This is a genomic window from Nocardioides campestrisoli, from assembly GCF_013624435.2.
In the GTDB taxonomy this organism is placed as follows: domain Bacteria; phylum Actinomycetota; class Actinomycetes; order Propionibacteriales; family Nocardioidaceae; genus Nocardioides; species Nocardioides campestrisoli.
This window is the reverse complement of the sequence record NZ_CP061768.1, coordinates 955,340-1,069,447: the sequence shown is the minus strand read 5'-3', so window position 1 is coordinate 1,069,447 and position 114,108 is coordinate 955,340. Positions and strand designations below refer to the sequence as shown.

The following is a 114,108-nucleotide window of genomic DNA, read 5'->3' as shown; positions in this document are numbered from 1 at the left end:
TGGAGGCGGCCCGCCGCTCCTGCGGCGAGAGCGCCGCGATCCGCCCGGCGATCCGCTCGTCGATGGGGGCACCGCTGCGCTCGCCACTCACTGCGCCACCTCCTCGACCGCCGAGTCGCCGTCGTCCAGCGCGTCGGCCACCGCGAGCACCGCGGCCTCGAACGCCTCCAGCGCCCGGGCGACGTCGACCTCGCGCACGTCCTCGCCCGGGTGGTGGCTGATCCCGTCGAAGCAGCGGACGAAGAGCATCCCGATGTCGGTCACCTGGGAGACCACCATCGCGTCGTGCCCGGCCCGGCTCCACAGCCCGAGCGGCGCGTGGTCGCCGGTGGCGGCGATGCCGCTGACCACGGCCTGGCGCAGCCAGTCGGCGGTGGGGGCGGCGGGCGCGGTGTGGGTGCCCACCACCTCAAGCGAGAGCCCGCGGGCGGTGGCGATCCGCTCCAGCTCGCCGTGCAGCGTCTGCCACATCGCGTCCCGCTCGGCGTCGGTGCCGGCGCGCAGGTCCAGGGTGAGCTCCGCCTCCCCGGGGATCACGTTGACCGCGCCGGGCCGCACCTCGATCCGGCCCACGGTGGCGATGCAGTCGGAGTCGCGCACCAGCTCCTCGATCCGGCTGATCATCTGCGCCGCCCCGACCAGGGCGTCGCGGCGCCGGGGGTACGGCGTCCCGCCGGCGTGCCGGGCCTCCCCGCGCACGGTGACGATGAACCGGCGCGCCCCGGCGATGGTGGTGACATAGCCGAGGCTGGCGTCGGCGGCCTCCAGCACCGGGCCCTGCTCGATGTGCGCCTCCAGGTAGCCGACCAGCTCCTCGGGCCGCCGGGCCGCCTCCCCGACGGCGTCCGGGTCCAGGCCGAAGGCGGTGAACGCCTCGCGCAGCGTGGTGCCAGCCGCGTCGCGCAGCTCCCACCACGACGGCTCCCACACCCCGGCCAGAGCGCTGGAGCCGAGCAGCGCCTTGCCGAACCGGGTGCCCTCCTCGTCGGAGAAGCCGACCACCTCCAGCGCGAACGGCAGCTCGGCTGCCCGCTCGCCCAGCCGCTCGGCGACCGCGACCGCGAGGACCACGCCGAGCATCCCGTCGTACCGGCCGGCGTCCGGGACGGTGTCGAGGTGGGAGCCGAGCAGCAGCGCCGGCAGTCCGGGCCGCGCACCCTCCCGGCGTCCGCAGACGTTGCCGGCGGCGTCCTGCCGGGGAGTGAGCCCAGCCTGCCGCATCCAGCCGGCGACCAGGTCGTTGGCGGCGCGGTGCTCGGGTGAGAGGTGGACCCGCTCGATCGCGTCGGGCCGCGCCGAGATCAGCGCCAGCTCGTCGCACCGGGCGAGCACCTGGGCGGCGTCGGCGCTCACGGGTAGACCTCGCAGGCGGCGCCCACCCCGCCCCCGGGAGTGACCGGTACGCCGGCGCCCCGCAGCACCTGCTCGAGCGCGGCCAGCGTGGTGAGCACGGCGTCCTTGCGGGCGTTGTGGCCCATCGTGCCGATCCGCCAGACCCGGCCGTGCAGCGGGCCGAACGAGGTGCCGATCTCGATCCCGAAGTCCTCCAGCAGCGCCGACCGGGCCCCGTCGCCGTCGACCCCGTCGGGGATCTCCACGGCGACCACGTTGTTCATCCGGTGCTCGGGGTCGCCGAAGACCTTCAGGCCCAGGCCCTGGACCCCGGCGAGCATCGCCCGGCCGTGCAGCTCGTGCCGGGCCACGGCCCACTCCAGGCCCTCCTCGACCAGCAGCCGGCCGCACTCGCGGGCGGCGTAGAGCATCGAGGTCGCCTCGGTGTGGTGGTTGAGCCGCCGGGGTCCCCAGTAGTCCATCAGCATCGCCAGGTCGAGGTAGTTCGAGGCGATCCGTACGCCCCGGGGCTTGTCGCCCTTCTCCACCAGACCCGCCTCCACGTGCCGCCGCCCCTGGATCACCGAGACCGCCCGCGACGACAGGGTGATCGGGGCGCTGCCGGACGGTCCGCCGAGGCACTTCTGCAGCCCGGCGGTCACCACGTCGAGCCCCCACAGGTCGGTGTCGACCTCGTTGCCGCCGAGCGTCGCGGTGGCGTCGCAGTAGAGCAGCACGTCGTGGCGCCGGCAGATCTCCCCGAGGTCGGCCAGCGGCTGGGCCATCGTGGTGGAGGTGTCCCCGTGCACCACGGCCAGCACCTTGGGCCGCACGGCGAGCACCGCCTCCTCGAGCTGCTCGGGGGCGAAGACCTCACCCCACGGCACCTCGATCGTGTGCACCTCGGCGCCTACCCGCTCCCCGATCTCGCGGAGCAGGTGGCCGAACCGGCCGAAGACCGGGACCAGCAGCCGGTCCCCGGGCTCGAGCAGCGAGACCAGCGCGGCCTCGATCCCGGCCCGGGCGGTGCCGTCGACCAGGAAGGTCTGCTCGTTGCCGGTGCGGAACACCTCGCGGTAGAGCGCCATCGTCTCGTTCATGTACGCCGTCATCGCCGGGTCGTACTGCCCGACCAGCGGCGCCGACATCGCCCGCAGCACCCGCGGGTCGGCGTTGATCGGGCCGGGGCCCATCAGCAGCCGCGGGGGCGGGTTGATCGAGCGCGCCTCGGCGTGGGCTGTCATCATCGGGAGTTGCTCCTCCGGGTCAGCTGGCGTCCCCAGCGGTGGTCTGGTCCGTCGGTGCGGCCGCGGACGACCGTCTGCACCACCCGGCCGGTGAGCCGTCGTCCGTCGTAGGCGGAGACGGGGTTGCGGTGGGCGAGCCGGGCGGCGTCGACCACCTGCTCGGCGTCGGGGTCGAAGAGCACCAGGTCGGCGTCGGCGCCGACGGCGATCCGGCCCTTGCGGTCCAGGCCCTCGCCGCCCTCGCCGCCCTCACCGCCCAGGCCGACCAGGTCGGCGGTGCCCTGCGACATCCACCGGCTGACCTGCTCGATCCCGATGCCGCGGAGCCGGGCCTCGTGGGCGACCGCGGTGAAGCCGACCTGGAGCCCGGCGATCCCGCCCCAGGCCTGCTGCAGGTCGCCGCCGCCGCGGGTCTTCTCCGCGACCGTCGCGGGCGAGTGGTCGGTGACCACCACGTCGATCACCCCGTCGAGCAGCGCGGCCCACAGGGCGTCGCGGTTCCCCTCGTCGCGGATCGGCGGGCAGCACTTGAACGCCCCGTCGCCGTCGGGGATGGTCTCGGCGGCCAGGCACAGGTAGTGCGGGCAGGTCTCGGCGGTCAGCGCCAGCCCCTCGGCCTTGGCGTCGGCGACCAGGTCGAGCGCGCGGGCGCTGGAGAGGTGGAGCAGGTGCACGCGCGCCCCGGTCTCCCGCGCGGTCCGGACGACCTGGGCGATCGCCGCGGTCTCCGCCTCGTCGGGGCGCGAGGCCAGGAAGTCGGCGTACGCCGGGCCGGGGCGCGCCGGTGCCCGGTCGAGCACCGCCGGGTCCTCGGCGTGCACCACCAGCAGCGCGTCCAGCCTCGCCACCTCCCGCATCGCGGCGGTGAGCTGGTCGGCGTCCAGGTGGCCGAACTCCTCGACCCCCGACGGGGAGAGGAAGCACTTGAACCCCATCACCCCGGCCGCCCAGAGCGGCTCCAGCTCGTCCAGGTTGCCGGGGACGGCGCCGCCCCAGAAGCCGACGTCCACGGCGACCCGGTCGCGGGCCGCCGCCTGCTTGGCGCGGAGCCCGGCGACCGTCGTGGTCGGCGGGACCGAGTTGAGCGGCATGTCGATGAGCGTGGTGACGCCGCCGAGCAGCGCCGCGGTGGTGCCGGTCTCGAACCCCTCCCACTCGGTGCGGCCGGGCTCGTTGACGTGCACGTGGGTGTCGACCACCCCGGGCAGCACGTACGCCGGCTCCGGCGCCTCCAGCACCAGGCCGTCGACCGGGTGGTCGTACGGCTCGATCCCGGTGACCACGCCCCGGTCGATCAGCACGGTGGCCGGGACCAGCTCGTCGCCGACCAGCACCCGCCGCCCGCGGACGGCGTCCGGGCCCGCCGGCAGGTCGCCCATCAGCAGAAGCCCGGAACGCCGGCCCAGGCCCGGGGCTCGTCGGGCTCCCCCTCGCGCTGCACGGTGGCCTGGATCAGCCCGTACGGGCGGTCGGCGGCGAAGAAGACCTCGCCGGGGTTGTCCAGGCCGAACGGCTCGAGGTCGACCAGGAAGTGGTGCTTGTTGGGGCAGGAGAGCCGGATCTCGGCGACCGCCTCGCAGGCCTCGAGCACCGCCTTGCCCATCTCGAAGATGGTCTGCTGCAGCGCCAGTGAGTGCACCCGGGCGAAGGTCTCCAGCAGGATCGTCTCGATGGCGGCGTAGGTGGCGTTGAACTCCTCGGCGCCCATCGCGGCGGCCGCCTCGGTCCGGTAGCGCCAGCGGGCGGTGACGCTGGTGGCGAGGATCCGGTCGCTGGTCTCGGGCAGCGTGGTGAACCGGTCACGCGGGAAGCCGGAGAACTCCGACCCGGTGGTCTTGGCGACCGTGCAGTCGGTGAGACCGGCAAGCACGAAGAGCTCGTCGCCGTCGGCCTGCACCACGGCGGTGCGGGTGGCCCGACCGGTACGCCGGAACGCGTGGTCGTGGCCGGTGCCGTCGACGGGGATCCGCTCCCAGGCGTACTGCTCGGCGGAGAGCAGCGTGCTCTCCACCCAGGCGGAGTCGCCGACGAAGTGCCGGGCCAGGGTGGCCAGGAAGGTCTCCGGCGCCGCGATCCCGTGCTCGCGGGCGAACCCGTAGACGGTGTTCTTCTGGCTGTCGGTGGCCAGCACGTGGCTGTTGTCGCCCTCGGTGTGGCAGGCGGCGAAGTCGCCGCGCAGCTGGGTGGTCACGTTGAGGTCGGTGACCTCGTGCACCGGGGTGTCCCGGTCGACCCGGACGAGGCGGCACTCGGCCTTGCCGTACTGGTTCGGTCCGAGGACCGCGTCTCCGAGCGCCATCTCAGCTCCCCCGGTAGGTGGTGTACGCGAACGGGCTCAGCAGCAGCGCCACGTGCAGGTGCGGCTGCTCGCCGGTGACCTCGAAGGCCACCTCGACGTGCGGGTGGAAGTGGTCCCGGTCGGCGGCCGCGAACCAGGCCCCGGTCTCGAACCGCAGCGTGTGCGGCCCCGGCGCCAGCCCGGGGTCGAACCGGATCCGCCCGTCGTCGTCGGTCTCGGCCTCGGCGAGCACGGCGCCCGTGGCGTCGGCGAGCCGGACCCCGAGGCCGGCGGCCGGGACCCCGAGCGCCGCGTCCAGCACGTGGGTGGAGCAGGTGGTGAGGTCCCGCGTCATGACAGGAGTCCTTCCAGGCGCAGCAGCGCGATCTCTGCGAGCTGACCGCTGGTCACCTCGAGCTCGGTGGCCGGGTCGTGGCCCAGCCGTTCCTCCAGCAGCGCGAGGATCTCCGCGGCGCTGCGCCCCGCGGCCCGGACCAGGAAGATCCGCCCGAACCGCTCCTCGTAGGCGCGGTTGCCCGCGCGCAACCGGCGTTGCAGCTCCTCGTCCTCGCGGTCCACCCCGGACTGCTCGCGGGCGGAGAGCTCGGCGCTCGCGCCACCCGGGTGCCGGTCCCCGATCCGCGGGTGGTCGGCCAGGGCGGCCTCTACCTCGGCGCCGGTCCAGCCGGCCGCCAGGGTCCTGGCCTGGTCGAGCAGGGCGGCGGCGCTGGCGTACGGGCGTGCGTCGACCAGCGCGCGCACCCAGGAGTCGACGTCCGCGCAGGTGCGCAGCAGGGCGCCGGCCTCCGCCGGGTCCAGGTCGTTGAGCTCATCGATCCGCATCGTCGCCTCCTCTCGGCCTGAAACTAGGTGGCCGATGTAAAGCGGAGCGGGAACGCGCGTTTCAGCGAGGTTACGGTTCGAGCGGCTTCGTCTCGCGGCGTACGGCGAGGTCGAGCAGGTCCCGATCCCGTCCGGGGGCGGCGACGAAGCAGACCCCGCAGGGCAGGCGGTCGGCGGTCTCGGTGGGGACGCTGAGGGCGGGCAGCCCACCCAGCCCGGCCAGCAGGGTGAGCCGCAGGGTGGCGGTGCGTACGTCGTCCAGGGGGGCGCCGAGCCGCGGGGCGACCGACGAGGCACTCGGGAGCACCAGCACCCGGTCGCCGACCAGGTCGCGGATCCGGTCGCGTGCGCCCGCCACCACGGCCTGCGCCCGGTCGGCGGCCTCGCGGGTCACGGTCGAGGCGGTGCGGAAGCGCCCGGCCACGTCGGGGCCGAGCGTGTCGAGCCGTCCCTCGACCCAGGCGCCGTGCTGCTGCCAGGCGTCCCACGCCTGGAGGGTGCCGAAGGCGTCGTGCCACTCGGCCAGGGGCAGCTCCCAGCTCTCCCGGCGGGCCTCGGGCACGGCTGCGGTCACCGCGCCGGCGACCTCCGGGGTGGCGAGCGCGAGCAGCTGCGGCACCACGACCAGCTCGTCGGAGCCGCCACTGGCGTCGGTCGGGGCGGGCAGCAGCACCTCCCCCACCCGCCGCAGCAGGTCGGCGTCCCGGGTCAGCCAGCCGACGGTGTCGAAGGAGGGCGCCAGGGGCAGCAGACCCTCCCGGGAGACCAGGTCGTGGGTGGTCCGCAGGCCGTACAGCCCTTGGTAGGCGGCGGGCACCCGGATCGAGCCGCCGGTGTCGGTGCCCAGGCCGATCGACGCGTGGCCGAGCGAGACCGCACTCGCCGAGCCCGACGAGGAGCCGCCGGGGATCCGGTACGGCGCCCTCGGGTTGGGCGCGGCGCCGTAGTGGGCGTTGGTGCCGGCCAGCGACCAGGCGAACTCGTCGGTGCGCGCGATCCCGCGGACGTCGGCGCCAGCGGCCAGCAGCTGCTCCACCACGAAGGCGTGCTCGGGCTGCACGGGTGCGTCCGCGAGCCATGCCGGGTTGCCGGCCCCGATGCGTTGGCCGGCCACGGCGTACAGGTCCTTGACCGCGACGCTGGTCCCCGTCAGAGCACCGGCCGCGGTGGCGGGCACCAGTGGGTCGCCGACCACCCGCCAGATCCGGGTGTCCAGGGCGGGCGGGGGTACGGCGACGTGTGCGGCGCTGACCGCCCAGCCGGAGTCGAGCCGGGTCCACAGCTGGGTCTGCTGGCCGCGCCCGCCGCGGGCGAGCTCGGTGACCGCGACCACCAGCGCGTGGTCGTCGTCGACGACCTGCACGTGGGTCTCGACGATCCGCCGGGCCGGGGCACCGCCACGGGCGCCGCGGAACTCGCTGATCGTCGCGTGGCCGACGAGCAGGCCGTGCGCGTCCCCGCGCAGCGTCTCCGGGCCGGGAGCGAAGAGCCGGTCGAGGGCCTCCAGGTCGTCGGCCATCAGCGCCCGCTCGTAGGCCCAGAAGGCGTCCATCAGGCCGTCGGGGACGCCCGATCGTGGCGGCGGGGTGCTGGTCACGCGCACACGCTAGGGCGCCCGTGTGACGTGCAGGTTTCGCCGCATCAGGCCTTCTGCTCGGCGACCCGGATCGCCTGCAGCAGCCGCTCGAGCGCCATGTTGCGCACGCTCTCGACCACCTCGGCCGGGTCGCCCTCGGCCTTGACCCAGTCGGTGGACTGCTCGCCGCGCGCCCACATCCCGATCACCGCGGTGCCCGCCGGGTGCCCCTCCTCCTCGCCGGGGCCGCCGGCGCCGGTGGTGGAGACGACGAAGTCGGCCTCGAGGGCCTTCGCGGCGCCGGCCGCCATCTGGGCGGCGCACGCGTCGGAGATCAGGGGTCCGGGCTCGACGCCGAGCAGGTCGAACTTCACCGCCGGCATGTAGGCGACGACGCCGCCTCGGCACCAGTCGGCCGCACCCTCACCCTGAGCGAGGGCGGAGGTGATGGCGCCGCCGGTCAACGACTCGGCTGCCCCGATGGCGAGGCCGTGCTCCGCGGCGAGCTCGGCGATCTGGTTGACGTACTGGGAGAAGTCTTCAGCCATGCCGGGCTCTTACCCGGGGTGGTGGTCGGTGATGCAGTACGCCGACCCCGCCGGGTCGCGCAGCTGCGTCCACTCCTCGTACTCCTCGGCGATCTCGGCGCCGAGTGCGACGTGCCGGCGCACCTCCGCCTGACGGTCGTCGCAGCCCAGGTCGAGATGAGCGCGCGCCGGACCGTCCGGCTCCTCCAGCCGTTGGAGCAGCACTCGCAGCGCGCCGATCCGGGGGATCCAGCGAAACTCCTCCTGCGGCGTCTCCGTCTGCCGCCAGGCGAGACCCAGGACCTTGCTCCAGAAGTCGCACTCGGCGTCGTACGTCGAGGCCGGGACGTCGAGGCAGATCTGGTCGACCATGCTGCGCCAGACGCCTCCCTCGTCGTCGCGCCAGGTCGCGGGTTCGGGTCGAGGTGGGGGCGCGCCTCCCTCTCCCCAGCCGCTGCACCCGCAGGTGGTCGTCGCCGGTCGGCGGGACCAGCGTGGCGAACTCGTCATCCTCGCCTCGGGTCGGCGAGAGGCCGTAGCCGCTGACGTCGCGCCAGAACCCGACCGTGCGCTCGAAGTCCGGTGCGGGCAGGTCGAGGAAGACGCTGAGCCAGGTCGGATTCATCTCGGGGACGGTAGCCTCGAAGCGTGCTGGTGCGGAAGTGTCCTTGTGGATCCGGAGCGGTCTACGACACGTGTTGCGGGCGGTTCCACCGCGGCTCCGAGCGACCTGCCACCGCCGAGGAGCTGATGCGCTCGCGGTACAGCGCGTTCGTCATGAACGAGCCCGACTACCTCTTCACCACCTGGCACCCGCGGACGCGGCCCGACCGCGTCACCCTCGACGACCCGACGGAGTGGACGGGCCTGGAGATCCTGGACGTCGTCGCGGGTGGCCCCGAGGACGACGAGGGGGTCGTGGAGTTCGTGGCGCGCTACGAGGGCGGTCAGCTGCACGAGCGGAGCCGGTTCGCCCGGCGGGCCGGGCGGTGGATGTACGTCGACGGGGACGTTGGCTAGAAGGGCATTCCGCCCAAAATGACGCGCGGCCGAGTCCCGCCATTGGTGGCGGTAATAGCTCAGAGTTCGACCGGCCGTCGCCACAGGATCGGCATAACCGTGTCGCGTAGCCCCGCAACCAACGCCGGGCATGCGTCGGCAACATGGACTAGTGCCGCCTCACAGACGAACGCGACGTTCGGATCCGAGAGCAGTTCAGCCAGCTGAGCTGTGGTCTGGGGTCGCGCCCCGGAGTTCGCCATGTTCTCAACGCACGCTGCAATCTCGTTGAGCGCGTCCCGATTCTCGTCATCGGCGTACCCGTTCAACGTGGCGTGGAACTCCGCCCAATCTGATACCGGCTCGGGGGGAAGCGACACTTTCGGGTTGCGCTTGAGTCTGTCTAGCGCCGCGGCTTCGGGGTTCAGGCGGCTGTACCTCGGATTGAAGTCCCTCAGCACTCCGAACCAACGCTGAATAGAGGCGGCGGTGTTGCGAGCTACGGAGGTCCCACCGAGGGCGGCGCGGAATCCGTCAACAATCAAGGTGGAGACGGCACTAGTCATGGCGACGGCGCCCGCGAACTGGCTGGCGATGACGAGGCCGTCTTGGGGTTCGGGCGCTTCGAGCAGCTTGAGCGAGCGCGTCACGAGTGGATGAAGATAGATCGGCTCTGTCGCCATGCCGTCGTCCACGATCTCGAGGGCCAGGGCGGGGCCGACCGGCACGACCGCTCCGAGCCGTTCAGGCGCGTCCTCGTCAATTGTGAGGACGAGGCTTGTCACGGCCTCCTTCTGGTGGGGCTGCGGCTCCGAGAAGTAGCGGCCTGCAGCGAACAGGAAGGTGTTGCGCCAGTGGGGCGAAGCACCGATCCGACGCAACTTTGGGATGGCATCCTCGAGCGTCCCGGTCGTCAATGCGAGCGCCGCCATCATTTCTTGCAGCGATCTCACCTCGTAGCCAAAGCCCCCGCCTGCTTGCGGCGTGATGAGAACCAGACGGTGCGTCGCGGCGGCGATGATTCGGTCGAGCAATCCCTTGTCAGCGTTCGACGGGTCGTATCCGGAGGCCTTCAACACGTGCCAGGCGGTGTCGCGCAGTTCCTCGGGCGACATCACCGAGTCAGCGCCGGTTGCGGTCTCTGCTTGTTGCTGCAGAGTCAGCCCGACCCTCCGATGCAAGTCCAGGACTACCTGCGCATAATCACGGAGGAGGGCGGAGTAGCCGAGCTCCTTGGTTTGCTCTCGTTGCTCGACGACCTTGTAGTAGCCCCAGAAAAGTGCGTAACGACTCGGTGAGAACTGCCGCGAGGTCTCAGCGATGATGGTCATAATTAGGACTTGCAACGGCGTACGCAGGAGATGCTGGAGGGCGTCGTCCTTTGAGGCGTCTTGTAGAAGTTCCACGACGCCGTCCCTGCGGGTCCGGTCGCTCGGTATCCGCACCCTCGCGACCCGTCGTCCGTACGCGAGGGCATCCTCGATGGTCAGGTCTGCAAGATCCACGCGCGAGAACATGGTCGAAGGCATGTCGTCCACGTAGCCGGTCGGGCGAGTAGTGACCACGACAAGCATGTCGGCGTCCTTCGATTCGGCTTCGGCGACAAAGGCTTCAACGTCGGCAACAAGGGTCTTACGGACCGATGGCTCGGTCACCTCGTCAAGTCCGTCAAGAACGATGAACGAGGGCCACGTTTGCAGCCACTTCCACAATGCCCACCGCGGGACGTCCTTCGATGCGACCTGCCGCGTTAGGTGACTCGCGATCCAGTGGAGAAGCGTGTAGTCCTCGTTTGCCGCTTGTGCGATCGCGAACTTCGCTAGGTCGACGCGAATCGGCCACCGTCGACTTGCCGGCAAAGCTCGACCCATCGACGTCAGCGCGCCCTTAGTGCCGTTTACTGCCGCTTGGTGTTCGTCGCCGAGATCGTCAGATTCTGCGACAAGCGCTGCCCGGTAGGCGTGCACAAGAAACTTGCTGACGGTGGTCTTGCCGTTGCCGGGAGCGCCCACAACGACCAAGTGCCGCGGCTTGTCGTGGGTCGTGATCGTCGGTTTTAGCATCCTGTCGCCGTGGTCGAGCGTGTACCGAATAACGCGCTCCGTGGAAGGCTCGTCATCCACTAGCACCGGCAAGTCAACGGCGACCTGCTCCACCGGCACGCCCTTGGTTTCGCCCCCCGCTTCGTCGAAGTAGACGTTGCGCTCATTGACCAAGGCCCATCGAGCATGGTCTCGTAGCGCACCGCCGATCTCGTCCTGTTTCAGATGCGTCGAAAGTTGCGTCAGGTCGGCAAGCACGTCCCCAGCGGTCAGGAACCCGTCAAACGCGCGGCGCACGCCCTCGTGCGCGTCAAGGAGACCGTCGATCTGGTATCCGTCCCAGATGCGCCATGCCCGGAGATTTCGCATACGGTCGCGTCGGGCCTCGCGCTCCTTGCGTGCCGCCAACTTGTCATGGCCGCTCAAGTGGTCTTCGGCGGTCGAGTCATTGAGTCCATTCAGGTACCTCTGAACGGCGGCAACGACAGTGTCGAAGCCGCCCTTGTCCTGCGTCGGGGTCAGCGGAACGTTCGTCACGAACACCAAGTAGTTCGGCACGTCGCCGCGCTTGGTGTCGGGGCTTGACCATTCGACAAGCTCCGTTCGGATCTGCTCCCGAACCCATGCGGCGTCCTTCTTGGGGCCCTCGAGCGTCGCCTTGTGCTTGACCTGGAACATCGTGGTGCCATCCCACGACTCGGAACCGTATTGGTCGTTGGCCGTCCAGACGACCACGCCTTTGGCGAGCATGTCGCGGCCACCGTCGCGCCCTCGTCCCATGGGGCGCACGTGCGCACCGAGGACCCTGATGGCAAGTGCGGCGGCACAGTCCTGAAAGCCAAACGGCCCCAGCCGCTGAAGGTCGTATCTCAAGCCACTCTCCCATCCCCGGTCGGATGACATCTTCGCGCAAACCACTGACGACACCATCGAAGGCGAAGCTGCGACACGCCGTTGAGCCGAAGAACCACTGGCGGCGCATGCCAGGCAGCGCGGCTTGCCCGGAACCGCCAGACCGGCTGCCGATGTTGTCTGCACGGACGTCATCGCGATCTACGACCTTCCCGTACCAATCTGGGTCACCCGCGCCACGCTGGGAGCCACGTATCCGAGCGGGTACGAAACGGTCCGATTCGACATCGTGATGCCGGTGGATCATCCGCCCGTCGGCGCGGCCCCAGCGCTTGAGGCGCTCGACCAACCCGACGCGGCGCGCGACCGCGACGGCGAGCTAGTCGTGTGGACGCAGGAATACGGCGCCTTCATCCCCGAGTCGTTGCGACCTGCAACGGCTCTGCTACGCGTGGTAGTGACCGGCGTCGAGGCCGCAAAGCATCCAACGAGGACTTGGGCAGGCCTCGACGATCGCCTCGTCGAAGTCATCGCCGCCTGGTTCGACCAGGTTCGCACTTGGGTCGAGGTGCTAACCGGCCCAGGACCTCGACCCACAACACCGCGTTTACGACGCCGAGGCCGTCGCGCCAGGGTTGAACTTCATCTCCCCGCCGCACGACGGGAGTCTCGCGTTGACGATTACCACTTCGCGCATTCGGCCGGTACGGGCCCAAGAATGGCGAATGGTCATGGCGGCGGTACGTGACGGGCGCGAGGTCCCGCTGGAGGAGTTGCTAAGCCGGGACGCCCGTGCTGCGCGCGCGTGGCTCCAATCGCCGCGCGATCATTGACGCTGCGACGGCGGTCGAGGTCTTGCTAGCGAGGGAAGTCACATCACGTGCCGACGAATTGCCGAAGCCTCAAGTCCAGCGCCTTGGCCGTAAGCCAATGTTCGGCACACTTATCGACATCGCCGAGGTCTCAGGTTTGGCCTTCGCGGTTCCCTTCGCGCAGTTGCGTGAGCTAAACAGCGCTCGCGTCGAGGCTGTCCACCATGGCCGAGGCCGAAGCGCGTGGGAAACCGCCAACCTAGTTCAGATCGCGACTGACTTCCTGGGCACCCACGGTCCGTACCGCCGCTCGGGAGTGTCAGAGCCCGACGGCTCCGAATGGGTGATTCATGACGAAACGGTCTCGCACACCCAAGGTCCAGCAACTTAGCCCTGAGGTGCGCCCTATCGCCGGGGTTGAGTGCGCAGGTCCGGCGAAGTTAGTCGCCAAAAGATGGTTCCTCGATGTCGAGCCCTCGCCTCATCTCCACGAGAAACAGACGCTCATTAGTGTCGTACTGCCGCCACTCAGCAGCAGATGCATCTTGGGGCTGCGTCTCCAGTGCCCTGGTGAGCGCGTTGTACATCCCCCGTGCTTGTAAGTGCGATTCGGCCGAGCCGAACGCCTCAACGACAGCAAGACGGCTCAGCAATTCCTTCGACGCCGTCCCATGCTTGGCTGAAGGGTATGGCGGGTACCTGAACTCATTCTCAAGCTCGGTCGCCTCAGTCAAGAACCCCAAATAGGCCGACTGAAGACGCTCTTCCCCGCGTGTCTCCGCCGCATCGTCCAGTGCCTGCTTGGTAGTCGTGAGCGAGACAAGCCCACCGATCACGCTTCCTGCAAGTGCCGCGCTGGCCGCGATCGCCGCCACCTTTAGTTCGATAGTTGCCACACGTGAGGGTTTCACACGGGTTCTGTTTCGCTTGCGCCGGTGCGGCCATGGATCATGCTGCGCCCTTCCGCCGCCTGTAGGAGACAGGGACGCGTGTACTCAAAGACGTGACTGCTCCTCACGAGGCGGCCTGCCGCGTCATTGCTTTGATTTCGGCACGCGGAGGCATCTCCCTCGGGCACGATCGCTGACATGGAGATACTGCTGGGCCTCGCGCTGCTCGCCGTCTTGATCTGGGCTGTCGACGCTCCCCGAATGTTGGGCCGGTTCTGCTCTTTGGAAGTTAGGCCACTTCGGTGTTGGTCATTGTGCCGTGTTCTCGGCTCGTGCTGAGGGAAGTGTCGCGATGCCGGTGTCCTTGAGTCGGTAGGAGCTGCCCTTCAGCGTGAGGACGTCGGCGTGGTGGACGATGCGGTCGATCATGGCCGCGGCGACGACTTGGTCGCCGAATACGTCGCCCCAGCGGGCGAAGGGCAGGTTGCTGGTCAGGATCAGTGAGGCGTGTTCGTAGCGTGAGGACACGAGCTGGAAGAAGAGGTTCGCGGCGTCTTGCTCGAAGGGGATGTAGCCGACCTCGTCGACGATGATCAGCCCGTAGCGGCGTAGCCGGGCCAGCTCGTTGCCGAGTCGTCCGGTGGCGTGGGCTTCTTGGAGTCGGGTGACCCAGTCGGTGGCGGTTGCGAACAGCACCCGGTGTCCGGCGTGGGCGGCCTTGATGCCCAGTCCGATGGCCAGGTGGGTTTTCCCGGTCCCGGGCGGGCCGAGGAGCACCAGGTTCTGGGCGGCGTCGATGAACGTCGCGGTGGCCAGGTGGGCCACGACGTCACGTTTGAGGGCGGGTTGGTGCTCAAGGTTGAAGTCCTCGAGCGACTTGCGTCCGGGGAACCCGGCGGCACGGATGCGGTGCTCTGCCCCGGCGGCGTCGCGGGCCGACACCTCTCGTGACAGCACCGCTGCCAAGTACTCCTCGTGGGTCCAGGACGCCTCCCTCGCTTGGTCGGCCAGCCGGGTGGCGGCTTCCCGGATCCGGGGCGCCTTCAACGCCCGGGACAGATACTCGATCTGCTTGACCGACTCCACGGACGCGCTCGTCGCGGCGGCGGAGCTCTTCTTGGTGGGCATCAGGCCACCTCGCCGTTGGTGTCGTCCAGTCCGCCCTGGTCGGGCAGGTCGACACCGAAGGCGGTGTCGTAGTCGGCCAGGTCGCGCAGCAGGTCACTACCGGTCGGTGCCGCCGGACGCCCGTAGTCCTCACGCATCCGTCGAGCGGTGTCCACGTGGGCCGGGTCGGTGATGGTCGCGGCAGTGCCCCAGCTGCGGGCATGGTTGGCCACGACCTGGTCCTGGCAGGTGACCTGCACGGTGGACAGGTCGGCATGGACCTCGACCATCCGTCCGATCACGGTCGGGTCGACGGAGTAGTCGTTGCCGGCGACCCGGACGTAGTAGTCGCGTGGCAGCCGGACCCGGGTGTGGAACCCGGTCGCGGGTGGCATCGGGGGCAGAGCCAGCATCGCGGCCCGGTCGATCGCTGCCAGCTCGGCGGGGCGGCCCCCGAGTCGCCGCACGGTGCGGGCGTTGGCGACCGGGAGCCAGGCGGTGAGTTGGGTGTTGAAGTCCGCGGGGCTGGTGAAGGTCCGCCCGGGCAGGAACGAGGTTTCCAGGTAGCGATTGGCGCGTTCCACGATCCCCTTGGACTCAGGGTCGAACGGTTTGAGCTGCACGATCCGGGTGGCCAGGGTGCCGCAGAACCCGGCCACCCCTTCGGCGTAGCGGTTCCGGCGCCCGATGCCTGCCTCGTTGTCCCAGATCAACCTGTGCGGCACCGCACCGAGCTGGGTCAACAACAGCTCCCACATGCCGGCCAGCAGGTCACCGGTCGTACGCGAGGGCAGCATGGTCGCGGTGATGAACCGGGAATACGAGGACACGATCACCAGCACCGGCGGGGCACCAGATTGTCCTGGACCCAGCGGGATCATGACCGGTGGGAACCACAGGTCGCACTGGGCCTGATCGCCGGGCCGGTACTCCAACCGGTCCGCAGGGTCGCGGGGTGCGTAGTCGACCCGCAGCACCGCGACCTGTTTGCGGAACCACGACGTCGACCCTTGCCAGCCCACCCGTTCGGCCAGCACTGAGGCCGGCATCGTCGGGAACTCCTTCAACAGTTCCCGCACCCGCGGCTCGTAGACGTCGAACACCGAGGGCGCCTTCGGTCGGACGTACCGCGGCGGGGCAGGGGAGTTCACCGCCCTCGTGACCGTGTCCCGGGCGATCCCCAGATGCCTGGCTATCGCCCGGATCGACATCTGCTCCTGCGCATGCAGACGCCGGATCTCAGCCCAGTCCTCCACTGTCATCACCCAATCCATCGTGGTCGGGTGGCCTACTTTTCGGAGAGCGCTACTGGCCTAGATTTCGAGGAGCGTCGACATGGGCGACGCGCAGTAGCCGAGATCGCACAGAGCCGAGGCGCGGGTCACGCGCCGCGAATCGATCGTCGTCTGCCTCGAAGGGAACGAGCCTGTTCGAGATCGAGTCACAGTTCCGCGATGAGATTGACAGGTCTGTTCAGCGTGATCTCAGTCCTCGATCTGTCGCGCCAGAACTTCGTCGAGTTGAGCGAAACGCGTCCGCAGACCATCTGCCTCCATCCCCTGTCGGCCGCGGCAGGGAAGCATGGTCACCGCGGACGCAGCAACTGGAAGTGGCGGGCGAGTGGTACCGAGCCGAGAACCTTCGCGCCTTATTCGCCCGCCACGCGAAGGTGTCGGAGTCCGGCACCGAGATCCGGCTACCGGCCGTCCTCGTTCCCGATGCCGCCAACCCGCACGATGCCCAGGCCGTCGCAGTGTTCGTCGATGGCCTCCACGTTGGGTACATGGAGCGCCCGGATGCCAAGAGGTACCACCGGCACATCGTGGGATTGCCCGGCGGCGAGCTTGTCGTGGCCTCACGACAGTGGCTCAGGGCGTCAGCGGACGACACCTGGGCGCGGGTCACCCTGTCGTTGCCCCTGCCGGAGCATCTCCAGTGCCCGAACCCGTTCGGGCGTGACTGCGTCAGCCTCCCTCCCGGCTCAACGATTCAGGTCACCAAGGAAGAACAGTTCATGGAGCACCTGATCGACCTCCTCGACAGGTATGGCAGCGACACAGTGGTCGCAGCGTCCCTTCGATCCGTCATCGAGAAGCGGCCACGCTCGTCCGTAGAGGTTGTAGCGGTCGACATCGACGGACAACAGGTCGGTGTCCTGTCGCCGACGCAGACCGCAAACTTCATGCCGCTCGTTCGGAGAGCCGAGGCAGAAGGCAGGCAGGTCTATTGCCGAGCTTCCCTGCGCGGCAACACGTTGAAGGCCGACGTCGCGCTCCACGCCCGGAAAGCACACGAGCTCGACGAGACAGAGTTGCAGGAACTTTTCGAGACTCGTTCCAATTGAGCAGGCAGCATCACACGCGCGCTGCATGAGACCAAGGTTGCTTCTGCCCGACTTGAGCTTGAGTGCTCGTGCCACCCCGCCCGGGAAGAGCTCACACCGTCGCTCGCCGCCGCCCTGACGTCGCGCCACTCCAACCGTCGTTCAGCTGCCTCAGTCGTCGTGACTTGAGCAGACCAAAGCGGCCGTTCTACCCCGTACGTACGCTCGCGCGTGTCTCATGTTCGACGCCCTCTACGTCGTGCCACGTGACCACGCACATTGCCTGCGTTCGGGAGCCGAGCGCCTGAATCAGCGGAAAGGAAACCGAGCCACGCGGAGGAAGCAGTTCGATGTGCTGGCTTGCAGTCCTGCCGAGGTCGAAGTCGTCGACGACGGCGCCCGCTCCGTCTTCGAACCGCAGCGATATGTCCGAGACGGGCGTCGGCAACGTACTTTCTATGACCAGACGCCAGCGGCGTCGTCTGCGCGGCCTCCCTCGTTTGTCAGTCACGGACGATTCCGAGACCTCAACGCGGGGCCATAGCCCTCGTTCGAGCACGTCCCCCCCGTTATTCGCGGTGACATTCGCCAGTGTCTCCGGCTTGCGCGGCGCGACGTCGCGATCATCAACAGGTGCAGTAAGGCCGGCGTCAGCTTCCCTCCTTTGCTTCCTCGCGAGGAAGGTCAGGACCAAATCGATCTCACGTCGCAGCTCGTCAGGAGTCGCGTACGACTTAACGAGTGCTTTCGAGTACAAGCTCCCGATGTACTGGTCTAGGGCCTGTTTCTGAGTCAGACCAGCAGGAGTTGTTATGGGGGGGCGCGGGCACTCGTTCCGCAGCACGGCGACGTCACGCCCCAAACCAAGCAGAAGGTCGATCTCTTCTGCCGTCCCCGACGGGAAGTCGCGGGTCGGCGTTCCCATCCGGTCGCTGAAAACCACCAAACCGGCGTCAGACTCGTCGACGATCTGCGCGTTCAGGACGGCCTGTGCATAGTCGCCGACGCTGGCAGCGGCATTGTCTTTCCAGTCCACAACGCTGAAGTGCACCCCGTAGATTCGGCCGTGGTCGGCGTTCCACGAGCGGGTTTGGTCCAGGATGATCTGACGGTGATTTCTGTCGAGATCGCTCGGAGAAGACAGGAGGATCTGCGTAACCAGGGCGCTGTATGACACTCGGACCTCCGTACTGACGATTGGACGCTGGACGGGCGCCGAGCGTTGGCCACTCCAACCCATTCTGACAGCGCGCCGCTCACAACTCATGGGGGTTGCCCCACTTCGCCGCGAGCGGGGTCCCTTGCTCCTTCTCCCCATCCTCGACGGCCACGGAGTGCTCCCGCCTCACTGCTCGGGTGCCACGTCAGTCAGGCTCTCGCTGAGGACAGAGGCAAGTGAGACTGGCTGTCTGTGACGCCACGGTCGACGCCCCGCTAGCTGTGATGCCCAGCCAGGTTGTTCAACCTGGTGATGGGTGAGGTCTTCCCGATGGCCGAGTGGGGCCGGTGGTGGTTGTACTGGTGGACCCATGCTGGCAGAGCGGCGAGTCGGGCGGACTCGGAGTTGTAGAACTTCTTGAACGCCCAGCCCTCGGCCAGGGTGCGGTGGAAGCGTTCGATCTTGCCGTTGGTCTGGGGTCGGTAGGGGCGGGTCTTCTTCGGCGTGATGCCGAGGTCGGCGCAGGTCTCGCGCCAGAGGTTCGATTTGTAGCAGCTGCCGTTGTCGCTGAGCACTCGCTGCACGGTGACCCCGCGTTCGGCGAACCACGCGACCGCGTTCTTGAGGACCGCGGCGGCGGTCTCCTTGGTCTCGTCGTCGTGGGCCTCGACGTACGACGCGGGAGTGGTCGTCGATGACGGTGTGCAGGTAGCAGGTACCGATGAGCGGGCCGCGGTACTTGTTGCGGGGTTTGTCCGGTGTCGCGGCGCGGTTCTTCTCGCCTTGCTGCCGCCCGACGTAGCGCCAGCCGCCGCCGTCGGGGACCTTGCCGAGCTTCTTGACGTCGACGTGGAGCAGGTCGCCGGGCCGCTGGTGCTCGTAGCGGCGGATCGGCTCCCCGGTCGCGCGATCGAGGTGGGTCAGCCGGTTGAGACGGCAGCGGACCAGGACCGCGTGCACGGTCGAGGACGCCATGTTGAGTCGGTCGGCGATCTCGACCGGGCCGAGTCGCTGTTTCCAGCGCAGGTGCACGATCTTGCGCACCATCGGTGCCGGTGTTCGGCGCGGCTGATGGTGTGGTGCCGAGGACCGGTCGACCATCCCGGCCGGGCCCTCGGTGCGGTAGCGCTCGGCCCACTTCTTCGCGGTGCGCCACGAGACGTCGTAACGCTCGGCCGCGCGAGCCGGTGGCCAGCCGTGGTCGACGATCAGGCGGGCGAGTCGGAGTCGGGCGCGTGGGGTCAGTGCTGCGTTGGAGTGGGTAGCGTGGGCCACGAAGGTCTCCTTCGGTGCGGAGCGGTTCCTAGATAGCTCCACTCCACACCGGGGAGGCCTTCGTTCATCTACAGATCAGATCGTGTCGTCGCACGATCTCGACCAACGTGCCTGGGCATCACAGCTAGCAGACCGCGTCACACCGTCGCGGGAGCCGTCACGCTCGTTGGTCCAAGCTCGAGCTCGGCTGTGGCGGACATGCACGGGGCGCCCAAGTGTGTTCACCATCAGGCCGCGCATCTGCTTCTCACGCCAGCGTATTCTCGGAGCACCATCTCGCAGAAACCCTCCTACAGTGTCCGGATCGGGCCTCTCGACCAGCCCTGGTGTCGGATACTCATGGGGTGCCCCAGATCCGCGCCATCGTGTTGGACTCGAATGTGTTCGGCAGGAGCGCCCAACCCAACGTGAAGACGATCGAACAATGGGTTGACGCGTGCTCGCAGCATGAGGCAGAGCTATGGCTCTCCGAGATCGTCGTCCATGAACTGGCCCAACATGCGGTCGAAGCTCATGAGAAGGCGATGAACGCGTACGACGCACATCGCCGCGCTATGGAGAAGTGGGGCATCGAGGCAGCCGGCCCGATGTCGGCTATCGACACCGACGACCTCTCATCGGCCATAGAGGGCGCGGGGGCTGTCATCGTTCCTCTCGAAGGCGCCGATGCGAGAGACGCACTGCTAGATCAGGTTCTTCTTCGAGGCGCGGGCCAGCGTAAGTCGGGCGTCAAGACGGGGGCCGCCGACAGCGCTTGGGTGCGTTCCGTGGTCGCCTATAACGGCGGTGACAGCGACGGCCTGATCGTTGTGACTGCGGACAGCCACGCACTCGAACAGACTTGCGCGGACGTCGGCGTCGAGGTTCCGAGGCATGCGAAGAATCTCGGTGAACTCAGGCACCTCCTCGACGAATCGGAGACCGCAACCGAACCGTGGCTTTCGCTCTTCAGGGACTGGGTTCAGGACCATTTCGTTATCTCGTCACACGGGCGGAGCACTGGCACTCCCGGCGAGGATCTCGAGTCGCTCGCGGATCTTGGCTCTCGGAATTGGTGGGATCTACCGAATCTGCCGGACGACGGCTATGAGGCGTGGGAGCAACAGGATGTCACAGTCAGCAATGTCCAAGCCGCGGAGATCTTGGGTGATGTCGAACATGATCGTTGGTCCGAAAGTTTGAGCGCTCGTGTCGAGCTGCAGGTGGACGTCGAAGAGCAGTACGCCCGGCAAGATGCATCCGGCCACCATGTCGAGTACGCCGCACGCACATACCCCGCTCGCATTCGTGGAACCTTGCAGGCATCCCTGGACGACGAGTCGTTCGACTTCGACGGATTGCTGGAAGACGTTGAGTTTGCGACCGTCCTTTCGACCGAGGTCGACTGGCAATCGATGTAGGGCCCGTCGCCCGCAGTCGTTAGCCCGAAGGCGCCGGGGGACGACTGCGTCTATCCCCCGCGAGTCGCGTCGGGAGGCGCGGGTGCGCCGGGCGTTGTCGGGTCAGATGCTGAACGAGAAGTAGCCTCCGGCGCCGTAGTCGTAAAGTGAAACCGAGCCATTGGACTTCACCGTGCCATTGAAGTGACAGCCGGCCCCGTAGTCATACCCAGAGAACTTGGCCCCCTCAATCTCAAGGCTCACGTGCGCTCCTTCCCCGTAGTCGTACAGGCTGTATTGGGTGCCCTGGAGACGCCCCGAGAAGTGCGCGCTGCGGCCGTAGTCGTACGCGCGCACGTCGGAGGCTGTGATTGTGGCGCTCATGGATGTGTGTCCGCCCGCGCTGTAGTCGTACACGCTGCCTGACGCCTTCTCCGTAATGATGCGCGCGGCAACGTAGGCCACCGACCTACGAGTTCCTGGATCCATCACTTCCTCATTTCAGATGTCCGAGCTTGAGCGGGTATCTCAGACATCGGCGGGTCCGCCCTCGTCTGACCTCGTCACAATCGTGACGACACCCACCGACAGTTCGGCTCGGCTCCGTACACCCCAGAGTCGAGACCGGCAACGCCGTCACGGAAGCCGTGCGTCCTTCCCCCGCTTGCCGGCGCACCTCGAAACGTACTCAACTGCCGATGAGCGGGCGGTCGAGCCCAGATGTAGGAGAGACTGCCGCTGTGCATCCCTATGACCCGCTGCGGTTCCACGGGACGGTGGTCTGGCTGACCGAGGAGCAGGGCGGGCGACGCACTGGCCCTCCCGTGCCGACAGGTGACCGCGACTACGCCGCTACTGGCTTTGTCCCGCCCCTCACCGTCATGACGGGTCTCGCCTCGCTTGTCGTTCGACCGATGGAGCCGGGCGCTTGGCGCTCACCCGCAGACGCGGGATGGGTCGTCGGAAATTTCCGGTACCCCCACCAGATGGTGGCGGGGGACGTGATTGTGGTGACCGAGGGCCCGCAGTCCGTCGGGTACTTTCACTTCGAGTCGGTGGACTGACGAAACGCCCGCTCATACCGTGAAGAGTGCGTCTTACCGCCGCCTATCCCTGTCGGGGAAGCTGCCTCACGGGACCGTCGGACCCCGGCCCGGGATCCACAACGAGCATCCCGCGAGCTGTGCGCTTCCATGTCTGACCACTTGCATCTCGGAAGTAGACCTTCGGGAGAAGCGCGTCGGGGACCCAGTCATTGGTGCTAAACGGCTCGACAAAAATCCACTCCGCCGTGGCCCCCGGTCCGACCGCACCAATGTCAGCCCGAATCGTGTTCCCGTCGGCGGGGCTGACGAAGTCGACGAAGACCTCATACACGGCAGCATCCGACGCGTTCCTGACTCGGATCGATGGACAAGAGGGCTGAGCGAAGGTCGCGCCGTCCCAATCTGACTTCCATTCCGCCCAACACGTCACGCGCGACGCTTGCTCGCGCCTTCGATCATTCGCCGCTTCGCGGCGATCGCGCTGGCCCTGAGCGAGGAGGAACAGCGACGTTCCGATTGCCACGAGGGTTCCTGCAGCGCTGATGGGCTCCAACCATTCGTTCATGGGATGACGATCTCGCAGGCCACCGACATTCCAACTTCACATGCGCCCAGGACCGCGTCTATCCGCTGACGTCGCCGGATCCCGCGCTCACCAGCAGTGGAATTTGTCGATCCGTGCCGGGCGGCGACGAGTGACCCGGGTCCGTCGGCGGCGTCGCGATGTCGGTGACGAGGTCTAGGTTCGCAACGTGAGATCCCAGACGTTTCCGGTTCCTGTTGACCCGCGCGTCGCGCTGATGATCGCTGGGTTCGAGTCGGCGGGCCAGCCGATCTCGATGACACCTGAGCGGTTCGCGTCTCTTACGGACACGTGGGTGGTGACCTCGCAGACGCCGACGGAAGTCGCAGGCCTCCTGTCTGTCACTCGATCGCTGTACTGCCACGGCTTCTACGTGTACGAGTTCGCAACCGTCGCGGTACAGCAGGCGTTTATCGCACTCGAGGCCGCGCTCGCGCATCGCCTTAGCCGTCCGAAAGACGCGCTTGGGGACCTCATCATTCGAGCTCACAGACAAGGACTGCTCGACGCGACGGCATTCGAGTCTCTCGACGAGGGCGCTCGTCGGCTACGTAATGGGTTCAGTCATGCGCGGGTGCAGCAGGTCTGGACATTGGGAATGGCAGCGCCCGTCATCGCCCGTGTCTTCGCGACAGTCGCCACGCTCTGGCCTGAGACAAACTCCAATTCAAGCTGACCGACGCACCGAACTCGCCGAGGCGAGCCTCGTCGACGGAGCTAGTGCACGTGTCACGGTTGCTAGCCGATGAGAGAAGGGCGGGACGACAGAGTCCGCGGCACCGCTGGAGTGCCCGCGTCATTCCCCGCGTGCCAGACACAGGCGCATGGAGTCAGAAACGTACGCATCTTGACATGAGCAACGCACTCGTCTGCCACGGTCCGTGCGCAAATCAGAACCGACCGTTTCCAGTGCACGTCCAGGTCAGCGGTGTCGGCCTATGCCCATAAGCCCGTAGATGATCAGGGCCATCAAACCGGCGGTGATGGCTCCCGCGACCATTCCCGCCCACACGTTGTCGAAGACAACGAACCCCATCAAGACACCAACGACGAATGTGGCACCAACGCCTGCTCGAACACCTGCCCAGGCGCCAGTCGACAACCGTTGTCCATCACCCATGATGTACGGGTTCCTCACTCACGAGAGCGTTCGTCAACAAACTCGTCATCCTTGCAGGCCGGGGATGCGCCGACAGCGCCTTCAGTCACGGAAGAGGTACCTCCACGGAGGCCCTCGTAAACGCTCACCACCCCAAGTCGTCTCCATCCGGATGCGCCGATCAGTGCGTCTTACCGCCGCCTGTCGGACACGCGGATCTTCGGAGGATCCGTTGTGCTGCTCTGCTCAAGACCCCTGCAGACAACAACGCGCGTTGCCGCGTCGCTGTCGGCGGGTACTGGCACGCTGGCCCGCATGGGGGAACAACGCCAACCGCTGTTCGATGATTTCGGGCGTACCGACGCCACGCCGTCGACCCACCAGGAGTCCACCTTCGAGTTCCTCAACCGCATTGCGGGTGCCTACTGGGAGCACCCTCGTGCCCTCATGCAGAAGTGGCTCGACCGAATCCCCAGCGAGCCGGAGCACAACGACCTGCGGCAGCGGTTCCGGTCCCGCGACGACGAGCAGTTCCGCAGCGCGTTCCTTGAGCTCTACCTGCACGAAAGCCTCGTAAGGGCTGGGTACACCGTCACGATTCATCCCGAGGTTCATGGCACCAGGCGCCGCCCGGATTTCCTGGCAGAGCGCGATGACCTCGGGTTCTTCGTCGAGGCCATCGCGCCCGGCTCGACTCCAGCCGAGAAGGCGGCGGCGCAACGCCGAGCCGCACTCTTCGACACGGTCAATCGGTTGGGCGACCCCAACTTCATGCTGTGGCTGGACGAGCTCGAAGAGGGGGCCTCGCCGCCCGCCTCAGCACGCCTTCGGAAGGACCTCCGACGCTGGCTCGCGGAGCTCAACCCCGATGTCCCGTGGGATGCGGACGCCGCTCCGATGCGTCGGTGGGAGCACGATGGCTGGGCGGTTACGTTCCGGGCGGTTCCGAAGAAGCCCGAAGCCAGAGGCACGACGCGCAACGACCGGGCGATTGGTATCTACGGGCACACGGGCGTCGACTTCATCGATGGCGCACCGGCGATTAAGAAGGCACTAGCGACGAAGCACCACGAGTACGGGAACCTCGGGGCGCCATTCATCATCGCGGTCGGCACGTACATCCACGACAGGGACCGCTGGCACAGCGGCAACGCCATGTACGGGCACGTCGCCGTGCAGATTGGCGAGGCGCCCGACGGTTCGATGGTGACCCGGGAAATCCGGCAGCCGGACGGCTACTTCGGCACGCCACCGGAGTGGACCAACCGCAACGTCTCTGGCGTTCTCCTCGTGAATCAGCTCATGCCGTACCACGTTCAACGAGCGGAGACGATCCTGTGGCGACACCCGAACCCGGTCCACCAGCTTCCCGAAGCGGTCGGGTTGCCGGGCGACACGCTGAGCCTTGCCGGCAGCACGCTGGTTGAGATCTCAGCGCCGACGAGGGCGGACCAGTTCTTCGGGCTCCCGGACCCTTGGCCACCTGGCGAGGCGTGGCCTGACGACGAGTAGGCCCGCGATAGATCGAGCGGCTCGAAGGGGTGATTGCTTCGTCCGCCAACAGCAAGCGTGTACTGGCGCCATGCGTCATCCCGCCGCGAGCCGGACGCACTCATCTGCCGAGATGCGTGCGATGGACGTACCTCCTGCGAGGTGTCGACGTGAGTAGGGTCGCCGCATGGGGCTGACCGACGTCGAGGTCGCGATCTCGGCGGCCCGGGCAGGCGCCGACGTGGTGGCGCGCAACTACGGATCCGAGCACGTGCGTTTCGCGAAGACTTCCACCGACTTCGCCACCGAGACCGACATCGCCGCGGAAGAGGTGATCGTCGGAGTTCTGCAGAGGCATCGCCCGGCCGACGCCCGCACCGGCGAGGAGTCGGGCGATTCCGGATCGCGCACGGCGTCGCGGCGGTGGCTCATCGATCCGCTCTGCGGCACGTTGAACTTCGCGGCCACCACGCCTCTCCTGGCGGTCAACGTCGCCCTCATCCAGAACGGTAGGAACGTCGCCGCCGCCGTTGCCGATCCGATAGCCGGCGAGCTGTTCTGGACCGATGGGTCCCGCACACTCGTCCGCCGCAGTGACGGCACAGAACAAGCCCTCGAGCCGAGTCCGGCTTCCGCCCTGCTCGAGATCAACTGCGACGGACCGTTGGATCGACCATTCGTTGGCGGCCAGCTCGTCCACGATCGCCGGGTTCGAGCCGCCTACGGCCCCAGGGTCATCTCGTCGACGCTGGGTGTCGCCTGGGTCGCCGCAGGTCGCAGAGCCTCCTACATCTCAGACGGCTCATTCCGGAACAACGTCCACTTCGCCGCGGGAATCGCGATAGCTGAGGCCGCCGGCTGCGTCGTCACGGATCTCGCGGGCGACCCACTGCACACGGGGCGCGGTCTCGTCATCTCGGCGGACCCGACCACGCACGTGCAGGTTCTGGCCCTGGTGCAGCCGCACTTGTCGGCCCTCGTCACCGGAGTCTGACGGGTGCGCTGCGCCTGCCAAGACCAAGAGACCACGAACGCCCGGATCTGCCGCATTGAGTGCGTCTTACCGCCGCGAATGGGCCCGGGTTCGCGCCAACCACGTCAACGCCCCCACGCTCTCCCAGGACCCGGGAGTCAGGCCTCGTGCGGCGTCGCGGGCGGCCGCGTACAGGATCTCGACCTCGGGGCATTGGGCTTCGGTGACGGGCATCGTCTCCCCCGGACCTGCCATGCTGCGGCATGACGTACGACCGGCTGTGGGAGCGCCTGGTGGAGTTCCTGAACGACTGGGGCACGGCCACAGCGACCGAGCCCGGGCGGATCACGCTCACGTTCGCGCACCCTGACGACTCCACCAGGACGGTGGAGATCGTGATGACCCGCGAGGAGTGGGACGACATGGTCAGCATCCCGTTCGGGGAGTTCGGCGCCGCGGTCCGGGCGGTCCGCGAAGCGGCGCTGAGCATGGAGGAGGACGAACACTTCCTCGTCTACGAGCAGTACGCCCTGGTCGCGTCGTCCACCCCTGATCTGCCCGTCGATCCTGAGGAGGCACACCTGGCTGAGCTGACTCGGCAGCACCCGGAGGGCTTCGGCCGCTGGGTGGTGCTGGACGACGAGGGGAACGTCATCGACGAGTTCCGGCGGAGGTAGAGCACACCTAGGGGCCTGGACACAGCCAACCCGGGTGAACGCACCCTGCCCTGGGCATCACGATCCCTGGGAGCGGTCGATTCGCGGCAGGAGCTTGATCAACGGCCGGTTCTCCTTGTCCAGCTCGGCGACACGTGCGGCCGCATTCTGCGGCGTCCATCCGCCCTTGACGTCACTGCCGTAGATGACGTCGTCGACGAGCGCGAACTGGTAGAGCACCCCCCACGGCGCGTCGGAGGAGGTGTAGGCAAAGGTGAACGTCGTTGTCTCCCGCCCGGCGTTCGCCTCGTCGATCGACTCGTACACCTCGGCGGAGTATGCGGTCTTCCCTCCGTACGGATCCATGAAGACGGGCCAGTCGGCCACCGCGTCGACCAGTGCCCGGAAGGCGGAGCGCGCGGCTCGCGCGTTCGGGTAACCCAGGAGCCCGCGTGTGAGGCCTGACGTACGACCGAGTTTGGGAGCGCCAAGTGGGAAGGCGCCGGAGGCGGAGGCGGCCAGCGTGTCCTGGTAGCCGGACCTGTACAGCACCCCGTCCCGGGGGTGCCACTCCGGCATCTGGACCCCAGCCAAGTCGCGGCCCGGCCCATTGACCGAGGGGCCGTAGGCGTCCCAACCCAGGTCCAGGGGGAACTCCTGGAACCGGACGAAGCGTTGGCTGGGCGATGCCTCGTCGCCGGGCGATGGGCTGCTCGACGACAGGCCGGCGGGGCGGGTGGGCTGCGCGGTGGGGCGTGAGTCGTCGTCCTCACTCCCCCCGAACATCGCCCACGAGATCACGAGCGCCAAGACAACGATCGCGGCCACTCCCGCCACCCACACGAACCACGTGCTGCCCCGCCGCGAGGGCCTCACCATGTCGGCACGTCCGGCAGCGTGCCGTTCCGGCGCTGCTCCTCGAACCGCTCCGCCAGTCCCATCGCCCTGCGGGCGTCATGCGCGTCGAGGAAGCCCAAGGCGCCGAGAACGGGGAGGAACATGACCGCAGGCTAGCGGGATGCGGGCGCGCCAGGCGGGCGCAGGGCCGGTGCCATGAGAGCTCCCGAGAAGACACCGTCAGCAGCGAGCGCGTGCCCCGAGATCGAGGTGCGAGACTCCAGCACGTGACAGGTTCTTCCCCGAGCGAGCAGGTCGCCCTGTACGGGCCGGACGGTCGGCCGTCCGGCGAGGTGGCCGACCGGGCCCGGGTGCGACGCGACAACCTGCGCCATGCCGCCACCCACGTGGTGGTGCGCAACTCCGACGGACTGGTCTACGTCCATCGCCGCACGGCGACCAAGGACCTCTATCCCGGCCTCTACGACTTCACCGCGGGTGGCGTGCTCCAGGCGGGCGAGGATCCGCTCCTGTCCGCGACCCGGGAGGTCGAGGAGGAGCTGGGGGTCTCGGGCGCGCGGCTGGTGCCGCTCTTCGAGGCGGACTACGCGGACGACCGGGCCAGGTTCCACGCCTACTGCTACGAGTGCCTCTGGGACGGCCCGATCCGCTGGCAGCCCGCGGAGGTCGCGTGGGGCCAGTGGGTGACCCCGGAGCGGCTGCTGGAGATGCTCGACGAGCTGGAGTTCATGCCTGACGCCGTCGCCAACATGCGACCCTGGCTGGAGTCCCTGCGACAGCGTTGACGGGTGGTGGCGGCATGGCGACGATCGAGGACGTCCGGCCGCTCGGCTCGGAGCTGGAGCGCTCGTACGAGGTGTATGTGCGGGGTCGCCTCAAGTTCCGCGTCAAGCAGCTCGTCTACACGGCGTTCTCCCTGGACGAGACCGTGATGGGGTTCGCGTTCCCGAGGGAGGAGCGCGCTGCGCTGGTCGCCGGCGAGCCGCACAAGTTCCACCTTCCCCCGACCTCCGACATGCGCTTCCACTGGGTGCACGCCGAGCTCGCTGCCCTCGACCCGGGCGAGGCCCGGGAGCTGGTCGTGGACGCGTGGCGCATGGTCGTCCCGAAGAAGCTCGCGCGCGCCTACGACCTCTCCCATCCGCTCGGCCCCGGCTGAGACACGACGCCCCAGGACGGCGACCGCACGGGAGCGTCGTGAGCACCTGGCCGCGCCGCCTCGTCCTCCCGCGACGTCAGGTCCTTGACCCCGACGCCGTCAGCACCACTGCCGAGGGGCTTGCGACCCGCACGGCCGGATGCCACGCTCGCGTGGTGCTTGACGACCTCGCGAAGCCTCAGCTCCACGACTGCCTCAAGCGCCTCCGCGAAGCGGTGGTGGCGAAGACCGACGGGCTCTCCGAGTACGAGGTCCGTCGTCCCATGACCACCACGGGTACGAACCTGCTGGGCTTGATCAAGCACATGTCCACGTGGGAAGCCAGATACTTCGGCGAGGTCTTCGGCCGCCCCTTCCCCGAGGCGTTGCCTCCTTGGGACGACGAGGACGCGGACCTTGCAGGCATGTGGGCGACCGAGCACGAGTCCCGCGCGGAGATCATCGACGGCTGGCGCAGGCTCTGGGAGCACAGCGACGCGACGATCGACGCCCTCCCCCTCGATGCGCCTGGCCACGTGCCCTGGTGGCCACGCCCCGAGGTGACGCTGTTCGGGGTCCTGGTGCACGAGATCGCCGAGACCAGTCGGCACGCCGGGCATGCCGACATCCTCCGCGAGGAGCTCGACGGGGCCGTGGGCACCAACGCGACGAAGAGGCCCTCCGAGGACGACGTCGCCTTCTGGTCCGGGCAGCGCGCGAAGATCGAGCGAGCCGCCAGAGCGGCTGCCGGACTCAGCCCAGCCGCCGGGTCTCGTCCTCCCGCGACGTCAGGTCCTTGACCCCGACGCCACTCGCGCCGACGGCGAGGACCGAACGTACGAGCGCCTCCAGCACCCGCGCGGCACCGGCGTACGACTGACCGCCCGGGGTGCGGATGTTCGAGACGCAGTTGCGCTCGGCATCGGTGCGTCCAGGCTTCGGGTCGAAGGTCAGGTAGGCGCTCAGGCTGTCCGGCGACGAGAGTCCGGGGCGCTCCCCGATGAGCACCAGCACCAGGGTCGCACCGAACGCGTGACCGATCGGGTCGCCGAGGGCGACGCGGGCCTGGGTCGCGACCAGGCAGGCCACGACCTCCACGTCCAGGCGCGGCAGCAGCTCCGCCAGCAGCGGCAGGGCGTGGCGCTGGGTGGCCTGGGCCGACAGCCCGTCCGCGCACACCACGACCAGGCTCGGACGACTGCCCGCACCCGCGCCGTCGCGCTCACCGGGCACCACGGCGTCCAGCGAGTCGCGGTCCTCCTCGGACAGCAGCCGGCCGAGGTCGGGCCGGCGCAGGTACTCGGCGCGGTCCCGGGCCTGGGAGCGCACCCGGACCGGGGCGGGGAGGCCGGCGGCGCGGAAGTCCCGCACCAGGGCGTCGGCGTCCAGGTCGGTCAGGACGTTGCGTCGCGCCTCGGCGTGCGCGATCCGCAGCTCCAGGTCGGCCGCGGCCGGCACCGCGTTGCCGGCCCGTCCCAGGCCGATCCGCGCGCTGGTCGACTGCCGCAGCCGCACCCAGTCGGGGGTGCTCACGAGCCCAGCCCCGACAGCGGCGAGTGCTCCAGCGGGAGGACCGAGCCGTCGGCCGAGAGCAGTCCCAGCCCCGCCAGCCACTCCTCGAACTCCGGGGCGGGTCGCAGGTCCAGCAGCTCGCGTACGGCGAGGGCGTCGTGGAAGGAGGCGCTCTGGTAGCCGAGCATCACGTCGTCCCCACCCGGCACGGTGATGATGAACGAGACCCCCGCTGCGGCGAGCGAGACCAGCAGCACGTCCATGTCGTCCTGGTCGGCCATCGAGTGGTTGGTGTAGCAGACGTCGACGCCCATCGGCAGTCCCAGCAGCTTCCCGCAGAAGTGGTCCTCGAGGCCGGCGCGGGTGATCTGCTTGCCGTCGTAGAGGTACTCCGGACCGATGAAACCGACCACGGTGTTCACCAGGAACGGGCTGAGGTGGCGGGCGAGGCCGTACGCCCTGGCCTCCAGGGTCTGCTGGTCCACCGGGCGTCCCCCGGTGCCGAGGTGCGCGTCGGCCGACAGCGAGGACCCCTGGCCGGTCTCGAAGTACATGACGTCCTGCCCGACGGTGCCGCGGCCCAGCGAGAGCGCCGCGTCCCTGGCCTCGGTCAGCAGGGCGAGGTCGACCCCGAAGGACCGGTTGGTCGCCTCGGTGCCGCCGATGGACTGGAAGACCAGGTCCACGGGGGCACCCCGCTCGATCAGCTCCAGGGTGGTGGTCACGTGGGCCAGGACGCAGGACTGGGTGGGGATCTCGTACGTGGTGCGGACCTCGTCGAGCAGCACCAGCAGGTCGTGCGCCGCGTCGGGTGAGTCCGAGGCCGGGTTGATGCCGATCACCGCGTCCCCGCAGCCCAGGAGCAGTCCGTCGAGGACCGAGGCGGCCACACCGCGCGGGTCGTCCAGCGGGTGGTTCGGCTGCAACCGGGTGGAGAGCCGGCCCGGCCCGCCGACGGTGGTGCGGAACCGCGACCGGACGTCGACCGCCCGGGCGACCACGACGAGGTCCTGGTTGCGCATGATCTTCGAGACGCCCGCCACCATCTCCGGCATCAGACCAGGGGCGAGCGCGGCCAGCGCGGCAGCGGCCCCAGGACTGGAGGCGGTCTCCAGCAGATGGTCACGCAGCCCGCCGACGGTGAGCTCGGAGACGGCCGCGAAGGCGTCCAGGTCGAGTGAGTCCACGATCAGCCGGCTCACCTCGTCGTCCTCGTAGGCGACGACGAGGTCGTCCAGGAAGTCCGTGAGCCGTACGTCGGCCAGCGCCACCTGGGCGGCCACCCGCTCCAGCGGGTCCTCGGCCGCGCACCCGGCCAGCTCGTCGCCGGACCGCAGCGGGGAGGCCTTGGCCAACAGCTCGGTCAGTCCGTGGAAGGCGTAGCCGTGTCCTCGCAGGGCCTGCCGGTAGATGCGCACGGGACCAGCCTCCCCCACAACCTGGCGCCCGCGACATCACCTCGGCAGGCGCGGACACGGAGAACGAGCGCGCAGGAGGACGTCATCGACGAGCCCCGGCCCGGGTAGCGCACCGTTGCGGTGGCCCTCGGGGCCCGCCAGAGTGGTCGCATGACGGAGCGACTGGTCGTGATCGGGGCGCCGAGCAGCGCCGGGGCGTACGGGCCGGGCCAGGAGCAGGCCCCGCGTGCGTTGCGGGACGCCGGCCTGATCGACCTGCTCCGAGGGCGCGGCGTGGACGTCGAGGACGCGGGCGACACCGAGACGATCCGCATGCGGGACGACCCGGACAACCCGCGCGCGAGGAACGCAGACCTGGTCGCCCAGACGGCCGGCAGCGTCGCGGCCAAGGTCGGCGACGCCCTGGCCGTGGACGGTTCCAAGGTGCTGGTCCTCGGCGGTGACTGCACCGTGGAGGTCGGGACCGTGGCCGGCGCCGCCACGGCGCCCGGGACCTTGGGGCTGGTCTACGTCGATCACGACGCCGACCTGAACACTCCGCAGAGCACCGACGACGGCGCGCTGGACTGGATGGGAGTGGCCCACCTGCTGGCTGTGGACGGGACCGTCGCGAGCCTCGCGGGGGTCGGTCCTCGCGTCCCGCTCCTCGACCCTGAGCAGCTCCTGCTGTTCGGTCAGGTCGAGCCGACCTCCTTCGAGCGCGGCGTCATCGACGAACGCGGCATCGCCTGGGTCCACCACGACGAGGTGCGTGACGACCCGGTCGGGGCCGCCAGCCGGGTGGTGAAGGGATGGGCCGCACAGTTCGACCGGCTGCTGGTGCATCTCGACATCGACGTGGTCGACTTCGCGGACGCCCCGCTGGCCGAGAACACCCGCCGGAACGTCGCACTGAAGCTGGACACCGTGATGGCGGCGCTCGAGGTGCTGGTGGCCGCGCCCAACTTCTGCGGCCTGACCGTCTGCGAGGTCAATCCCAATCATGGCGAGCCGGACGGCTCCACCGTGCAGGACCTGACCTCTCGTCTCGTCCGGATCCTCGCGGGCGCGTTCGGCGACGGACCCAGCAGGTGACCATCCCGCCGGGTGAGTGGACGCCGCACAGGCGAGCCGCTTGACGACTCCCGGATGCTTGTGAGGTGGCGCTCGCGGTCTGCCTCCTCTTCGACGCCCGCTCGGAGCGGCGGGTGCGGGACCTCTGGTCGCGCCTGGAGGACGCGGGGATCTCCACGCTGGCCAGCCACACGCATCGACTTCACCACCCGCACCTCTCCTACGCGGTCCTCCTCGACTGGGAGCTGGCACCGGTTCACGAGGCGCTCTGCGCCCTTCCGGCCGCCGACCCGTTCTCGCTGTCGCTGCACGGCACGCTGGCGTTCCCCCGCGGCCGCGCCGCCCTGGCGCCCGCGCTCGCGCCCGACGTCGGGATGCGCCAGGCACGTGTCGTGACCGCCGTGGAGGTCGCCGGCGCTGAGCTGCACCACCACTACCGGGTCGGCCGGTGGTTGCCGCACGTCTCGATCGCCACCCACGCCCAGGGCACCCGGCTGGCCAGCGTCGTCCGGATGATCTCGGACCTGCTGCCGCTGACCTTGCAGGTCGACCGGGCCGCCCTTGTCGACAGCTCCACCGGCGAGACCTGGCCCCTCCCGCACCTCCTCTGAAAACGAACCGAGGTCGCTGAGCGCTGCCCCCGCGTCCGGCACCATCGACTGGTGACAAGTGCACGGGGTGCGGGTGCGCAGGGCGGCCGCAGGGTCGATGCCATGAGAACTCCCGAGAAGACACCGTCATCCACCTCCGCGGCGACGAGCCCGCAGCCTGCCGGCACCCGACACTCCTGGCGGTACCTCCCTGCCCTCGTCGGCCTCGCGGTCGCCGTCTCCCAGATCCTCACCGGCGTCGACGCCGAGGGCGTCGCCATCACGGTCACGGCCGCTGCCAGCTGCTACCTGGCCGCCGCGGCGCTGGGTCGGCCCTGGGTCGCGTGGGCCGGCATCCTCATCAGCTCGCTCGCGGTCGTGCTGAGCGAGCTGGCCGGCATCCCCTGGTGGGTGGGGCTGGCAGGCTACGCGGTTGTTCTGGTCGGTGTCGGCCTGCGCGGTCCGACGCCGCGCCGCGTCCTGGCCGACCAGAGCCTGGCCCTGCTCGGCTTCGGCGGCCTCGCCGTGGCCGCCGTGCTCATCTCGCCGCAGCTCGGCCTCGCGCTGGCCGGCCTCACGCTGGTGAGCCACGCGCTCTGGGACTACCGGCACTGGCGCCGCGACGACGTGGTCAGCCGCGGTCTGGCCGAGTTCTGCTTCCTGCTCGACGTGCCGCTCGGGGCCGCGGCCGTGGCGCTGGCCCTGTCGACCTGAGCCACCCCTACCTGATCCACCCCTGGGCGCGGGCGATGGCGATCGCCTGGGCCTTGGAGGCGGCGCCGAGCTTGGCCGTCGCGGCGGCGACGTAGTTGCGCACGGTCCCGCCCGCCAGGTTCGTACGCCGTGCGATCACGGCGGTCGGGAGGTCGAGGGCCGCGAGCCGGAGCACCTCCAGCTCGCGCTCCGAGAGCGGGTTGGGCGGGGCGGTGAGGGCGTCCGCAGCCAGCGCGGGGTCGACGTACCGCTCACCGCGGTGCGCCCCGCGGATCACCTCTGCCAGCGTCCCGGCGGGCGCTCCCTTGGCGACGAAGGCGAGCGCGCCCGCCTCCAGGGCGTCGCGCAGGTGCGCGGGACGGCCCCGGCCGCTGAGCAGCACGACGGCGCAGTCCGGGACCGCCCGACGCAGCTCGGCCACCGCGGAGATCCCGTCGCCGCCGGGCATCTCCAGGTCGAGCACCGCCACGTCCGGCCGGTGCCGGCGAGCCTGCTCGACCGCCTCGTGCCCGTCGCCCGCCTGGGCCACCACGTGGAGGTCGTCCTCCAGGGCGAGCAGGGCGGACAGGGCGGCTCGGATGGTCGTCTCGTCGTCGGCGACGAGCACCCGCAGACGCTCAGCCATGGTCGACCGAGACCGTGGCGCAGAGCAGGAACGAGTCGGGCTCGCGACGTACCACCAGCTCCCCGCCCACCGCGGCCAGGCGCTCGCGCAACCCGGTCAGACCCGACCCGGCGGCGGACCCGTCGGGACCTGGACGGTCGTTGTGGACCGTGAGCCGGACCCGGCCCTCGTCGGCGTCGAGGGCGATCCGGCACCACTGCGCGTCGCTGTGCCGGAGCACGTTGGTGGTCGCCTCCTTGAGCACCATCGACAGCACGTCCACCGCCGGCGGCGACAGCGGCAGCGGCTGGGCGTCGACCTCGCTGCGCACCCCGGCCGTCGCCAGCACCCGGGCCGTCTCGGCCAGCTCGCCCGCCAGGTCGGCGTGCCGCTCGGCAGCCAGCGCGCCGCGGATCCGGCCCAGCGCCGCCTGGGCCAGGGCCCGGACCTCCTCGGACTCCCGGGCCGAGGTCGCCGGGTCGGAGGCGACGGTGCGCGCCGCCAGCTCGGCCTTGAGGGCGATCACGGTCAGGTCGTGCCCGAGGACGTCGTGCACGTCGCGACCGAACCGGTTCCGCTCCCGCGCGGCCGCCGCCCGGGCACCCGCCTGCTGCGTCGCGTCGGCGCGGACCAGCAGCTCCCACAGCCACACCGGGGCGGAGTTGAGCAGCGCGAGCCCGGCGCCGAACCCCAGGGTGATTCCGGCGTACGTCGTCCAGTCGCCGCCGAGCACGAGCGCCACCACGACGCTGGTCGCGGTGACCGCCCCGGCGACCACCGCCGTGGTCGACCATCGCCACAGCAGGGGCGCGGTCCCGACCACGCTCGCCCCCAGCCAGGCCCACGTCGCCCACCGGTCCACCGCGACGGGCGCGACCATGGGCAGGCTTGCGATCGTCGCCGCTACGAAGACCCCCTGGGCGCGACGGTGCAGGGACGCTGAGGCCCACGGCGTCACCGCGGACCACATCACCAGCAGCTGCGCGGCGAAGAGCGCGGCCACCCCCACCACGCCGGTGACGCGCAGCAACGTGACGTCCTCCCGGGCGACCCCCACGAGCGGTAGCAGCACGACGCTGAGCACCGAGGAGACCAGCCAGACGACGGTCAGCAGCCGCGCCCGAGCCAGCGTGGGGGTGCTCAGGTCGCCGCCGTGCTGTCCCCCGGTGCGCACCACGAGCTCGTGCCCGCTACTGCCCGGGCTGGCTGAGGATGCAGAGCTCGTTGCCCTCGAGCGCCTCTGCCCACCACTGCCCCAAGGCCGCCGGGTCCTGCGAGTGGACGATCACTTGTTCCCACGCCAAGGTCATTTGCCGAACCTAGTCAGGTGACGCGGCCCGGTGCCAGCGTTTTCGCCCGGGGTGCCCGATGATCCTCGGGAGGGCTCAGCCGGAGAGCAGATCCCGGAACCGCTCCGCGTCCCCGGTGCGCGGCAGGTTGTTGAACATGACGTACGGCGACGGGCGGCCGTCGACCAGGTCCCGCAGCCGGCGCAGCTCGTCGTCGGTGTGGACGTGATCCCGCGGGTCAGGTAGCTGCCGGGTCCTGTCGGTCGGCCGACTTCGAGGCCGACGCGGCCTCCTCCCCCGCGTGCGGCGGCATGAGCAGTCCCGAGAGCAGCAGCGCCAGCGCGACCACCGCCGAGCCGATGAAGACCAGGTGGATCGCCGGCGCCAGCACCCCTGCCGACAGGTGCTCGAGGTCGAGCGCACCGCCCGAGGAGGCGCTCCCGGCCAGCTTGCTGTTCACGATCGCCCCGAAGGCCGCGACGCCGACGGCGCTGCCCATCGACCGGGCGAACATGTTGGTGCCGGTGGCCACGCCGCGGTGCTCCCAGCCCACCGAGGACTGGGCGACGATGACGCCCGGGCTGGCGACGTACCCGAACCCGATGCCCATCACGAAGCACGGGAGGGCGAGCTGCCACAGCGCGCTGTCGGCGTCGACCGGGAGCAGCAGCGCCGCGCCGCCGATCACGAACAGCGAGCCCATCAGCACCGTCTTGCGGAAGCCGATGGAGAGGTAGAAGCGACCGCTCGTCGAGGCTGCGATCGGCCACCCGATCGTCATCGACGCCAGTGCCAGTCCGGCGACCAGGGCACCGTGGCCGAGCACGCCCTGGGCGTACAACGGCACGTACGACGTCAGCCCGAGCATGAGCACGCCGACGACGAAGGCGCTGGAGTTCGACGCGTTCAGCACCCGCCGCCGGAAGATCCACAGCGGCAGGACCGGCTCCGGAGCCCGCGACTCCACCACGACGAACGCGGCCAGCAGAACGGCTGCGGCGACGAAGATCGCGACGCCGGGGAGGGACGACCACTCCCAGCGCACGCCGCCCTCGAGCAGGCCGAGCAGGAGCAGCGAGCCGCCGGCTGCCAGCAGCACGGCGCCCAGGTAGTCGATGCTGTGCTTGCGCCGCTCCACCTTCTCGTCGAAGCGCCGCCACACCACCCATCCGGCGGCGATGCCGAGCGGGAGGTTCACGAAGAAGATCCAGCGCCACGACAGGTAGTCGGCGAAGACCCCGCCCAGGGTCGGCCCCACGATCGAGGACGCGGCCCACACGCTGGCGATGTAGCCCTGGACCTTCGCGCGCTCCGCGAGCGAGTAGATGTCGCCCACGATCGTCATGCCCATCGGCTGGACCGCGCCGGCGCCGAGGCCCTGCAGGAGCCGGAACAGGATGAGCGACGGCATGCTCCACGCGATCCCGCACAGCAGCGACCCGAGGACGAACAGGCCGATGCCCAGCAGCATCACCGGTTTGCGTCCGTAGAGGTCGGCGACCTTGCCGTAGATCGGCACCGAGACGGCCTGGGCCAGCAGGTAGATCGAGAAGAGCCACGGGAACGACGTGAAGCCGCCGAGGTCGTCGACGATCGCGGGCACCGCGGTGGCGAGGATGGTCGAGTCGATGGCGACCAGGCCGATGCTGAGCATCACGGCGAGCAGGATGGGCCCGCGCTCGCTGCGCAGACCGACGCTGGCACGGGTGATCTCGGGCGCAGTCACAGGGGGCTCAACCAACCGCGACCCGGCCGTGTTCCCGATCACTCCCCGAGAGGTCAGCCGTCACCGTACGATCACGCCCCATGAAGGTCGTGGACGCGCACGGACAGGTCTGGCGCGTCTCCCGGCGCTGGGTGCCGTGGCGTCGCCGCGGTGAGTTCTCCGACAGCGCCGACGGTCTCGACTTCCTCGACGCCGAGCCGGACAACCCGATCGGCTGCCTGCTGTGGTTGGTCGGGCTCGTGGTGGCCATCCCGACGTTGACCGTGATGCTGATCGGGCTGACGTTCACTGTCGTCGAGCTGGTTCTGCTCGCCGTACTCCTCCCCTTCGCGATCCTCGGTCGGGTCCTCTTCGGCCGGCACTGGTACGTCGAGGTCAGGCACGGGTTCGAGCGGGTCTGGGAGGCGGAGGCCGGCGACTGGGCCGCCAGCCGCGAGGAGATCCACGCCAACGCCGACCGGCTGCGCCGCGGCGACCACCCCGTCCAGCTCCTGCCCGACGCACGCGACCTCGCCTGACCCGGCGGACTCCGCCACGCGGGCACCGGAACCCAGCCTTCGGCAGTCGTTCACCCGCCGGTCATCGCGACGTCGCTCCCCGGGTCCGGCAGCGTCCCTAGCGTCACGCGTACCCGCCGGGACCGCACCCGGAGACGCGACCGAGGAGCCGGACATGACGCACTCCCCCGACCAGCCCCCTCTGCTGCCGATGCTCGGCCACACGCAGGGCACCCGCAGCGCCACCGTGTGCCACTGGCGGTGCGCCGACCAGTGCGCCACCGCCCACCCGGCCCGGAGCGAGAGCCCCGCCTTCGCCGAGGTCGCCCAGGAGGCGCTCGGTCGCCGTACCGTGCTGCGCGGCGGGCTCGGCGCGCTCGTGGCCGGCGGCACCCTGGCCCTGGCCGGACCCGCCGCGGCGGGTCCGGGCAAGGGACCGGGCAAGGGCAAGGGGCCGGGCAAGGCTCCTGTCTCCGCGCTCCCGTTCACCCAGCTGCGGCCCGCGCCGACCGCCGACGTGGACGAGCTCACCGTGCCGGCCGGCTACGACTGGACGGCGATCATGGCCTGGGGCGACCCGGTCGTCGCGGAGGCACCGCTCTTCGACTTCGACCGGCAGAGCGCCGCCGCACAGCGGCTCCAGTTCGGCTACAACAACGACTTCCTGGCGTTCCTCCCGCTGCCGGGCAGGAACCGCGCGCTGATGGTGGTCAACCACGAGTACACCAACCCCGAGCTGATGTTCTCCGGGGCTCCGGCCGACGAGGCGGAGCGGCTCGAGCGGCTGGCGATCGAGATGGCCGCCCACGGGATGTCGGTGGTGGAGGTGTGCCGCCGGGGAGCACGCCACCCCTGGCAGCCCGTACGCCGCTCGCGCTACAACCGCCGCGTGCACCAGCAGACGGAGCTCGCGATGACCGGGCCGGCGGCGGGGACGTCGTACCTGCGGACCGCCGCCGACCCGCGTGGCACCCGCGTGCTGGGCACGGTCAACAACTGCGCCGGCGGCGTCACCCCGTGGGGCACCGTGCTGTCCGGGGAGGAGAACTTCCAGGGCTACTTCAAGGCCGGCCCCACCCAGGACCCGCGCAACCTGACCTACGGGATCGGCGGCGGCCGCGGGTGGGAGGCGGTCGAGCCGCGGTGGGACCTGGGGACAGAGCCGAACGAGGCCAACCGCTTCGGGTGGATCGTCGAGATCGACCCCTACGACCCGACCTCGACCCCGCGCAAGCACACCGCGCTCGGCCGGTTCAAGCACGAGGGGGCGACCGTCGACCTGGCCCCCGACGGCCGGGCGGTCGCGGTGATGGGCGACGACCAGGGCAACGAGTACCTCTACAAGTTCATCTCCCGCGACCGGTACCGGCCGGGCTCCTCGCGGTGGGCCCGGGCCCACAACATGCGGCTGCTGGAGAACGGCGACCTGTACGTCGCCCGCCTGGACGCCGACGGCGACCCGGCCGGCACCTACGACGGCACCGGCGTCTGGCTGCCCCTGGTGGTCGGCGGCGAGTCCCAGGTCCCTGGCTTCACCGTCGAGGAGGTCCTGCTGTTCACCCGCGCGGCCGCGGACCTGGTCGGCCCGACCCCGATGGACCGCCCCGAGGACGTCCAGCGCAACCCGCGCACCGGGCACGTGTACGCCGCACTCACCAACAACACCGGGCGCACCAGCGCCGGCCCCGCCAACCCGCGCACCGGCAACCGCTACGGCCAGGTCGTGGAGCTCCGCGAGAGCCGGCCCACCGACCTGACCTTCACCTGGTCGCTGGTCCTGGTCTGCGGCGACCCGAGCGACCCCACGACGTACTTCTCCGGCTATCCGAAGCAGCTGGTCTCGCCCATCTCCAGCCCGGACAACCTCGCCTTCGACCGCTCCGGCAACCTGTGGATCTCCACCGACGGCCAGGGCAACCTCGGACTGAACGACGCCCTGCACCTGGTGCCCGTCGCCGGGCCGGAGCGCGGCCACGTCCAGCAGTTCCTCGCCGTGCCCACGGGCGCGGAGACCTGCGGGCCGGTGATCGACGAGGACTCCTCCTCGGTCTTCGTCGCCGTGCAGCACCCCGGCGACGTCGCCGGCGCCACCCCCGAGGCCCCGGCCTCCGCCTTCCCCTACGGCCGCACCGCCTACCGGGCGGCGAACGTGAAGGGTCCGCGGCCGGCGGTGGTGCAGGTACGGCGGCTCTGAGGCTAGGTCGCGCCGGGGAAGCCGTGCTGGCGCCAGGCCTCGTACGTCGCCACGGCCGCGGAGTTCGACAGGTTCAGCGACCGGCGGCCCGCGATCATCGGGATCCGGACCTGCTCGGTGACCCGGGGGTGGCCGAGCACCTCGGGCGAGAGGCCGGTCGGCTCCGGACCGAAGAGCAGCACGTCGCCGGCCTGGAACTCGACGTCGGTGTGCCACCGCGTCGCGTGCGCGGTGAAGGCGAGCACCCGGGAGGACGCGAGCGCGTCACTGGCCAGCGCCGCCTCCAGGTCCGGGTGCACCACCACCGACGCCAGGTCGTGGTAGTCCAGGCCGGCGCGCTTGAGCTTGGGCTCCGAGAGGTCGAAGCCGAGCGGCTCGACCAGGTGCAGGGTGGCGCCGGTCCCGGCCACCATCCGGATCGCGTTCCCGGTGTTGGGTGGGATCCGGGGCTCGAGGAACATCACGTGGAACACGCCTCAACCTATCCCGGAGGGGTCGACCCGGCCGAGGTCAGAGCCCCCCGATCGGGGCGACCACGCTCCGGCTCGCGGGACAGACCCACACCGCGGCCTCCCCCGAGGTCGTCGCCTCCAGGGGATGGGAGTGCGGGTGCTCCGGGCAGCGCGGCCAGTTGGTCTCGGCCACGCCCCACAGCTGGGACTCGATGGTCTGCTCCTGCACCTGGTCGGCCGCCGCCGCGACCCGTTCGTGAGCCGGCGCCGTCCGGTCCACCGCCACACCACGGCCGCTCCCGTCCGGCGCCCACATCACCGCCGAGGCGTAGCCCGGGAAGTCGTTCCACTCCCGGTCCTCCAGCCGGGGTGGCTGGAGGCCGGAGCGCTCCAGGTCGCGGCAGACCGGCTCGAGCGCCGCGCTCAGCACCTCGTCCATCGTCCTGCCTCTCCCCGTGGACCCGTCGCTCCGTCGGGCCTAGTCTGCTGAACATGAGCGACCTCGACCACCTGCCGGCGGTGGGCGGGCCGGCCACCCGGGGTCTCAGCGCTGCGGGCTACACGTGCCTGCGCGACCTCGCGGAGGTTCCGCGGGCGGACCTGGCCGCCCTGCACGGGGTGGGTCCGAAGGCGATCAGGATCATCGAGTCCGCGCTCGAGGCCCACGGGCTCGCCCTGGGCTGAGAGTCCTCACCCGGGCGGCCTCGGTGACTTGGGCGGCTTGGGCGGTCGCGCCACCGCGCGCTCCACCGCAGGCGCCACCCAGGCCCGGAGGCTGGCGTCGTCGGGTAGGTCCGCCGCGGAGACCAGGACGACGCCGCCCATCGTGCGCTCCCCCATGGTCGCCCGCCGGGCGCCCCGGGCCAGCGCCTCGTCGATCCCGGCCGCGCCGACGTGCACCATCAGGTCGTCGTCGCCGCAGCCGACGGCCATGTGGGTGTTGACCGTCCAGCACAGGCCGCCGAACATCTTGATCTCCCGGCTGGCGTGGTCGCCGGCCGCCTCGTTGACGGCATCCCGGACGCGCTCGGCGAGCTCCTCGTCGTACGACATGCCGCACCTCCCGCCCAGGACCGGCGCTCCCGCCGCCCTCCGGTCGATCGTCCCGCGGCGACGGTTCGAGCGTCCAGCCTTGCGCGCAGTCAGATCGCGCACCGCGATCGTCGGCCTGCCTCCCCTTCCCCTAACCTAAAGGTCTTAGGTTCGAGCGCAGGAAGGAGACGGCGATGCCCCGGGCAGGACTCACCCCCGACCGCGTCACCCTCGGCGCCGCCGAGCTCGCCGACGAGATCGGCTTCGACGCCGTCACCATCTCGGCGGTCGCCCGACGCTTCGGCGTCCAAGTCGCCAGCCTCTACTCCCACGTCGCCGGCTCCCGCGACCTGCAGCAGCGCGTCGCCGTCCTCGCGCTCGACGAGATCGCCGACCGCGGCACACCCGCCCTCGCGGGCAAGTCCGGGCGGGACGCACTGGCCGCCCTCGGCGACGCCTACCGGGACTACGCGCGCCGGCACCCCGGCCGGTACGCCGCCACCCGGTTCCCCCTGGAACCCGACGAGTCCGCGGCGCGCGCGGGGGCCCGGCACGCCGAGCTGATGCTGGCCGTGCTCCACGGCTACGCGCTCACCGGCGACGAGGCGACGCACGCCACCCGGCTGCTGGGCAGCATGATCCACGGCTTCATCGCCCTCGAGCTCTCGGGCGCCTTCGACCACCGCGACCCCCGGCCCGAGCAGAGCTGGTCGCGCGCGCTCGACGCGCTCGACGGCGTGCTCCGCGGCTGGGCGACCACACCGCCGGACGACCCGGCCACCCGCTCCGAACCCTCTGCCCACCGCCGAGCCCACCCCCGAGACGAGACGGACCGATGAGCACCGACCTGATCACCACCCCCGTGACCGCCGACCTGCTGCGCGGCTGCCTGGAGACCGAGCAGACCGAGGACGGCCTGCTCCCGCACCGGGTGCCCGCCTGGGCCCGCGCCCAGACCGACGACCCGCAGCTGCACCTGGTCGAGGCGCAGCCCGCCGGCGTACGCCTGGTCTTCCGTACCGCCGCCACCCGGATCGAGCTCGACACCGTGCCCACCAAGCGGGTGTACGCCGGCAGCCCGCCGCGTCCGGACGGGATCTACGACCTGCTCGTCGAAGGGCGCCTGGTCGGCCAGGGCTCGGTCACCGGCGGCAGGACCATGACCATCGACCTGATGACCGGAGCCGCGGAGACCACCCACGGGCCGGCCGGCACCCTGCGGTTCACCGGCCTCGAGCCGGCCACCAAGGACGTCGAGATCTGGCTGCCGCACGACGAGACCACCGAGCTGGTCGCGCTGCGTACCGACGCCCCCGTCACGCCGGCGCCGGCCACCGGGCGGCGTACCTGGCTGCACCACGGCAGCTCGATCAGCCACGGCTCGGTGGCCGCGAGCCCGTCGGAGACCTGGCCCGCGCGGGCCGCCCGGCTCGCCGACGTCGAGCTGGTCAACCTGGGGCTCGGCGGCAGCGCGCTGCTCGACCCGTTCGTGGCCCGGGTGCTGCGCGACACCCCCGCCGACCTGGTCAGCCTCAAGCTCGGGATCAACGTGGTCAACAACGACCTGATGCGCCGGCGCGCCTTCGGCCCGGCCGTGCACGGCTTCCTCGACACGATCCGCGAGGGGCACCCGACCACGCCGCTGCTGGTGGTCTCGCCGATCCTGTGCCCGATCCACGAGGAGACCCCGGGACCCTCGATGCCGGACCTGTCCGCGCTCGCGGAGGGGCGGCTCAGCTTCGAGGCCGGGGGCGACCCGGCGGAGGTCGCCTCCGGGAAGCTGACGCTGGCGGTGATCCGCGACGAGCTGGCCCGGATCGTGACCCGGCGCCAGGCCGAGGACCCGCACCTGTACTACCTGGACGGCCGCGAGCTGTACGGCGAAGCCGACGCCGCCGACCTGCCGCTGCCCGACCAGCTGCACCCCGACGCCGAGACCCACCGTCTGATCGGCGACCGGTTCGCGGCGGGTCCGTTCCTCACCGAGGGTGCGGGCGCGCAGACCGCCCGGGCCTGATCACCGGGGCCTGAAATGCACGAAGGCCCCGACCGCAGAGCGGTCGGGGCCTTCAGTGAAGTCAATCAGGCGACGCGGACGTTCTCAGCCTGGGGACCCTTGGGGCCCTGGGCGAGGTCGAACTCGACCTTCTGGTTGTCCTCGAGCGACTTGTAACCGCTGGTCTGGATCGCGGAGAAGTGGACGAACACGTCCTCGCCGCCACCATCCTGAGCGATGAAGCCGAAGCCCTTGTCAGCGTTGAACCACTTAACGGTGCCCTGAGCCATGATCTGTTCCTTTGTTCGTGCGAGAGGACACTGTGCCCTCCGGCCTTGCTGAAGACATCCAACCTGTGCTGATGTCCAGCGAACCGAAAACCAGGAAGTACGAGATACAAGCTCCGCGAGGTGCGGGGCAAGGATGGCCCGGAGGTCATCCCTTCAACGAGATAGACACTAGCCCACCTGGTCCGGATCCGCCTATTCGGCGACGCATCCGGCCCGTTGCCGTCCGGCCGCACCACGTCCTACTCTCGAACGCGACCGCGTCTCCAGGGCGCGCATCGTCGCTTCTCGAGGGAGCCACCGATGACCGTTCGTCTTGCCGCACTGGAGTACGACGCCGTACGTCCCCGCGAGCTCGCCAGCTTCTGGGGGTCGCTGCTCGGACGGAGCGTCGCCGGCGACGGCGTCACTCTCCCGGCCTCCGGATCACCCGGCTTCGCGCTCCGCTTCGTCGCCACCGAGCGGCCGAAGTCGGCGCGGAACATGATGCACTTCGACCTGACCAGCGACTCGCCCGCGGCCCAGGAGCGCAGCGTCGCCCTGGCGCTGAGCCTGGGCGGGCGGCACTTCGACGTCGGACAGCGCGGCGACGAGGGGCACGTCGTGCTGGCCGACCCCGAGGACAACGAGTTCTGCGTGATCGCGCCCGGCAACCGCTTCCTCGCCGGCACGGGCCGGATCGGGGCGCTCGCCGGGGAGGGATCCCGCGAGGTGGGCTACTTCTGGAGCGAGATGCTCGACTGGCCGCTGGTGTGGGACCAGGACGAGGAGACGGCCATCCAGTCCCCGAGCGGGGGCACGAAGATCACCTGGGGCGGCCCCCCGCCCCTGCCCAAGCACGGCCGCAACCGGCTCAGGTGGGTGCTGGAGTGCGACAGCCCCCTGGAGCAGGAGTCGGAGCGGATCAAGGACCTCGGCGCGGTGCTCGTCGAGGCCGGACCGGGACGCGTCGAGCTGGCCGACCCCGGGGACCACGAGTTCGTCCTCGTGCCGGACCACCCGGCCTGAGCCTCACCCGAGGTCGACCCAGCGCTCCCCGACGCTGACCGGCTCCGCGCGCCCCGCGGTCAGCTCCGCGACCGTCCGGGCCAGCCCCGCGGCGTCACCGGTGCCGAGCAGCAGCCGCACGTGCGCGGCGTACTCCACGTCGAGCACCTCGACCCCCCGCGCCCGCAGCTCGCTCTCCACCCGGCCGGCGTCCGCATGGTCCAGCTCGAGCAGCCACTCCCCCAGCAGCCGCCGCTCCCGGGTGCCGACCTCGTCCAAGGCGGCGCCGACCGCGTCGCCGTAGGCGCGCACCAGCCCGCCCGCCCCCAGCAGCACCCCGCCGAACCACCGGGTCACGACCGCGACCGCGTCGCTCACCTCGCGCCCGCGCAGCACCTGGAGCATCGGCGCGCCCGCGGTGCCCGACGGCTCCCCGTCGTCGGAGGAGCGCTGGAGCGCGCCGTCGGGGCCGAGCACGAACGCCGAGCAGTGGTGCCGGGCGTCCCAGTGCACCCGTCGCTGCTCCTCGACCACCGCCCGGGCGGCGGCCTCGGACTCCACCCGCCTCAGCACGCAGAGGAACCGGGAGCGCTTGATCTCCAGCTCCGCCTCGCCGTCGCGGGCCAGGGTCAGGTAGGAGGTCACCACCATCCGAGCAGTCCCCCGCCGATCCGGACGATGAACCCGCTGACCACGACCACGAAGAAGACCCGGACGAAGGCCGCGCCCTTGCCGATCGCGGTGCGCGCGCCCAGGTAGCCGCCGGCCATGTTGGCCACGCCCATCAGCAGGCCGATGCCCCAGAGCACCGCGCCCTGCGGGATGAAGACCACCAGCGCCGCCAGGTTGGTCGCCCAGTTCGCCAGCTTCGCCTTCGCCGAGGCCTCCAGGAAGCTGTAGCCCAGCAGCCCGACCAGGCTGAAGACGAAGAACGAGCCGGTGCCCGGCCCCAGCACCCCGTCGTAGAACCCGACCACCAGGCCGATGCCGAGCGCCGCGGCCGTGTGGTTCCCTCCGGTGAACCGCAGCTTCGTGACCTCGCCCAGCGACGGCTTGAACAGGACGTACGCGCCGACCACCACCAGCGCCACCAGCACGATCGGGTCGAACGCCTCGCGCGGCACCAGGCTCGCCACCGCCGCACCGCCGGCGGAGCCGACGAAGGCCGCGAGCATCAGCGGGACGAAGGTCCTCGGGTCCGGGCGGATCCGCCGGGCGTACGTCGCGGAGCTGACCGTGGTCCCGCAGATGGAGGCCAGCTTGTTGGTCGCCAGCACCTCGACCGGGGCCGCGCCCGGCAGCGCCAGCAGCAGGGCGGGCAGCTGGATCAGGCCGCCCCCGCCGACCACCGCGTCCACGAAACCGGCCGCCAGCGCGGCGAGTCCGAGCAGGACCACGACCTCGGTGGACAGCTCCACGCCGGTCTCCTCCTGCCTGCTCGCCGGCTCCCAGTGTCACCGATCGGAGGTGCCGATCGCGCGCCGGGAGGGTGTTTGTCGCCCCACCTGTTGAAGATTCCGGTCACGCGGCCTCCCGATCCGGCAGACTGCCGCCATGTCGACCACGCCCGCACCCCAGGGATCGCGCCGCGCTCCCCTGGTGGTCGCGGGCCTGCTGCCGGCCGTGACCGCGGTGTTGTGGTTCGCCTCGGACAGCCCGCTGCCCCGCAACGACGGCTTCATGCCGGCCTTCCTCACCCTGGTGCTGGGCTGCCACCTGCTGACCTCGACCATGCTGGTCGAGCACTACCGGGCAGGCGGCAGCGCCCGCCTGCTCCCGCTCTCCGCGGCGTACGTCTGGTCGGCGGTCTGCGTGGCCGCGCACGCGCTGGCCTTCCCCGACTTCTTCAGCCCCACCGGTGTGCTGGGCCAGCCCGAGGAGAGCTCCGCGTGGCTGTGGCTGGGGTGGAACATCGGGTTCCCGCTCCTCGTCGCCGTGGCGCTGGCTCCGTGGCCGGCCGGCCCGCGGCGGTGGCTCTCCCGGACCGAGGGGCGCACCGCACGCACGCTCGCCGTGCACACCGTCACCGCGCTGGCCGCGCTCGGCTTCGTCGTGCTCTGCACCCGCTACGTCGACCTCCTGCCCAACGTGATGACCGGCCAGAGCTACCGCGGCTTCGCCGACTCCCAGGGCTACCGGCTCTTCGCGCTCAACCTGATCGCGCTCGGGGTCGCGCTGGTCGGGGTGCTGCGCCGCGGCGCCGGCGGCGGCCTGGAGAACTGGGCCGTGGTCGCCGTCGTGGCCTCCTGCTGCGACTCCTGGCTGGTGATCAGCGGGGAGGCCCGGTGGACCGTCGGCTGGTACACCGCCCGCGGGCTGGCCCTGACCGCGGCGGTGATCGTGCTCATCGCCATGCTGCGCGAGGTCACCTTCCTCTACCGGCACACCCGCCGCACCGCCGACCTGCTGCGCGAGCACAACGAGACGCTCCAGGAGGCACAGACCCTGCGCGAGCACTTGGTCGCGGTGGTCAGCCACGACATGCGCACGCCGCTCAGCGGCCTGGAGGGCTACCTGGAGGTGCTCGCCACCGACGACCTCTCCCCGGAGCAGGCGGAGCGGATGCTGGCCCGTGCGCGGATGCTCGCCACCCGGCTCTCGCTGATGACCGAGGACCTGCTGGGCGTGGCCACCGCCGGACGCGCCGGCCTCTCCCTGCAGCTGGAGGAGGTCGACGTCACCCGTGCGCTGATCGAGTGCTCCGCCGGCTTCCCCGAGCTCGACCTGCGCCTCGACGCCGCGCGCGGCGTGTTCGTGAAGGCGGACCCGTTGCGGCTCCAGCAGGTGCTCACCAACCTGGTGCGCAACGCGCAGAACTACGGCGCGGAGCCGGTACGGGTCCGGGCCACCCAGGTCGGTGACCGCTTCGTCCAGATCAGCGTCACCGACGACGGCTCCGGTGTGCCCGAGGAGTTCGTGCCCCGGCTCTTCGACGCCTACACCCGGGTCGAGGGCACCAGGCGGCACGGCTCCGGGCTCGGCCTGTCCGTGGTGCGCGACCTGGTCACCGCGATGTCCGGCAGCGTCCACTACGACGCCCTCGACAACACCTTCCGGGTCGTCCTGCCCGGCGGTGTGCGGGCCGACCAGGCCCCGCCCGCCTCCTCGGCGTGCGACGACGCCCGCGGCGACACCGGCGACCGGGTGCTCGTCCGAGACTGAGCCCGGCAGCCCCGGCCCGACCGGGCCGGGGTCGGCGGAGCGGTCAGCTGCGGGCGAGCACCGCGAGCAGGTCGTGCCGGGTCACCACGCCCACGGGCTTGCCGTCCTCGTGCACCAGCACGGCGTCCGCCTTCTCCACCAGGTGCACCGCCTCGCGGGCCGGCTCGGTGGAGCCGATCGTCGGCAGCGGCTCGGACATGTGGTCCTCGACCGGGTCGGTGAGTTTGGCCTGGCCGGTGAAGAGCGCGTCCAGCAGCGCCCGCTCGGAGACCGAGCCGGCGACCTCGGCGGCCACGATCGGCGGCTCCGCGCGGACCACGGGCATCTGGGAGACGCCGTACTCCTGGAGGATGTGCACCGCCTCGGCGATCGTCTCGGCCGGGTGGGTGTGCACCAGCGCGGGCAGCGCGCCGGTCTTGCCGCGCAGCACTTCGCCCACCGTGAGGGTGTCGCTCTCGGCGGCCTCGGTGGCGAAGCCGTACTGGCCCAGCCACGAGTCGTTGAAGACCTTGGTCAGGTAGCCGCGGCCGGAGTCCGGCAGCAGCACCACGATCACCGCGTCGTCACGTCCCTGCTCGGCCAGCTCGACGGCCAGCTGCTTGGCGGCGAAGGCGGCCATCCCCGACGAGCCGCCGACCAGCAGCGCCTCCTGCCGGGCCAGGCGCCGGGTGAAGGCGAAGGAGTCGGCGTCAGAGACCTCGATGATCCGGTCGGCGACCGACTTGTCGTAGGTCTCGGGCCAGAAGTCCTCTCCGACACCCTCGACCAGGTAGGGGCGGCCGGTGCCACCGGAGTAGACCGAGCCGGCCGGGTCCGCGCCGACGACCTGGATGTCGGGATTACGCTCCTTGAGGTAGCGCCCGATGCCGCTGATCGTGCCGCCGGTGCCGACGCCGGTGACGAAGTGAGTGATCCGCCCCTCGGTCTGCTCCCAGATCTCCGGACCGGTGGTCTCGTAGTGGGAGCGCGGGTTGTGCGGGTTGGAGTACTGGTCGGGCTTCCAGGCGCCCGGCTGCGAGGCGAGCCGGTCACTCACGTTGTAGTACGAGTCCGGGTGCTCCGGGGCCACCGCGGTCGGGCAGACCACGACCTCGGCGCCGTACGCCTTGAGCACGTTGCGCTTGTCCTCGCTGACCTTGTCGGGGCAGACGAAGACGCACTTGTAGCCCTTCTCCTGGGCGACCATGGCCAGGCCCACGCCGGTGTTGCCCGAGGTGGGCTCGACGATGGTGCCGCCGGGCTTGAGCTCGCCGGAGGCCTCGGCCGCCTCGATCATCCGGGTGGCGATGCGGTCCTTCACCGAGCCGCCCGGGTTGAGGTACTCGATCTTGGCCAGCACCAGCGGGCCGGGGCTGTCCTGGCCGCGCTCGACCTGCAGCTCGGGACCCAGCGAGGTCGAGAGCCGCATCAGCGGGGTGTTGCCGATCAGGTCAAGGAGGGAGTTCACGTACTGCATCCGAACAATCTAGTCCGCCTGATGGACAACCGTGAACTCACTAGGGTGGGTGCGTGGGTAAAGCAGCCGCCGCACGCAAGCTCGCCTCCGCCGCACTCTTCGGTGGAGGGGGACTCTCCCTGCTCGGCGGGGGCATCTACGGCCTGCTCACCCTGGAGGCCCGGGTCGCCCGGCGCGCCATCGGCAACACCACCGGCGCTCCCCCGGACGCCACCGGCTGGTACGGGCGCGGACGCCCCGGCCCTGCGCTGCGGATCGCCCTGCTCGGCGACTCCAGCGCCGCCGGGTACGGCGTGCACACCGTCGAGGACACCCCGGGCGCCCACCTGGCCTCCGGCGTGGCAGTGGAGGCCGACCGGCGGGTGCACCTGCGTTCCGTCGCCGTCGTGGGGGCGAAGTCCGCGGACCTGGACCAGCAGGTCGACCGGGTGCTGCCGAGCGAGCCGGACGTCGCGGTGATCATGGTCGGCGCCAACGACGTCACCCACACCGTGTCGCCGTCCGCGTCCGTGCGCCACCTCGCCGAGGCCGTACGCCGGCTGCGCGAGGCCGGCACCGAGGTGCTGGTGGGCACCTGCCCCGACCTCGGCACGGTCCGGCCGATCCCCCCGCCGCTCAAGCAGGTGGCTCGCGAGTGGTCCCGCCGCCTGGCCGCTGCGCAGTCGATCGCGGTCGTGGCCGAGGGCGGTCGCAGCGTCTCGCTCGCCAAGGCGCTCGGTCACGAGTTCGACGCCGCGCCCGCCCTCTTCTTCGGCCCCGACCAGTTCCACCCCTCGGCAGAGGGCTACCGCTCCGTGGCCGGGGTCCTGCTCCCCTCCACGCTCGCGGCGCTGGGGCTCGTGCCGGAGGAGGAGATGCGGCCCGAGGCCCACCGCGGCGAGCGCGTCATGCCGGTAGCCACCGCCGCCGTCGAGGCAGCGCGCCACACCGGCACCGAGCTGGACGGCACCGAGGTCGCCGGCTCCCAGCGCGGCCTGCGCGGCCGGTGGGTCGAGCTGCGGCGCCGCGCCCGCCGTACCAGCACCCAGACGGAGACCCCCGAGGAGCACGAGGACCAGCACGAGGACCGCGAGCACCAGCATGGCGAGGAGCAGGGCGAGCCGGCCAGGTCCGCCGACGTCGTCGACTGACGGGGCCGCCCCGTCCCCGCACCACCCCTTGCCGCACTGCCCCCCTGTAACGCGCTGTTCAACGCACTCCCATCCCCCGCCAGTGGGGCCGTGGAGCATGTTGAACAGCGCGTTACAGGGGGCTGGCGGGGGTGGGGGCGGGGGCGGGCACACATGCCCCTGAAATGCCACAGGGCCCCGGGAAGACCCGGGGCCCTGCGCGGAGACTGCTGGTGCGATCAGTCCTGGCCGAAGATCGCCAGGATGCGCAGCAGGTTGGTGTAGATCCAGACCAGCGAGACGGTCAGCCCGAAGGCGGCACGCCACGACTCGCGCTCGTCGAGACCGGCGGCGACGCCCTGCTCGACGAAGTCGAAGTCGAGGATCAGCATGAACACACCGAGCACCAGGCCGACGACCGACATCAGCAGGCCGAGGGCACCGAAGCCGAAGAGGCCGGTGTTGACGCCGGCGAAGCTGAGCACCAGCGAGAGCAGACCGAGGCCGACCATGCCGAAGACGGCGGCCATGACGCCCTTGCGGAACTTGTCGCCGACCTTGATGCCGAGGAACTTGTACGCCGCCAGGGTGCCGGCGAACGCGGCGAAGGTGCCGAAGACCGCGCCGGAGACGATGCCGTCACCGAACTGCGCGTCGAACAGCTTGCTCAGGCCGCCGAGGGCGACACCCTCGAGGGCGGCGAAGGCGAGCACCAGCGCGGGGCTGATGACCTTCTTGAACGAGTTGACCATCGACAGGGCGAAGGCGCCGAGCGAGCCGACCATGACCGCGGTCATGATGCGGCTCATCTGCTCCTGGGTGACCGTGCCGGACAGGTCGCCGGTCCACCACCAGGTGATGAACGCGGTGACGATGACGACGCCGAGCGTGGCGGCGGTCTTCTGGACCACCGAGTCGATCGTCATCCGGCGGGCGGGCGCCTGGGTGGGCAGCCCCGTGCCCCAGGTCGACGGGTCGCCGTAGTCCTGGTCCTGGCCGTAGCCGGGGTAGGTCTGGGTGCCGTGCGCGTTCGACTGCCCGTTGAACTCGGCCGATCGCGCGAACACCGGGTTGCTGCTCTTCATGTTGGTCTCTCCTTGGAGGCCGGGAGGCGCGATCTCCCTGACCGCGCCGACGTCGTGACGCCCACTGTACGCAGGCGGCACCATGAGAACGTGTGACGAGGGCGCGGTGTTCCCGCATTTCGGTGCCCCCGCTGGGACTCGAACCCAGACTGTGCCGCTTTTAAGGCGGCTTCCTCTGCCATTGGGATACGGGGGCCGAGCCCGGAGGCTCAGAGGTAGGTCTGGCGAGCGTAGACGGCGTGGGCTCCGGCCACCCGGTCGAGGAAGAGCAGGCCGTCGCAGTGGTCGATCTCGTGCTGGAGGCAGCGCGCCTCGAACCCGTCGGTGCGCACCTCGATCTCCTCGCCGGTCCCCGGCAGCTGCCCGCGCACCAGCACCCGCGAGCCGCGCTTCACGTCGCCGGTCAGGTCCGGGACGCTCATGCACCCCTCGCGCGCCTTCTCCTTGCGGGTGGCCTCGACGACCTCGGCGTTGCAGAGCACGAACGTGCCGTGGCCGGTGCGGGTCTTGGGGTGGTCGGTGACATCGACGCAGAAGACCTTGCTGCCCACCCCGACCTGGGGCGCGGCCAGGCCGACGCAGCCGGGCGAGACCCGCATGGTCGCCACCAGGTCGGCGGCGAGCTGGACGACCTCGGGGGCGGTGGGGTCCACCCGGACGCCGTCGGTGGACAGCACCGCGGCGGGAGCGCGTACGACGTCCAGGACGCGCCCGGTCACCCCCAGCTCGTCCTCGGTCCAGGAGACGAGCCGGTCGTTGGTCCCGCTCACAGCTCGTCGGCCTCCGCGGGCCGCAGGGAGGCGCCCACGCCGAGCGCCTCGGCGGCGTCCTTGACCGCGCGCTCGAGCCCCTCGACGTCGGCGTCGGCGGGCAGGGCCACCTCGGCGAGGAGGAGGTAGAGGTCGCCGGACAGGCGGGTGGTCAGATCGGTGATGTTGCCGCCGACGCGGGCCACCTCGGCCGCGATCCGGGAGACGATGCCGGGCCGGTCGCCGCCGTGCACCGTCAGCACCCAGGCCGAGGCGGTCTCGTAGGGGGACTGCTCACGCGGGACCTCGCGCACGGTCACCGTCAGGGTGCCGTCCTCGGCCAGCGGCGCCAGGGCGCCCTCCAGCTCGGTGTCCGAGGCGGAGCCGGCGCAGACCAGCGTCATCGCGAAGTGGCCCCGCAGCAGGGTCATCGAGGTGTCCTCGATGTTGAGGCCCAGCGCGGCCAGCCGGTCGGTGGTCTCGGCGATGATCCCCGGGCGGTCGTGGCCCACCACGGTGATGGCGTGCAGCGTCCCTGCGTCAGTCATGGACGCCATTCTTACCCACCGGCCTCACCCCTCGGTGTCCGGCCGGTGACCCAGCCCGGCCAGGTCGCGGGCACGGCCCAGCACCTCGTCGAGCATCGCCGGCGTGAGGCGTCCGGTGAAGGTGTTGTGCTGCGAGGGGTGGTAGCAGCCCAGCAGGGTGAGCCCGTCGAGCGGCACCTCGATGCCGTGGCCGAACTTGGGCTTGGGCGAGGGCACGGCGACCCCGGCGCCACGCAGCGCGCGCAGGGCGCCGTCCCACCCGTAGGCCCCCAGCGCCACCACCGCCCGCAGGTGCGGACGCACCACGGCGATCTCCTGGTTGATCCACGGCGCGCAGGTGTCGCGCTCGGTCGGCGTCGGCTTGTTGGCCGGCGGAGCGCAGCGGACGGTGGCGACCATCCGGGCGCCCAGCAGCCGCTGCCCGTCGCCGGCGTGCACCGACGTGGCCTGCGCGGCCAGGCCGACCCGGTGCAGGCTGGCGAAGAGCCAGTCGCCCGAGCTGTCGCCGGTGAAGATGCGGCCGGTGCGGTTGCCCCCGTTGGCGGCCGGCGCCAGCCCGACGATGAGCACCCCGGGCTCGGGGTCGCCCCAGCCGGCGATCGGCCGGCCCCAGTAGGGCTGGTCGGCGAACGAGGCCCGCTTGGTGTGCGCGACCTCCTCGCGCCAGGCGACCAGCCGGGGGCAGGCCGAGCAGACGCTGACCCGGGCGTCGAGCTCGTCGAGCCGCTCGGTGCCGGCGAGCCGGCGTACGTCGTCCGCGTCGTGCGCGACCTCGGTGCCGGGCTGCGCGGGGTCGTCGGGCCAGCCGGTGCCCGGGGGCACCGGGGAGTCGAACTCCTGGCCGGTGACCGGGTGCCTCACCGCCGTCCGGGCACGGCGTCCACGCGCTCCTCCACAGCTGCACTGTACGCAGCGGAGGCGGGCTGAGGCCCCGGGCGCCCGCCCGGGCCGAACCGGCCGAGCGCGGCGGTGGCCACCCCCAGCAGCAGGACGACCCCGCCGCCGGCCTCGGCCGCGTTCGGCACCTCCTCCAGCACCAGCCAGGCCGAGACCATCCCGACCAGCGGCACCAGCAGCGTGAACGGGACCACCGCCGACGTGCGGTGCCGGGCCAGCAGCGAGTTCCAGATGCCGTAGCCGACCCACGAGGCGAGCACCGCGGTGTACGCCGTGGAGAGCACCGCCGCGAGCGACAGCGAGGTCAGGGCATGCCCGACCTCGGCGGGCCCGTCGAGGAGCAGGCTGAGCACCAGCAGCGGGACCGGCACCACGGTGGCCGACCACACCGTCAGCCCGAACCCGGAGGCGGCACCCGCCCGGCGGGCCACCACGTTGCCGCACGCCCAGGAGGCCGCGGCGGCCACGGTGACCAGCAGCGCCAGCAGGGGGGTGGCGGCGCTCCGGCCGAGGGCGACGACGCCCAGGCCGACCGCGCCGAGCACGACGCCGACGACCTGCGCGCCGGTCGGCCGTTCGGCGAGCCGGACCGCCGCGAAGACGACGGTGAGCACCACCTGCGCCTGGAGCACCAGCGAGGCCAGGCCCGGCGGCATCCCCATCGCCAGGGCGGAGTAGAGCAGCCCGAACTGGCCCACGCTCATGAAGAGCCCGACCAGCGCCACCTGGCGGAACGCGACGGCCGGCCGGGCGACCACCACGACTGCGAGTGAGACCACGGCGAACCGCAGCGCGGCGAAGAGCAGCGGCGGCATGTCGTCGTCGAGGCCGGCATCGATGACGACGAAGTTGACGCCCCAGATGACGGCGACGAGGGTGGCGAGCAGGGAGTCCTTGAGGGGCACGTCACCCATGGTCCGTCGAGCCGACCGTTCACGTCCATCGCACGATCGGGGGCTCGACCCGGTAGCGTTGCTTCATGATCGACCTCGTCGCCCTGCAGTCCCTGCTAGCCCTGGACGCCCAGGGCACCGTCGGCGCGGCCGCGGCCACGCTCGGCTACACCCCGTCCGCGGTCTCCCAGCAGATCAAGCGGCTGGAGGCGCAGGCCGGCGTCCCGCTCACCGAGCGGGTGGGTCGCCGGGTGGTGCTGACCGAGCAGGCCCGGCTGCTGGTCGCGGAGGGTCGCGACGTGCTGGCCCGGGTCGAGTCGCTGGAGTCGGCGCTGCTGGCGCACGGCGGGGAGATCGCCGGCTCGCTGCGGCTCGCCGCGTTCTCCACCGGCGTCCGCGGGCTGGTCGCCCCGCTCGCCGCGGACCTGCGGTGCAGCGCGCCCGAGCTCGCCCTGACGGTCACCGAGGTCGACCCCGCCGAGGCCGTCGGACTGGTCGCCTCCGGCCAGGTCGACCTCGCGCTGGTGCACAGCTGGGTGGGGGTCGGGCTGCCCGTGCCGAGCCGGGTGCGCGACGAGCACCTGGGCCTCGACGTGGCCGACCTGCTGGTGCACCGGGACCACCCGCTCGCCGCGCGGCAGCGGGTGGCTGCCGCCGACCTGCAGGACGAGACGTGGGCCAGCACCCACCCCGGCACCATCTGCCACGACTGGTTCCAGGTCATGTTCGCCGGCCTGCGCCTGCCGGCGGTCAGCTTCTGGTCGTTCGAGTTCGAGTCCCAGGTCCGGCTGGTCCAGGAGGGCGTCGCGGTTGCCCTGGTCCCCCGGCTGGGCCGCGGACCGCTGCCCGAGGAGGTGGTGGCGGTGCCCGTGGTCGACCCGGTCCCCACCCGGACGGTGCGGATGCTGTGGCGCCGCACCATGGACGACAGTCCCGCTATCCGGCACCTGCGGGAGCAGCTCGTGCGCCTGGTGCGACACCGCGGGTCGTTGAGCACCGACCCCTTGTAGCCCGGCGTCACGGAGTGCTACGACGGGCGGATCAGCCGATGGGAGGCAGCTCATGGCCACACCACTCGCGCAGCTCGATCACCGGCCTTTCGTCACCGACGGCGGACTCGAGACCGACCTGCTGTTCCACCACGGCGTCACGCTCCCCGACTTCGCGGCGTTCCCGCTGGTGGGCGACACGCGTGGCCGCTCGCTGCTGTCCGACTACTACGACGGGTACGCCGAGATCGCCCGTCGCCACGACGCGACCCTGCTGCTGGAGAGTCCCACCTGGCGAGCCAGTCCCGACTGGGCCGGCCGCCTCGGCTACTCCCCCGACGAGCTCGACCGGCTCAACCAGGGCGCGGTGGCGGTGATGCGGGGCATCGGCGCCCACCCCACGCACCTGGCCCGCGCCCTGGCCGACGGCGGCGCGTGGCGGGAGCGGGTGGTCGGGGTGCGCGCCAACGCCTCGGCGCTCTCCCACGCCGAGCTGGACGAGGCGGAGGAGCTCGACGAGGGCGACCCGGAGCAGTTCGCGGTGGACCACCTGGCCCTGGGCGCCCTGCTGCCCCGGTTGAGCATCCTCGGCGGGTGCTGCGGCACCGACGCCCGGCACGTGGCCGCCCTGTGGGCGGCACCGCCTCAGGTGCTGCGCGAGGCCACCGACCAGGCGATGCCGTCGAGGATGTCGGACTCCGAGACCGTCCAGGAGTAGACCGACGTACGGCGCAGCACCCGGTCCAGGATCAGCGCGCCGGCGTCGATCACGTCGGCACGGCCGGGGTGCATGAACGGCATCCGCAGCCGCTCCGCGACCGGGGCGGCGACGACCCGGTCGATGAAGGCGTGGGTGTCGGAGACGGGCACCACCGCCTGGTCGATCGCCTCCCGGTCGTACGCCGGCAGGTCCAGGCAGCCGGCCGCGATCGTCGTGCAGGTCCCGGCGACCCCCACCACCGTCGCGGCGCGGCCCAGCTCGACCCCGGCCGCCTCCGCGGCGTCCAGGGCGGCGTCCACGTCGGCGGCGCAGGCGGCCACCTGCTCGGCGGTCGGCGGGTCGTCGCGCAGGTGCCGCTCGTGCAGGCGCACCGACCCGATGTCCAGGGAGATCGACGCCTCCGGGGCGTGCGTGCCCAGCACCAGCTCGGTGGAGCCGCCGCCGATGTCGACCACCAGCACCGGCGGCTCCGCCGGGGTGCGCAGGTTGCGGACCGCCCCGTCGAAGGCGAGCGCCGCCTCCTCGTGGCCGGCGATCACCTCGGGCCGGACCCCGAGCCGCTCCTGCACCCCGGCGGCGAAGACGTCGGCGTTGGCCGCGTCCCGGGTGGCCGAGGTGGCGCAGAACCGGATCCGGTCCCGGGGGACGCCGTGCTCGGCGATCAGCGCGGCGTACTCGTCGATCGCGGCGAAGCAGCGGGCCAGCGCCTCGGCCGAGAGCAGCCCGGTGGTGTCGACCCCCTCGCCGAGCCGGACCATCCGCATCTCGCGGACCGCCACCTCGGGCATCGAGCCGATCAGCAGCTTGACGGTGTTGGTGCCGCAGTCGATCGCGGCGACGGGGTTTCGAGACGGGCGCGGGGCGCCCTCCTCAACCACCGTTGTTCTCCTCGGGGGCGACGCACGGACCGTCGGCCCACCACTCCCCCAGCAGGTCGAGCACCTCGTCGCCCAGCGGGTTGACGCCCCGGCCCTGGGCCAGCGACTGGCCGGCCAGCACGTGCAGGCACTTGACCCGGTCGGGCATCCCGCCGGCGGAGATGCCCTCGATCTCGGGGACCTCCAGCCCGGCCTCCCGGGCGATCTCGTCGCGGGCGGCCAGGTAGCGCTCGTGCGCGGCGCGGTAGGCCGCGGCCAGCTCGGGGTCCTCGCCCAGGCGCGCCTGCATCTCCTTCATCAGTCCCCCGCCCTCCAGCGTCCCGATCCGGGACGCGGCGCGCGGACAGGTCAGGTAGAAGGTGGTGGGGAACGGCGTGCCGTTGGGCAGCCGCGGCTCGGTGGTCACGACGTCCGGGTTGCCGCACGGGCACCGGTGGCCGACCGCGTGGATGCCGCGGGGCTCGCGTCCCAGCTGCTGGGCGATCGCCTGCTCGTCGGACGGGTCGATCCTGGTGTTGCTCACTGCGTCTGTTCCTCGTTCTTCTTCACGCCGTCGATCTTCCGGGTCGGCTCGGGTGCCGGCGGCGGCGGGTTGCCCGCGAGCTCCACGGAGTCCCAGGCGTCGCTCCACCACGGTGTCGGGGTCTGGTCGCCGACCGTGGCCGGATCGGTCAGCCCGGTCGGGCCGTCCAGCGGCTCGCCCTGCTCGTCGAGCACCTGGAAGCCGACCTCGCCGGGCATCAGGTAGCCGAACCGGGCGCGCGCCTGGGTGCGCACGAATGCGGGGTCCTCCCAGCGCAGCTTCTCCCGCTCCAGCGCCTCGATGCTGGCCCGGCGCTGCTCGATCGCGGCCTGCGTCTCCTCGATGTGCTCGCGCTGGTCCAGGTAGGCCCGCAACGAGGAGGCGTAGGAGACCGCGAGCACGGCGAGGACCAGCATCAGCACGCCGGCGCGGCCGGTCAGCCGCGGACGCCGCCGGGGAGCCGGGGCGGTGACGGGGTGCTCCCCGGTCCGCGGGCCGGGGAGCCGGGCGGACGCGCCGACGACCCGGCCGCGCGGCGCTGGGCCACGCTGACCGGGTCGTCGGGTGCCGCCCGGAGTGGAGCGGGGGGTACGTCGTGTCGCCATCAGGCGACCAGTCTCTCCCGATCAGCCGGTGAAACGCGGGAAGGCGCCCGCACCGGCGTAGCGTGCCGCGTCACCGAGCTGGTCCTCGATGCGCAGGAGCTGGTTGTACTTCGCGACCCGCTCGGACCGGGCCGGGGCGCCGGTCTTGATCTGGCCGCAGTTGGTGGCCACCGCGAGGTCGGCGATGGTGGTGTCCTCGGTCTCGCCCGAGCGGTGGCTCATCATGTTGCGGTAGCCGGCGCGGTGCGCGAGGTCGACGGCGTCCAGGGTCTCCGAGAGCGAACCGATCTGGTTGACCTTGACCAGCATCGCGTTCGCCTGGCCGCCGGTGATGCCGCGCTGGAGCCGCTCCACGTTGGTGACGAAGAGGTCGTCGCCGACCAGCTGCGTACGGGAGCCGAGCTGCTCGGTGATCGCCTTCCAGCCGTCCCAGTCCTCCTCGTCGAGCGGGTCCTCGATCGAGACGATCGGGTAGGAGGAGACCAGGTCCGCGTAGTAGGCGATCATCTGGTCGGCCGTCTTCTGGTTCCCCTCGAAGGCGTAGGCGCCCTTCTCGTGGAACTCGGTCGCGGCCACGTCGAGGGCCAGCACGACGTCGCGGCCCAGGGTCAGGCCGGTCGTGCCGACGGCCTCGGCGATCAGGTCGAGCGCGTCGCGGTTGGACGGCAGGTCGGGGGCGAAGCCGCCCTCGTCGCCGACACCGGTGGCCAGGCCCTTCTTCTTCAGCACGGCCTTGAGCGCGTGGTAGACCTCGGCACCCTGCTGCAGCGCCTCACCGAAGGTGGGGGCGCCGATCGGGGCGATCATGAACTCCTGGATGTCGACGTTGGTGTCCGCGTGGGCACCGCCGTTGAGGATGTTCATCATCGGCACCGGGAGCAGGTGCGCGTTGGGGCCACCGACGTAGCGGAAGAGCGGCAGGCCGGCGGAGTCCGCGGAGGCCTTGGCGACCGCGAGCGAGACGCCGAGGATCGCGTTGGCGCCGAGCTTGGCCTTGTTGGGGGTGCCGTCGAGGTCGATCATTGCCTGGTCGACCAGGCGCTGGTCGTCGGCCTCGAGCCCGATCACCGCGGGGCCGATCTGCTCGATGACGGCCTGGACCGCCTTCGCGACGCCCTTGCCGCCGTACCGCTTGGTGCCGTCGCGGAGCTCGACCGCCTCGAAGGCCCCGGTGGAGGCGCCGGACGGGACGTCGGCGCGGCCGAACGAACCGTCGTCGAGGAGGACCTCGACCTCGACGGTGGGGTTGCCGCGGGAGTCGAGGATCTCGCGGGCGCCGACAAGTTCGATGGATGCCACGTGCTGCTCCTGGGAGGTAGACAGGGGTTTCAAGGCCAGACTAGTGCGCCACGTCTCACCCGCTCCGGCCGCGCCCGCGGTAGGAGGGAGGCGCGCTCAGGCGGGAGGGGCAGCGAGGCGGCGTACGGCGTCGCGCAGCGCCTGCTCGGGGTCGACGCCGTCGGCTCGCGCCCGGGCCACCACGGCGAGCAGCTCCTCCCCCACCTCCTCGGACGTCATGGTGGCCGGTCGCTCCGGCGACCGCTCCCCAGGACGTCCCGCAAGGTCTGAGGATGCCGGGCCGAACGGGGCAGCGCCGGCGCGCTCGAGCCGGTCCAGCACCTTGTCGGCGAGCAGCAGCGCCGGCAGCCCGGGGGGCAGGCCGTCGAGGACCGACGTCCGCTGCTTCTCCGCCGCCTTAGCCTGCTCCCACAGCTCGTTGACGGCGGCGGCGTCCAGCGCGCTGCCCTCGGGGGCGGCCGCGTCGCCGAAGACGTGCGGGTTGCGCCGGCGCAGCTTCTCGGTGATCCCGCGGGCCACGTCGTCGAGGGTGAACGTCCCCGACTCCTCGGCGATCGCCCCGTGGAAGTAGACCTGAAGCAGCAGGTCGCCGAGCTCCTCGCGCAGGTGCTCCCAGTCGCCGCCTGCGTCCCCGGAGTCGATCGCCTCGAGGGTCTCCCAGGTCTCCTCGACCAGGAACCTGGCCAGCGACCGGTGGGTCTGGGCGGCCTTCCACGGGCACTCGGCCCGCAGTCGCCGCATCACCGCGGCGAGCTCGAGCAGCGGCTGCCCGTCCTCGGTCTCGCCCACGGCGTCGGTCAGCCGCAGCGCAGGTACGCCGGCAACCCGCTGGCGGCCTGCTCCGGGTCGCTCGCGGACTGGGCGGTCGCCGAGACGGGGAAGCTCACCTGGTCCGCGCCGGCGGCCGGACGGAGCTGTCCCTGGACCTCCTCGACGTCGAAGACGGGGTTGACGTCGAGGTCGAGGACCTCGGGCCAGCTCCAGAACGTCTCCGAGCCGCGCTGGATCGCCTCCTCCTCGGTGGGCTTGGCCACGCCCTCCTCGATCAGCAGCTGCTCACCGGTGGCGGTCATCACGCCCTGGATCAGCGCGTCGGCGGAGGCGGCGACGACGAATCCGTCCTGCTGCTCCTCGTCGAAGAGCTTGGCCTGCTGCCGAGCGGCGGAGCGGGCGCGCTCGTAGTCCGCGCCGGGCTCCACCTCGTACTTGTCGGCGATCTGCTGGGCGGCGCCGGTGACCACGAGGATGTTCAGCGCCGACTGGCGCACCACCGCCATCGGCACCTCCTGCCCGGCCTCGGCGAGCTGGTCCTCGGAGTCCGCGCAGAGCGCCTTGGCCAGGTTGTCGACCTCGGCCACCGAGATCGCCTCGTCGCCCACGGTCGCGGCCGTGCCGGAGTCGGACACGGAGCCTCCGCAGCCGCCGAGGAGGACGGCGGCGGCCGCCAGGGTGACGATGCGGCGGGGGCGGGACGAGCTCACAGGTTCTCCTCTGGATCGAGCGGAATCGAGCAGTATCGAGCGGGTCGAGCGGTACGGCGGGGTCAGCTGGCGGCGGCGCCGGCAGGCTCCGGGTCGATGATCTGGTCGATCACCCCGTAGGCCCATTGAAGCAGGGCGATGCCGGACCCGTTCGCCGACCCGAGGGGCCGCGGCACCATCAGGGCGTCGACCTGGCTGTGCAGCTTGCCCTTGGGGTAGAGCCGCTGGAGCCGCACCTGCCGCGAGTCGGGCAGCGTGACCGGCGCGAACCGCACGTTCTTGCCGGCCAGACCGATCTCGGTCAGCCCGGCGCGACGGGCCCGTGCCCGGAACCGGGCGACCACCAGCAGGGTCTCGACGACCTCCGGCGGCGGGCCGTAGCGGTCGACCAGCTCGGCGCGGATCTCCTCGACGTCGGCGTCGGCGCGCACCTCCGAGAGGCGCTTGTACATCTCCAGCCGCAGCCGCTCGCTCGGCACGTAGTCGTGCGGCAGGTGGGCGTCGACGGGCAGCTCGATCCGGACCTCCTCGTCCTCCTGGGACTCCTCGCCCCGGAACTCGCTCACCGCCTCGCCGACTAGGCGCACGTAGAGGTCGAAGCCGACGTCGGCGATGTGGCCCGACTGCTCGCCGCCGAGCAGGTTGCCGGCGCCGCGGATCTCCAGGTCCTTCATCGCGATCGCCATGCCGCCACCGAGGTCGGAGTGCTGGGCCAGGGTGGCGAGCCGCTCGTGCGCGGTCTCGGTCAGCGGCTTCTCCGAGGGGTAGAGGAAGTAGGCGTAGGCGCGCTCGCGCGAACGGCCCACGCGACCCCGCAGCTGGTGCAGCTGGCTGAGGCCGAGGGTGTCGGCCCGCTCGATGATCATGGTGTTGGCGTTGGAGACGTCGAGGCCGGACTCCACCAGGGTGGTGCAGACCAGGACGTCGAACTTCTTCTCCCAGAAGTCCAGCATCACCTGCTCGAGCTGTCGCTCGTTCATCTGCCCGTGGGCGGTGGCGACCCGTGCCTCGGGCACCAGCTCCCGGATCCGCGCGGCCTGCTTCTCGATCGAGTTCACCCGGTTGTGGATGAAGAAGACCTGCCCGTCGCGCAGCAGCTCGCGCCGGATCGCCGCGATCACCTGGCGGTCCTCGTAGGCGCCGACGTAGGTCAGCACCGGGTGCCGCTCCTCGGGCGGGGTGGTGATGGTCGACATCTCCCGGATCCCGGTGACCGCCATCTCCAGGGTCCGCGGGATCGGGGTGGCGCTCATCGACAGCACGTCGACCGAGGTACGCAGCTGCTTCATCTGCTCCTTGTGCTCGACACCGAAGCGCTGCTCCTCGTCGACGATGATCAGCCCGAGGTCCTTGAACCGCACCTCCTTGCCGAGCAGCCGGTGGGTGCCGACGACGATGTCGATGCTGCCGTCGGCCAGCCCGGCCAGCACCTCCTTGGCCTCCTTGTCGCTCTGGAAGCGGCTCAGGGCCTTGAGCACCACCGGGAAGTTGCTCATCCGCTCGGTGAACGTGCTCAGGTGCTGGGTGACCAGCAGCGTGGTCGGCACCAGCACCGCCACCTGCTTGCCGTCCTGGACCGCCTTGAAGGCCGCCCGCACCGCGATCTCGGTCTTGCCGTAGCCGACGTCGCCGCAGACCAGCCGGTCCATCGGCACGGTCTTGCGCATGTCGGCCTTGACCTCCTCGACGGTGGTCAGCTGGTCGGGGGTCTCGGCGAACGGGAAGGCGTCCTCCATCTCCCGCTGCCAGGGCGTGTCCGGGCCGAAGGCGTGGCCCTGGGTCGCCTGCCGGGCGGCGTAGAGCTTGATCAGCTCGGCGGCGATCTCCCGGACCGCCTTGCGCGCCTTGTTCTTCCGCTTGGTCCAGTCGGCGCCGCCGAGCCGGTCCAGGGCGGGCTGCTCGCCGCCGACGTACCGGGTCACCTGGTCGAGGGTGTCGGCCGGCACGTAGAGCCGGTCCGGCGGCGCGCCGCGCTTGGAGGCGCCGTACTCCAGCACCAGGTACTCGCGGACCGCCCCCTGGACGGTGCGCTGCTTCATCTCCACGAACCGGCCCACGCCGTGCTTCTCGTGCACGACGAAGTCGCCGGCCTTGAGCTCGAGCGGGTCGATCTGCTTCTTGCGCCGCGCCGGCATCCGGCGCATGTCGCGGGTCGAGGACTTCTGCCCCGACAGGTCCTCGGCGGTCAGCAGCACCACCCGGCGGTCGGCTTCGACGAAGCCGTGCTGGAGCGGGCCGCAGGTCACCGTGACCACGCCGGGGGCGGCCGGCGGGTCCTGGGGCTCGGCGAGGCGCGCCGGCACGTCGTGCTCGCCGAGCACCGAGACCAGGCGCTGGGCCGGGCCGTGCCCCGGATACATCACGACGACCCGGTAGTCCTGGGCGAGCCAGCCCTTGATGTCGCGCAGCGCGTGCTCCAGGTCGCCGCGGTAGCTCTCCACCGGCTGGGCGGCGAGGGTGCGCGACTCGACGGCGCCGATCCGCACGTCCAGGTCGAGCTCGGCGAGCTCGGCGCTGTCGCCGAGGCCGAACGGGCTCATCGACCACCACGGGCGCCCCGAGGCGAGGGTCTGCTCGCGGACCTCGGCGACCTCGCGGTAGGAGGCGACCGCCAGGTCGATGGGGGCCGAGCCGCCGCTGGCGGCCGAGGCCCAGCTGGCCTCCAGGAACTCCTCGCTGGTGGCGACCAGGTCGTGGGCGCGGGTCCGGACCCGCTCGGGGTCCAGGACCAGCACGTGGGTCTCGGCGGGCAGCAGGTCGACGAGCAGCTCCATCTCGTCGACGAGCACCGGCGCCAGGGACTCCATCCCCTCCGCGGCGATGCCGGCGGCGAGCTTGTCGGTGAGCTCGAGCAGCTGCGGGTGGGCCCGCCCGAGCTCGGCGGCCCGGCGGCGGACCTCGTCGGTGAGCAGCAGCTCGCGGCAGGGCGGCGCCCACAGCCGGGAGGCCTCCTCCAGGGTGCGCTGGTCGGCGACGGAGAAGGTGCGGATCTCCTCCACCTCGTCGCCCCAGAACTCGACCCGCAGCGGGTGCTCCTCGGTGGGCGGGAAGACGTCCACGATGCCGCCGCGGACGGCGAACTCGCCGCGCTTCTCCACCAGGTCCACCCGGGTGTATGCCGCGTCGGCCAGGCCGCGTACGACGTCCTCGAGGGTGGCGCTCTGTCCCTTGGTCAGCTCCACCGGCACCAGGTCGGCCAGTCCCTTGACCTGGGGCTGGAGCACGGAGCGGATCGGCGCCACCACCACCGAGAGGGGTCCGTTGGTGGCGTCGTCGCCGGGGTGCACCAGGCGGCGCAGCACCGCCAGCCGTCGGCCGACGGTGTCGCTGCGCGGGCTGAGCCGCTCGTGCGGCAGCGTCTCCCAGGACGGGTAGTGGGCGACCCGGGCATCGCCGACCAGGCCGCCGAGCTCGACGACCAGGTCCTCGGCCTCCCGGGTGGTCGCGGTGACCACCAGCACGAACCGGCCGGCGTCGACCAGGCCACGCACCACGAACGGGCGCAGCGCCGCGGGACCGGTGAGGTCCAGCGTGCGCAGGGTCCCGTCGCGGGCGTCGGCCATCGACTCGGCGAGGGCGGGTTCGGCGAGGACCGCCTGGGTGAGCGAGGTGAGCGTGGAGCCAGGGCTCACAGGGGAAAGCCTTCCGACGACGGACGACACGAGACGAGCCCCCGGCCGGCACGGGCAGGGGGTCTCCTCGAGTCTACGCCGCGACCGGAGCGGAGTCGGGCGTGCTCCGCCGGCTGTGGCGGGCTGTTCGGGTCAGACCCGCGCGAGGTCCCGGACCGGCTGGCAGGCGCAGCTGTCCGAGCACGGCAGGTAGGAGTGCATGGCGTGACCGCACTCGGCACAGGGCCGGTCGTGCGAGAGGTGGCTGGTGGCGGTGTCGATCGTGTCCCACATGCCTCCACGGTGACAGCGCCCCCGGGTGCGCGGGCCGGTTCCGGCCAGAATGGCCCGAACGGGCCATGCGATGCGCAGTCTGCGAGGCGAGTGGTTTGGGGTACCCCCGATGGGGTATCACTTGCCCGGTGCCCTCGGGGGCCCCTCACGCCACGTGTGTCACACACGCCCACATCTCCACGAAGGGAACACCGGGTAATGAAGACCACCCGCCTGATCGCAGGCCTCACCTCCGCCGGCCTGCTCGGGCTCGCCCCCCTGGCCCTCGCCGCTCCGGCGAACGCCACCGAGAACCTCACCACCACCGTCGAGCTCAGCGCGTACAGCAACGCCGTCACCTACGGCGACAAGCTCTCCGGGCTGAACGGCAAGGTCACCACCTCCAAGGGCACCTCGGCGTACAAGGGCACCGTCACCCTGTACTCGGCCAGCAGCAAGGACGCCACCTGGGTGCCGGTCACCACCGTCCCGGCCAGCGGCTACATGTCCTTCGGCGACATCAAGCCGAAGACCAACTCGATGTACAAGGCGGTCTTCTCCGGCTACGCCGCGACCACCACGTACGAGGACAACCTGGCTGCCAGCGAGTCGGCTCCGTTCGCCATCGCGGTCCAGCGCAAGGTCAAGATCAAGACCAACAAGCTCTGGCTGAACGGCAAGGTCACGCCGCAGTTCAAGAAGAAGAAGGTCGTCCTCAAGCGCAAGCAGGGCAAGAAGTTCGTCAAGTGGCGGACGGTGAAGACCAACAAGAAGGGCGCCTTCCGGGTCAAGGCCCCGAACCGTCGCGGCTTCCAGTTCACCGTCACCATCCCCACCGACAAGCACTACACGGGCTGGACGAGCGGCTACCGCGTCTACTGACACCCGTACGACGTCCGCTGACGCCGGCGGACCGACACCACGACGGCCGCGGCCGCGCCCCCTCGGGGGTGCGGACCGCGGCCGTCGTCGTACTGAGCCGAAGCTGCGTCAGTCGGTGCCGTGCCGCCGGACGAAGTCGACGATCGAGTCGGCCAGCTCGGGCCGGCACACGATCAGGTCGGGCAGCGAGACGTCGTCCTGGTTGTAGGCCAGCTCCGAGCCGTCCACGCGGGAGCAGAAGAGGCCAGCGGCCCGGGCGACCGCGACCGGGGCGGCGTTGTCCCACTCGTACTGCCCGCCGGCGTGCACGTAGGCGTCGGCCACGTCGCGCACCACGCTCATCACCTTGACCCCGGCGGAGCCCATCGGGACCAGGTCGGCGCCGATCTCGGCGGCGAGCGCCTCGACGAAGGCCGGCGGACGCGAGCGCGAGACCGCGATCCGCGGACGCTCGGAGGTGCGTGCAGGCACCACCGGCGGCATGCCGGTGTGGAAGGTCTCGCCCAGAGCGGGCTGCGCCACGGCGCCGGCGACCAGGTCTCCGTCCTGCCACAGGGCGACGTGCACCGCCCAGTCGTCGCGCGGCGGCTCGGAGAACTCCCGGGTCCCGTCGAGCGGGTCGATGATCCACACCCGCCGGGCCTCGAGCCGGCTCTTGTCGTCGGCCGCCTCCTCCGAGAGCACGGCGTCGTCGGGCCGGTGCGTGGCGAGGAGCTCGGCCAGGAGCGCCTGGGCCGCGGCGTCGCCCGCGTCCTTGAGGGCCTTGCCCTCCAGGCCCTGGGTACGGACCTCCAGGAGGCGGGCACCGGCCTGGTCGGCCGCCCACGCGGCGAAGGCGTGGTCGTCGGAGATGGCTGCGGAAGGGATCTGCTTCGGCGTCTCGGTGGTCACTGCACGAGCCTCTCATGGGCGGACGGAGGCGTCGGCCGTGACCACGCCGACGGCGAGCGTGGGCGAATCCCCTAATTGGGCGACCCAGAAGGCCGGTCGTGCGAGTGATACTCGCGGGAGTGGCACCCGTTCTGGTGCTGCCAGCACGAGGGGGATTCTCATGCGACGCTGCAGCTCACGGGCGCTCGGACTGCTCGTCACACTCGCGTGCTGTGTCGGATGCTCCGACTCTGGGACCCCGCAGCCGGCTGCCCGGACGACCGAAGAGTCGAGCCCGGCCAGCACCCCCTCGACCAGTCCCTCGCCCAGCCCCTCGACCAGCCCCTCGCCCAGGGCGGAGGTCCCCATGGTCGGGACCTCGACCCCCTCCCCGCTGCCCGGGCTCCGGGAGCCGGGCCGGAAGCCCGTCCTGGTACGCCGGCCGCTCCCCACCGCCGCCGTCGTCACCGACCGCCTGGCCCCAGGCTTCCCGAGCTCTCTGGGCCCGGTGCGCGGCTCACGGGTCACCAGCAGCAGCCTGTCCCCGGCGGGCACGCGCCTCCAGGTGGCGTTGGACGCCTCGACCACCCTGCCCGCCACGCAGGTCCTGCTCGCCTACCGGACCCGCCTCTCGGCGCGCGGCATGACAGAGCGGCCGGTGGCCGCGGTGAGCGGGTCGGAGGCGACGGGCTTCGGTCGTGACCGCAGCTCGGTCGTGGTGACGGTGCGGCGCGAGGGCGCCCGGACGGCGTACACGGTCTACGGCGTGCTCCACGCCCGGGCGGGGTGAGGACTGGTGTACCTCTCGCTGCGCGACCGCCCGTCGTCCGCACAGCCTGCCCAGCACGGCTCGGAGGTGTCGCCGCCTCGGCGGGCCGGACGGGTGGTGGTGACCCTGGGCATGGTCAGCCTGCTGACCGACATCTCCTCTGAGTCGGTCGCCGCGATCCTGCCGCTCTACCTGACCGCGGTGGTCGGGCTCTCGGCGGTGGCCTACGGCCTCATCGACGGTCTCTACCAAGGCGTCAGTGCTCTGGTCCGCCTGGCTAGCGGCTGGTTCGCCGACCGCACCGACCGCCCCAAGTGGGTCGCGTTCGCCGGCTACGGGCTCTCTGCGGTGGCGAGGGTCTTCCTGCTGTTCGCCTCCGGCGCCGCCAGCATCTCGGCGGTGGTCGCCGCGGACCGCATCGGCAAGGGCATCCGCACCGCCCCCCGGGACTCGATGATCTCCTCGGCCACGCCCACCGAGCACCTGGGACGCGCTTTCGGCGTGCACCGGATGCTGGACACGATCGGGGCTGCGCTCGGCCCGCTGATCGCCTTCGGCATCCTGGTGCTGATCCCCGACGGGTTCTCCGTGGTGCTGGCGGTCTCCTTGGCCTTCGCGGTCGTGGGGGTGGCGCTGCTCGGGCTGCTGGCCCCCGACCAGCGAGCGCAGCCCCGGCCCGAGGACGGGGCGGCGCCCGATCCGTTCCGCTGGTCCGACCTGGGGAACCCCCGACTGCGGCCGCTGCTGCTGCTGGCCGGCGGACTTGCGCTGCTCACGGTCGGGGACGGATTCGTCTACCTCGCGCTGCTGGACCGGGGCGGCTTCGCGGCGACCTGGTTCCCGATGCTCTTCGTGGGGACCAACATCGCCTACCTGGTGCTGGCGGTGCCGGTGGGCCGGCTCGCGGACCGGGTCGGTCGCGCCCGGGTTCTCGTGGCCGGCCACCTGGTGCTGGCGGCGGCGTACGTGTGCGCCAGTGTGCCGAACTCCACCTGGGTCGCCACCCTCGGCACCGTGGCGCTGCTGGGGGCGTTCTACGCCGCTACCGACGGCGTCATCGCTGCGCTGGCCGGACGGCTGGTCCCGGTCCGGGCACGCACCAGCGGCATCGCGGCCGCCCAGACCGTGGTGGCCCTGTCCCGGATGGCCTCCTCGTTCGGCTTCGGCGTCCTCTGGTTCGCCCTGGGGCCCAGCGCCGCGCTTCTCCTGGTCGCCGGGCTGCTGCTGGCGGCCGTGCTCGTCGCCGCCACCCAGCTGGGCCGGCTCGGTCTCGACCGCGTGGTCGCATGAGCACCCGGATGCGGGTGAGCGTGTTCCTGGTCCTCGTCTCGGGCATCGCGACGGTGACCGCGTGGTACGCCCTCGACCAGTACCGCAGCGTCCGGGCGGCCCGGGATCGGGACCCGCAGGTGTCGCAGATGCCCCAGGCCCAGCCGATCAGCGGCCCCCGCGTGGTGTTCCGGCACACCGGCCTGGACAACCGCTACGGCCTGGTGGCGATGGTGGCGCTCGGCGACCCCACGGGACCGCGGTCCTTCACCGACGTGCCGTGCGACCGGGTGGCGGCGGGCGACTCCGGCGCCTCCTGCTTGGTGGCGCACGCCGGCGTGGTCACCCGGTTCGAGGCCCAGGAGCTGGGCCCCGACTGGCAGGTCGAGCGCACCTACCCCCTCCCCGGGGTACCCAGCCGCACCCGGGTCTCCCCCGACGGGACGCGGGTGGCGACCACGTCGTTCGTCACCGGCCACTCCTACATGAGCGTCGGCTTCTCCACCGCCACGGAGGTCCGGGAGACCGGCGGCGGGCAGAGCTGGGGCAACCTGGAGGAGTTCGCCCTGGTGCTCGACGAGAAGCGAGTCGAGCCGGTGGACCGCAACGTGTGGGGCGTGACGTTCCGCGACGACCGGCGCTTCTACGCCACCGTGAGCACCGGCGGCCGGACCTGGCTCGTCGAGGGCGACCTGGAGGACCGGACGCTCACCTCGGTGGGCGAGGACGGCGAGTGCCCGTCGCTCTCCCCCGACGGCACCCGACTCGCCTTCAAGGTCGACGTCGAGCCGGGGGACGGTCGGGAGTGGAGCCTGGCGGTGCTCGACCTCGACACCGGTCGCCGTACCGACCTCGGGGACGGCCCACGCGGGGTGGACGACCAGGTGGCGTGGCTCGACGACGACACGTTGCTCTACGGCTTGCCGCGCGCCGGCCAGCCCGGCGTGAGCGACGTCTGGTCGCTCCCGGTGCGTTCCGGCGCCGAGCCCGATCTCTTCATCGAGGAGGCCTGGTCCCCCACGGTGGTGCGCCCTGCAGCGCCGTCGTGAGGCCCCGATATACCGAAGACGGGCTATGACACGACCTCAGGACGCACGCACGATGAAGAGGTGGTCCGGGGGGCCCACCCGGTCGGCACTCCCGGCCTCGCGCAGAGTCAGAGGGCGGATTTTATGATCAGCGCAGAGACCGCTGCCGAGCTCGATCGAGATCCCGCGGGGACGCGGTGAGGCTGCACCGGCCGCGCGTGGGCACCGAGCGTCCTCTCGTCTCGGTGGTGATCCCCTGCTACAACTACGGCCACTACCTGCCGGAGGCCGTGCACAGCGTCCTCGCCCAGCCCGGGGTTGAGCTCGAGGTGATCGTGGTCGACGACTGCTCGACCGACGACAGCGCCACGGTGGCCGAGCGGCTCGCCGGCCAGCACCCGCAGGTCCGCCTGATCCGCAACCCGGTCAACAAGCGCCACATCGCCACCTACAACACCGGGCTCGCCGAGGTCACCGGCGACTACGTCGTGCTGCTCTCCGCCGACGACCAGCTGGCCCCGGGCGCGCTGGGCCGGGCCGCGGCCGTCTTCGAGGCGCATCCTCGGGTCAGCCTCGTCTACGGCCAGGTGCTCACCTTCGCGGACGCACCGCTGCCGCAGCCCCGGCACGCGCGTTCCTGGTCCACCTGGCGAGGCTCGGACTGGGTGGGCCGCTCGTGCCGCACCACCGGCAACCTGATCACCAATCCCGAGGCGATCGTGCGGCGCGAGGTGATCGAGCGTTTCGGCGGCTACGACGCCCGGTTCCCGCACACCGCCGACATGCTGCTCTGGCTCCAGGCGGCCACCGTGGGAGACGTCGGACGGGTCAACGGCACGCAGGCCTACTACCGCGACCACGGCGCCAACATGCACAGCACGGACTACGCCGGAGTGCTCACCGACATGCGCGAGCGGTCGGTGCTGCTCGAACACTTCCTGGGCACCGAAGGGCCCGGATCCGCACTGCCCGGGGCGGCCGGGATGCGGGACGCGTCGCGGCGTACCTTCGCCCGCGAGGCGCTGCGCTACGCGCTGAACGAGCTCGACTCCCCCGCTCCGCTCGAGCCGGAACAGGTCGAGGCCCTGGTGGCAGGACTGGTCGAGTTCGCCCGGGAGCAGTGGCCCGAGGCCACCGCCGCCACCCGGGTGGGCCGAGCGGTGGCGGCCCGGCGCCGCACCGGTGCACCGGCCTGGCACTCCTCGGCCTCCCGTCGGCTCTTCGAGGCCCGCTGGGCGTTGCGGTGGCAGCGCCGGCACCGGTGGGGCACGTGAGTGCCGTGGAGGCTCCCCTCGACCGGGCGGTCAAGTCCGGGCTCACCTGGAGCGCCCTGAACAGCCTGCTGCTCCGGGCGGGCTCGCTGATCGTCGGCATCGTGCTGGCGCGCCTGCTCACCCCGTCGGAGTTCGGCACCTTCGCGGTCGCGCTGACCGTGCAGACCCTGGTGATGAGCCTGAGCGACCTGGGCCTCGGCACCCAGCTGATCCGGACCCCTCGCTTCGAGGCGACCGCACCGACGATCGCCACGCTGGGGGCGCTCAGCGGCGCCGGACTGGCCGCGGCGGTGGTGCTCGCCTCGCCGGTGATCGCGGCGGGCATGGGCAGCCCCGAGGCGGCCGGCACCATCGCGGTGCTGGGTCTCACCATCGCCCTCGGGGGGCTCGGCGTGGTGCCGTTCGCCCTCCTCCAGCGCCACTTCCGGCAGGGTCAGCTGCTGGCGGTGACCGCCGCCGACTTCGTCTGTGGCACCACGGTCTCGATCCTGCTGATCGTGCAGCTCGACCTGGGTGCGCTGGGACTGGCATACGGTCGCCTCGTCGGGCAGGGGGTGGCGACGCTGCTGCTGTTCGTGGCGGCCCGCCGGCGCCCGCGCTTCGGGTGGGACGCTGACCTGGCCACCGACGCGGCCCGCTTCGGGATCCCCATCGCGGGGGCCAACGTGCTCTCCTGGACCACTCTGGGCATTCCCACCCCGGTGATCGCCCACGCTGCCGGGCTCACCATGCTCGGCTACTACGCGCTCGCCTTCAACGTCTCCAGCTGGCCGATGACGGTGCTCGGGCAGGCTGTCCGAGCAGTGGCCCTGCCCGCGTTCAGCCGCACCACCGACCAGGACCAGTCCGCGGTGCTGCGGCGCAGCCTGCGTCTGACCTGGTCCATCGCCGCCCCGGCCGGAGTCGCCCTCGCGGTCCTCGCCGAACCCGTGATCCGCACCCTGTACGGCGACCGCTGGTCAAGCGCCTGGCCGGCGCTGGCCGCCCTGGGGATCTTCGGGGCCGTGCGCGTGGCGTTCGACCTGTTCGCCTCCTTCCTCCTGGCCCACGGCAACTCACGCGCCGTGTTCGTGGTGCAGCTCGCCTGGCTGGTGACGCTGGTCCCCGCGCTGATCGTCGGGGTCAGGGTCGGCGGCATCCTGGGCGCGGCTCTCGCCCAGGTCGTCGTGGTCACCGTGGTCTCGGTCCCGATGTACCTGTGGGCGCTGCACGGCCTGGGGGTCTCCGCCTCCGGCCTGGCCGGCGCGCTCGTCCGCCCCACCGTGGCCAGCGCCGCCGCGGGGGGCGCCGGGTGGCTGGCGAGCCAGGCGTTCTCGACGCCTGCGCTGGCACTCACGGCCGGCGCGCTGGCCGGTCTGGTGACCTACTCGGCACTGATGGGGCGCCAGCTCCTCGACGAGGCCGGCATCCGGCTCCGCCGGTCCGGGCGCGCACCGGTGACGCCATGACCGGGTCGGCGCCGCGTCGGGTGGTCCTGGTGACCCATGACGCGTCGCGGACCGGTGCGCCGATGGTCGCCCTGCTGGTCGCCCGCTGCCTGGTCGCCGACGGCGACCGGGTCAGGGTGGTCTCGCGGCGGCGCGGACCGCTGCTGGCCGACTTCGAGGCGGTGGCACCCACCCGGCTCGAGCTCCTGCTGGGAGTACGCCGGCGACTGTGGCTGGTGCGCTCCCTGCGCCTGGTCGCGTGGCTGGTCGACGTGGCCGCGGCCACCGCCACCCTGGCCCGGCACCGACCGGACCTGGTCTACCTCAACACCACCGCGTCGGCGATCTACCTGCACCCGGCTCGGTGGCTTCGCATCCCCGCCCTGCTGCACGTGCACGAGTCGGACGCGAACACCGACCTGTTCCTGGACCAGGCCCGGGTCATGGACCTGAGCGCGGTGCGGCTGGTCGCGTGCTCCGTCTCGGTTCAGCACGACCTGATGGCCCGCACCGGGCGAGGCGACCACGAGGTGCTGCTGCTGCCCTCGGTCCCCGACGGCGACCGGGTCCGGGCGTTGTCCTCGGGCATGCCGGGGAACACGGCGGACACGGAGGTGCCGGACGCAACCTCCGGGCGGGCGGCAGGACCGGTGGTCGGCGCTACCGGGAGCGTGGGGCTGCGCAAGGGCACCGACCTGTGGCTCGAGGTCGCCGCCACGCTGCACGCTGCGGAAGAGACCCGGAGCACTCGCTTCGTCTGGGTGGGTGAGCTCGGCGATCCCGACCTGGCGGTCCCGCGGTCGGGGGTGGCGTTCACCGGTCCTCGGTCCAACCCCTACCCGGAGATGGCGCGCTTCGACGTGGCGACCCTGCCCTCGCGCGACGACCCGTTCCCGCTGGTGGTCCTGGAGTCGATGCTGCTGGGCAAGCCCGTGGTCGCCTTCGACGTCGGCAGCGTGCGCGAGCAGGTGGGTGACGGCGGCATCGTGGTGCCCGCCGGGGACGTGCCCGCCTTCGCGGCCGCCGTACGGCGACTGGTGCTGGACGCGGACCTGCGGGAGGACCTGGGAGCGACGGCCCGGGCTCGCGCCGAGCAGCACTTCTCCGCTGCCTCGTTCGCGGGCCGGCTGCGCTCCGTCCTCGACCACGCGGCCGGCTCGTCGGCTCAGGCGCCGACGACGGCCGCGCGCCAGGCGAGGTACCGATGATCCCAGTCGTGCTCGTTCCGGAAGGCCAGCACCTCGGACCTGGTGGCCCGTGGCTGTCCGGCCGCGGCCAGGACCTCGGGGGCCAGCCGCTGCCCGGGGGCGACCAGCCGGCAGTGGGAGGAGAGACCGCGCATGGGACCCAGGTCGGTGGCGACGACCGGAGCCCCGGCGCCGAGGTACTCGTAGACCTTCAGCGGGCTCATCCCCTCTGTCTCGGGCAGGTGGGGCACCAGGCACACGGTGGCCGCGGCCATCATGGCCAGCACCTGGCGCCGGGGCTCGGCGGGCCGGATCAGCACGTTCGACCGTTCGGCGAGCGCAGCGAAGCACTCGGGCTCCTGCAGGGGGCCGACGAGCACCAGACGCCACTCGGGCGGCAGGTCGTCGGCGAGCTGGAGCAGTGCGGCGACGTCGATGCGGCGCTGGAGGCTGCCGGCGTAGAACGCCACCGGCCCGGGCAGGGCGTCGTACCACTCGGGCACGGTGCCGGGCGGCTCGAAGTCGGCGGCGACGATGCCGTTGGGCACCACGGTGCTGCGGCGGGCGCCGACGATCTCCACGATGGCGGGCGTGACGGCGACGACGTTGACCTCACGGGCGGTGATCTGGTCGTAGGCCCACTGCACCAAGCCGGCCGAGCCGGGAACGCCGCGGTAGTCGTCCCACGCGTAGAAGGCCACGTCGCGCCAGGCCGCCCGCTCGGCCACCGCGGCCAGGACCGGGTGGCTGGTCACCAGCACCGTGTCACGGGAGTCGACCAGGCCCCGCAGCCGGGCGTCGAGGCGCCGCTGGACCTTGACCGCCTCGGCACGCTCGGTGGGTTCGCCACGCTGCCAGCGTCGCGGCTGCAGATGCCTGCGCGTGGGGTCGACGGAGAAGCGCGGCGCCGCGGGGCGCTCGGGCACCAGCCTCTTGAGGTGGCTGCGCACAGGGTCGACCAGCACCACCTGCGCCAGGGTGCGGTCATCGCGAAGCCGAACAGCGATCCGCTCGGGAGAGAAGGCGTAGCCGACCTTCACCCCGTCGGCCCAGGTGCGGTAGCCCAGGGCGTAGACCACGTTCGTCATGACGGGCCGACCTCACACGAGCAGCCGCGCGGGGCGCGACCGGGGCTCGGTCCAGATCTCGTCGCGGCGTCGAGCCACCTCGCCGATCAGCACCCAGTAGCCGATGTCGTCGTGGTAGCCGATGACGTGCGGGGCCGCCGCGATGCTCGGGCCAAGCTCGGCCAGGTCCGCCAGGGTGACGTTGGTCAGCAGACAGGCATCGTCAGGGCCGCTCACCCCGGGACGCTCCGCGAGCGACCCACTGGTGAACCGGACGTCGTAGCCGGCCCGGGGCAGGTGGGTCCCGCCCGGTACGTCGGGGAACGGCTGGCCCGCGGGCACCACGTCGTGGATCTGGATCCGGCCCGGCACGTGGGCGGCGACCCGGTCGATGTCTCGTCGCAGGTCTCCCAGCACCAGGCTGCGGCTGCCGGCGGCCCTGCGGGCGGAGCGGACCGCCCACGACCCCTGGACCCAGCGCAGTCGCCACCGGTGGTCCTGGAGCAGACCCGCTCGGCGCGGCGCCCGGGTGCCGCCGGAGGCGGTGATCACGCCGCACGTCGTCTGGAGCGGCAGCCGGTCCGGGTGCAGCGCGGCCACAGCGGCGTGCGCCTCGTCGAGCCTGGCCAGGTTGGTCGAGAGCGAGTTGTGGGTCAGCGGGATGTCGACGGCTGCCACCGCGCGGCCCCGGTCGGCGCCGCGCAGTCCCCACTCGACCGCGTAGGCGTGCCACGCCAGGTCAGGGTCCTCCGACAGCGGGTCGGCCAGCAGGTCCTGGCGGCGCGCCAGGAAGAGCACCTCGTCGAGGCTGTCGACCGGCACCGGACTCGGGCAGGCCTCACCGATCAGCACCACCCGGTCGCGGATCCGGCCACGGATCCGGCCGCCGGAGTCGATGCCCACCGCTCCGACCATCGCCAGCGACGGGTCGTCGATCAGCAGGGCTGCCGCTTCCTCCAGGGCGACCAGGGAGTGGAGGTAGATGTCCTGCTGGACGAAGGCGACCACGTCCCGGGTCGCTGCTCTGACTCCCTCGTTGAGGGCCGAGCCCGCCGTGGTGCAGCGCTGCCCGCGGTTGTCGACCGCCACCAGCTCGGTGTCCGGCGCCGTGTGCCGCAGCTCGCGCAACGAGCGGTCCAGGCAGGCCCCGAGCACCGCCGCGTCGTTCCACACCGAGACCACTGAGACCGCAACCCGTCGGACCATAACCGCCACCCTAGGGGGAGTCGATGCGACCACAAGGCCCTTCCGGCCACCTGACCAGCACGTGGGAGAGCGTCGCCCTGAGCGCGCCGAACAGGGGGACCCATGGACTTCCTTGATGCGCTCCGAGTGCTCGCCCGGCGCTGGATCGTGGTGCTCCTCGGCCTGCTGCTCACCGCCGGAGCAGGCTTCTACGCCATCACCGTCGTGCCCACCGAGTACCAGGCCCGCGCCCAGTACGTGCTGCTGCTCCCGTCCTCGTCGACCGGCAGCAACAACCCGACGAACCCGTACACCAACCTCAACGCGGGGCTGATCTTCGCCGCGAGCCTGATCGCCAGCGACCTGAGCACCAAGACCGTGGCCCGGGAGCTCGTCGACGAGGGATTCGAGTCCGACTTCTCCATCGCCCTGGGCACCTCGGGCGGACCGGCGCTGGACGTGATCGTCACCGGGGCCGACCGGGACGACGTGCTGGAGACCCGCGACGAGCTGCTGCGCCGGTTCGACGACGAGCTGGGCTCCCTCCAGCGGATCCCCGGCATCCCGCAGAGCCAGCTGATCTTCTCGCGCACCAACGCGGTCGACCCGGTCGCCGAGGTGGTCCCGGGGGCCAAGCGCAAGGCTCTGCTGCTGATCGCCGCGATCGGACTGGTGCTGACCCTGATCGTCGCCTTCACCGTCGACGGCCTCGCACGTCGCAGGTCGCGGCGGAAGGCGGAGACGCCAGCCGGCCCGGACCTGGACGAGGAGCGAGGGACGCCCACCTCTGCAGAGGCCCCCGTCCCGGGCGAGCCGGAGCTCGCCGAGCTGGCGTCCGCGGAGAGTCCTGCGCCCGACGAGCGTGAGCTCGCCGAGCGCGACCCGGGCGCTCGCGGCCCCGGGCCGAGCCGCAACCGATGAGCGGGACCGCGGTGGCGTCCGCGCCGGCCGTCCCCGCCGAGCGCGCACCCACCCCGGCACGTCGGGGCGCGGCACTCCCCGCCGTGTCGCTGCTGGTGCTCTACCTGGCGCTGCTGCTGCTGATCCCCAGCGAGCTGGTGCTGGCAGAGGTCGGCTCCGCCGGCACGCCGGCCAACCTGCTGGGGCTGGCCTTCCTGCTGTGGTGGGTCTGCGCCCGCCTCGGCGGACAGGTCAGCGCAGGGCTCACCCCCATGCACCTGGCACTCGGGGTGCTGGTGCTCTGCGTGCTGCTGGCCCTGGTCAACGGCCTGGCGCACGGCTGGACCCGTCCCGTCGACATCCGCCAGGACTTCGACGAGGTGTGGACGCTGCTTCCCGTCACCGAGACGGAGCTGTTCGACAAGTCCGTGCTGGGCGCGATGCGGGGCCTGATCGCGCTGGGCAGCTGGGTGGGCGTCGCACTGCTCATCATCGACGGGATCAGGTCGTGGCCCGACCTCGATCGCGTCATCGACGTGCTGGTGGGGCTCTGCGCCGTGGTGGCCGCCCTCGGGATCTACCAGTACTTCACCGGGGACAACCTGGCTCGTCACGTCCAGGTCCCCGGTCTCTCCCCCACCTACGACGTCGGGGTCTCCATCTCCAGGTCCGTGCTCAACCGGGTCTCGGCCACCACCACCCACCCCATCGAGTTCTGCGTGGTGCTCACCACCGTGCTGCCGCTCGCCCTGCACCGCGCCTTCCATCCACGCCGCACGGGCACCGTGCGGCGGGTCCTCACGGTGTACCTGCCGGCCGCGCTCATCGCACTGGCCATCCCGATGGCGGTCTCCCGGTCCGGCATCGTGGCGCTGGGCACCGCCATGCTGGTGCTCTTCGTGGGCTGGCCCGCCAACCGGCGACTGTGGCTGCTGGTGCTCGCACCTCCGGCGGCGGTCCTGATGCGATCGGCTCTGCCCGGCCTGCTCGGCACCATCCGGTCCCTCTTCACCCAGTCGCTGACCGACCCCAGCGTGACGGCACGCACCGACGACTACGGCACCACCCTCGCCCTCTACTCCGAGCACGCGATCCTGGGCCGGGGCGCGTTCACCTTCATCCCCCAGTACTACCGCGTCCTGGACAACCAGCTGCTCTTGAACCTGATCGAGCTCGGCATCCTGGGACTGACCGCCACCCTGGGCGTCTTCGCCACGGGGTACTACCTGGCGCGCCACGCCAAGCGGCACGCCGACAGCGAGGAGCACAGGCACCTGGGACTGGCGCTCTCCGCTGCCATCGCGGCCATGTTCATCGCCTACTTCACCTTCGACGCCTGGGGCTTCGCCAAGACCGGCGCCGTCACCTTCGTGCTGCTCGGCCTCGCCGGCGCGCTCTACCGTCTCGAGCACACTGCCCGCGCTCCCGAGCCCGCGAGCACCGACCGATGAGCCCGCCTGCCGTCGACGTGGCCGTCGTCGTGGTCACCTACAACTCCGCCGACGTGCTGCCCGGGCTCCTCGACTCGCTCGCCGACGGGTTGTCCGGGCTGTCGTGGCACCTGGTGGTCGCCGACAACGACTCCTCCGACGACGTGGCGTCCCGCGCGCTCGACCTGGTGCCGGGATGCACGGTGGTGCGGATGGGGCGGAACGCCGGCTATGCCGCAGGGCTCAATGCCGGGGTGGGCGCCGCTCCCCCGCACCGTGCCGTCCTCGTGCTCAACCCGGACGTCCGCCTCGAGCCGGGATGCGTCGCCCGCCTGCTCGACGCACTCGACCGGTCCGGAGCCGGCATCGCGGTCCCGCGCCTGGCCGACTCCGGGGGCCACCTGCACCTCTCGATGCGCCGGGAGCCGACCGTGCTGCGAGCGCTCGGGGACGCCGTGATGGGAGCCCGGCGGGCTGGGCGCTGGAGCCGCCTCGGCGAGCTCGTCACCGACCCCGGGGCCTACGACCACCCGGCCACCCCCGACTGGGCGGAGGGATCGACCCAGCTGATCTCCGCCCGGTGCTGGCAGACCTGCGGAGGCTGGGACGAGTCGTTCTTCCTCTACTCCGAGGAGACCGAGTACGGGCTGCGGGCCCGGGACGCGGGCTACGCGACGGCGTACGTGCCCGACGCCCGGGCCACCCACCTGCAGGGCGACTCGACCACCTCCCCCGGCTTGTGGGCACTGCTGGTCGCCAACCGGGTGCGCCTGCACCGTCGCCGGCACGGGTGGCTGTCCGGCACCGTCTTCTGGGCCGTCACGGTCGCGCGGGAGGCCAGCCGCACCGCGCTGGGGCGTGCGACCAGCCGGGCTGCGCTGCAGATGCTCACCAGCCCCAGGCGGATGAGGGAGAGCCCGGGCCCACACACCGTCGCCTGGAACGGCTAGGGCGCCCGCAGAGGGGTGCCGTCGCCCCAGGTGTTGTCCTTGAACACGTTGGTACCTCCCGTGGCCACCGCGGTCACAGCGCCGTAGACGCCGCACTTGCCGCTCGACCCGCGGACGAACACGTTGCCGGTCACGCTGATGTTCTCGGCCCTCCTGCCGTAGGGCTTGTTCGGGTCGTAGCCGCCGTACATGCAGTAGCCGGCCGGGCTGGGCACGAACTTGTTGTCCTCCACCGTCACGTTCCTGATCGGGGCGAAGTCGCCGTACAGCGCCACCGCCGCCGAGCAGGCGCCACCGTTGCCGGTGGGCTTGGAGTCGCACGCCAAGGTGTTGTGCCGCAGCACCATGTTGCTGCCACCGTTGGACAAGAACCCGTCACCGTGCCAGTCGCTGCCCGGCCTCATGTACTGGTCGTGCAACCACGAGTCGATCACCTTGCAGTCGCCGTCACAACCCGCCGAGGCACGAGCCCCCACGAGCTCGACCCGACGCAGCGTGTAGCCGGACTGGCTGACCGCGGAGTCCTGCGAGGTGCCACCACGCACCGTGGAGTCGGACATCGTCAACGAGCCCGAGCGCTCGATGTAGACCGAGCCCTTGAGCCGGCTGCGCGACACCACCACGCGAGGTGCCCTGATCACCAGCCGACCTTCGATCTCTCTCGCATCGATCACCGCGTCAGCCTGGTTGACCGTCATGGGGCCCTCGTACGCGCTCAGGTTCACGTCCTGCGGAACCCCGGTGTTCTTCTCGTTCGGGTAGTTCTCGTTCGAGGGCGGGTCGGGGGCGGGGTTGGGGGTCGGGCCGGGAGTAGCGCCGGAAGCGGCGAACACGACGTCGACCCAGTAGTTGGTCGCGCGGTAGGTGTTCGTCGGGAACGCGGTGTTGTCGGCGTACTTGTAGACACCTGCGCTGGCCGGTGCGGTCAGGCCGTTGCGCGAGATCGGCGTCCGGAAACCCTCCTGCGTCGCGGCATAGCGGCCCCGGGGCGCGTGGTAGGAGATGGTGTACGTCCTGCCCGGCTCCAAGGCCACCGGTGCGGAGAAGTTCGCCTGGATCCAGCCTGTCTGGGTGGTCTGGGGGATGTTCACCCGGGCCAGGGCTTTGCCGGCACTCCACAGCGTGGCTGAGCTGGGGGTCCGGGACGCCCTCGTGGCCAGCTTGTAGATCTGGGCGCCGCGAGCACTGCCGGCGACGCTCGTGGAGAACCTCATGCCGAGCTCGACGGACGCGGAGTCGGTGTCGAGCGTGGCTTGAGGCACCGGCGACTCGTCGAAGAGGCCGCCGGCGGTCAACGGCGCCGCGGCTGCTCGCGCGGGGGCGGCGGGGACGGCGGCGGCAGGGGCGCTCGACACGAGCGGGACGGCCAAGCCGGCAGCCAGGGCGAGTGCGAACAACGGCGACACTCGTCGTCCCAGTCCGCGGCCACGAGCGCCACCAGGAGCGGATGAGGGGAACATGGGAGTGCGCCTTCCTCAGAGGGGACCTGGACTTGGCCCAGGCGACCGCCACGGACAAGGCGGCATCTCTTCAATATGAGCGCCTTTCTCAGGACCCGCGACCCAAGCGTCCCCCCATGAGTCATGCACGCCCACCGAGCACCGGAGAACGGACACCCGGACCGCTACGGCCTCCTGAGCGGTCTGCCGTCGTCCCAGGTGTTGCCGCTGAACACGTTGCTGCCGCCCCGGGCCACCGCCGTCGCCGCGCCGTAGACCGCGCACTTGCGGTTGGGCCCTCGGGCGAAGACGTTGTCGACCACCCGGACGTTCGAGGCCTCCCCTCCGAACGGCTTGCCCGGGTCGTAGCCCCCGTACATGCAGTAGCCCGCCGGGCTCGGCACGAAGAGGTTCCCCTCCACGGTCAGGTTCGTGACCGGAGCGAAGTCGCCGTACACCGCCAGGGCCGCCGAGCAGGCGCCGCCGTTGTCCGTCGGCTCGGAGTCGCACGCCAACGTGTTGTGCCGCAGCACCATGTCACTGCCACCGTTGGACAGGAACCCGTCACCGTGCCAGTCACTGCCCGGCGGCATGTACTGCCCGTGCAACCACGAGTCGATCACCTCACAGTTGCCGTCGCACCCCACCGAAGCCCGGGCACCCACGACCTCCACCCGCCGCAAGGAGAAGTTCGACTGACTCACCGCCGCGTCCTCCGACGTGCCCCCGTCCACGGTCGAGTCGGACATCGACAACGACCCCGACCGCTCCACGAACACCGTGCCGTCGACGCTGCTCCGCCTCACCACCACGTCCGGCGCCTTGATCACCAACCGGCCCGTGACCTGCTTGGCATCGATCACCGTCCCCGCCACTCTCACCGTCATCGGGCCCGAGTACGTCGTCAGCGCCACCCCGTCCGGCACCCCCGTGTTCCCCGCGCCCGGGAAGCCCCCACGCGAGATCGAGCCCGCGGTGACCACGGGGCGCACCCGGAACCGGCGCTCGGCGAGCGCGGTGGCCGGGAACCGCCCTCGGGGCCCGACGGCGCCGCTCACCGTGGTGTAGCCGGGTACGCGTGCCGAGCGGCGCTTGACGGCGAACGGCACTCCGGCGGGGACGGAGACCGAGGCGAGGTAGGTGGTGCCGCGGCTCACCGCCACCGGCGTCGGCAGGACCACCTGCTGCCAGCCGACCGTCTCGGTGGCGGGCAGCACGACCTTGGCGAGGAGGGTCCCCGACCCGCTCCAGACCCGTGCCGCGTGGCGGCGGCGGTCCCCCTTGAGCCGGTAGAACCCCAGACTCGTGACGTGGCCGGTCACCGACGGGCGGAACCGCAGGCCCCGCTCCTTGCCGGTGACCGCGGTGTCCGGCGCCGACCCGGCACCGGACTGGGCGTCGGGTGCTGCCGTGCCCGCTTCACCGTCCAGCTCGGCTGCGGGCGACTGGCCGTCGCGAGCCTCGTCGGCCCCGGACGGCGATCCCTGCGCGGCGTCGGACTGACGTCCCGGCTGTCCTCCGGGCCGGGACGCCTCGGAAGCGGCGAGAGCCCCGGCGCCCAGCGCGGCGCACAGGACAAGGACGAGGGCCAGTCGCTTCACGGTGAAGCTCGGGCCGGTGCCGCTGCGTGGGTCATCCATGCTTCACCAATATCCTGAGAGGGGAGTCACACACCGACGTGCTGCCCGACGAAGAACCGCCGGCCCCACATCTCCAGCGAGAGCAGCGTCCAGATCCGGATCTCCTCGTCGCGGCGTCCTCGGGCGTGGTCGTCCAGGAGGGCCGCCACCACCGCAGGGTCCATCAGCGACTCCACGAACGAGCCGGGCCCGCTGAGCAGGTCCCGGGCCAGCTCCTGGAGCTCCCCTCGGAACCAGGTGTCCAGGGGGACCCGGAAGCCCACCTTCGGCCGGTCGACGACCCGCCCGGGAAGGTACCGGCGCGCGACCTCCTTGAGCACCCACTTCGTCTGGCCCTGACGCACCTTCACCGCGCTCGGGAGGCGGTAGGCGAGCTCCACCAGCCGGTGGTCCAGGAACGGAGGCCGCAGCTCCAGCGAGGACGCCATGGACATCCGGTCCCCCCGTTCCAGGAGGTTGTCCGGGAGCCAGGTGTCGAAGTCCAGGCGTCCCATCAGGTCGATGGGATCGCGGTGCCCCACGGTGCGCGCGGCAGGCCGGTGCGAGGTGCCGAGCAGCGCGTCGATCTCGTAGTCGGTGAACGGGGCGAACCAGTCCTCCATCCTGGTCCGAGGCTCGCCGGTCAGCGCCCGGACCGCGATCCGCAGCTTGCCGCGACCGGCGGGCAGCGCACGCTCCAGCGCCCGCGCACCGATGGTCCGGGCCCGCGCCGGCAGCCGGTCCGCCAGCGCCGTGGCGCCGGCGTACCGGTACTTGGGATAGCCGCCGAACAGCTCGTCACTGCCTTCCCCGGAGAGCACCACCTTGACCTGCTGACGCGCTGCGGTGGCCAGCTGAGCCACGGCGATGTCCGCCGGCTCGCTGACCGGAGCGTCGCGGTGCCACGTCAGGTGCTCCCAGCTGCCCCGGAAGTCCTCGGGCTGGATCAGCACCCGGTGATGGTCGGTGCCGAACATCTGGCTGACCAGGGTGGAGTACTCGGTCTCGTCGAAGCGTGGGTCGCCGAACTCGGCGCTGAACGTGGCGATCGGCTCGTTGCTGCCGGCCCGGCGCCTGGCTGCCTCGGCCAGCGCCACGACCAGGCTGCTGTCCACCCCGCCGGACAGGTAGGCGCCGACCGGCACGTCGGCCACCAGGGACGCATCCACCGCGGAGCGCAGGCCCTCCTCGACCAGGTCGACGGCCTCCGCGGGCGTGCAGTCCAGCACGTCCTCGGGAGAGGGCAGCTGCCAGTACGGCGCGACCACGACCTCGCCCCGGCCCGAGACCTCCACGACGTGCCCCGGCGGCACCTTGGCGATGCCGGCGAACAGCGTCGCGGGGGCGTGCACCGCCCGGGCTCGGAGGTAGCTGCGCACCTGGTCCCGGTCCAGTCGCACCTTGTCCCCGAGCACCTCCAGCAGCGCCTTGATCTCGGAGGCGAAGACCAGCCGCTCCCCGTCCACGTAGTAGTACAGCGGGAGCACGCCGGCGCGGTCGCGCACCAGCCAGGTCCGGTCCGTGCCGAAGTCGTGGTGGGCGAAGGCGAACTGGCCCACGAACTCCCCCGCACCCCGCGGTCCGCGCCGGGCCACGGTGGCCAGCACGACCTCGGTGTCCCCGTCGGTGCGGAAGTCGTGGTCGCTCCGTCGTCTCAGGTCGCGGTAGTTGAAGATCTCGCCGTTGAAGGAGAGCAGGTGACGGCCGCCGGGGGTGGCCATCGGCTGCGGCGAGCCGGCGAGGTCGATGATGGAGAGCCGGACGTGGGCGAAGCCCACCGGTCCCCGGACCACGAGCCCCTGGTCGTCCGGCCCCCGGTGGGCCAGGACCCGCATCATGGCGCGCAGGTCCTCCTCGTCGACCGGTTGCCCGTCGAACCTCCTGATCCCCGCCACACCGCACACGGCTCAGTCCTCCCGACCCGCGAAGAGCGTGCGCAGCACGTCGGCGCGCGACGACCACGAGTCGTCCAGGACCGAGGCCCGGCGGCTCTCCGGGGTGCCGACCGACTCGCCGGCCAACGCCTGCGCGACCTTGGCCACGAAGTCGTCGGGCCCCTGCGCGACGGCCAGCACGTCGAGGTGAGCGCTGGCCTCCGGGTACGGCGTGGTCACCACCGGCAGGCCGAGAGCGAGGTACTCCTTGGTCTTGACCGGGTTGCAGAACCGGATCCAGTCGTTCTGCAGCCAGGGCATGATCGCCACGTCGAACCCGGCGCCGTAGCGCGGGATCTCGTCGTAGGACTTCATCCCCAGCCAGTGCACGTTGGGCAGCGCGAGCAGGTCGTCCAGGGGACAGGTGGCGGCCCCGACGAGGACCACCGAGACGTCGGGCAGAGCCTCGGCCAACCGGCGTACCAGCGGCAGGTCCACCACGTAGTCGTCGATCCCGCCGAAGAACCCGACGCGGGGGTGGGGCACCGCAGCCAGGTCCGTCGGCTCCGGACCCGTCGCCGCGGGGTCGAAGTGCGCCAGGTCCACGCCGTGCCCCAGCAGCACCGCCTGCCCGGCCCCGGCCCGGACCAGGGGCTGCTCCTCGGCCATCAGCGCGGTGCTGACATAGACGGCCGCGTCACAGGCACCGAGCATCGACCGCTCGAGGCGTCCGATCAGCCCGGAGTCCGCCTCGGGCAGGCTGGAGTAGCGGTCGGAGCGGTTGACCACCACGCGGCGCGAGCGCAGCAGGCGGGCCACCTCCCACGCCGTCGGCAGCGTGACCAGCACGTCCGGGACGCGGATGCCGACCAGGCGGGCGGCCATCCGCACCTGGACGTGCACCGACCACGCGTTGAGCCGGCTCAGCCGAGGGCTCGCGAAGACCGGCACGCTGATCGGGGTCATCACGTAGAGCTGCGGGTGCCTCGGCTCCGGCCTGCGCAGCGCCCGGAGGGTGCTGGTCAGCTTGCGCGCCACCCGGCGGAGCGGCTGCGTGGTCGAGCCGCGCCGCGGCATCCGCATGCCCAGGCTGTTGACGAGCAGCACCGGCCGGTCGGCCGACAGCGCCCGCGCCAGCTGGACGTCCGAGTGAGCGCGATTGTGGTACCAGTAGTCCTGGGCCGAGAAGAGCACCGAGCCGACGGTGCCGACGGTGCCCGTGGATTCCAGCGTCACAGGTCCACCTCGGGGGCGACCGCCGACGGCACCGGTCCGAGGACGCCGTAGCCCGGGGTACGTCGGGGACGCCGGGTGCGCGCCCGGTGACGCACGAAGTCGGCCAGGGCGACGGGGTCGTGGAGGTCGATGTAGGGCCGGCCCAGCTCGTCGTGCGACCGCCGCGTGGCGATGGACTCGGGCGGGGCAGTCGTGGAGCGACCGGTGAGCGAGTCCAGCACCGAGACGTACGCCGCCGCCTGGGCCTGCCAGTCCAGCTCGTCGGCGACTCGGCTCCGAGCCCGCAGCCCCAGCTCGACACGCAGGTCGTCGTCGTCGAGCAGCCGCTCGACTGCGTCGGAGAAGGCCCCCACGTCGCCGCTGGGGACGTAGAGCACCGTGTCTCCCCCGCTGATCCGGGTCTCCACCAGGTCGAAGGAGACCGAGGGCAGGCAGTACGCCATGTACTCCATGGTCTTGTTCATCGTGGAGAGGTCGTTGAGCGGGGACTTCAGGTCGGGGCACAGACCCACGTCGGCGTTGCTCAGGTGCGCGGCCATCCCCAGCTGGTCGACCCGGCCGGTGAACTCCACGACGTGGTCCAGCTGCCGCTCCCCACTCTCGCGTCGCAGGTCCGCCAGGCGGTCGCCGAAGCCCATCAGCACCGCGCGCACGTCCTGGCGTCCGCGCCGGTGCACCAGCTCGTCCATCACGTGCAGCACCGTGTCCACGCCGTCCTGGGGACCCATGATCCCCACGTAGGCCAGGGTGAACGTCTCCTTGCCCTCCGGCACCGTGGGCGTCGGCACGACGGGGCGCATCCGACGGGTGTCCGGACCGCTGCGCACCACCGTCACGTCCGCCGGGTCCAGGCCGCCGCGCTCCAGCGCCACTCGGCGGTAGGACTCGTTGGTGGAGGTGACCTTGTCCGCGGCGGCGAAGGTGCGGCGCTCCAGCCAACGCAGGGCCCACAGCTCGGCGCGCTCTCGCAGCCCGGTCGGCTCCCCGAAGCGGGAGAGGAAGAGCTCGGGGTTGAGGTCGTGGTGGTCGAACAGGAAGCGGACACCCCGCCGTCTCCACCAGCGCGCGAGCAGCCAGTAGGTGTCCGGCGGGTTGCACGCCTGCAGCACGTCGAACGGGTGGTCGCGCCACACCGAGCGCGAGAGCCACGCGGTGCGCAGCCAGCAGTAGGCGAACTCGAGGGCGTAGCCGGCCAACCCGTTGGCCTCGGGCGGCGGACGGTACTTGTACAGGTGCACCCCGTCGATGACCTCCCGTGCGGGGTCGCCCGGTCCCTTGGGGCAGATCACGCTGACCTGGTAGCCGCGCGGGGCCAGGGCCTGGCACTCGAGCCAGACGCGGCGGTCCAACGGCACCGGCAGGTTCTGCACGACGATCAGCACGTGCGGACCCGCTCCGCGTGGAGCCGAGCGGGCCGTACGACGACCAGTACGACGGGCCGCGAGCATGCCGCGCAGGTCCTTGATCCGGCCCATCACTGCCTCCCGTCCCCGGTTCCCTCAGGAACCAGGAGCTCGGCGAGGGCCTGCGCCACCGCCTCCTGCTGGCCGACGGTGAGGTGGGGGTGCATCGGCAGGGACAAGATCTGCCCGGCCGCCCGCTCAGCCACCGGGAAGGTGCCCGGACCCTGCCCCAGGCCGGCGTAGGCAGGGGTCAGGTGCACGGGCGTGGGATAGTGGATGCCGGCGCCGATGCCGCGCTCAGCCAGCCCGGACAGCACCCGGTCGCGCTCGGGCACGCGGACGACGTACAGGTGCCACACGTGCTCGTTGCCCGGGGCCACTCGTGGGAGACGGAGCCCCGCGGGTTCGAGGCCGGCGAGCAGCGCGGCGTACCGGTCGGCGGCGTCGCGCCGCAGCTGGTTCCACTTCTCCAGACGCGCCAGCTTGGCCCGCAGGTAGACCGCCTGGATGGTGTCCAGCCGAGAGTTCATGCCGATCACGTCGTGCCTGTACCTGGTCGGGGACCCGTGGGCGGCGAGGACGCGGACCCTGGCCGCGAGCGCCTCGTCCGGGGTCGTCACGGCACCCGCGTCACCGGCGGCCCCGAGGTTCTTGCCGGGGTAGAAGCTGGTCGCTGCGGCCTGTCCGAGCGTGCCGGCGGCCATGCCGTGGCGGCGGGCTCCCTGGGACTGGGCCGCGTCCTCGACGACCGGGATGCCCGCGTCGGCGCACAGCGCCTGGACCTGGTCGACGGGGGCCGCCTGACCGAACAGGTGCACCGGCACGACCGCCTGGGTGCGGGCGCCGAGCTTCTCCTCGACCCGGGTCGGGTCGATCAGCAGGTGCTCCTCGTCGACGTCGACCAGCACCGGCACCGCGCCGATCCGCGAGACCGCCTCGGCGGTGGCGATGAACGTGTTGGCAGGAAGGATCACCTCTCCCCCGGCTCGCACACCGGCGCCGCGCAGGGCGAGCTCGAGGGCGTCGGTGCCGTTGGCGACCCCGACGCAGTGCCCGGCGCCGAGGTACGCGGCATACTCCTGCTCGAAGAGCGACACCTCCGCCCCTGCCACGAACGCGGTGCGCGCGAAGACGTCCTCGACGCCCGTCCGCACCTCGTCGGCGATCTCGGCGTGCTGGGCTTCCAGGTCCACGAACGGAATGCTCATCTCTCCACCTCCACGGCTGTGCTGCTGCGCCGGGCGGGGACGCCCACCCAGGTCTCCCCGGCCGGGAGGTGACGGGTCAGGGCCGCCCCCATCCCGAGCACTGCTTCGGGGCCGACGTTCCGGCCCTCCCGCACGCTGGAGGACATGCCGAGGTACGCCATCGGTCCGATGCGCACCCCGCCCCCCAGCTGCACCCCGGCACACAGGGTGGCGAACTCGTCCACGACGTCGTCGTGGGTGAGGGTCACGTGCGGCATCACCACCACGTGGGCAGACAACCGGACGTCGGCGGTCATCACCACGCCGCCCAGCACGACGCAGCCGGCGTCGATCCGGCAGCTCTCGGGCACCAGCACCTGCGGGTGGATGCAGGTGGGGTAGCGCGACGTGCCCACCCCGTGCTCGGAGAGGCGCTCCACCAGCGCACGGCGCGTCTGCCCCCGGCCGGCACAGACGAGCACGTCGTGGTCGGGGTACTCGGCGACGAGGTCGATGCCGCCCACCACCGGGTGCCCTGCCAGCTCACTGCCCCACAGCGTCCGGTCGTCGTCCAGGACCGCGATCCGCGGGTACCGGCCCAGCTGGGACTCCACCGCGAGCACCTCGCGGGCCAGGCCGCTGGCCGCGACCACGAGCAGGCCGGTCATCGACGTCGCCCCGCGGTGCGCAGAGCCTCGGAGACCCGGGCGTGCTCGGACTCGGAGAGCCGGTGGTGCAACGGCAGGATGAGGGTGTTGTCGGTGAGCCGCTCGGTCACCGGCAGCGGCACCCCCCCGGTGTCGCGTCCGGCGTACGCCGGCTGCCGGTGCGCGGCCATGATGCCGCGCCGGGCCGAGATGTCGGCCCCGGCGAGGTGCGCCATCAGCTCCTCGCGGCTCAGCGGGAACTCCGCGGACACCTCGACCCAGCAGGACTGGAAGTTGGTGGTGCCGCCGGGTGGGTCGGCCACCAGTCGAAGCCCCTCGATCTCGTCGATCGCCTTGGCGTAGCCGGCCGCGAGCTCGCGGCGCCTCGACACCATGGAGTCGAGCTTGCCCAGCTGCACGATCCCGACCGCCGCCTGCAGGTCGGTCATCCGGTAGTTGAAGCCGACCTCGGCGTACTCCTCCGGCGGGGCCAGCACGCTGGCGTGCCGGTCGGCGGCCGACACGCTCATGGCGTGCTCGCGCAGACGGCGCGCGCGTTGCGCCCAGTCCGCCCGCGACGTGGTGACCATCCCGCCCTCGCCGGTGGTCAGCAGCTTGCGCGGGTGGAAGGACCAGGCCGCGATCTCGGCCCCCGCGCCCACCGGCGCTCCGGCGTACGTCGACCCGGCGCCGCAGGCGGCGTCCTCGACCACGACGATCCCCAGCGGGTCGCAGAGCGCCCGGATGGGCGCCAGGTCCACCGGCACCCCGCCCTGGTCCACCACGACGACGGCGGTGGTGGCGGGGGTCAGGGCTGCGGCCACGGTCTCGGCCGTGACGTTGCCGGTCAGCGGGTCGACGTCGCAGAAGACCGGCCGGGCACCGAGATAGGTGGCCGCGTTGGCGGTGGCGACGAAGGAGAAGGACGGGAGCACCACGTCGTCCCCGCCCTGCACCCCGCAGACCAGGAGCGCCAGGTGAAGCCCGGTCGTGCAGCTGGAGACCGCCACCGCGTGCCCGGCCTGCTGCTGCTGGGCGAACGCGTCCTCGAACTCCGCCACGCGGGGGCCCTGGGCCACCCAGCCGGACGCGATGACGGCGGCCAGCGCCTGGGCCTCCTCCTGGCCCAGCCAGGGCTCCATCACGTTGATCCGGCTCATCGCCACATCACCGGGCGGCTCGCGGCGATCTCCTCGCGCAGCGGCCGCCACCACTGGACCAGCTCGGCCAGCCCCTGCTCGAGCCCGGTGGAGGCGACGAACCCGAGGTCACGCCGCGCCGCGGAGACGTCGGCGAGCCTGCGCACCACGCCGTTGACGGCGCGCTCGGGGCCGTGCTCCACGGCGCGGTCCGAGCCCATCACCCGCAGCAGTGTCTCGGCCAGCTCAAGCAGGCTGGTCTCGGTCCCGGAGGCGATGTTGTAGACCCCTTCGCGCACGTTGCCGGCCGCTGCCAGCACGTTGGCGCGAGCGATGTCGACGGTGTAGGCGAAGTCCATCGTCTGCCGCCCGTCACCGAAGATCAGCGGGGGCTCCCCGTCGGCGATCCGCTCCATCCATCGCACCAGCACCTCGGTGTAGAGACCGTGCACGTCCATCCGTGGTCCGTAGACGTTGAAGTAGCGCAGCAGGACGTAGTCCAGGTCGTTCATCGCGCGGAAGCTGCGGATCATGCCCTCGTTGAAGGACTTGGCTGCCCCGTAGAAGGTGTCGTTGTTGTGGTGGTGGTGCCGTTCCGTGGTGGGGAACTCCTCCGCCATCCCGTAGACCGATGCGGAGGAGGCGGCGACGAGCTTGTCGACTCCGGCGACGACCGCGGCCTCGACCACGTTGAACGTGCCGTCGACCATCACCTCCAGCGCCAGTCGCGGCTCCTCGGCGCACTGGGTGATCCGGATCGCGGCCTGGTGGAAGACCAGGTCCTTGCCCCGCGTCACGTCGTGCACCAGGTCGCGGTCCCGGATGTCCCCCTCCACCAGCCCCACCCGACCGCTGGCCAGGGCTGCCTCCAGGTTGTCGCGACGGCCCCGGACGAAGTTGTCCAGCACGTCCACGTGGCCCACGCCGGCGGACAGGAGCTGGTCGACCAGGGTGGAGCCGATGGTGCCCGCGCCGCCGGTCACCAGGACCCGGGCGCCTGCCAGCGCGGTCATCCCACCACCTCGAGCCGGGGCTGGGTGGGCCCCGCGGCGACCAGGGCGCCACTCGCCCCGAGGCTCTGCGCCGCGGCCTCCAGGACCCGCAGCACCCGGAGCCCAGCCGCGCCGTCGGTGCGTGAGGGGCGCTGCTCTCGGATGCTGTCGGCGAACTCGGTGACCATCGATCCGAGCGCCTCGTGCTCCGGCAGTGCCGGCGCCCAGGTGTCGCCCAGCCGGTAGGAGATCGTCGAGGCGGTGCGATCGGCTGCGGTGGCCGAGCTGTGCTCCAGGTCCACCCCGCGGTCGTACACGCTGAGCCGCTGCTGCGGGTTGAGGTCGTCCCAGACCAGGGTGCGGCGGGTCCCGCTGATCACCATCTGCCGGATCTTGGTGGGACTGAGCCAGTTGACGTGGACGTGCGCCATCGCGCCCCCTGCCAGCGGCAGGCTCAGGTAGCCCACGCAGCTCTTGCCGGCCGCCAACGGGTCCGCTCCCTGCGCCGCGACGCCGAGGGGTCTCAGCCCCTGGGGCAGCACGAAGTCGAGGATGGAGAGGTCGTGCGGAGCCAGGTCCCAGAAGACGTCCACGTCCGGCTGGACCAGGCCGAGGTTGATCCGGACCGAGTCCACGAAGAGGATGTCGCCCAGCTCCCCCGACGCCACCAGCTCGCGGATCTTGAGCACCGCGGGGGTGTAGCAGTAGGTGTGGTCGGCCATCAGCGACAGCCCCTGCCGCCGTGCCATCTCCACCATCGCTTCGCCGTTGACGACGCTGTCGGCGAGCGGCTTCTCCACCAGCACGTGCTTGCCCGCCCCGAGCGCCCGGAGCGCGATCCCCTGGTGGGTCCGCGCCGGGGTGGCGATCGCCACTGCGTCCACGTCGTCGCGGGTCAGCAGCTCGTCGAGGGACGCGGTCACCGAGACCCCGCTCCTGGCGCCGAGCACGGTGCGCGCGCGTGCCTGGTCGAGGTCGCACACGGCGACCAGGTCCCAGTCCGTGCTGCTCCGGAAGTTCCGGATCAGGTTCGGACCCCAGTAGCCCGCACCGACGACCGCCACGCCCAGTGGCCCGGTGGGGCCCGAGGCAGTTTCCCCCGTCACCGTCATCTGGTCCTCCTTCTCTCTGCCCTCACGGGCGGGTGAGTTCTCAGCTCGACGGTCGGAAGACCACGTCGACGAAGTAGTTGGCGGCGTTCCACGTGCTCTGCGGGAAGCCCCCGCCGGTGCCGTAGCGGTAGACGCCGTTGGGGTTCGCCGGGGCGGTCAGCGGACCGACGACGTGGTCGCGGGAGAAGAACTGCTGGGTCACGGAGTAGCGACCCACCGGCGCGTAGTACGAGACCACGTAGGTCTGGCCCGCGGCGATCGGTACGGGCGTGCTCAGCACCGCCTCCTGCCAGCCCGAGGCCGTCTCGTTGCGGAACGTGACGGTGCCGAGCCGGGTGCCGGTGGAGGACCAGATCGAACCCGTGTGGGTGCCGGTGTTGCCCGCCCCCTTGTAGAACCGGATCGCGGTCACGGTGCCGTTCACCGAGGAGCGGAACCTGGTGCCCAGCTCGACCGCAGCCTTCTCCGTGTCGGCGGCGACCACCGGTTGCCGACCGGCGAACATCGACGTGGTGGACGGCGTGGGCGTCGGCGTGGGTGTCGGTGTCGGCGTCGGCGTGGGTGTCGGCGTGGGTGTCGGTGTCGGCGTGGGTGTCGGTGTCGGCGTGGGCGTCGGCGTCGGCGTGGGCGTCGGTGTCGGCGTGGGCGTCGGCGTGGGCGTCGGCGTCGGTGTCGGCGTCGGCGTCGGCGTCGGCGTGGGCGTCGGCGTGGGTGTCGGCGTCGGCGTGGCGCCGGCTTGGTAGACGACGTCGACGAAGTAGTTCGTCGCCTCGTAGGTGCTGGCCGGGAACCCCCCGCCGTAGACGAAGCGCCCGTTGTTCGTCGCCGGCGCGGTCAGGTCGCCACGGGTCCACACGGTGGTGAAGAACTGCGGCGTCCTCGCGTAGCGGCCCTGCGGCGCCAGGTAGGAGACGACGTACGTGGTGCCCGCCGTCACCGCGAGAGGCTGGACCAGTGGTGCGGTCTGCCACCCCGACGCGGTCTCGTTGGCGAACGTCACCGTGGCCAGGCGCGAACCGCTCGCGGACCACACGGAGCCGGTGTGCGTCCCGGTGCTGCCGACCCCCTTGTAGAAGCGGACAGCCTTGATGAACCCGCTGCGGCTGGGTGTGAAGGCGGTGCCGAGCTCCACGGCGGAGGTGTCGTCGGTGGTCGCGTCAGCGGGGACCTGGTCACCGAAGAGGGTCTGCTCGGTGGTGGTCTCCGCGGTCCTGGTGCGGAAGCTCCAGGTCTGGGTCGCCAGGGTGGCGCCCTCCGTGGAGACGGCGCCGGACAGCGTGACCGTGACGTCCGCTCCCGCGGGGAGCGGCTGACCCGGCGTCCAGGTCAGGGTGGTCCCGGCGGCGTCCAGCGCGGCGGTGCCGGCAAGCGACGTCGTGCCCTGCTTGACCTCCAGCGACCAGCCGGGCGCCACAGGCCTGGAGAAGCCGAGGCGGACCGAGCTCTCGCGCGGCACGTCGACGGCGCCGGCGGCCGGTTGCCGCGACGTCACGGTCAGGCTCGGGGTGGTCTGGTCGAACACGACGTCGACCATGTAGCTCGTCGGGGCGCTGGTCGAGGGGAACCCGGTGCCGTAGGTGTAGGCACCCGCGGTGGAGCCCACCCGCAGGGGCGGCCGGGAGAGGTCGGCGTTGGCGAAGGCGTTCGGCGAGGCGGAGTACCGGCCCTGCGGAGCCCGGTAGGAGACCACGTACGCGGTGTCCTTGGCGATCGGGACCGGCGTGGCGAAGGTCAGCTGCTGCCAGCCGCTCGCGGTCTCACCGGTGAACGTCCCGGTGGCGAGCTGGGCACCACCGGCGCTCCACAGCGCCCCGGTGTGCGTGCCGGTGTTGTTGGGCCCCTTGTAGAACCGGACACCGGTCACCACCCCGCTGACGTCGGAGGTGAACCGGGTGCCGAGGGTGACCGGCTGCCTGTCGGGGTCCTCGAGCACCGTGGGCATCGTGTCGGGAGTGAAGAGCGAGCACGGGCAGACCCCCGGCGGGCTGGTAGGACTGGCGGTGCGGAACGTCCAGGTCGCACCGGAACTGACCGCCGTGCCCTGGGTGTCGGTGCCTCGCACGGTGGCGGTGTGCTCGACGGAGCTGGCCAACGGGGCAGCCGGGGTGAAGGTGACGCGACGCTGCGTCTCGTCGTAGGTGGTGGTGCCGGACACGGTGGCTCCCGCAGCGGTGCGCAGGGTCAGGCCGGCGGTCCCGGCCGCGAGCGGCTTGGAGAACCGAGCACTCACCGTCGTGGAGACCGGCACCCCGACGGCCCCTGGCATCGGGGACTGGTCCACCGCAGCCAAGGGCGAGGCATCGGTGGTGGAGAACGCGACGTCGACGAAGTAGTTGGTGCTGCGATAGGACTCGGTGGGCAGCGTGCCGGTGGTCCCGAAGACCCCGGGCGGCGGGCTGCCGAAGCCGCCGACGACGCCGATCGGCCCTGCGGTGTGGCCCCGATAGCTGAATGCCTCCGGCTCGGACGCGTAGCGTCCGTTGGGCGCCGTGTAGGAGGCGGTGTAGGTCTGGCCAGCGGCCACCGGGACGGCGTCGGCGAAGCTGGCGCTCTGCCACCCGGTCGCAGTCTCGCCGGTGAACGTCACCTGGCCCAGGCGCTGGCCGGCGGGGCCCCACAGCGAACCCACGTGGGTTCCGCTGTTGCCGGATCCCTTGTAGAACCGCACCCCCGTGACGAAGCCGTCCACCCGGGGAGTGAAGCGGATGCCGAGCTCGACGGCCGCTGAGTCGTCGGTGACCGGCAGGTCCGGGACGCTCTGCCCCCACAGGCTGCAGGGGCAGGCGACGTCGAAGGATCGGCTGGTGGCGACCCCGATGTTGGCGCTGTCGTCGACCGCCCGCACCTGGACCGGGGTGCTCCCCCGGCCGTGCTGGATGAACGAGTAGCTCCACGAGGTGGTGCCGGCCGCGGGACGCCAGGAGGCCCCGTCGTCGGTCGAGACCTCGACGCCCGCGACCTGTCCCCCCACGTCGGTCGCGGTGCCGGTGAGGGTGATCCGGTCACCGTTCTTCTGCGCCGCGCCGGCGGTGGGAGCGCTGACCGTCACGGTCGGCTTCGTGGTGTCGGCGCTCTTGACGGCCGGCACCAGGGTGCTCATCAAGGTGGCCGGCTGGACCCCCATGTCGGCGAAGAGGTTGACCTGCGCCTGCTGCATCCGCTTGTCGGCCGGCTCCGGGGCGTAGCTGGAGTCGTGCTCCTCGTCCAGGCCCCACGTCCACTGGATGGTGCCGGCGCTGAAGACCAGCGCCCCGCTGGGTGCCCGGTAGAGCGTCAGGTGGTGGGTGGTGTTCCCCGGCGCGACCCGGTTGCCGAAGTCCTGGAGGTACTCCGGGACCGCGCCGGTGGTGGTCGAGAGCCGGATCAGTCCTTGCGGGCGGAAGCCGTTGTCGACGTCCTCGTTGGACTCGTAGCCCACGGTGTGCGGAGCGAGCCGTGCGGTCCCCGACGTCATCGTGGCGAGGCTGGTGTGGCGCCACAACCGCAGCTTGCCCTCCGCTGCGCTCACGGTCAGGGCAAGGTCGTCGTGGTTGACCATGTACGCGGTGCCCGTCAGCTCGTTCTCGGGCCGGCCGGCGCCCTTGTCGGGGGCGGCGAACCGGGGGTCGCGCCAGGTCCCCGTCCACTGGTCGCTGGGATCGATCTTGGCGTTGCCCCAGGTCTCCTTGTAGGAGACCAGGGTCCGGTAAGGCGTCCGGCTGGCGTCGGCGGACGGCTCGTAGCGGGTCTTCCAGTAGGCCTCGTTGCCGCTGAGGAACTGCAGGTGGACGCCGGCGTCCCGGGCCGCCTCGACGTTGGCCCGCTGGGCGCCGCTCCAGTACTCGTCGTGGCCAACCGAGAGGAACACCTTGTGGTTGGTCAGCAGCTCACCGCGTCGGTCGGTGTCGACCCCGGCGATGTAGCTGGTGTCGTACCCGTTGCGCTCGAGGAAGCGGACCATCGCGTACTCGGCGGAGAAGAAGAAGTCACGGCCGTTGTTGTCCTTGCGGGTCATGACCGGTCGGTTGTAGCTCACCTTGTAGGCGCGGCCGTTGCCGCCGCCCTGGTAGAAGTCGGAGCCGCCGTAGGTGTTGTAGGCCTGCCACGTGGTGTCGGAGGTCTGGAACACGACGTCGGAGTGGCTGGCCTCGTTGCGCACCACGAAGGTGATGTGGCTGGCTTCGCCGGTGTCGGTGCGGGTGAGCTTGGCGAGGTAGACCCCCGAGACCGCCGTCGAGGGCACGTTCCACGAGGCCGAGACCGCCCAGTTCCCGCAGTCGTAGAGCTCGGTGGTGCGGTCGGCGATGCACTCAGGCTGCCGTTGCGGCAGGGTCGCGCTCGGGTTGACCGAGGTGATCCTGCGCGCACCGAGCCCCTGGTAGTAGCCCACTCGGTAGATGTCGATCCGATAGGCACGCGCGTCGGTGTCGACCTTGAAGTCGATGCGCCCACCCACGTTGACCGACACGTCGGTGGAGAACCCCTGGATGGCGTTGGCCCCTGCCCCATTGATGTCCCAGACCGCGGGATCCGTGCCGGGGAGGGCGTTCTCGCAGGCGATCGGGTTGGGCGCGAGGCCGCACTCGTCCGCCGCCGCCGCGGTGGCCGGATCGGCCGGGGCCGCGACCGCCAGGGGAACCGCCAGGAGCGGCAACGCCACGAGCGCGACGAGCGCACTCCGCAGGCGGCCACCGACCGACCGAGACCCTCGCGGCTGCGGGGCGCCCACGGTCACCACGCTCCTGTCGGCCGGACGACCGCGTCGACCGTGCGCAGCGCGAGGCCGAGGTCGTCGCAGAGCCGGTAGTTGTCGGCGTAGTCGACGTCGAGCCGCATCGACTCGTCCCGCCCCAGGGTGGAGCGACCGCTCACCTGCCACGGGCCGGTCATCCCCGGTCGGACGGCGAGCCGGCGCTGCTCCATGGTGGAGTAGCGGGCCACCTCCTCCGGCAGGGCCGGCCGGGGACCGATCAGCGACATGTCACCCCGGACCACGTTGATCAGCTGGGGCAGCTCGTCCAGCGAGTACTTGCGCAGCAGCCGCCCGATCCTGGTCACCCGCGGGTCCTCGCGCTTCTTGAACAGCAGCCCGTTGCCCTCGTCGCCGCCCCGCAGGACGGCCTTGACCCGCTCGGCGTCCGCCTGCATCGTCCGCAGCTTGTAGAGCGTGAACGGCCTGCCGTCGCGGCCCACCCGGACCTGGGTGAAGAGTCCCGGCCCACGGGACGTGGCGCGGACCAGCGCCACCAGGAAGCCGAGCACCGGTGCCAGCACGAGCAGCAGCAGCGAAGCCACGACGCGGTCCGCTGCGGCCTTGACCGCGCGGGTCGACCACGGAGCCAGGCTCGAGCGCACCTGCATCACGCTCAGCCCGGCGAGCATCGTGTGCTGGATCCGGTGCGGGAAGATGCCGTCGAGCCCCGAGCCGATCGCCAGGCCGGCACCGGACCCCTCCAGCGCCCAGCCGATGCGCCGTACGCACTCGGCGTCCACGGCCGGGCCGGGGAGCACCAGCACCACGTCAGGCCGGCACCGCAGGATCGCCTCGCGCGGGTCCTCGGCGCCCGCGTACCTGGCGTCCAGCGGCTCGCCCGGCTGCTCCTCCTCGACCAGGACGCTGCCCACCAGCCGGATCCGCCGCTCGCCGTGCCAGCGGGCGAACACCTCGGCCACGTCCGCCGCACCACCCACCACGACCACCCGGACGCCGGTGAGCAGCACACGTCGGAGCCCGGCCGCGACCAGGGTGACCGCTCCGGCCGCCACCACGGTGACCAGTCCGGCCAGCAGGGCCGGACGGCCCCACCAGCCCAGCGCCGCGCCGGCACCGAGCGCGGCGACCGGCATCGCCATGTCGCGCACCACGGTCCCGGTGACCGGGAGGCCGGGACGGACCGCGTCGCGACCCGGCACGTAGGTGAGCAGGACCGCGGTCAGGCCGACCAGGCCACAGACCCGGAGGTCAGCACCGGCCGCTACCGCGGTGACCAGCACCGCGACGACCACGGCGACGATCTCCGCGGCGAGCATCGCCCGAGAGAGCGGACGCTGGGCCCCACGCGGTACGACGGTGGGCGCCGGGCCGCTGCGCATGCGCGGCAGGTCCTGTGCCCTGGTGGGCCGCGCGGGCACTCCCGCTCGGGGCCGCCGGGACACCGCACCCCGGCTCATCGCCGTTGCCCCCGTTCGGCCCGGACCCCCCGTGCGGCCCGGGCCCCCAGGACCGCCACGCCGCCCGCAGACACGGCATGGGGCCGTGATGGGGCGACGTGACGGCTGGATCCGCGGGAGGCGTGGGGGGTGTCTCCCCCGCGGACACTCTGCGCGCTGTCCGGAGCGCTGTCCGGACTCGCGAGCGGGAAGGAGACGTCGATGCTGAGCTGACCGACGAGCCCCGATAGATCTGAACGTGCTGCTGAAAGCACGACTGGACGCAACTGCACCTGCATGGCAATCCCCCGATTCGCCCGCCCCCGCGGGCTCTGCCGGATCCGACCCGATCCGTCATTTGGACGCTAGGCCTCGGGGTGGTCCGAGTCCATGCCCGATATCGGTGAATGCTGACGCAGGGTCAACAGGTGTACGTTCCGAGGGTCGGCGGACCTTGCTGCGGCGGGTCAGCGGTTGAACTGCTGCTGCGCCTTCTCCAGTCCTTCGGTGATCAGGCACTCCACCGCGTCGGCCGCCTCGACCAGCTGGATCGGCAGCTCCTTGCGCTCCTTCGAGGAGTAGTCGGAGAGCACGAAGTCCGCCACGTCCTGACGGCCGGGAGGCCGGCCGATCCCGGCGCGCACCCGGTAGAAGTCGCCGGTGCCCAGCGAGGCACGCATGGACCGCAGGCCGTTGTGCCCGTTGTCGCCGCCGCCCTTCTTGAGCCGCAGCGTGCCGAAGTCGATGTCCAGCTCGTCGTGGATCGCGATGATCCGCTCGGGCGGCACGCCGTAGAACTTCGCGACCGCGGAGACCGGGCCGCCGGTCTCGTTCATGTAGCACTTCGGCCGGACCAGCACGAGGCGGGGACCAGGCGTCCCCGGTGACCCGAGACGCCCCTCGACCACGTCGGCCCGACCCGTCTTGTGCGCCCGGAAGCCGGAGCCCAGCCGCTCGGCGAGCTGCTCGTTGACCAGGTAGCCGACGTTGTGCCGGTTTCCGGCGTACTTCGGCCCGGGGTTGCCCAGGCCGACGACCAGCCACACGTCAGCGCTCATGGGCCGAATTATCCCGTACGGGTCCGGAACGCGGCACAGCGCCGTGGCCCGGAGGCCACGGCGCTGTGCCGGGTCGTGCTGGGGTGCCGGGCGTCGCCCGGCCGTGGGTCACTCGGAGTCGGACGCGCCCGACTCGGTCGACTCGGCGGACTCGGCGGCCGCCTCGTCGCTCTCGTCGCGCTCGATGCCGGCCTCGGCCTCGGCCTCCTCCAGCTCGGCCTCGAGGGCCTCGGCGGAGATCTGGCCGGTCACGTTGACGATCAGCAGCTCGGGGTCGGCCAGCAGGGTGGTGCCCTTCGGCAGCACCAGGTCGGCGGCGTGCACCATCTTGCCGATCGCCAGGCCGGTGATGTCGACCTCGATCAGCTCGGGGATGTGCGTGGCCTCGGACTCGACCTGGATGGTGTTGTTCTCGGTCACGACGAGGCTGTCGGGAGCCGGGGTGCCGACGACCTGGATCGGCACGTCGACGGTGACCTTCTCGCCGCTGCGGACGGCGACGAAGTCGATGTGCTCGATCACCCGGCGGATCGGGTCGACCTGCACCTCGCGGGCCAGGGCGAGCTGGCTGCCACCGGAGATCTGGAGCTCGAGGACCGAGTTCGTGCCGCCGTGGCGCAGCGCCATCATCGTCTCGTGGCCGGGCAGCGTGACGTGCACCGGCGCCTCGCCGTGTCCGTACAGGACGGCGGGGATCTTGTTCTCCCGGCGGATGCGGCGGGCGGCGCCCTTGCCGAACTCCTCGCGGACCTCTGCGGTGATCTTCTCGCTGGACATCTCGACTCCGATTGGTTGCGTGCGTGGTGGTGCTGGTCGGTTGGCCACCTCGGCGGCGAACGCCCGCCGTGAACGACGAACGCCGCGACCCCGACAGGGGGCGCGGCGCGGTGGCTGGCCTGCCCTGTCGATCACGGAGATCCCTGGTGGGACTCCCTCGCCGAGGCAACTGCGCAAGCCTACCCGGGCCGGACGACGGGAAGGAAATCCCGGCCGCCCCGCTCGCGGAGTAGCGTCGTGGAGCATGTCGCTGACTCTCGGGGAGGCCCGCGCGCGCCGCGAGCTCCTGGCCGATGTCTCCTACGACCTGCACCTGGACCTGACCGGTCCCGAGCACGCCGAGTGCCGGGTGGTGGTCCGGTTCGCCTGCTCCCGACCCGGGGCGGAGACGTTCCTCGAGCTCGCGCACGGCGACCGGGTGACGGTGGACGGCGAGCCGGCGGCGTACGCGGACGGGCGGATCGTGCTGCGCGACCTGGCGGCCCGCACCGAGGTGGTGGTGGAGGCGCGCGTCCCCTACGTCACCGACGGCGACGGGTTGCACGTCTTCACCGACCCGGCCGACCAGGAGACCTACGTGTCGGCGTACGCCGGGATGGACGTCGCCCAGCGGATCTTCCCGTGCTTCGACCAGAACGACCTCAAGGCGAGGGTCACCCTCTCGGTGACCGCGCCCGAGCGGTGGAGCGTGCTGGCCAACGGCCGCCTGGAGCGGGCCGGCGGGGCCGGGGAGCCGTGGCGGTTCGCGCCCACGCCGCCGATCCCGGTGGCGATGTTCGTCCTGTGTGCCGGGCCGTGGCACTCCGTGCGCTGGGAGCACGCGGGGCTGCCGTTCGGGTGGCACGCGCGCCGTTCGCTCGCGGCGGCGCTGGACCGGGACGTGCCGGAGCTGCGGCGGGTGACCGAGGCGTGCTTCGAGCACTACGGCGAGCTGTTCGACGAGCCCTACCCCTTCGACTCCTACGACCAGGTGATGGTGCCGGGCCACAACTGGGGCGCGATGGAGACCCCCGGCTGCGTCACCTACCGCGACGAGCTGCTCCCCCAGGACCCGCCGGGACTCGCCGAGCGCCGGCGGCGGACCGTGATCGTGGCCCACGAGATGGCGCACATGTGGTTCGGCAACCTGGTCACGATGACCTGGTGGGAGGACACCTGGCTGCAGGAGTCGTTCGCCGACCACATGGGCTTCCGGGTCGCCGAGGCGGCCGCCGGGGTGAAGGACGCCTGGGCCGACTTCCTGGTCCAGCGCGCACCCCAGGCCTACCTGGCCGACCAGCGCCGCTCGACCCACCCGGTCGCGGCGCGCGCCGAGGAGGTGCCGGACGTCGACACCGCGGCGGGCAACTTCGACGCCATCTCCTACGCCAAGGGCAACGCCTGCCTGCAGCAGCTGGTGACCTGGCTGGGCGAGGAGTCGTTCCTCGCGGGCGTCAACGTCTACCTGTCCCGGCACCGGTTCGGCAACGCCACCCTGGCCGACTTCGTCGACGCCCTGTCCTCGGCCAGCGACCGGGACGTGCGCGGCTGGGTGGACGACTGGCTGCGCACGACCGGCTTCGACACCGTCCGGGTCCAGCGCGAGGGACCCGCGCTCGGGCTGCTGCGCGAGGGCAGCCGCCGGCACCGGCTGCGGGTCGACCGGTACGACGCGGCGCTGGAGCCGCTCTCAGCGGAGATGCTGGAGATCGCCGACGGCGTGCTCCCGCTTCTCGACGCCGCCCTGGTGCTGCCCAACGCCGGCGGTGAGACCTTCGCCCGGGTCCGGCTGGACCCCGCCTCGTGGCAGGTGGTGACCGAGCGGCTCGGTCAGCTCCCGGACCCGACCAGCCGGGCGCTGCTCTGGGCCGGCTTCTTCGACCAGGTCTCGGTCGGCGACCTGACGGCCGCCGGTTTCGTGGACCTGCTCGAACGGCACCTGCCGGGCGAGCGGAACGTCGCCGTGGTGACGGCGGTGCTCGGCTGGACCGGAGCCTCGCTGCTGCCGCGACACGTGCCTGAGAGTGCGGTGGCCGAGGTGCTGGCCCGGGTCGCCGGCACCTGCCGAGCGGCGCTGCGGGACCTGCGGGCACCGGACGGCCGGCACGCCTGGGACCTCGCGGCCCCGTTGACCCGCGACCTGGCGGGCAGCACCTCCGACGTGGCACTGCTGCGCAGCTGGCTGGACTCGCCCGAGGCGACGACCAGGGACGGGGTCGCGATCGACTCCTCGCTGCGGTGGACGGCGCTGCGCCGGCTGGCGGCGCTGGGCGAGGCCGACGCGGAGGCGGTCGCGCGGGAGCAGGACCGGGACCGGTCGGCGACCGGCGAGCTCGGCGCCGCCCGCGCCCTGGCCGCCCGCCCCACCCCCGAGGCCAAGGAGGCGGCCTGGGCGGTGCTGTTCGAGGACCCGGTGATCTCCAACCGGATGTTCACCGCGGTCGCCGACGGGTTCTGGGACCCGGCCCGGGCCTCGCTGCTGCGGGGCTTCGTCCCCCGGTACGTCGAAGCGGCACCGCAGCTGGTGACCGCACGGGGTCCGGGGTTCGGCCGGCTGGTCGGCGCCGCGTTCCCCCGGTTCGTGCTCGACGCCTCCGAGCTGGCGGCGTTCGACGAGCGGATCGCCCGTGGGGTGCCGACGGTGCTGCGCCGGGCGTGGCAGGACGAGCTCGACGTACGCCGCCTCAGCGGTAGGTGATCCTCGGCCCGGTGACCCTCAGGCCTGGCCGTCGAACATCGAGGTGACCGAGCCGTCCTCGAAGACCTCGCGGATCGCCCGCGAGAGCAGCGGGGCGATCGAGAGGGTGGTCAGCTTGTCGAACTGCTTGTCGTCCGGGATCGGGAGCGTGTTGGTGACCACGACCTCGGTCGCCACGCAGTTCTTCAGCCGGTCGACGGCGGGGTCGGAGAGGATCGCGTGGGTGGCGGCGATGATCACGCCGGTGGCGCCGGCGTCCATGCACGCCTCGGCGGCCTTCACGATGGTGCCGCCCGTGTCGATCATGTCGTCGGTCAGCACGGCGATGCGACCGGCGACGTCACCCACGACGCGGTTGGCGACGGTCTCGTTGGGACGGTCGGTGCGGCGGGTCTTGTGGATGAACGCCAGCGGGACGCCGCCCAGCCGGGCCGACCAGCGCTCGGCGACCTTGATCCGCCCGGCGTCGGGCGAGACCACCGCGAGCCGCTCGGTGCCGTACTTCTCCCGGACGTAGTCGGTGAGGATCGGCAGCGCCATCAGGTGGTCGACCGGACCGTCGAAGAAGCCCTGGATCTGGTCGGCGTGCAGGTCGACGGTGATCAGCCGGTCCGCACCCGCGGTCTTGAACAGGTCGGCGATCAGCCGGGCCGAGATCGGCTCGCGACCGCGGTGCTTCTTGTCCTGGCGGGCGTAGCCGTAGAACGGCATCACCACGGTGATCCGGTTGGCCGAGGCCCGCTTGAGGGCGTCGACCATGATCAGGTGCTCCATCACCCACTCGTTGATCGGCGAGGTGTGGCTCTGGATCACGAAGGCGTCGCTGCCGCGCACCGACTCCTCGTACCGGACGTAGATCTCGCCGTTGGCGAAGCCGTACGCCGACTGGGGGACCAACCCGGTGCCCAGGAGGTCTGCGACCTCGTGCGCCAGCTCGGGGTGGGCACGGCCACTGAAGACCATCAGGTTCTTCTCCGTGTTGCGCTTCATTCCGCTCACGGTGAGACTCCTCGCGGGGGGTGAGGGTGTGACCCTGCCGAGCTGGGCCCGTTCTTCTGGATTCTTTCCCACGAACCTACGAGCGCCCAACCCGGGGGGCCCGATCGTCCGATCACTGTCGTCTAGGACACGCCCGTGTCCGCGTCGCCGTCGACCACGCCGCCCTGGGCGGCCTCGGCCTGCGGGGTGCCGGAACGGCGGGAGACGACCCAGCCCTCGATGTTGCGCTGGGAGCCGGCGGAGACCGCCAGCGCGCCCGGCGGCACGTCCTCGCGGACCACCGCTCCCCCGCCGGTCGAGGCGCCGTCCCCGATCGAGACCGGGGCGATGAACGTGTTGTTGGAGCCAGTGCGCGCCTGACGGCCGACGACGGTGCGGTGCTTGGCCACCCCGTCGTAGTTGGCGAAGATCGTGCCGGCGCCGATGTTGGCGCCCTCGCCGATCTCGGCGTCGCCGACGTAGGACAGGTGCGGCACCTTGGCCCGGTCGCCGATGGCGGCGTTCTTGGTCTCGACGAAGCCGCCGATCTTCCCCTCGACGCCGAGCCGGGTGCCCGGGCGCAGATGGGCGTACGGACCGACGGTGGCGCGGTCGCCGATCACCGCGAGCTCGCCGTGGGTGCGCACCACCCGGGCGCCGAGACCGATCTCGCAGTCCTTGAGCGTGCAGTCCGGCCCGACCACGGCGTCCTCGCGGACGACGGTCGCGCCGAGCAGCTGGGTGCCGGGCAGGATCGTCACGTCGGGCTCGAGCACGACGTCGGCGTCGATCCAGGTGGTGGCGGGGTCCATCACGGTGACCCCGTCCTTCATCCACCGGGTGACGATCCGGCGGTTGAGCTCGCGGCCGAGCTCGGCCAGCTGGGCCCGGTCGTTGGCACCCTCGGTCTGGCGCACGTCGTCGACGATGTAGGCCCCGACCCGCAGGCCCGCGTCCCGGGCGATCTGCACGGTGTCGGTCAGGTAGTACTCGCCGCTGGCGTTGTCGTTGCCGATCCGGCCCAGCGCGTCGGTGAGGAAGGCGGCGTCGAAGGCCAGGATCCCGGAGTTGATCTCGTGGATCCCGCGCTGCTCGTCGTCGGCGTCCTTCTCCTCGACGATGGCCACGACGTCGCCGGTCCTGTCCCGGACGATCCGGCCGTAGCCCTTCGGTTCGGGGACGATGCCGGTGAGGATGCTCACCGCGCGGCCCGAGGCCGTGTGGTCGGCGACGAACTCGCGCAGGCTCTGGCCGTCGAGCAGGGGCGTGTCACCCGCGGCGACGACGACCGTGCCCTCCCGTACGTCGGCCGCCTCGCAGGCGACCCGGACCGCGTGGCCGGTGCCGTCCTGGGTCTCCTGCACGGCGAGCACCGCGTCGGGCACCAGCTGCTGGATGTGCGGTCCCACCTGCTCGCGCTGGTGGCCCACGACCGCGACGATCCGCGAGGGCGCGGTCGCCTGGACCGCGCTGAGCACGTGGCCGATCATCGAGCGGCCGCCGACCGGGTGCAGCACCTTCATGGTCTTGGACTTCATGCGGGTGCCCCCGCCGGCGGCGAGGACGATGACGGTGAGGTTGTCCATGGTCAACCACCCTAGTGGTGGGCCGCACGGATCCCCGGCTGTGCGGGGATCCACGCGGTTGGCAAGCAGTGCAACACGTGCCAACCGCGTGTACGCCGTGCCAAGCTCGCCGGGTAGGAGTCACCATCGGCCGCGCGGGCCCTGGTCCGGAGGACCGCGAGTCCGCCGAGGTCCGCGGATGGTCCCCGCTCCGGAGCGAAGGCAGACGGGGCTTGCGACCCTTGTCGCGGACGAAGAACGGGTGTCACGCTTCTTGGGCCGAAAGCGCAGTGCGACCCCGAGCGGGGTCCGGACCCACTGCGCTCGGGAGGTGCTCGTCCGTGAACTCGATCCTGACGACCTGGCCCAGGAAGTCCCTCCGCATCGCCGTGGTGCTGGCCCTGACCAGCGTGCTCCTGGTGGTGGGACGCCCGGCGCAGGCGGAGCCGATCCCCGGAGGAGAACTCCCCCTGCCAGGGCGATCGGCCTTCACCGAGCTGCAGGTCCTGCCGATCAGCGGAGCGCAGGGGGTCAGCAACGTCGGCGCCGTCGACGCCCCGCCCGGTTTCAACCCGCTCGACGGGTACCCGGAGGCGGTGCCCGAGGGGTCGACTCCCCACGACATCTCCTACATGGGGCTGATCCCGGCGCGCGACGCCGACGGGGCCACCGCCCTGACCTACTGCATCGACCTGTTCACCAGCACCGAGACCGGCGTCAACTACCAGCGTGACGACTGGACCGAGGCCAACGTGCCGAACCTGGGCTACGTCGCCCACATCCTGCAGAACTACTTCCCGACCGAGCCGCTGCCGGCCGACGTCCCCGACAACGTGAAGGCCGCGGCGGTCCAGGCCGCGATCTGGTTCTTCAGCGACAACCTGGTGCTGGACCCGACCGCCGAGCCGCAGCTGTTCCCGCTCACCTCGGCGATCGTCGCGGACGCCCTCGCCAACGGGCCGGTGGGCGAGCCCCAGCCGCCGGACCTCAGTGTCTCGCCGGACTCGGCCGAGGCCCCGTTGACCGGCGAGCTCGTCGGCCCGTTCACCGTCGCCTCCGACGGCCCCGCCACGCTGCGCCTGGCCGGTGTCGAGGTGTTCACCGACGCGGCCGGTACGCAGCAGCTCGCGGACGGCGACCCCGTCCCGGCCGACGCGCAGCTGTGGGTGCGGACCGTCAGTGCTGACCCTGAACAGGGGTTCGCCCTGCAACGCGAGGAGGAGGTGCGCGAGAGCACCGTCTACCTCTACGACGGCAGCAACCCCGACCGGGAGAGCGCGCAGAAGCTGATCCTCGCCCAGACGACCCGGATCGAGGCCGTCGCCGGGGTGCGGATCACCCCGTTCGAAGCCGGCGGGATCGAGGTCACCAAGACCATCAGCGGGCCAGGTGCCGGGTTGCAGGGCCCCGTGAGCGTCCGCGCCGTCTGCACCCCTGCGGACGGCGGCGCACCGATCGAGCGGAGGCTCAGGATCCCCGCCGGCACGGGCGCCGGCTCCTCGACCGTGACCACGACCGGGCTGCCCGCCGGGGCGACGTGCACGATCAGCGAGCCGGAGAACGGCGACAACGACCAGGTCGACGTGACCGCGGTCGCCATCGCACCGGAGCGGGTCACCATCGTCGCGAACCAGAACACCGCGGTCGCGGTCAGCAACACGTACGCGATCCAGCCGGTCATCCCCACTCCCACTCCCACGCCGATCACCTCCCCGAGCCTCGCGAGCCGCACCTCCGAGAAGCAGGTGGAGCCGGGTCAGCGGTTCCACGACCGGGTCCGCGTCACCGGGCTCGCCCGGGGGACCACGGTGCCGGCGACCGCGCGTCTCTACGGCCCCTTCCGCTCCCGCGCGGCGGCCCGGTGTGAGCCGTCGACCCTGGCCCGCACGGTCACCTGGCGTGCGGGAGCCGGCTGGAGCCGGACGCCCGGGGTGCGGCTGCGCCAGCCCGGCGTCTACACGTGGCGGGTGAACACCCGGGCGACGGCGGAGAACGGTGCCGCCTCCACCCGGTGCGGTCTGGCCTCCGAGACGACGACGGTCGCCAAGGCGCCGTACCGGTCCCCGGTGGTCAACGGCGGCTTCTCCGGCACCCTGCCCGGCGCCGGGACCGCCAGGGTCGCCCGGACCGTCGTCCGCGCCCCCGCTCTGGGCCTCGACGCGACCGTCGTGCCCACGACCGTCCGGCGAGGGCAGATGAGGCTGCCCGGGAACGTCGGCGTCACCGCCTGGCTGCGCAGGTCGGCGGGCTTCGGCGACGCCATCGGCACCGCCGTCGTGGCCGGGCACGTCTCGGACCGGCACGACCGGCCAGGCGCCATGTGGGGTCTGCGCCGGGCCGAGCAAGGGCAGGTCGTCACGGTCGCCAGCGGCGGCAAGACCTACCGGTACCGGGTGAGCGAGACTGCACGGTTCGACCGGACCCGGAGGCTGCCGCAGCGGTTCTTCGCGACCACCGGCGCCCACCGGCTGGTCCTGATCAGCTGCACCGCCCGGGTCACCTACGCCAACGGGCGCTTCCACTACACCAAGTACCAGATGGTCGTCGCCAAGCGGCTCGGCGGCAAGGGCTGACACCTGGCTCCCCGGGTAGGAGTCGAACCTACGTCGCTAGTCCTGATTCAAAGTCAGGCGGGCCCTGCCGGCAGACCAACCGGGGAAAGTCCCGGTCAGCCTATCGGCGCGACGGGTCACGGGCTCTCCCCGGTAGCGGCCAGGCCCCCTAGGCTCGGCGGATGGACCTCCCCGTGATGCCGCCGGTGCGGCCGATGCTCGCCAAGTCCGTCTCCTCGGTGCCCACCACGGGCGGGATGAGCTTCGAGCCCAAGTGGGACGGCTTCCGCTGCCTGGTCTTCCGTGACGGTGACGAGGTGGAGCTGGCCAGCCGCAACACCAAGCCGCTGAGCCGCTACTTCCCCGAGATCGTCGCGGCGGTCAAGGAGCAGCTGCCCGAGCGGATCGTGCTCGACGGCGAGCTCTTCGTCGCCCGACCCACCGCGGACGGTGGTGAGCGCCTGGAGTTCGAGGTGCTCCAGGAGCGCGTCCACCCCGCCGCCTCCCGGGTCACCAAGCTGGCCGCGGAGACGCCCGCCGGCTTCGTCGCCTTCGACCTGCTGGCGCTGGGCGACGAGGACTGGACCGGCCGGCCGTTCGCGGAGCGGCGCGCCGAGCTGGAGCGGGTGCTCGGCGGGCTGGACGGCCCCTGCTTCCTCACCCGCACGACCACCGACGTCGCACTGGCCCAGGAGTGGTTCACCACCTTCGAGGGGGCAGGTCTGGACGGGGTGATCGCCAAGCCGCTGGACGCGGCGTACGCCCCGAACGCCCGGACCATGCTGAAGATCAAGCACGAGCGGACCGCCGACGTGGTGGTCGCGGGCATGCGCCCGCACAAGACCTCGACCCCCGAGCGCCCGCTGCTCGGCAGCCTCCTGCTCGGCCTGTACGACGGCCCGGACGGCGACGCGTCAGGGGGCGGGGAGCGGGCGCTGCAGCACGTCGGTGTCAGCGCGAGCTTCACCGAGAAGCGGCGCGCCGAGCTCTGGGACGAGATGCAGCCGCTGGTCTGCGACCCGGCTGACCACCCCTGGGGCGGGTGGGCGGAGTGGGCGGTGGCCAACCCCGACCGGGTCCCGGGTACCAAGAGCCGCTGGAGCGCCGACAAGGACCTCGGTTTCGTCGCGCTGCGACCCGAGCGGGTGCTCGAGGTCAAGTACGACCACATGGAGGGCCGGAGGTTCCGGCACACCGCCCACTTCAAGCGCTGGCGGCCCGACCGGGAGCCCGAGTCGTGCGACTACAGCCAACTGGAGGAGCCGGTGCGCTACGACCTGGCTAGGATCCTGGGCACAGACTCGAAGAGGTGAGAGCGGCATGAGCCAGAGCGGCGACAGCACACGCAACGACCGGATCGACGACGGGATCGGCACCTACGACGTGGTGATCCTCGCCGAGCACGAGGTCACCGCGGTCGACGCCCGGCAGATCCACAGCCTGCACGACTCGATCGCCGACCAGGTCGTCTACCACCTGCTCATCCCGGTCGAGGACGCTGCGGGCCGGATCGAGGCGGCGATGGGCACCCTCGGCACCGGCGAGCTGCTCTCGGCACCGGTGGTGCTGAGCGAGGTCGACCTGGAGGCGATCCGCGAGGAGAGCCAGGAGGAGGCCGACCACGAGCTGCACGGCAGCCTCGCGGCCCTGGCCGTCACCGGCGCCCAGGCCGTCGGCCAGCTGATCAGCGACGCACCGGTCGACGCCCTGGAGGCGAAGGTCAAGCAGGTCGACTGCCGCGAGGTCATCATCCTCACCCGCCCGCACGTGGTGGCGGAGTTCTTCCACGTCGACTGGAGCTCGCGGGCCCGCCGCAAGCTCGGCGTCCCGGTGCTGCACCTGCTCGAGCAGGAGAACTTCGACGAGCAGGCCGGCGGCGGCGAGGGCGTCACCGGGCTCTGATGCGCCGGCTCCTGCGGCGACGCGGCTCCGACCGGCTGCGGATCGCCTTCCTGGTCCTCAACCTGGACGGCATGGGCGGCACGTCGCGCTCGGCGATCACCCAGGCCGGCGCGCTCGCCGCCCGGCACGACGTCTCGCTGATCAGCGTCACCCGGAGCGCGGACGCCCCGCACTACCCGATCGACCCACGGGTCGAGGTGCGCTACCTCGCAGACGTCCGTACGCCCGACCCCGGCGGCGCCGACCGCCGCCCGTCGGTGCTGGTCCCCGCCCGGTGGGACGGTCAGTTCTCTGCTCTGACCGACACCGCGCTGACCGAGGCGCTGCCGCGGGTCGACGTCGACGTGCTGGTCACCGTCACCCCGGCACTGCTGGCCGCGGCGGTCCAGCTGACCCCCGACGAGGTGGCCGTGGTGCACCAGGAGCACCGCTCCTCCGCCGACCGGGTCGGGGGGATGGAGCCGCTGCTGGCGTTCGCCCCGCGGGCCGACGCGGTCGCCCTGCTCACCGACTCCTCGGCCAGCTGGCTGGCCGCCGAGCTGGGCCCGGTCGCCCCCGAGCTGGTGGTCGTCCCCAACCCCCTGCCCCCGGGCGACCAGCCCCGCTCGTCCCTGGACCAGCGCCGGATCGTCGCGGCCGGCCGGCTGGTGGCGGAGAAGCAGTCCATCCACCTGGTCCGGGCCTTCGGCGAGCTGGTCGACGCCGGCGCTGCGGACGGCTGGACCTTGCGCATCCTGGGCGACGGCCCGCTGCGCGAGGAGCTGCGCGCCCACGTGGCCAAAGCCGGCCTGACCGGACGGGTCGAGCTCCCCGGGGCGGTCGACGACATGGGTCCGGAGTGGGCCGCCGCCTCGGTCTGCGCGCTCAGCTCGCGCACCGAGGGCTTCCCGCTGGTGGCGCAGGAGGCGATGTCGGCCGGCGTACCCGTGGTCAGCTACGACTGCCCGTCCGGCCCGCGCGAGCTCGTGGAGCACGAGGTCAGCGGGCTGCTGGTGGCCGCCGGCGCCAAGGCGGGCCTGACCGCGGCGCTGGCCCGGGTCTGCACCGACGACACGCTGCTGCGCCGGCTGGGCCAGGGGGCGTACGACGCCGCCCAGGCCTACCGCCCCGAGGTGATCGCCGCCCGCTGGGAGGAGATCTTCACCCGGGTCGCCGGCCGCCGGGAGGGCCGGAGCCGGGTGGAGGCCGCCAGCGGCGGGATCCGCGGCCCCCGGTACGCCGGTCCCCGGCACACCCAGGAGCGCGCCGCCGGCGTGCAGGTCCCCCTGGTCACCCCCGAGCAGGCCCGGCGCGAGTCCCTGGACCTGCTGGTGGCCGCGGCCGAGCCGGCCGCGGACTGGTTCGTCGTCCCGCCGCACGCCGCCGACCCGACCACCGTGGTGGTCCCCGCCGAGCACCGGCGCACGGTGCTCGACCGGCTCGCCGCCGAGGCCCCCACCCACCTGTCGCTGCTCGACCCGGGCGAACGCGGCTGGCCCGAGCGCCGCCTGCCGGTCCCGGAGATGGCGGCGCTCCAGCAGCGCGCGATGACCCCGCGCCTGGTGCTCGAGCCGTGGCCCCGCGGCGACGACGGGCGGCCCACGCACCTGCGCGGCGCCGGGGTCAGCCTGGAGTTCTGGGACCGAGCCCCCGGCGGGGACCTGGTCGCGCCCCGGCCCAACGCCTACGCCTCGACGGTCCCGGCCGAGGAGGCCACCGCGAAGGTCGCGGTGCACGAGCGGATCGTGCCCACGCTGCCGGGCCTGGCCGAGCCCCGGGTCGACGAGTGCCGCTTCCCGGTCGACGTGGTCTACACCTGGGTGGACGGCGACGACCCCACCTGGAACGCGGCCCGGGAGACCCGACTCGCCGCGGCGGGGCTGAGCGAGCAGCGGCGCGAGGCCAGCGGACAGGCCCGGTTCCGCAGCCGCGACGAGCTGCGCTACTCGATGCGCAGCGTGCATCTGTTCGCCCCCTGGGTGCGCACCATCCATCTGGTCACCGCGGGTCAGCGACCGGACTGGCTCAGCGACGAGGCCCTGGAGTCGGGCCGGGTGCGGCTGGTCGACCACCGGGAGATCCTGCCCGCCTCCGCGCTGCCCACCTTCAGCTCCCAGGCGATCGAGACCGCCCTGCACCGGGTGCCGGACCTGGCCGAGCACTTCGTCTACCTCAACGACGACGTCTTCCTGGGCCGCCCGGTGCGCCCGGAGCTCTTCTTCTCCCCCGGCGGCGACTTCGCGGCGTTCGTCGGCGAGGGCGTGCTGGGCCTGCCCGACGAGGACCCCGGCGACCTCAAGCCGTTCCTCCAGGCCGCCGCCAACAACCGCCGGCTGCTCTCCGACGACCTGGGGGTACTGATCACCCGGGTGATGGCCCACACCCCGCACCCGCACCGGGTCTCGGTGCTGACCGAGGTCGCCACCCGGTACGCCGCGGCCGTGGACGCCACCGCGCACGCACCGTTCCGCTCCCCCGGCGACGTCTCGATGCTCAGCTCGCTGGCCCAGCACTACGGCCTGGCCACCGGCACGGCGTACGCCGCGAGCGCCGAGCACGCCTTCCTCGACCTGAGCAACGCCCGGGTCGAGCGCCAGCTGCGCCAGCTGCGGGCCCGGGACAAGGACTTCTTCTGCGTCGGCGACCACCACGACTTCGCCCTCGACGCCGAGGCCGTGGACCGGGCGCTGGCGGAGTTCCTCGAGGTCTACTTCCCGGTGCCAGCTCCCTGGGAGCGCTGAGCGGCCCGGACGGCGACCGGGACGAGCGGTCAGCGACCGCGGAGCTTGGCCACCAGCCGGTTGGGCAGCGAACGGCGCAGCGCCGCGTTCTCCGCGCGCAGCGTCTCGAGCTCGCGGCGGACCTCGGCGAGCTCGGCCTCCTTGTTGCGCCGCACCTCGCGGCGCCCCGCGGTGACCCGCGCCGTGGTGGCGTCCATCGCCATCGCCTCGGCGTGCTCGAACATCTCGGCGTACTGCTCGCGCAGCGCGCCCAGCTCGGCGATCGCGCGCTCGTCGTGCGGTGCCTCGACCAGCACGTTCATCGCCTGCCAGGTCCGCTCGGCCAGGTCGCGCAGGGCGGCCGGCACCGAGAGGTCGTCCCAGCTGATCGCCGACCGGTTGAGCTTGGCGTCGATGAAGTCGTCGACCTCGTGGTGGCCGCGGTCGGCGAGGTCCGCGGAGTAGGTCAGCTCCAGCTGCTCCCCGGCCCGGGTCATCGCGGTGCGCCAGTCCTCGATCAGGTCCGGGTAGCGCACGAACGCCCGGGCCTGCTCGCGGGTGGCGAGCTCGGTCAGGTGGGCGGCGTTGACCCAGGCGGCGACGTTCGCGGTCTCACGTTGCCGCCGGAACTTGGGCGTCTGCTCGGTCAGGTACGCCGTGTCGCGCGAGCGCACCACCTCGGTGGGGTGGCGCAGCATCGTGAGCGTGACCACGTCGGCGCCCAGGCCGGCGGCCACCTGGGTCCAGACCGGGAGGATCCAGAAGGCCCGCGGGTCCTTGACCAGGATCTGGCCCTCGTGCAGCGCGGGGTCCAGCTGCTCGTCCAGCCATGCGCGCAGCCGCTCCTCCACCTCGGGGGCGGAGCCGGCCTCGATGGCGATGTCGGCGGCGTCCGGACGGGTGTCGATGGTGCGCACCGGGACCGGGTTGAGCACGTCCTTGTGGAACTCGGTGACCCACAGCGGCTCGTAGTAGCCGCGGGGGTTGGCCTCGTCGGCCGGCACCTCGGGCTGCGGCACGTGCAGGCCCAGGCGCTTGAGGGTCCCGGCGACCGAGCTGGTACCGCTGCGGCCGGAGCCCGTGACCAGGACGAGCTTGAGACGGGTCGAGGAAGTCACGGGTGCAGGCTAGTCGGTGCCCGCTCCGGGTCCGACGTGGTGGCTCAGCTCGACGACCACGTCGAGGTGGCCGGCGTGCCGGGCGTACTCGGTGAGCACGTGGAAGCAGATCCACTCCAGCGTCGGCGGGTGGTCGGCGAACCGGCCGCCGACCGCGGCCCTGGCGGTGAGCGGATGGTCCCGCAGCACCTCCCGGGTCCGCTCGGCCACGGCCTCGAGGCGTTCGGCCAGCCGCTCGGCCGTGACGCCGTCGGGCACCGCCCACCGGGGGGACCGCTCCCCCTCGTCGAGCGACTCGTCGCGCCACGGGTCGCCGGCCGCCCAGTCGCCCCAGGGGTCCCGCACCTGCTCGCCCAGGAAGCCCCAGACGAACCACCGCCGCTCCATGTGCAGCACGTGGGAGAGCAGCTCGATCGGCGACCAGCCCGAGGGGACCAGGACCCGACGCCGCTGGCCCGCGTGCATCGCCAGGACCGCGTCCACCAGGTCGGCCCGCTGCCAGTCCAGGTAGTCGCTCCACCGCTCGGCCCCGGAGGCACCGAGCTTGCCGGGCTCCCGGGTGCTGCCGGCCACCCGCCGGTCCTCGCTCACGGCTCGACCCGGTTCCCGTCGGCGTCCCAGTGCTCGGCGACCTTCTTGCTCGGCTGCACCC

General features: G+C 71.7%; 103 protein-coding genes, 2 tRNA genes and 1 pseudogene (2 of these 106 only partly in view). 38 read left to right on the top strand and 68 right to left on the bottom strand.

What is annotated here, in order from left to right; translation table 11 throughout:
- From H8838_RS05135 to H8838_RS19940, 10 genes are all read right to left on the bottom strand, one after another.
- Nucleotides 1-91, bottom strand: partial view of a MurR/RpiR family transcriptional regulator gene (locus H8838_RS05135; protein ID WP_185996387.1) — the start only. It extends 737 nt beyond the left edge of the window; only the first 91 of its 828 coding nucleotides appear in the window; its start codon is at nucleotides 89-91; the stop codon falls past the left edge of the window.
- On the bottom strand, nucleotides 88-1,353 hold the full coding sequence (locus H8838_RS05130) for an allantoate amidohydrolase (protein WP_224766393.1): 1,266 nt from the start codon (nucleotides 1,351-1,353) through the stop codon (nucleotides 88-90). Before H8838_RS05130 ends, H8838_RS05135 begins: the two co-directional genes overlap by 4 nt.
- Nucleotides 1,350-2,579: a pyridoxal-phosphate-dependent aminotransferase family protein gene (locus H8838_RS05125; protein ID WP_224766392.1), complete on the bottom strand. Its 1,230-nt coding sequence runs from the start codon at nucleotides 2,577-2,579 to the stop codon at nucleotides 1,350-1,352. The genes H8838_RS05130 and H8838_RS05125 overlap by 4 nt, the downstream gene beginning before the upstream one ends.
- Nucleotides 2,576-3,958, bottom strand: a complete 1,383-nt coding sequence (gene allB / locus H8838_RS05120; RefSeq protein ID WP_185996386.1) for an allantoinase AllB — start codon at nucleotides 3,956-3,958, stop codon at nucleotides 2,576-2,578. Before allB ends, H8838_RS05125 begins: the two co-directional genes overlap by 4 nt.
- Complete coding sequence (pucL, locus tag H8838_RS05115; RefSeq protein WP_185996385.1) at nucleotides 3,958-4,878, bottom strand: factor-independent urate hydroxylase; 921 nt, start codon at nucleotides 4,876-4,878, stop codon at nucleotides 3,958-3,960. Before pucL ends, allB begins: the two co-directional genes overlap by 1 nt.
- A gap of 1 nt (nucleotide 4,879) precedes the next feature.
- Nucleotides 4,880-5,212, bottom strand: a complete 333-nt coding sequence (gene uraH / locus H8838_RS05110; RefSeq protein WP_185996384.1) for a hydroxyisourate hydrolase — start codon at nucleotides 5,210-5,212, stop codon at nucleotides 4,880-4,882.
- Nucleotides 5,209-5,700 carry a 2-oxo-4-hydroxy-4-carboxy-5-ureidoimidazoline decarboxylase gene (uraD, locus tag H8838_RS05105; RefSeq protein WP_185996383.1) on the bottom strand — a complete coding sequence of 164 codons (492 nt, stop codon included), beginning with the start codon at nucleotides 5,698-5,700 and terminating at the stop codon, nucleotides 5,209-5,211. Before uraD ends, uraH begins: the two co-directional genes overlap by 4 nt.
- Nucleotides 5,701-5,770: 70 nt before the next feature.
- The gene (locus H8838_RS05100) at nucleotides 5,771-7,297 is read right to left on the bottom strand and encodes an AtzH-like domain-containing protein (protein WP_224766391.1); all 1,527 of its coding nucleotides are present in this window, start codon (nucleotides 7,295-7,297) and stop codon (nucleotides 5,771-5,773) included.
- A 44-nt stretch (nucleotides 7,298-7,341) separates the two neighbouring features.
- A complete protein-coding gene (locus H8838_RS05095) occupies nucleotides 7,342-7,824 on the bottom strand; it encodes a nicotinamide-nucleotide amidohydrolase family protein (protein ID WP_185996382.1) in 483 nt (160 codons plus the stop codon).
- 9 nt (nucleotides 7,825-7,833) lie between these two features.
- Complete coding sequence (locus H8838_RS19940; RefSeq protein ID WP_224766390.1) at nucleotides 7,834-8,175, bottom strand: VOC family protein; 342 nt, start codon at nucleotides 8,173-8,175, stop codon at nucleotides 7,834-7,836.
- Between the two features lie 276 nt (nucleotides 8,176-8,451).
- Here H8838_RS19940 and H8838_RS05085 point away from each other — a divergent pair, with 276 nt between their 5' ends.
- Nucleotides 8,452-8,823: a YchJ family protein gene (locus tag H8838_RS05085; RefSeq protein ID WP_397181774.1), complete on the top strand. Its 372-nt coding sequence runs from the start codon at nucleotides 8,452-8,454 to the stop codon at nucleotides 8,821-8,823.
- Nucleotides 8,824-8,882: 59 nt separating this feature from the next.
- Here the strand turns inward: H8838_RS05085 and H8838_RS05080 are convergent, their stop codons facing one another.
- From H8838_RS05080 to istA, 4 genes are all read right to left on the bottom strand, one after another.
- Nucleotides 8,883-11,717, bottom strand: coding sequence for an NACHT domain-containing protein (locus H8838_RS05080; RefSeq protein WP_185996381.1), 2,835 nt, complete (start codon nucleotides 11,715-11,717; stop codon nucleotides 8,883-8,885).
- A 1,231-nt stretch (nucleotides 11,718-12,948) separates the two neighbouring features.
- Nucleotides 12,949-13,383 carry a hypothetical protein gene (locus tag H8838_RS05075; RefSeq protein WP_185996380.1) on the bottom strand — a complete coding sequence of 145 codons (435 nt, stop codon included), beginning with the start codon at nucleotides 13,381-13,383 and terminating at the stop codon, nucleotides 12,949-12,951.
- 324 nt (nucleotides 13,384-13,707) lie between these two features.
- On the bottom strand, nucleotides 13,708-14,526 hold the full coding sequence (gene istB, locus H8838_RS05070) for an IS21-like element helper ATPase IstB (protein ID WP_185996701.1): 819 nt from the start codon (nucleotides 14,524-14,526) through the stop codon (nucleotides 13,708-13,710).
- Nucleotides 14,526-15,770 (bottom strand): IS21 family transposase, encoded by a 1,245-nt coding sequence (gene istA, locus H8838_RS05065; RefSeq protein ID WP_185996702.1) that lies wholly within the window; start codon nucleotides 15,768-15,770, stop codon nucleotides 14,526-14,528. The genes istB and istA overlap by 1 nt, the downstream gene beginning before the upstream one ends.
- A 344-nt stretch (nucleotides 15,771-16,114) precedes the next feature.
- Between istA and H8838_RS05060 the strand changes: the two genes are divergently transcribed.
- Entirely contained in the window at nucleotides 16,115-16,849 is a 735-nt protein-coding gene (locus tag H8838_RS05060) for a hypothetical protein (protein ID WP_185996088.1), read from the top strand.
- A gap of 187 nt (nucleotides 16,850-17,036) precedes the next feature.
- Here H8838_RS05060 and H8838_RS05055 read toward each other — a convergent pair whose 3' ends face one another.
- A complete protein-coding gene (locus H8838_RS05055; RefSeq protein WP_185996087.1) occupies nucleotides 17,037-18,005 on the bottom strand; it encodes a hypothetical protein in 969 nt (322 codons plus the stop codon).
- 257 nt (nucleotides 18,006-18,262) lie between these two features.
- Nucleotides 18,263-19,262: pseudogene (locus H8838_RS05050) on the bottom strand (IS481 family transposase).
- 344 nt (nucleotides 19,263-19,606) lie between these two features.
- Here H8838_RS05050 and H8838_RS05045 point away from each other — a divergent pair.
- On the top strand, nucleotides 19,607-20,662 hold the full coding sequence (locus H8838_RS05045) for a hypothetical protein (protein WP_185996086.1): 1,056 nt from the start codon (nucleotides 19,607-19,609) through the stop codon (nucleotides 20,660-20,662).
- A 102-nt stretch (nucleotides 20,663-20,764) separates the two neighbouring features.
- Here the strand turns inward: H8838_RS05045 and H8838_RS05040 are convergent, their stop codons facing one another.
- Nucleotides 20,765-21,106, bottom strand: coding sequence for a hypothetical protein (locus H8838_RS05040; RefSeq protein ID WP_185996085.1), 342 nt, complete (start codon nucleotides 21,104-21,106; stop codon nucleotides 20,765-20,767).
- 1,333 nt (nucleotides 21,107-22,439) lie between these two features.
- Between H8838_RS05040 and H8838_RS05035 the strand changes: the two genes are divergently transcribed.
- From H8838_RS05035 to H8838_RS05020, 4 genes are all read left to right on the top strand, one after another.
- On the top strand, nucleotides 22,440-22,946 hold the full coding sequence (locus H8838_RS05035; protein WP_185996084.1) for a hypothetical protein: 507 nt from the start codon (nucleotides 22,440-22,442) through the stop codon (nucleotides 22,944-22,946).
- Between the two features lie 738 nt (nucleotides 22,947-23,684).
- Nucleotides 23,685-24,881, top strand: coding sequence for a hypothetical protein (locus H8838_RS05030; RefSeq protein WP_185996083.1), 1,197 nt, complete (start codon nucleotides 23,685-23,687; stop codon nucleotides 24,879-24,881).
- Between the two features lie 166 nt (nucleotides 24,882-25,047).
- Nucleotides 25,048-25,854 carry an inositol monophosphatase family protein gene (locus H8838_RS05025; RefSeq protein WP_185996082.1) on the top strand — a complete coding sequence of 269 codons (807 nt, stop codon included), beginning with the start codon at nucleotides 25,048-25,050 and terminating at the stop codon, nucleotides 25,852-25,854.
- Between the two features lie 242 nt (nucleotides 25,855-26,096).
- A complete protein-coding gene (locus tag H8838_RS05020; RefSeq protein ID WP_185996081.1) occupies nucleotides 26,097-26,510 on the top strand; it encodes a hypothetical protein in 414 nt (137 codons plus the stop codon).
- Between the two features lie 57 nt (nucleotides 26,511-26,567).
- On the opposite strand, the gene H8838_RS05015 is transcribed toward H8838_RS05020, so the two are convergent.
- Nucleotides 26,568-27,326: a hypothetical protein gene (locus tag H8838_RS05015; protein ID WP_191465650.1), complete on the bottom strand. Its 759-nt coding sequence runs from the start codon at nucleotides 27,324-27,326 to the stop codon at nucleotides 26,568-26,570.
- 35 nt (nucleotides 27,327-27,361) lie between these two features.
- Entirely contained in the window at nucleotides 27,362-27,490 is a 129-nt protein-coding gene (locus H8838_RS20180; RefSeq protein ID WP_263458203.1) for a hypothetical protein, read from the bottom strand.
- Nucleotides 27,491-27,613: 123 nt separating this feature from the next.
- On the opposite strand from H8838_RS20180, the gene H8838_RS05010 reads away from it, so the two are divergent.
- The 3 genes from H8838_RS05010 to H8838_RS05000 all read left to right on the top strand — a co-directional run bounded on the left by H8838_RS05010 (nucleotide 27,614) and on the right by H8838_RS05000 (nucleotide 29,285).
- On the top strand, nucleotides 27,614-28,132 hold the full coding sequence (locus H8838_RS05010) for an NUDIX hydrolase (protein ID WP_224766389.1): 519 nt from the start codon (nucleotides 27,614-27,616) through the stop codon (nucleotides 28,130-28,132).
- 14 nt (nucleotides 28,133-28,146) lie between these two features.
- Nucleotides 28,147-28,506 (top strand): MmcQ/YjbR family DNA-binding protein, encoded by a 360-nt coding sequence (locus tag H8838_RS05005; protein ID WP_185996078.1) that lies wholly within the window; start codon nucleotides 28,147-28,149, stop codon nucleotides 28,504-28,506.
- A gap of 155 nt (nucleotides 28,507-28,661) precedes the next feature.
- Nucleotides 28,662-29,285, top strand: a complete 624-nt coding sequence (locus H8838_RS05000; protein ID WP_185996077.1) for a DinB family protein — start codon at nucleotides 28,662-28,664, stop codon at nucleotides 29,283-29,285.
- Here H8838_RS05000 and eutC read toward each other — a convergent pair.
- Both eutC and H8838_RS04990 read right to left on the bottom strand, forming a co-directional pair.
- Complete coding sequence (eutC, locus tag H8838_RS04995) at nucleotides 29,239-30,018, bottom strand: ethanolamine ammonia-lyase subunit EutC (protein WP_185996076.1); 780 nt, start codon at nucleotides 30,016-30,018, stop codon at nucleotides 29,239-29,241. The genes H8838_RS05000 and eutC overlap by 47 nt on opposite strands.
- A complete protein-coding gene (locus H8838_RS04990) occupies nucleotides 30,015-31,415 on the bottom strand; it encodes an ethanolamine ammonia-lyase subunit EutB (protein ID WP_181311544.1) in 1,401 nt (466 codons plus the stop codon). The genes eutC and H8838_RS04990 overlap by 4 nt, the downstream gene beginning before the upstream one ends.
- A 150-nt stretch (nucleotides 31,416-31,565) precedes the next feature.
- Here H8838_RS04990 and H8838_RS04985 point away from each other — a divergent pair, with 150 nt between their 5' ends.
- From H8838_RS04985 to H8838_RS04975, 3 genes are all read left to right on the top strand, one after another.
- Complete coding sequence (locus H8838_RS04985) at nucleotides 31,566-32,489, top strand: arginase family protein (RefSeq protein ID WP_185996075.1); 924 nt, start codon at nucleotides 31,566-31,568, stop codon at nucleotides 32,487-32,489.
- A gap of 65 nt (nucleotides 32,490-32,554) precedes the next feature.
- Nucleotides 32,555-33,079 (top strand): 2'-5' RNA ligase family protein, encoded by a 525-nt coding sequence (locus H8838_RS04980; RefSeq protein ID WP_185996074.1) that lies wholly within the window; start codon nucleotides 32,555-32,557, stop codon nucleotides 33,077-33,079.
- A gap of 102 nt (nucleotides 33,080-33,181) precedes the next feature.
- Nucleotides 33,182-33,772, top strand: a complete 591-nt coding sequence (locus tag H8838_RS04975; RefSeq protein ID WP_185996073.1) for a hypothetical protein — start codon at nucleotides 33,182-33,184, stop codon at nucleotides 33,770-33,772.
- A gap of 7 nt (nucleotides 33,773-33,779) precedes the next feature.
- On the opposite strand, the gene H8838_RS04970 is transcribed toward H8838_RS04975, so the two are convergent.
- The 3 genes from H8838_RS04970 to H8838_RS04955 all read right to left on the bottom strand — a co-directional run bounded on the left by H8838_RS04970 (nucleotide 33,780) and on the right by H8838_RS04955 (nucleotide 37,391).
- Entirely contained in the window at nucleotides 33,780-34,397 is a 618-nt protein-coding gene (locus H8838_RS04970) for a response regulator transcription factor (RefSeq protein ID WP_185996072.1), read from the bottom strand.
- Complete coding sequence (locus tag H8838_RS04965; protein ID WP_185996071.1) at nucleotides 34,390-35,550, bottom strand: sensor histidine kinase; 1,161 nt, start codon at nucleotides 35,548-35,550, stop codon at nucleotides 34,390-34,392. Before H8838_RS04965 ends, H8838_RS04970 begins: the two co-directional genes overlap by 8 nt.
- A 353-nt stretch (nucleotides 35,551-35,903) precedes the next feature.
- Nucleotides 35,904-37,391, bottom strand: a complete 1,488-nt coding sequence (locus H8838_RS04955; RefSeq protein ID WP_224766388.1) for an MDR family MFS transporter — start codon at nucleotides 37,389-37,391, stop codon at nucleotides 35,904-35,906.
- Nucleotides 37,392-37,471: 80 nt separating this feature from the next.
- Here H8838_RS04955 and H8838_RS04950 point away from each other — a divergent pair, with 80 nt between their 5' ends.
- Both H8838_RS04950 and H8838_RS04945 read left to right on the top strand, forming a co-directional pair.
- A complete protein-coding gene (locus H8838_RS04950; protein WP_185996070.1) occupies nucleotides 37,472-37,909 on the top strand; it encodes a hypothetical protein in 438 nt (145 codons plus the stop codon).
- Nucleotides 37,910-38,063: 154 nt separating this feature from the next.
- Entirely contained in the window at nucleotides 38,064-40,082 is a 2,019-nt protein-coding gene (locus H8838_RS04945) for a PhoX family protein (RefSeq protein WP_185996069.1), read from the top strand.
- Between the two features lie 2 nt (nucleotides 40,083-40,084).
- Here H8838_RS04945 and H8838_RS04940 read toward each other — a convergent pair whose 3' ends face one another.
- Nucleotides 40,085-40,555: a tRNA (cytidine(34)-2'-O)-methyltransferase gene (locus H8838_RS04940; RefSeq protein ID WP_185996068.1), complete on the bottom strand. Its 471-nt coding sequence runs from the start codon at nucleotides 40,553-40,555 to the stop codon at nucleotides 40,085-40,087.
- 37 nt (nucleotides 40,556-40,592) lie between these two features.
- Nucleotides 40,593-40,973, bottom strand: a complete 381-nt coding sequence (locus H8838_RS04935; protein ID WP_185996067.1) for a hypothetical protein — start codon at nucleotides 40,971-40,973, stop codon at nucleotides 40,593-40,595.
- Nucleotides 40,974-41,026: 53 nt separating this feature from the next.
- Between H8838_RS04935 and H8838_RS04930 the strand changes: the two genes are divergently transcribed.
- Entirely contained in the window at nucleotides 41,027-41,218 is a 192-nt protein-coding gene (locus tag H8838_RS04930) for a helix-hairpin-helix domain-containing protein (protein WP_185996066.1), read from the top strand.
- A gap of 6 nt (nucleotides 41,219-41,224) precedes the next feature.
- Here H8838_RS04930 and H8838_RS04925 read toward each other — a convergent pair whose 3' ends face one another.
- Complete coding sequence (locus H8838_RS04925; RefSeq protein ID WP_185996065.1) at nucleotides 41,225-41,587, bottom strand: TfoX/Sxy family protein; 363 nt, start codon at nucleotides 41,585-41,587, stop codon at nucleotides 41,225-41,227.
- Nucleotides 41,588-41,760: 173 nt separating this feature from the next.
- Here H8838_RS04925 and H8838_RS04920 point away from each other — a divergent pair, with 173 nt between their 5' ends.
- Together H8838_RS04920 and H8838_RS04915 are read left to right on the top strand one after the other, a co-directional pair.
- A complete protein-coding gene (locus tag H8838_RS04920; protein WP_181311552.1) occupies nucleotides 41,761-42,405 on the top strand; it encodes a TetR/AcrR family transcriptional regulator in 645 nt (214 codons plus the stop codon).
- The gene (locus H8838_RS04915) at nucleotides 42,402-43,583 is read left to right on the top strand and encodes a GDSL-type esterase/lipase family protein (protein ID WP_185996064.1); all 1,182 of its coding nucleotides are present in this window, start codon (nucleotides 42,402-42,404) and stop codon (nucleotides 43,581-43,583) included. Before H8838_RS04920 ends, H8838_RS04915 begins: the two co-directional genes overlap by 4 nt.
- Before the next feature lie 65 nt (nucleotides 43,584-43,648).
- Here the strand turns inward: H8838_RS04915 and H8838_RS04910 are convergent, their stop codons facing one another.
- Nucleotides 43,649-43,852, bottom strand: a complete 204-nt coding sequence (locus H8838_RS04910; protein ID WP_181311554.1) for a cold-shock protein — start codon at nucleotides 43,850-43,852, stop codon at nucleotides 43,649-43,651.
- A 300-nt stretch (nucleotides 43,853-44,152) separates the two neighbouring features.
- Here H8838_RS04910 and H8838_RS04905 point away from each other — a divergent pair, with 300 nt between their 5' ends.
- Nucleotides 44,153-44,857, top strand: a complete 705-nt coding sequence (locus H8838_RS04905) for a VOC family protein (RefSeq protein WP_185996063.1) — start codon at nucleotides 44,153-44,155, stop codon at nucleotides 44,855-44,857.
- Between the two features lie 3 nt (nucleotides 44,858-44,860).
- On the opposite strand, the gene H8838_RS04900 is transcribed toward H8838_RS04905, so the two are convergent.
- Nucleotides 44,861-45,487, bottom strand: a complete 627-nt coding sequence (locus H8838_RS04900) for a YigZ family protein (RefSeq protein ID WP_185996062.1) — start codon at nucleotides 45,485-45,487, stop codon at nucleotides 44,861-44,863.
- A complete protein-coding gene (locus H8838_RS04895; protein WP_185996061.1) occupies nucleotides 45,478-46,254 on the bottom strand; it encodes a TSUP family transporter in 777 nt (258 codons plus the stop codon). The genes H8838_RS04900 and H8838_RS04895 overlap by 10 nt, the downstream gene beginning before the upstream one ends.
- A gap of 136 nt (nucleotides 46,255-46,390) precedes the next feature.
- On the opposite strand from H8838_RS04895, the gene H8838_RS04890 reads away from it, so the two are divergent.
- Nucleotides 46,391-47,998 (top strand): sensor histidine kinase, encoded by a 1,608-nt coding sequence (locus tag H8838_RS04890; protein WP_181311558.1) that lies wholly within the window; start codon nucleotides 46,391-46,393, stop codon nucleotides 47,996-47,998.
- A 43-nt stretch (nucleotides 47,999-48,041) separates the two neighbouring features.
- On the opposite strand, the gene H8838_RS04885 is transcribed toward H8838_RS04890, so the two are convergent.
- Nucleotides 48,042-49,454, bottom strand: a complete 1,413-nt coding sequence (locus H8838_RS04885) for a cystathionine beta-synthase (protein ID WP_181311559.1) — start codon at nucleotides 49,452-49,454, stop codon at nucleotides 48,042-48,044.
- Nucleotides 49,455-49,507: 53 nt separating this feature from the next.
- On the opposite strand from H8838_RS04885, the gene H8838_RS04880 reads away from it, so the two are divergent.
- The gene (locus H8838_RS04880; protein ID WP_185996060.1) at nucleotides 49,508-50,584 is read left to right on the top strand and encodes an SGNH/GDSL hydrolase family protein; all 1,077 of its coding nucleotides are present in this window, start codon (nucleotides 49,508-49,510) and stop codon (nucleotides 50,582-50,584) included.
- 218 nt (nucleotides 50,585-50,802) lie between these two features.
- Here H8838_RS04880 and H8838_RS04875 read toward each other — a convergent pair whose 3' ends face one another.
- The 6 genes from H8838_RS04875 to H8838_RS04850 all read right to left on the bottom strand — a co-directional run bounded on the left by H8838_RS04875 (nucleotide 50,803) and on the right by H8838_RS04850 (nucleotide 54,756).
- Nucleotides 50,803-51,648 (bottom strand): Bax inhibitor-1/YccA family protein, encoded by an 846-nt coding sequence (locus H8838_RS04875; RefSeq protein WP_181311561.1) that lies wholly within the window; start codon nucleotides 51,646-51,648, stop codon nucleotides 50,803-50,805.
- A 123-nt stretch (nucleotides 51,649-51,771) separates the two neighbouring features.
- Nucleotides 51,772-51,844 (bottom strand) — tRNA-Leu (locus H8838_RS04870).
- A gap of 13 nt (nucleotides 51,845-51,857) precedes the next feature.
- Nucleotides 51,858-52,418, bottom strand: coding sequence for a peptide deformylase (gene def, locus H8838_RS04865; RefSeq protein ID WP_181311562.1), 561 nt, complete (start codon nucleotides 52,416-52,418; stop codon nucleotides 51,858-51,860).
- Complete coding sequence (locus tag H8838_RS04860; protein WP_181311563.1) at nucleotides 52,415-52,945, bottom strand: glycine cleavage system protein R; 531 nt, start codon at nucleotides 52,943-52,945, stop codon at nucleotides 52,415-52,417. Before H8838_RS04860 ends, def begins: the two co-directional genes overlap by 4 nt.
- A gap of 24 nt (nucleotides 52,946-52,969) precedes the next feature.
- On the bottom strand, nucleotides 52,970-53,806 hold the full coding sequence (locus H8838_RS04855) for a uracil-DNA glycosylase (RefSeq protein WP_181311564.1): 837 nt from the start codon (nucleotides 53,804-53,806) through the stop codon (nucleotides 52,970-52,972).
- Nucleotides 53,803-54,756, bottom strand: a complete 954-nt coding sequence (locus H8838_RS04850) for an EamA family transporter (protein WP_224766387.1) — start codon at nucleotides 54,754-54,756, stop codon at nucleotides 53,803-53,805. The genes H8838_RS04855 and H8838_RS04850 overlap by 4 nt, the downstream gene beginning before the upstream one ends.
- Nucleotides 54,757-54,821: 65 nt before the next feature.
- Here H8838_RS04850 and H8838_RS04845 point away from each other — a divergent pair, with 65 nt between their 5' ends.
- Together H8838_RS04845 and H8838_RS04840 are read left to right on the top strand one after the other, a co-directional pair.
- Complete coding sequence (locus H8838_RS04845; protein ID WP_181311565.1) at nucleotides 54,822-55,745, top strand: LysR substrate-binding domain-containing protein; 924 nt, start codon at nucleotides 54,822-54,824, stop codon at nucleotides 55,743-55,745.
- A 52-nt stretch (nucleotides 55,746-55,797) separates the two neighbouring features.
- Nucleotides 55,798-56,442, top strand: a complete 645-nt coding sequence (locus H8838_RS04840) for a homocysteine S-methyltransferase family protein (RefSeq protein WP_185996059.1) — start codon at nucleotides 55,798-55,800, stop codon at nucleotides 56,440-56,442.
- On the opposite strand, the gene H8838_RS04835 is transcribed toward H8838_RS04840, so the two are convergent.
- The 8 genes from H8838_RS04835 to H8838_RS04800 all read right to left on the bottom strand — a co-directional run bounded on the left by H8838_RS04835 (nucleotide 56,370) and on the right by H8838_RS04800 (nucleotide 65,136).
- Nucleotides 56,370-57,323 carry a Ppx/GppA phosphatase family protein gene (locus tag H8838_RS04835; protein ID WP_224766386.1) on the bottom strand — a complete coding sequence of 318 codons (954 nt, stop codon included), beginning with the start codon at nucleotides 57,321-57,323 and terminating at the stop codon, nucleotides 56,370-56,372. The genes H8838_RS04840 and H8838_RS04835 overlap by 73 nt on opposite strands.
- Nucleotides 57,316-57,846, bottom strand: a complete 531-nt coding sequence (locus tag H8838_RS04830; RefSeq protein ID WP_181311569.1) for a DUF501 domain-containing protein — start codon at nucleotides 57,844-57,846, stop codon at nucleotides 57,316-57,318. The genes H8838_RS04835 and H8838_RS04830 overlap by 8 nt, the downstream gene beginning before the upstream one ends.
- A complete protein-coding gene (locus tag H8838_RS04825) occupies nucleotides 57,843-58,451 on the bottom strand; it encodes an FtsB family cell division protein (protein WP_181311570.1) in 609 nt (202 codons plus the stop codon). Before H8838_RS04825 ends, H8838_RS04830 begins: the two co-directional genes overlap by 4 nt.
- Nucleotides 58,452-58,472: 21 nt before the next feature.
- Nucleotides 58,473-59,750: a phosphopyruvate hydratase gene (eno, locus tag H8838_RS04820; protein ID WP_181311571.1), complete on the bottom strand. Its 1,278-nt coding sequence runs from the start codon at nucleotides 59,748-59,750 to the stop codon at nucleotides 58,473-58,475.
- Between the two features lie 96 nt (nucleotides 59,751-59,846).
- Entirely contained in the window at nucleotides 59,847-60,539 is a 693-nt protein-coding gene (locus H8838_RS04815) for a MazG family protein (protein ID WP_224766385.1), read from the bottom strand.
- An 8-nt stretch (nucleotides 60,540-60,547) separates the two neighbouring features.
- Nucleotides 60,548-61,231, bottom strand: coding sequence for a hypothetical protein (locus H8838_RS04810; protein ID WP_185996058.1), 684 nt, complete (start codon nucleotides 61,229-61,231; stop codon nucleotides 60,548-60,550).
- Nucleotides 61,232-61,293: 62 nt separating this feature from the next.
- A complete protein-coding gene (mfd, locus tag H8838_RS04805; protein ID WP_185996104.1) occupies nucleotides 61,294-64,794 on the bottom strand; it encodes a transcription-repair coupling factor in 3,501 nt (1,166 codons plus the stop codon).
- Nucleotides 64,795-64,995: 201 nt separating this feature from the next.
- Nucleotides 64,996-65,136, bottom strand: coding sequence for a hypothetical protein (locus tag H8838_RS04800; protein WP_181311573.1), 141 nt, complete (start codon nucleotides 65,134-65,136; stop codon nucleotides 64,996-64,998).
- Nucleotides 65,137-65,334: 198 nt separating this feature from the next.
- Between H8838_RS04800 and H8838_RS04795 the strand changes: the two genes are divergently transcribed.
- Entirely contained in the window at nucleotides 65,335-65,997 is a 663-nt protein-coding gene (locus tag H8838_RS04795; RefSeq protein ID WP_181311574.1) for a hypothetical protein, read from the top strand.
- A gap of 108 nt (nucleotides 65,998-66,105) precedes the next feature.
- On the opposite strand, the gene H8838_RS04790 is transcribed toward H8838_RS04795, so the two are convergent.
- Nucleotides 66,106-66,888, bottom strand: a complete 783-nt coding sequence (locus tag H8838_RS04790; protein ID WP_224766384.1) for a 3'(2'),5'-bisphosphate nucleotidase CysQ — start codon at nucleotides 66,886-66,888, stop codon at nucleotides 66,106-66,108.
- Nucleotides 66,889-67,234: 346 nt separating this feature from the next.
- On the opposite strand from H8838_RS04790, the gene H8838_RS04785 reads away from it, so the two are divergent.
- The 6 genes from H8838_RS04785 to H8838_RS04760 all read left to right on the top strand — a co-directional run bounded on the left by H8838_RS04785 (nucleotide 67,235) and on the right by H8838_RS04760 (nucleotide 73,842).
- On the top strand, nucleotides 67,235-67,657 hold the full coding sequence (locus H8838_RS04785) for a hypothetical protein (protein ID WP_181311575.1): 423 nt from the start codon (nucleotides 67,235-67,237) through the stop codon (nucleotides 67,655-67,657).
- Between the two features lie 6 nt (nucleotides 67,658-67,663).
- Entirely contained in the window at nucleotides 67,664-68,926 is a 1,263-nt protein-coding gene (locus tag H8838_RS04780; protein WP_185996057.1) for an MFS transporter, read from the top strand.
- Entirely contained in the window at nucleotides 68,923-69,954 is a 1,032-nt protein-coding gene (locus H8838_RS04775) for a TolB-like translocation protein (RefSeq protein WP_185996056.1), read from the top strand. Before H8838_RS04780 ends, H8838_RS04775 begins: the two co-directional genes overlap by 4 nt.
- A 197-nt stretch (nucleotides 69,955-70,151) precedes the next feature.
- A complete protein-coding gene (locus H8838_RS04770) occupies nucleotides 70,152-71,207 on the top strand; it encodes a glycosyltransferase family 2 protein (RefSeq protein ID WP_181311578.1) in 1,056 nt (351 codons plus the stop codon).
- A 5-nt stretch (nucleotides 71,208-71,212) separates the two neighbouring features.
- On the top strand, nucleotides 71,213-72,655 hold the full coding sequence (locus H8838_RS04765; protein ID WP_181311579.1) for an oligosaccharide flippase family protein: 1,443 nt from the start codon (nucleotides 71,213-71,215) through the stop codon (nucleotides 72,653-72,655).
- The gene (locus H8838_RS04760) at nucleotides 72,652-73,842 is read left to right on the top strand and encodes a glycosyltransferase family 4 protein (protein WP_191465648.1); all 1,191 of its coding nucleotides are present in this window, start codon (nucleotides 72,652-72,654) and stop codon (nucleotides 73,840-73,842) included. Before H8838_RS04765 ends, H8838_RS04760 begins: the two co-directional genes overlap by 4 nt.
- Here H8838_RS04760 and H8838_RS04755 read toward each other — a convergent pair.
- Nucleotides 73,800-74,909, bottom strand: coding sequence for a glycosyltransferase (locus H8838_RS04755; RefSeq protein ID WP_185996054.1), 1,110 nt, complete (start codon nucleotides 74,907-74,909; stop codon nucleotides 73,800-73,802). The two genes, H8838_RS04760 and H8838_RS04755, sit on opposite strands and share 43 nt — an antisense overlap.
- Before the next feature lie 12 nt (nucleotides 74,910-74,921).
- Nucleotides 74,922-76,094 (bottom strand): glycosyltransferase family A protein, encoded by a 1,173-nt coding sequence (locus H8838_RS04750; RefSeq protein WP_181311582.1) that lies wholly within the window; start codon nucleotides 76,092-76,094, stop codon nucleotides 74,922-74,924.
- A gap of 102 nt (nucleotides 76,095-76,196) precedes the next feature.
- On the opposite strand from H8838_RS04750, the gene H8838_RS04745 reads away from it, so the two are divergent.
- Genes H8838_RS04745 through H8838_RS04735 form a run of 3 tightly spaced genes read left to right on the top strand, consistent with a single transcriptional unit; the run spans nucleotide 76,197 to nucleotide 79,353 of the window.
- Nucleotides 76,197-76,994 (top strand): hypothetical protein, encoded by a 798-nt coding sequence (locus tag H8838_RS04745; protein WP_185996053.1) that lies wholly within the window; start codon nucleotides 76,197-76,199, stop codon nucleotides 76,992-76,994.
- A complete protein-coding gene (locus H8838_RS04740; RefSeq protein ID WP_185996052.1) occupies nucleotides 76,991-78,424 on the top strand; it encodes an O-antigen ligase family protein in 1,434 nt (477 codons plus the stop codon). Before H8838_RS04745 ends, H8838_RS04740 begins: the two co-directional genes overlap by 4 nt.
- Nucleotides 78,421-79,353 (top strand): glycosyltransferase family 2 protein, encoded by a 933-nt coding sequence (locus H8838_RS04735; protein WP_185996051.1) that lies wholly within the window; start codon nucleotides 78,421-78,423, stop codon nucleotides 79,351-79,353. Before H8838_RS04740 ends, H8838_RS04735 begins: the two co-directional genes overlap by 4 nt.
- Here H8838_RS04735 and H8838_RS04730 read toward each other — a convergent pair.
- The 14 genes from H8838_RS04730 to H8838_RS04660 all read right to left on the bottom strand — a co-directional run bounded on the left by H8838_RS04730 (nucleotide 79,350) and on the right by H8838_RS04660 (nucleotide 99,965).
- A complete protein-coding gene (locus tag H8838_RS04730; protein WP_185996050.1) occupies nucleotides 79,350-80,750 on the bottom strand; it encodes a DUF4082 domain-containing protein in 1,401 nt (466 codons plus the stop codon). The genes H8838_RS04735 and H8838_RS04730 overlap by 4 nt on opposite strands.
- A gap of 227 nt (nucleotides 80,751-80,977) precedes the next feature.
- The gene (locus H8838_RS04725; protein ID WP_185996049.1) at nucleotides 80,978-82,432 is read right to left on the bottom strand and encodes a DUF4082 domain-containing protein; all 1,455 of its coding nucleotides are present in this window, start codon (nucleotides 82,430-82,432) and stop codon (nucleotides 80,978-80,980) included.
- A gap of 26 nt (nucleotides 82,433-82,458) precedes the next feature.
- Nucleotides 82,459-84,315: an asparagine synthase (glutamine-hydrolyzing) gene (gene asnB / locus H8838_RS04720; protein ID WP_224766383.1), complete on the bottom strand. Its 1,857-nt coding sequence runs from the start codon at nucleotides 84,313-84,315 to the stop codon at nucleotides 82,459-82,461.
- 3 nt (nucleotides 84,316-84,318) lie between these two features.
- Entirely contained in the window at nucleotides 84,319-85,521 is a 1,203-nt protein-coding gene (locus H8838_RS04715) for a glycosyltransferase (protein ID WP_185996048.1), read from the bottom strand.
- On the bottom strand, nucleotides 85,518-86,996 hold the full coding sequence (locus tag H8838_RS04710) for a glycosyltransferase family 4 protein (RefSeq protein ID WP_224766382.1): 1,479 nt from the start codon (nucleotides 86,994-86,996) through the stop codon (nucleotides 85,518-85,520). Before H8838_RS04710 ends, H8838_RS04715 begins: the two co-directional genes overlap by 4 nt.
- Entirely contained in the window at nucleotides 86,996-88,132 is a 1,137-nt protein-coding gene (locus H8838_RS04705) for a DegT/DnrJ/EryC1/StrS family aminotransferase (protein ID WP_185996047.1), read from the bottom strand. The genes H8838_RS04710 and H8838_RS04705 overlap by 1 nt, the downstream gene beginning before the upstream one ends.
- Nucleotides 88,129-88,779, bottom strand: coding sequence for a NeuD/PglB/VioB family sugar acetyltransferase (locus H8838_RS04700; protein ID WP_185996046.1), 651 nt, complete (start codon nucleotides 88,777-88,779; stop codon nucleotides 88,129-88,131). Before H8838_RS04700 ends, H8838_RS04705 begins: the two co-directional genes overlap by 4 nt.
- The gene (locus tag H8838_RS04695; RefSeq protein WP_185996045.1) at nucleotides 88,776-89,918 is read right to left on the bottom strand and encodes a DegT/DnrJ/EryC1/StrS family aminotransferase; all 1,143 of its coding nucleotides are present in this window, start codon (nucleotides 89,916-89,918) and stop codon (nucleotides 88,776-88,778) included. Before H8838_RS04695 ends, H8838_RS04700 begins: the two co-directional genes overlap by 4 nt.
- Nucleotides 89,915-90,910, bottom strand: coding sequence for an NAD-dependent epimerase/dehydratase family protein (locus tag H8838_RS04690; protein ID WP_185996044.1), 996 nt, complete (start codon nucleotides 90,908-90,910; stop codon nucleotides 89,915-89,917). The genes H8838_RS04695 and H8838_RS04690 overlap by 4 nt, the downstream gene beginning before the upstream one ends.
- Nucleotides 90,907-92,001 (bottom strand): Gfo/Idh/MocA family protein, encoded by a 1,095-nt coding sequence (locus tag H8838_RS04685; protein WP_185996043.1) that lies wholly within the window; start codon nucleotides 91,999-92,001, stop codon nucleotides 90,907-90,909. The genes H8838_RS04690 and H8838_RS04685 overlap by 4 nt, the downstream gene beginning before the upstream one ends.
- Before the next feature lie 40 nt (nucleotides 92,002-92,041).
- Nucleotides 92,042-96,640, bottom strand: a complete 4,599-nt coding sequence (locus H8838_RS04675; RefSeq protein ID WP_224766381.1) for a DUF4082 domain-containing protein — start codon at nucleotides 96,638-96,640, stop codon at nucleotides 92,042-92,044.
- A gap of 71 nt (nucleotides 96,641-96,711) precedes the next feature.
- A complete protein-coding gene (locus tag H8838_RS04670; RefSeq protein ID WP_181311594.1) occupies nucleotides 96,712-98,073 on the bottom strand; it encodes a sugar transferase in 1,362 nt (453 codons plus the stop codon).
- A gap of 524 nt (nucleotides 98,074-98,597) precedes the next feature.
- The gene (pth, locus tag H8838_RS04665) at nucleotides 98,598-99,188 is read right to left on the bottom strand and encodes an aminoacyl-tRNA hydrolase (RefSeq protein WP_181311595.1); all 591 of its coding nucleotides are present in this window, start codon (nucleotides 99,186-99,188) and stop codon (nucleotides 98,598-98,600) included.
- A gap of 108 nt (nucleotides 99,189-99,296) precedes the next feature.
- Nucleotides 99,297-99,965: a 50S ribosomal protein L25/general stress protein Ctc gene (locus H8838_RS04660; RefSeq protein WP_185996042.1), complete on the bottom strand. Its 669-nt coding sequence runs from the start codon at nucleotides 99,963-99,965 to the stop codon at nucleotides 99,297-99,299.
- 244 nt (nucleotides 99,966-100,209) lie between these two features.
- Here H8838_RS04660 and pepN point away from each other — a divergent pair, with 244 nt between their 5' ends.
- Nucleotides 100,210-102,642, top strand: a complete 2,433-nt coding sequence (gene pepN, locus H8838_RS04655) for an aminopeptidase N (protein ID WP_185996041.1) — start codon at nucleotides 100,210-100,212, stop codon at nucleotides 102,640-102,642.
- 18 nt (nucleotides 102,643-102,660) lie between these two features.
- Here the strand turns inward: pepN and H8838_RS04650 are convergent, their stop codons facing one another.
- The gene (locus H8838_RS04650) at nucleotides 102,661-103,632 is read right to left on the bottom strand and encodes a ribose-phosphate diphosphokinase (RefSeq protein WP_219924290.1); all 972 of its coding nucleotides are present in this window, start codon (nucleotides 103,630-103,632) and stop codon (nucleotides 102,661-102,663) included.
- Between the two features lie 131 nt (nucleotides 103,633-103,763).
- Complete coding sequence (gene glmU, locus H8838_RS04645) at nucleotides 103,764-105,206, bottom strand: bifunctional UDP-N-acetylglucosamine diphosphorylase/glucosamine-1-phosphate N-acetyltransferase GlmU (RefSeq protein ID WP_185996040.1); 1,443 nt, start codon at nucleotides 105,204-105,206, stop codon at nucleotides 103,764-103,766.
- A 320-nt stretch (nucleotides 105,207-105,526) separates the two neighbouring features.
- Between glmU and H8838_RS04640 the strand changes: the two genes are divergently transcribed.
- The gene (locus tag H8838_RS04640) at nucleotides 105,527-107,758 is read left to right on the top strand and encodes a DUF5979 domain-containing protein (RefSeq protein ID WP_185996039.1); all 2,232 of its coding nucleotides are present in this window, start codon (nucleotides 105,527-105,529) and stop codon (nucleotides 107,756-107,758) included.
- 4 nt (nucleotides 107,759-107,762) lie between these two features.
- Here H8838_RS04640 and H8838_RS04635 read toward each other — a convergent pair.
- Nucleotides 107,763-107,844, bottom strand: a tRNA-Gln gene (locus tag H8838_RS04635).
- Between the two features lie 75 nt (nucleotides 107,845-107,919).
- Here H8838_RS04635 and H8838_RS04630 point away from each other — a divergent pair.
- The 3 genes from H8838_RS04630 to H8838_RS04620 are packed head-to-tail and all read left to right on the top strand — an operon-like array spanning nucleotide 107,920 to nucleotide 112,359.
- Nucleotides 107,920-109,050: an ATP-dependent DNA ligase gene (locus H8838_RS04630; protein WP_185996038.1), complete on the top strand. Its 1,131-nt coding sequence runs from the start codon at nucleotides 107,920-107,922 to the stop codon at nucleotides 109,048-109,050.
- 7 nt (nucleotides 109,051-109,057) lie between these two features.
- Nucleotides 109,058-109,639, top strand: a complete 582-nt coding sequence (locus H8838_RS04625; protein ID WP_181311602.1) for a hypothetical protein — start codon at nucleotides 109,058-109,060, stop codon at nucleotides 109,637-109,639.
- Nucleotides 109,639-112,359: a stealth conserved region 3 domain-containing protein gene (locus tag H8838_RS04620; RefSeq protein WP_185996037.1), complete on the top strand. Its 2,721-nt coding sequence runs from the start codon at nucleotides 109,639-109,641 to the stop codon at nucleotides 112,357-112,359. Before H8838_RS04625 ends, H8838_RS04620 begins: the two co-directional genes overlap by 1 nt.
- Nucleotides 112,360-112,388: 29 nt before the next feature.
- Here H8838_RS04620 and H8838_RS04615 read toward each other — a convergent pair whose 3' ends face one another.
- The 3 genes in view from H8838_RS04615 to H8838_RS04605 are tightly spaced (at most 9 nt apart) and all read right to left on the bottom strand, a layout consistent with a single transcriptional unit that may run on beyond the window.
- A complete protein-coding gene (locus tag H8838_RS04615; protein ID WP_185996036.1) occupies nucleotides 112,389-113,456 on the bottom strand; it encodes a sulfotransferase family protein in 1,068 nt (355 codons plus the stop codon).
- A 9-nt stretch (nucleotides 113,457-113,465) separates the two neighbouring features.
- Entirely contained in the window at nucleotides 113,466-114,047 is a 582-nt protein-coding gene (locus H8838_RS04610; protein WP_224766380.1) for a mycothiol transferase, read from the bottom strand.
- A protein-coding gene (locus H8838_RS04605; RefSeq protein ID WP_185996035.1) for a DNA polymerase domain-containing protein crosses the window boundary here: on the bottom strand, nucleotides 114,044-114,108 show its 3' end. Its footprint extends 1,015 nt past the window's final position; only the last 65 of its 1,080 coding nucleotides appear in the window; the start codon falls outside the window, past its right edge; its stop codon occupies nucleotides 114,044-114,046. Before H8838_RS04605 ends, H8838_RS04610 begins: the two co-directional genes overlap by 4 nt.

Bases quoted from the DNA above. Each gene is read 5' to 3' on its own strand.
- H8838_RS05125 (WP_224766392.1), bottom strand. From the start codon at position 2,579: ATGATGACAGCCCACGCCGAGGCGCGCTCGATCAACCCGCCCCCGCGG.
- allB (WP_185996386.1), bottom strand. From the start codon at position 3,958: ATGGGCGACCTGCCGGCGGGCCCGGACGCCGTCCGCGGGCGGCGGGTG.
- pucL (WP_185996385.1), bottom strand. From the start codon at position 4,878: ATGGCGCTCGGAGACGCGGTCCTCGGACCGAACCAGTACGGCAAGGCC.
- uraH (WP_185996384.1), bottom strand. From the start codon at position 5,212: ATGACGCGGGACCTCACCACCTGCTCCACCCACGTGCTGGACGCGGCG.
- uraD (WP_185996383.1), bottom strand. From the start codon at position 5,700: ATGCGGATCGATGAGCTCAACGACCTGGACCCGGCGGAGGCCGGCGCC.
- H8838_RS05095 (WP_185996382.1), bottom strand. From the start codon at position 7,824: ATGGCTGAAGACTTCTCCCAGTACGTCAACCAGATCGCCGAGCTCGCC.
- H8838_RS19940 (WP_224766390.1), bottom strand. From the start codon at position 8,175: ATGGTCGACCAGATCTGCCTCGACGTCCCGGCCTCGACGTACGACGCC.
- istB (WP_185996701.1), bottom strand. From the start codon at position 14,526: ATGCCCACCAAGAAGAGCTCCGCCGCCGCGACGAGCGCGTCCGTGGAG.
- H8838_RS05030 (WP_185996083.1), top strand. From the start codon at position 23,685: ATGGGGGAACAACGCCAACCGCTGTTCGATGATTTCGGGCGTACCGAC.
- H8838_RS05025 (WP_185996082.1), top strand. From the start codon at position 25,048: ATGGGGCTGACCGACGTCGAGGTCGCGATCTCGGCGGCCCGGGCAGGC.
- H8838_RS05020 (WP_185996081.1), top strand. From the start codon at position 26,097: ATGACGTACGACCGGCTGTGGGAGCGCCTGGTGGAGTTCCTGAACGAC.
- H8838_RS20180 (WP_263458203.1), bottom strand. From the start codon at position 27,490: ATGTTCCTCCCCGTTCTCGGCGCCTTGGGCTTCCTCGACGCGCATGAC.
- H8838_RS05005 (WP_185996078.1), top strand. From the start codon at position 28,147: ATGGCGACGATCGAGGACGTCCGGCCGCTCGGCTCGGAGCTGGAGCGC.
- H8838_RS04985 (WP_185996075.1), top strand. From the start codon at position 31,566: ATGACGGAGCGACTGGTCGTGATCGGGGCGCCGAGCAGCGCCGGGGCG.
- H8838_RS04975 (WP_185996073.1), top strand. From the start codon at position 33,182: ATGAGAACTCCCGAGAAGACACCGTCATCCACCTCCGCGGCGACGAGC.
- H8838_RS04970 (WP_185996072.1), bottom strand. From the start codon at position 34,397: ATGGCTGAGCGTCTGCGGGTGCTCGTCGCCGACGACGAGACGACCATC.
- H8838_RS04950 (WP_185996070.1), top strand. From the start codon at position 37,472: ATGAAGGTCGTGGACGCGCACGGACAGGTCTGGCGCGTCTCCCGGCGC.
- H8838_RS04945 (WP_185996069.1), top strand. From the start codon at position 38,064: ATGACGCACTCCCCCGACCAGCCCCCTCTGCTGCCGATGCTCGGCCAC.
- H8838_RS04935 (WP_185996067.1), bottom strand. From the start codon at position 40,973: ATGGACGAGGTGCTGAGCGCGGCGCTCGAGCCGGTCTGCCGCGACCTG.
- H8838_RS04930 (WP_185996066.1), top strand. From the start codon at position 41,027: ATGAGCGACCTCGACCACCTGCCGGCGGTGGGCGGGCCGGCCACCCGG.
- H8838_RS04925 (WP_185996065.1), bottom strand. From the start codon at position 41,587: ATGTCGTACGACGAGGAGCTCGCCGAGCGCGTCCGGGATGCCGTCAAC.
- H8838_RS04920 (WP_181311552.1), top strand. From the start codon at position 41,761: ATGCCCCGGGCAGGACTCACCCCCGACCGCGTCACCCTCGGCGCCGCC.
- H8838_RS04915 (WP_185996064.1), top strand. From the start codon at position 42,402: ATGAGCACCGACCTGATCACCACCCCCGTGACCGCCGACCTGCTGCGC.
- H8838_RS04910 (WP_181311554.1), bottom strand. From the start codon at position 43,852: ATGGCTCAGGGCACCGTTAAGTGGTTCAACGCTGACAAGGGCTTCGGC.
- H8838_RS04905 (WP_185996063.1), top strand. From the start codon at position 44,153: ATGACCGTTCGTCTTGCCGCACTGGAGTACGACGCCGTACGTCCCCGC.
- H8838_RS04900 (WP_185996062.1), bottom strand. From the start codon at position 45,487: ATGGTGGTGACCTCCTACCTGACCCTGGCCCGCGACGGCGAGGCGGAG.
- H8838_RS04890 (WP_181311558.1), top strand. From the start codon at position 46,391: ATGTCGACCACGCCCGCACCCCAGGGATCGCGCCGCGCTCCCCTGGTG.
- H8838_RS04885 (WP_181311559.1), bottom strand. From the start codon at position 49,454: ATGCAGTACGTGAACTCCCTCCTTGACCTGATCGGCAACACCCCGCTG.
- H8838_RS04875 (WP_181311561.1), bottom strand. From the start codon at position 51,648: ATGAAGAGCAGCAACCCGGTGTTCGCGCGATCGGCCGAGTTCAACGGG.
- H8838_RS04860 (WP_181311563.1), bottom strand. From the start codon at position 52,945: ATGACTGACGCAGGGACGCTGCACGCCATCACCGTGGTGGGCCACGAC.
- H8838_RS04850 (WP_224766387.1), bottom strand. From the start codon at position 54,756: ATGGGTGACGTGCCCCTCAAGGACTCCCTGCTCGCCACCCTCGTCGCC.
- H8838_RS04845 (WP_181311565.1), top strand. From the start codon at position 54,822: ATGATCGACCTCGTCGCCCTGCAGTCCCTGCTAGCCCTGGACGCCCAG.
- H8838_RS04840 (WP_185996059.1), top strand. From the start codon at position 55,798: ATGGCCACACCACTCGCGCAGCTCGATCACCGGCCTTTCGTCACCGAC.
- H8838_RS04825 (WP_181311570.1), bottom strand. From the start codon at position 58,451: ATGGCGACACGACGTACCCCCCGCTCCACTCCGGGCGGCACCCGACGA.
- mfd (WP_185996104.1), bottom strand. From the start codon at position 64,794: ATGGCCGACGCCCGCGACGGGACCCTGCGCACGCTGGACCTCACCGGT.
- H8838_RS04800 (WP_181311573.1), bottom strand. From the start codon at position 65,136: ATGTGGGACACGATCGACACCGCCACCAGCCACCTCTCGCACGACCGG.
- H8838_RS04795 (WP_181311574.1), top strand. From the start codon at position 65,335: ATGAAGACCACCCGCCTGATCGCAGGCCTCACCTCCGCCGGCCTGCTC.
- H8838_RS04785 (WP_181311575.1), top strand. From the start codon at position 67,235: ATGGTCGGGACCTCGACCCCCTCCCCGCTGCCCGGGCTCCGGGAGCCG.
- H8838_RS04775 (WP_185996056.1), top strand. From the start codon at position 68,923: ATGAGCACCCGGATGCGGGTGAGCGTGTTCCTGGTCCTCGTCTCGGGC.
- H8838_RS04760 (WP_191465648.1), top strand. From the start codon at position 72,652: ATGACCGGGTCGGCGCCGCGTCGGGTGGTCCTGGTGACCCATGACGCG.
- H8838_RS04755 (WP_185996054.1), bottom strand. From the start codon at position 74,909: ATGACGAACGTGGTCTACGCCCTGGGCTACCGCACCTGGGCCGACGGG.
- H8838_RS04750 (WP_181311582.1), bottom strand. From the start codon at position 76,094: ATGGTCCGACGGGTTGCGGTCTCAGTGGTCTCGGTGTGGAACGACGCG.
- H8838_RS04745 (WP_185996053.1), top strand. From the start codon at position 76,197: ATGGACTTCCTTGATGCGCTCCGAGTGCTCGCCCGGCGCTGGATCGTG.
- H8838_RS04740 (WP_185996052.1), top strand. From the start codon at position 76,991: ATGAGCGGGACCGCGGTGGCGTCCGCGCCGGCCGTCCCCGCCGAGCGC.
- H8838_RS04735 (WP_185996051.1), top strand. From the start codon at position 78,421: ATGAGCCCGCCTGCCGTCGACGTGGCCGTCGTCGTGGTCACCTACAAC.
- H8838_RS04725 (WP_185996049.1), bottom strand. From the start codon at position 82,432: ATGGATGACCCACGCAGCGGCACCGGCCCGAGCTTCACCGTGAAGCGA.
- H8838_RS04710 (WP_224766382.1), bottom strand. From the start codon at position 86,996: ATGGGCCGGATCAAGGACCTGCGCGGCATGCTCGCGGCCCGTCGTACT.
- H8838_RS04705 (WP_185996047.1), bottom strand. From the start codon at position 88,132: ATGAGCATTCCGTTCGTGGACCTGGAAGCCCAGCACGCCGAGATCGCC.
- H8838_RS04700 (WP_185996046.1), bottom strand. From the start codon at position 88,779: ATGACCGGCCTGCTCGTGGTCGCGGCCAGCGGCCTGGCCCGCGAGGTG.
- H8838_RS04695 (WP_185996045.1), bottom strand. From the start codon at position 89,918: ATGAGCCGGATCAACGTGATGGAGCCCTGGCTGGGCCAGGAGGAGGCC.
- H8838_RS04690 (WP_185996044.1), bottom strand. From the start codon at position 90,910: ATGACCGCGCTGGCAGGCGCCCGGGTCCTGGTGACCGGCGGCGCGGGC.
- H8838_RS04685 (WP_185996043.1), bottom strand. From the start codon at position 92,001: ATGACGGTGACGGGGGAAACTGCCTCGGGCCCCACCGGGCCACTGGGC.
- H8838_RS04670 (WP_181311594.1), bottom strand. From the start codon at position 98,073: ATGCGCAGCGGCCCGGCGCCCACCGTCGTACCGCGTGGGGCCCAGCGT.
- pth (WP_181311595.1), bottom strand. From the start codon at position 99,188: ATGAGCGCTGACGTGTGGCTGGTCGTCGGCCTGGGCAACCCCGGGCCG.
- H8838_RS04660 (WP_185996042.1), bottom strand. From the start codon at position 99,965: ATGTCCAGCGAGAAGATCACCGCAGAGGTCCGCGAGGAGTTCGGCAAG.
- pepN (WP_185996041.1), top strand. From the start codon at position 100,210: ATGTCGCTGACTCTCGGGGAGGCCCGCGCGCGCCGCGAGCTCCTGGCC.
- H8838_RS04650 (WP_219924290.1), bottom strand. From the start codon at position 103,632: ATGAAGCGCAACACGGAGAAGAACCTGATGGTCTTCAGTGGCCGTGCC.
- glmU (WP_185996040.1), bottom strand. From the start codon at position 105,206: ATGGACAACCTCACCGTCATCGTCCTCGCCGCCGGCGGGGGCACCCGC.
- H8838_RS04630 (WP_185996038.1), top strand. From the start codon at position 107,920: ATGGACCTCCCCGTGATGCCGCCGGTGCGGCCGATGCTCGCCAAGTCC.
- H8838_RS04625 (WP_181311602.1), top strand. From the start codon at position 109,058: ATGAGCCAGAGCGGCGACAGCACACGCAACGACCGGATCGACGACGGG.
- H8838_RS04620 (WP_185996037.1), top strand. From the start codon at position 109,639: ATGCGCCGGCTCCTGCGGCGACGCGGCTCCGACCGGCTGCGGATCGCC.